At 71.1% G+C, this 92,641-nt stretch carries 84 protein-coding genes, 2 tRNA genes and 2 pseudogenes; 51 read left to right on the top strand and 37 right to left on the bottom strand.

What is annotated here, in order from left to right:
- Positions 1 to 50: 50 nt before the first annotated feature.
- On the bottom strand, positions 51 to 2,240 hold the full coding sequence (locus tag HKK74_RS28480; protein ID WP_187246459.1) for an MMPL family transporter: 2,190 nt from the start codon (positions 2,238 to 2,240) through the stop codon (positions 51 to 53).
- A gap of 128 nt (positions 2,241 to 2,368) precedes the next feature.
- Between HKK74_RS28480 and HKK74_RS28485 the strand changes: the two genes are divergently transcribed.
- On the top strand, positions 2,369 to 3,079 hold the full coding sequence (locus tag HKK74_RS28485) for a TetR/AcrR family transcriptional regulator (protein ID WP_187246460.1): 711 nt from the start codon (positions 2,369 to 2,371) through the stop codon (positions 3,077 to 3,079).
- Between the two features lie 51 nt (positions 3,080 to 3,130).
- On the opposite strand, the gene moeZ is transcribed toward HKK74_RS28485, so the two are convergent.
- Positions 3,131 to 4,312, bottom strand: coding sequence for an adenylyltransferase/sulfurtransferase MoeZ (gene moeZ, locus HKK74_RS28490; protein WP_187246461.1), 1,182 nt, complete (start codon positions 4,310 to 4,312; stop codon positions 3,131 to 3,133).
- 224 nt (positions 4,313 to 4,536) lie between these two features.
- Here moeZ and HKK74_RS28495 point away from each other — a divergent pair, with 224 nt between their 5' ends.
- The 5 genes from HKK74_RS28495 to HKK74_RS28515 all read left to right on the top strand — a co-directional run bounded on the left by HKK74_RS28495 (position 4,537) and on the right by HKK74_RS28515 (position 8,609).
- Positions 4,537 to 4,731: a CsbD family protein gene (locus HKK74_RS28495; RefSeq protein ID WP_187246462.1), complete on the top strand. Its 195-nt coding sequence runs from the start codon at positions 4,537 to 4,539 to the stop codon at positions 4,729 to 4,731.
- 181 nt (positions 4,732 to 4,912) lie between these two features.
- The gene (locus HKK74_RS28500; protein ID WP_222722840.1) at positions 4,913 to 5,674 is read left to right on the top strand and encodes a hypothetical protein; all 762 of its coding nucleotides are present in this window, start codon (positions 4,913 to 4,915) and stop codon (positions 5,672 to 5,674) included.
- Positions 5,668 to 7,182, top strand: a complete 1,515-nt coding sequence (locus HKK74_RS28505) for a S8 family peptidase (protein ID WP_246492081.1) — start codon at positions 5,668 to 5,670, stop codon at positions 7,180 to 7,182. The genes HKK74_RS28500 and HKK74_RS28505 overlap by 7 nt, the downstream gene beginning before the upstream one ends.
- Positions 7,183 to 7,209: 27 nt before the next feature.
- Positions 7,210 to 7,515, top strand: coding sequence for an MGMT family protein (locus tag HKK74_RS28510; RefSeq protein WP_187246463.1), 306 nt, complete (start codon positions 7,210 to 7,212; stop codon positions 7,513 to 7,515).
- A 125-nt stretch (positions 7,516 to 7,640) separates the two neighbouring features.
- Positions 7,641 to 8,609, top strand: a complete 969-nt coding sequence (locus HKK74_RS28515) for a serine hydrolase (RefSeq protein ID WP_187246464.1) — start codon at positions 7,641 to 7,643, stop codon at positions 8,607 to 8,609.
- 54 nt (positions 8,610 to 8,663) lie between these two features.
- Here HKK74_RS28515 and HKK74_RS28520 read toward each other — a convergent pair whose 3' ends face one another.
- Complete coding sequence (locus tag HKK74_RS28520; RefSeq protein WP_187246465.1) at positions 8,664 to 9,149, bottom strand: VOC family protein; 486 nt, start codon at positions 9,147 to 9,149, stop codon at positions 8,664 to 8,666.
- A gap of 105 nt (positions 9,150 to 9,254) precedes the next feature.
- Between HKK74_RS28520 and HKK74_RS28525 the strand changes: the two genes are divergently transcribed.
- Entirely contained in the window at positions 9,255 to 9,488 is a 234-nt protein-coding gene (locus HKK74_RS28525) for a hypothetical protein (protein ID WP_187246466.1), read from the top strand.
- 71 nt (positions 9,489 to 9,559) lie between these two features.
- Here the strand turns inward: HKK74_RS28525 and HKK74_RS28530 are convergent, their stop codons facing one another.
- Entirely contained in the window at positions 9,560 to 10,501 is a 942-nt protein-coding gene (locus tag HKK74_RS28530; protein WP_187246467.1) for a hypothetical protein, read from the bottom strand.
- Between the two features lie 299 nt (positions 10,502 to 10,800).
- Between HKK74_RS28530 and HKK74_RS28535 the strand changes: the two genes are divergently transcribed.
- The 5 genes from HKK74_RS28535 to HKK74_RS42135 all read left to right on the top strand — a co-directional run bounded on the left by HKK74_RS28535 (position 10,801) and on the right by HKK74_RS42135 (position 19,561).
- Positions 10,801 to 14,127, top strand: a complete 3,327-nt coding sequence (locus HKK74_RS28535; protein ID WP_187246468.1) for an ATP-dependent helicase — start codon at positions 10,801 to 10,803, stop codon at positions 14,125 to 14,127.
- Positions 14,128 to 14,134: 7 nt separating this feature from the next.
- The gene (locus HKK74_RS28540; RefSeq protein ID WP_187246469.1) at positions 14,135 to 17,509 is read left to right on the top strand and encodes an ATP-dependent helicase; all 3,375 of its coding nucleotides are present in this window, start codon (positions 14,135 to 14,137) and stop codon (positions 17,507 to 17,509) included.
- 36 nt (positions 17,510 to 17,545) lie between these two features.
- Complete coding sequence (locus HKK74_RS28545; protein ID WP_246492078.1) at positions 17,546 to 18,433, top strand: class I SAM-dependent methyltransferase; 888 nt, start codon at positions 17,546 to 17,548, stop codon at positions 18,431 to 18,433.
- An 82-nt stretch (positions 18,434 to 18,515) separates the two neighbouring features.
- The gene (locus HKK74_RS28550; protein WP_187246470.1) at positions 18,516 to 18,887 is read left to right on the top strand and encodes a DUF222 domain-containing protein; all 372 of its coding nucleotides are present in this window, start codon (positions 18,516 to 18,518) and stop codon (positions 18,885 to 18,887) included.
- Positions 18,888 to 19,345: 458 nt separating this feature from the next.
- Positions 19,346 to 19,561 carry a DUF7665 family protein gene (locus tag HKK74_RS42135; RefSeq protein ID WP_425544358.1) on the top strand — a complete coding sequence of 72 codons (216 nt, stop codon included), beginning with the start codon at positions 19,346 to 19,348 and terminating at the stop codon, positions 19,559 to 19,561.
- On the opposite strand, the gene HKK74_RS28555 is transcribed toward HKK74_RS42135, so the two are convergent.
- Positions 19,467 to 19,856 carry a hypothetical protein gene (locus HKK74_RS28555; protein ID WP_187246471.1) on the bottom strand — a complete coding sequence of 130 codons (390 nt, stop codon included), beginning with the start codon at positions 19,854 to 19,856 and terminating at the stop codon, positions 19,467 to 19,469. The genes HKK74_RS42135 and HKK74_RS28555 overlap by 95 nt on opposite strands.
- Before the next feature lie 239 nt (positions 19,857 to 20,095).
- Between HKK74_RS28555 and HKK74_RS28560 the strand changes: the two genes are divergently transcribed.
- Complete coding sequence (locus tag HKK74_RS28560) at positions 20,096 to 20,503, top strand: DUF3224 domain-containing protein (RefSeq protein WP_187246472.1); 408 nt, start codon at positions 20,096 to 20,098, stop codon at positions 20,501 to 20,503.
- 9 nt (positions 20,504 to 20,512) lie between these two features.
- Here the strand turns inward: HKK74_RS28560 and HKK74_RS42140 are convergent.
- Together HKK74_RS42140 and HKK74_RS28570 are read right to left on the bottom strand one after the other, a co-directional pair.
- A pseudogene (locus HKK74_RS42140) lies at positions 20,513 to 21,121 on the bottom strand (IS5 family transposase).
- Between the two features lie 199 nt (positions 21,122 to 21,320).
- Positions 21,321 to 21,728 (bottom strand): VOC family protein, encoded by a 408-nt coding sequence (locus tag HKK74_RS28570; RefSeq protein WP_187246473.1) that lies wholly within the window; start codon positions 21,726 to 21,728, stop codon positions 21,321 to 21,323.
- A gap of 150 nt (positions 21,729 to 21,878) precedes the next feature.
- Between HKK74_RS28570 and HKK74_RS28575 the strand changes: the two genes are divergently transcribed.
- Complete coding sequence (locus HKK74_RS28575) at positions 21,879 to 22,607, top strand: recombinase family protein (protein WP_187246474.1); 729 nt, start codon at positions 21,879 to 21,881, stop codon at positions 22,605 to 22,607.
- Positions 22,608 to 22,752: 145 nt separating this feature from the next.
- Here the strand turns inward: HKK74_RS28575 and HKK74_RS28580 are convergent, their stop codons facing one another.
- Genes HKK74_RS28580 through HKK74_RS28595 form a run of 4 tightly spaced genes read right to left on the bottom strand, consistent with a single transcriptional unit; the run spans position 22,753 to position 28,290 of the window.
- Entirely contained in the window at positions 22,753 to 23,886 is a 1,134-nt protein-coding gene (locus HKK74_RS28580) for a type III PLP-dependent enzyme domain-containing protein (protein ID WP_187246475.1), read from the bottom strand.
- On the bottom strand, positions 23,886 to 25,541 hold the full coding sequence (locus tag HKK74_RS28585; RefSeq protein ID WP_187246476.1) for an IucA/IucC family protein: 1,656 nt from the start codon (positions 25,539 to 25,541) through the stop codon (positions 23,886 to 23,888). The genes HKK74_RS28580 and HKK74_RS28585 overlap by 1 nt, the downstream gene beginning before the upstream one ends.
- Positions 25,532 to 27,130 carry an IucA/IucC family protein gene (locus tag HKK74_RS28590; protein ID WP_187246477.1) on the bottom strand — a complete coding sequence of 533 codons (1,599 nt, stop codon included), beginning with the start codon at positions 27,128 to 27,130 and terminating at the stop codon, positions 25,532 to 25,534. The genes HKK74_RS28585 and HKK74_RS28590 overlap by 10 nt, the downstream gene beginning before the upstream one ends.
- On the bottom strand, positions 27,127 to 28,290 hold the full coding sequence (locus HKK74_RS28595; RefSeq protein WP_187246478.1) for an ATP-grasp domain-containing protein: 1,164 nt from the start codon (positions 28,288 to 28,290) through the stop codon (positions 27,127 to 27,129). The genes HKK74_RS28590 and HKK74_RS28595 overlap by 4 nt, the downstream gene beginning before the upstream one ends.
- A gap of 122 nt (positions 28,291 to 28,412) precedes the next feature.
- Here HKK74_RS28595 and HKK74_RS28600 point away from each other — a divergent pair, with 122 nt between their 5' ends.
- The gene (locus tag HKK74_RS28600) at positions 28,413 to 29,021 is read left to right on the top strand and encodes an HD domain-containing protein (protein WP_187246479.1); all 609 of its coding nucleotides are present in this window, start codon (positions 28,413 to 28,415) and stop codon (positions 29,019 to 29,021) included.
- A gap of 208 nt (positions 29,022 to 29,229) precedes the next feature.
- Positions 29,230 to 30,654, top strand: coding sequence for an FG-GAP-like repeat-containing protein (locus tag HKK74_RS28605; protein WP_187246480.1), 1,425 nt, complete (start codon positions 29,230 to 29,232; stop codon positions 30,652 to 30,654).
- A gap of 119 nt (positions 30,655 to 30,773) precedes the next feature.
- Here the strand turns inward: HKK74_RS28605 and HKK74_RS28610 are convergent, their stop codons facing one another.
- Complete coding sequence (locus HKK74_RS28610; RefSeq protein WP_187246481.1) at positions 30,774 to 31,058, bottom strand: DUF4031 domain-containing protein; 285 nt, start codon at positions 31,056 to 31,058, stop codon at positions 30,774 to 30,776.
- 102 nt (positions 31,059 to 31,160) lie between these two features.
- On the opposite strand from HKK74_RS28610, the gene nudC reads away from it, so the two are divergent.
- On the top strand, positions 31,161 to 32,018 hold the full coding sequence (gene nudC / locus HKK74_RS28615) for an NAD(+) diphosphatase (protein WP_187246530.1): 858 nt from the start codon (positions 31,161 to 31,163) through the stop codon (positions 32,016 to 32,018).
- 323 nt (positions 32,019 to 32,341) lie between these two features.
- On the opposite strand, the gene HKK74_RS28620 is transcribed toward nudC, so the two are convergent.
- Positions 32,342 to 32,602: a mycoredoxin gene (locus HKK74_RS28620; protein WP_281398066.1), complete on the bottom strand. Its 261-nt coding sequence runs from the start codon at positions 32,600 to 32,602 to the stop codon at positions 32,342 to 32,344.
- Positions 32,603 to 32,841: 239 nt separating this feature from the next.
- On the opposite strand from HKK74_RS28620, the gene HKK74_RS28625 reads away from it, so the two are divergent.
- The 4 genes from HKK74_RS28625 (at position 32,842) to HKK74_RS28640 (ending at position 37,028) form a co-directional block, all read left to right on the top strand.
- On the top strand, positions 32,842 to 34,956 hold the full coding sequence (locus HKK74_RS28625; RefSeq protein ID WP_281398067.1) for an ATP-dependent DNA helicase UvrD2: 2,115 nt from the start codon (positions 32,842 to 32,844) through the stop codon (positions 34,954 to 34,956).
- A 5-nt stretch (positions 34,957 to 34,961) separates the two neighbouring features.
- On the top strand, positions 34,962 to 35,831 hold the full coding sequence (gene tesB, locus HKK74_RS28630) for an acyl-CoA thioesterase II (protein WP_187246483.1): 870 nt from the start codon (positions 34,962 to 34,964) through the stop codon (positions 35,829 to 35,831).
- A 616-nt stretch (positions 35,832 to 36,447) separates the two neighbouring features.
- The gene (locus HKK74_RS28635) at positions 36,448 to 36,720 is read left to right on the top strand and encodes a WhiB family transcriptional regulator (RefSeq protein ID WP_187246484.1); all 273 of its coding nucleotides are present in this window, start codon (positions 36,448 to 36,450) and stop codon (positions 36,718 to 36,720) included.
- Positions 36,717 to 37,028, top strand: coding sequence for a hypothetical protein (locus HKK74_RS28640; protein WP_187246485.1), 312 nt, complete (start codon positions 36,717 to 36,719; stop codon positions 37,026 to 37,028). The genes HKK74_RS28635 and HKK74_RS28640 overlap by 4 nt, the downstream gene beginning before the upstream one ends.
- Positions 37,029 to 38,004: 976 nt before the next feature.
- Here HKK74_RS28640 and HKK74_RS28645 read toward each other — a convergent pair.
- Positions 38,005 to 39,369: an ABC1 kinase family protein gene (locus HKK74_RS28645; protein WP_187246486.1), complete on the bottom strand. Its 1,365-nt coding sequence runs from the start codon at positions 39,367 to 39,369 to the stop codon at positions 38,005 to 38,007.
- A 480-nt stretch (positions 39,370 to 39,849) separates the two neighbouring features.
- Here HKK74_RS28645 and HKK74_RS28650 point away from each other — a divergent pair, with 480 nt between their 5' ends.
- Together HKK74_RS28650 and HKK74_RS28655 are read left to right on the top strand one after the other, a co-directional pair.
- Entirely contained in the window at positions 39,850 to 40,398 is a 549-nt protein-coding gene (locus HKK74_RS28650; RefSeq protein ID WP_312881872.1) for a M48 metallopeptidase family protein, read from the top strand.
- On the top strand, positions 40,395 to 41,024 hold the full coding sequence (locus tag HKK74_RS28655; RefSeq protein WP_187246488.1) for a glycosyltransferase family protein: 630 nt from the start codon (positions 40,395 to 40,397) through the stop codon (positions 41,022 to 41,024). The genes HKK74_RS28650 and HKK74_RS28655 overlap by 4 nt, the downstream gene beginning before the upstream one ends.
- Before the next feature lie 41 nt (positions 41,025 to 41,065).
- Here HKK74_RS28655 and HKK74_RS28660 read toward each other — a convergent pair whose 3' ends face one another.
- Together HKK74_RS28660 and HKK74_RS28665 are read right to left on the bottom strand one after the other, a co-directional pair.
- Positions 41,066 to 41,665 carry an NUDIX hydrolase gene (locus tag HKK74_RS28660; RefSeq protein ID WP_312881874.1) on the bottom strand — a complete coding sequence of 200 codons (600 nt, stop codon included), beginning with the start codon at positions 41,663 to 41,665 and terminating at the stop codon, positions 41,066 to 41,068.
- Positions 41,662 to 43,041 (bottom strand): zinc-dependent metalloprotease, encoded by a 1,380-nt coding sequence (locus tag HKK74_RS28665; protein WP_187246489.1) that lies wholly within the window; start codon positions 43,039 to 43,041, stop codon positions 41,662 to 41,664. The genes HKK74_RS28660 and HKK74_RS28665 overlap by 4 nt, the downstream gene beginning before the upstream one ends.
- Positions 43,042 to 43,128: 87 nt before the next feature.
- Between HKK74_RS28665 and HKK74_RS28670 the strand changes: the two genes are divergently transcribed.
- Genes HKK74_RS28670 through HKK74_RS28680 form a run of 3 tightly spaced genes read left to right on the top strand, consistent with a single transcriptional unit; the run spans position 43,129 to position 45,741 of the window.
- On the top strand, positions 43,129 to 44,217 hold the full coding sequence (locus tag HKK74_RS28670) for an NAD-dependent epimerase/dehydratase family protein (protein ID WP_187246490.1): 1,089 nt from the start codon (positions 43,129 to 43,131) through the stop codon (positions 44,215 to 44,217).
- A gap of 24 nt (positions 44,218 to 44,241) precedes the next feature.
- Positions 44,242 to 44,664 carry a molybdenum cofactor biosynthesis protein MoaE gene (locus tag HKK74_RS28675; RefSeq protein ID WP_187246491.1) on the top strand — a complete coding sequence of 141 codons (423 nt, stop codon included), beginning with the start codon at positions 44,242 to 44,244 and terminating at the stop codon, positions 44,662 to 44,664.
- 21 nt (positions 44,665 to 44,685) lie between these two features.
- Positions 44,686 to 45,741: a YlbL family protein gene (locus HKK74_RS28680; RefSeq protein WP_187246492.1), complete on the top strand. Its 1,056-nt coding sequence runs from the start codon at positions 44,686 to 44,688 to the stop codon at positions 45,739 to 45,741.
- Between the two features lie 135 nt (positions 45,742 to 45,876).
- Here HKK74_RS28680 and HKK74_RS28685 read toward each other — a convergent pair whose 3' ends face one another.
- Complete coding sequence (locus tag HKK74_RS28685; RefSeq protein WP_187246493.1) at positions 45,877 to 46,419, bottom strand: PPA1309 family protein; 543 nt, start codon at positions 46,417 to 46,419, stop codon at positions 45,877 to 45,879.
- Between the two features lie 145 nt (positions 46,420 to 46,564).
- Here HKK74_RS28685 and HKK74_RS28690 point away from each other — a divergent pair, with 145 nt between their 5' ends.
- From HKK74_RS28690 to HKK74_RS28700, 3 genes are all read left to right on the top strand, one after another.
- On the top strand, positions 46,565 to 49,474 hold the full coding sequence (locus HKK74_RS28690) for a UPF0182 family membrane protein (protein ID WP_187246494.1): 2,910 nt from the start codon (positions 46,565 to 46,567) through the stop codon (positions 49,472 to 49,474).
- A 156-nt stretch (positions 49,475 to 49,630) separates the two neighbouring features.
- A tRNA-Met gene (locus HKK74_RS28695) sits at positions 49,631 to 49,707 on the top strand.
- Between the two features lie 284 nt (positions 49,708 to 49,991).
- Positions 49,992 to 50,068: transfer RNA gene (locus HKK74_RS28700), tRNA-Met, on the top strand.
- 47 nt (positions 50,069 to 50,115) lie between these two features.
- On the opposite strand, the gene HKK74_RS28705 is transcribed toward HKK74_RS28700, so the two are convergent.
- The 4 genes from HKK74_RS28705 to HKK74_RS28720 all read right to left on the bottom strand — a co-directional run bounded on the left by HKK74_RS28705 (position 50,116) and on the right by HKK74_RS28720 (position 54,119).
- The gene (locus HKK74_RS28705) at positions 50,116 to 50,508 is read right to left on the bottom strand and encodes a luciferase domain-containing protein (RefSeq protein ID WP_187246495.1); all 393 of its coding nucleotides are present in this window, start codon (positions 50,506 to 50,508) and stop codon (positions 50,116 to 50,118) included.
- Positions 50,509 to 50,618: 110 nt separating this feature from the next.
- Positions 50,619 to 51,665: an NAD-dependent epimerase/dehydratase family protein gene (locus HKK74_RS28710; RefSeq protein WP_187246496.1), complete on the bottom strand. Its 1,047-nt coding sequence runs from the start codon at positions 51,663 to 51,665 to the stop codon at positions 50,619 to 50,621.
- A gap of 90 nt (positions 51,666 to 51,755) precedes the next feature.
- Positions 51,756 to 52,793, bottom strand: coding sequence for an N-acetylglucosamine kinase (locus tag HKK74_RS28715; protein ID WP_312881875.1), 1,038 nt, complete (start codon positions 52,791 to 52,793; stop codon positions 51,756 to 51,758).
- A gap of 24 nt (positions 52,794 to 52,817) precedes the next feature.
- Positions 52,818 to 54,119 (bottom strand): ROK family transcriptional regulator, encoded by a 1,302-nt coding sequence (locus HKK74_RS28720; protein ID WP_187246497.1) that lies wholly within the window; start codon positions 54,117 to 54,119, stop codon positions 52,818 to 52,820.
- Positions 54,120 to 54,359: 240 nt separating this feature from the next.
- On the opposite strand from HKK74_RS28720, the gene HKK74_RS28725 reads away from it, so the two are divergent.
- The 3 genes from HKK74_RS28725 to HKK74_RS28735 all read left to right on the top strand — a co-directional run bounded on the left by HKK74_RS28725 (position 54,360) and on the right by HKK74_RS28735 (position 56,812).
- Positions 54,360 to 55,031 carry a FadR/GntR family transcriptional regulator gene (locus HKK74_RS28725; protein ID WP_187246498.1) on the top strand — a complete coding sequence of 224 codons (672 nt, stop codon included), beginning with the start codon at positions 54,360 to 54,362 and terminating at the stop codon, positions 55,029 to 55,031.
- Between the two features lie 90 nt (positions 55,032 to 55,121).
- Positions 55,122 to 55,889 (top strand): SDR family NAD(P)-dependent oxidoreductase, encoded by a 768-nt coding sequence (locus HKK74_RS28730; protein WP_187246499.1) that lies wholly within the window; start codon positions 55,122 to 55,124, stop codon positions 55,887 to 55,889.
- A 113-nt stretch (positions 55,890 to 56,002) separates the two neighbouring features.
- Positions 56,003 to 56,812, top strand: a complete 810-nt coding sequence (locus tag HKK74_RS28735; protein ID WP_187246500.1) for a DUF72 domain-containing protein — start codon at positions 56,003 to 56,005, stop codon at positions 56,810 to 56,812.
- A gap of 28 nt (positions 56,813 to 56,840) precedes the next feature.
- On the opposite strand, the gene ftsH is transcribed toward HKK74_RS28735, so the two are convergent.
- Entirely contained in the window at positions 56,841 to 58,694 is a 1,854-nt protein-coding gene (gene ftsH, locus HKK74_RS28740) for an ATP-dependent zinc metalloprotease FtsH (protein ID WP_246492079.1), read from the bottom strand.
- Positions 58,695 to 59,517: 823 nt separating this feature from the next.
- Between ftsH and HKK74_RS28745 the strand changes: the two genes are divergently transcribed.
- The gene (locus HKK74_RS28745) at positions 59,518 to 60,336 is read left to right on the top strand and encodes an ATP-binding protein (protein WP_187246501.1); all 819 of its coding nucleotides are present in this window, start codon (positions 59,518 to 59,520) and stop codon (positions 60,334 to 60,336) included.
- Positions 60,337 to 60,437: 101 nt separating this feature from the next.
- Here the strand turns inward: HKK74_RS28745 and HKK74_RS28750 are convergent, their stop codons facing one another.
- Entirely contained in the window at positions 60,438 to 61,250 is an 813-nt protein-coding gene (locus HKK74_RS28750) for a polysaccharide deacetylase family protein (RefSeq protein WP_187246502.1), read from the bottom strand.
- Between the two features lie 90 nt (positions 61,251 to 61,340).
- On the opposite strand from HKK74_RS28750, the gene HKK74_RS28755 reads away from it, so the two are divergent.
- Complete coding sequence (locus HKK74_RS28755) at positions 61,341 to 62,132, top strand: helical backbone metal receptor (RefSeq protein WP_222722842.1); 792 nt, start codon at positions 61,341 to 61,343, stop codon at positions 62,130 to 62,132.
- 49 nt (positions 62,133 to 62,181) lie between these two features.
- Here the strand turns inward: HKK74_RS28755 and HKK74_RS28760 are convergent, their stop codons facing one another.
- The 5 genes from HKK74_RS28760 to HKK74_RS28780 all read right to left on the bottom strand — a co-directional run bounded on the left by HKK74_RS28760 (position 62,182) and on the right by HKK74_RS28780 (position 66,040).
- Positions 62,182 to 62,928 (bottom strand): enoyl-CoA hydratase/isomerase family protein, encoded by a 747-nt coding sequence (locus HKK74_RS28760; RefSeq protein ID WP_187246503.1) that lies wholly within the window; start codon positions 62,926 to 62,928, stop codon positions 62,182 to 62,184.
- Positions 62,925 to 63,833: a 3-hydroxyacyl-CoA dehydrogenase family protein gene (locus tag HKK74_RS28765; RefSeq protein WP_187246504.1), complete on the bottom strand. Its 909-nt coding sequence runs from the start codon at positions 63,831 to 63,833 to the stop codon at positions 62,925 to 62,927. Before HKK74_RS28765 ends, HKK74_RS28760 begins: the two co-directional genes overlap by 4 nt.
- 10 nt (positions 63,834 to 63,843) lie before the next feature.
- Positions 63,844 to 64,749 (bottom strand): cytochrome c biogenesis CcdA family protein, encoded by a 906-nt coding sequence (locus HKK74_RS28770; RefSeq protein WP_187246505.1) that lies wholly within the window; start codon positions 64,747 to 64,749, stop codon positions 63,844 to 63,846.
- Between the two features lie 9 nt (positions 64,750 to 64,758).
- A complete protein-coding gene (locus HKK74_RS28775) occupies positions 64,759 to 65,337 on the bottom strand; it encodes a TlpA family protein disulfide reductase (RefSeq protein WP_187246506.1) in 579 nt (192 codons plus the stop codon).
- A gap of 91 nt (positions 65,338 to 65,428) precedes the next feature.
- The gene (locus HKK74_RS28780; protein WP_222722843.1) at positions 65,429 to 66,040 is read right to left on the bottom strand and encodes a TlpA family protein disulfide reductase; all 612 of its coding nucleotides are present in this window, start codon (positions 66,038 to 66,040) and stop codon (positions 65,429 to 65,431) included.
- 272 nt (positions 66,041 to 66,312) lie between these two features.
- Here HKK74_RS28780 and HKK74_RS28785 point away from each other — a divergent pair, with 272 nt between their 5' ends.
- The gene (locus HKK74_RS28785) at positions 66,313 to 66,603 is read left to right on the top strand and encodes a hypothetical protein (RefSeq protein ID WP_187246507.1); all 291 of its coding nucleotides are present in this window, start codon (positions 66,313 to 66,315) and stop codon (positions 66,601 to 66,603) included.
- Between the two features lie 143 nt (positions 66,604 to 66,746).
- The gene (locus HKK74_RS28790; RefSeq protein ID WP_187246508.1) at positions 66,747 to 67,736 is read left to right on the top strand and encodes an ADP-ribosylglycohydrolase family protein; all 990 of its coding nucleotides are present in this window, start codon (positions 66,747 to 66,749) and stop codon (positions 67,734 to 67,736) included.
- An 11-nt stretch (positions 67,737 to 67,747) separates the two neighbouring features.
- On the opposite strand, the gene HKK74_RS28795 is transcribed toward HKK74_RS28790, so the two are convergent.
- Entirely contained in the window at positions 67,748 to 68,614 is an 867-nt protein-coding gene (locus HKK74_RS28795) for a siderophore-interacting protein (RefSeq protein ID WP_187246509.1), read from the bottom strand.
- Positions 68,615 to 68,867: 253 nt separating this feature from the next.
- On the opposite strand from HKK74_RS28795, the gene HKK74_RS28800 reads away from it, so the two are divergent.
- From HKK74_RS28800 to HKK74_RS28810, 3 genes are all read left to right on the top strand, one after another.
- Positions 68,868 to 70,217 carry a cytochrome P450 gene (locus HKK74_RS28800; RefSeq protein ID WP_187246510.1) on the top strand — a complete coding sequence of 450 codons (1,350 nt, stop codon included), beginning with the start codon at positions 68,868 to 68,870 and terminating at the stop codon, positions 70,215 to 70,217.
- The gene (locus tag HKK74_RS28805; RefSeq protein ID WP_187246511.1) at positions 70,217 to 71,032 is read left to right on the top strand and encodes an SDR family oxidoreductase; all 816 of its coding nucleotides are present in this window, start codon (positions 70,217 to 70,219) and stop codon (positions 71,030 to 71,032) included. The genes HKK74_RS28800 and HKK74_RS28805 overlap by 1 nt, the downstream gene beginning before the upstream one ends.
- A gap of 123 nt (positions 71,033 to 71,155) precedes the next feature.
- Positions 71,156 to 71,824, top strand: coding sequence for a TetR/AcrR family transcriptional regulator (locus HKK74_RS28810; protein ID WP_187246512.1), 669 nt, complete (start codon positions 71,156 to 71,158; stop codon positions 71,822 to 71,824).
- 8 nt (positions 71,825 to 71,832) lie between these two features.
- Here the strand turns inward: HKK74_RS28810 and HKK74_RS28815 are convergent, their stop codons facing one another.
- Positions 71,833 to 72,075 carry a hypothetical protein gene (locus HKK74_RS28815; RefSeq protein ID WP_187246513.1) on the bottom strand — a complete coding sequence of 81 codons (243 nt, stop codon included), beginning with the start codon at positions 72,073 to 72,075 and terminating at the stop codon, positions 71,833 to 71,835.
- A gap of 182 nt (positions 72,076 to 72,257) precedes the next feature.
- On the opposite strand from HKK74_RS28815, the gene HKK74_RS28820 reads away from it, so the two are divergent.
- Positions 72,258 to 74,753 carry a Tex family protein gene (locus tag HKK74_RS28820; RefSeq protein ID WP_312881881.1) on the top strand — a complete coding sequence of 832 codons (2,496 nt, stop codon included), beginning with the start codon at positions 72,258 to 72,260 and terminating at the stop codon, positions 74,751 to 74,753.
- Between the two features lie 66 nt (positions 74,754 to 74,819).
- Here the strand turns inward: HKK74_RS28820 and HKK74_RS28825 are convergent, their stop codons facing one another.
- Positions 74,820 to 76,181, bottom strand: coding sequence for a M20/M25/M40 family metallo-hydrolase (locus HKK74_RS28825; protein WP_187246514.1), 1,362 nt, complete (start codon positions 76,179 to 76,181; stop codon positions 74,820 to 74,822).
- Between the two features lie 285 nt (positions 76,182 to 76,466).
- On the opposite strand from HKK74_RS28825, the gene HKK74_RS28830 reads away from it, so the two are divergent.
- Positions 76,467 to 78,413, top strand: coding sequence for an APC family permease (locus HKK74_RS28830; protein ID WP_187246515.1), 1,947 nt, complete (start codon positions 76,467 to 76,469; stop codon positions 78,411 to 78,413).
- A gap of 38 nt (positions 78,414 to 78,451) precedes the next feature.
- Here the strand turns inward: HKK74_RS28830 and HKK74_RS28835 are convergent, their stop codons facing one another.
- Positions 78,452 to 78,643 carry a tail-anchor membrane protein gene (locus HKK74_RS28835; protein ID WP_187246516.1) on the bottom strand — a complete coding sequence of 64 codons (192 nt, stop codon included), beginning with the start codon at positions 78,641 to 78,643 and terminating at the stop codon, positions 78,452 to 78,454.
- Between the two features lie 112 nt (positions 78,644 to 78,755).
- Positions 78,756 to 79,559, bottom strand: a complete 804-nt coding sequence (hisN, locus tag HKK74_RS28840; protein ID WP_187246517.1) for a histidinol-phosphatase — start codon at positions 79,557 to 79,559, stop codon at positions 78,756 to 78,758.
- A 58-nt stretch (positions 79,560 to 79,617) separates the two neighbouring features.
- Here hisN and HKK74_RS28845 point away from each other — a divergent pair, with 58 nt between their 5' ends.
- The 3 genes from HKK74_RS28845 to HKK74_RS28855 are packed head-to-tail and all read left to right on the top strand — an operon-like array spanning position 79,618 to position 81,740.
- Complete coding sequence (locus HKK74_RS28845; RefSeq protein ID WP_187246538.1) at positions 79,618 to 80,334, top strand: HAD family hydrolase; 717 nt, start codon at positions 79,618 to 79,620, stop codon at positions 80,332 to 80,334.
- 34 nt (positions 80,335 to 80,368) lie between these two features.
- Complete coding sequence (locus HKK74_RS28850; protein ID WP_187246518.1) at positions 80,369 to 80,824, top strand: DUF4442 domain-containing protein; 456 nt, start codon at positions 80,369 to 80,371, stop codon at positions 80,822 to 80,824.
- Entirely contained in the window at positions 80,817 to 81,740 is a 924-nt protein-coding gene (locus HKK74_RS28855; RefSeq protein ID WP_187246519.1) for a hypothetical protein, read from the top strand. The genes HKK74_RS28850 and HKK74_RS28855 overlap by 8 nt, the downstream gene beginning before the upstream one ends.
- 47 nt (positions 81,741 to 81,787) lie before the next feature.
- Here HKK74_RS28855 and rsgA read toward each other — a convergent pair whose 3' ends face one another.
- Together rsgA and aroA are read right to left on the bottom strand one after the other, a co-directional pair.
- Positions 81,788 to 82,780: a ribosome small subunit-dependent GTPase A gene (rsgA, locus tag HKK74_RS28860; protein WP_187246520.1), complete on the bottom strand. Its 993-nt coding sequence runs from the start codon at positions 82,778 to 82,780 to the stop codon at positions 81,788 to 81,790.
- Entirely contained in the window at positions 82,777 to 84,036 is a 1,260-nt protein-coding gene (aroA, locus tag HKK74_RS28865; protein ID WP_187246521.1) for a 3-phosphoshikimate 1-carboxyvinyltransferase, read from the bottom strand. Before aroA ends, rsgA begins: the two co-directional genes overlap by 4 nt.
- 209 nt (positions 84,037 to 84,245) lie before the next feature.
- Between aroA and HKK74_RS41605 the strand changes: the two genes are divergently transcribed.
- The gene (locus tag HKK74_RS41605) at positions 84,246 to 86,000 is read left to right on the top strand and encodes an ATP-binding cassette domain-containing protein (protein WP_187246522.1); all 1,755 of its coding nucleotides are present in this window, start codon (positions 84,246 to 84,248) and stop codon (positions 85,998 to 86,000) included.
- Positions 85,997 to 87,709 (top strand): thiol reductant ABC exporter subunit CydC, encoded by a 1,713-nt coding sequence (gene cydC / locus HKK74_RS28875; RefSeq protein WP_187246523.1) that lies wholly within the window; start codon positions 85,997 to 85,999, stop codon positions 87,707 to 87,709. Before HKK74_RS41605 ends, cydC begins: the two co-directional genes overlap by 4 nt.
- Positions 87,710 to 87,729: 20 nt before the next feature.
- On the opposite strand, the gene HKK74_RS28880 is transcribed toward cydC, so the two are convergent.
- Positions 87,730 to 88,239 (bottom strand): DoxX family protein, encoded by a 510-nt coding sequence (locus HKK74_RS28880; protein ID WP_187246524.1) that lies wholly within the window; start codon positions 88,237 to 88,239, stop codon positions 87,730 to 87,732.
- 64 nt (positions 88,240 to 88,303) lie between these two features.
- On the opposite strand from HKK74_RS28880, the gene HKK74_RS28885 reads away from it, so the two are divergent.
- Entirely contained in the window at positions 88,304 to 89,077 is a 774-nt protein-coding gene (locus tag HKK74_RS28885; RefSeq protein WP_187246525.1) for an SOS response-associated peptidase, read from the top strand.
- Positions 89,078 to 89,128: 51 nt separating this feature from the next.
- Positions 89,129 to 89,488 (top strand): TraR/DksA family transcriptional regulator, encoded by a 360-nt coding sequence (locus HKK74_RS28890; RefSeq protein ID WP_312881883.1) that lies wholly within the window; start codon positions 89,129 to 89,131, stop codon positions 89,486 to 89,488.
- Positions 89,489 to 89,518: 30 nt separating this feature from the next.
- On the opposite strand, the gene HKK74_RS28895 is transcribed toward HKK74_RS28890, so the two are convergent.
- The gene (locus HKK74_RS28895) at positions 89,519 to 90,271 is read right to left on the bottom strand and encodes a class I SAM-dependent methyltransferase (RefSeq protein WP_187246526.1); all 753 of its coding nucleotides are present in this window, start codon (positions 90,269 to 90,271) and stop codon (positions 89,519 to 89,521) included.
- A gap of 272 nt (positions 90,272 to 90,543) precedes the next feature.
- Here HKK74_RS28895 and HKK74_RS28900 point away from each other — a divergent pair, with 272 nt between their 5' ends.
- From HKK74_RS28900 to HKK74_RS28910, 3 genes and pseudogenes are all read left to right on the top strand, one after another.
- Entirely contained in the window at positions 90,544 to 91,275 is a 732-nt protein-coding gene (locus HKK74_RS28900) for a sigma-70 family RNA polymerase sigma factor (RefSeq protein ID WP_222722844.1), read from the top strand.
- Positions 91,272 to 91,544, top strand: coding sequence for a mycothiol system anti-sigma-R factor (rsrA, locus tag HKK74_RS28905; protein ID WP_187246527.1), 273 nt, complete (start codon positions 91,272 to 91,274; stop codon positions 91,542 to 91,544). Before HKK74_RS28900 ends, rsrA begins: the two co-directional genes overlap by 4 nt.
- Positions 91,545 to 92,026: 482 nt before the next feature.
- Positions 92,027 to 92,641: pseudogene (locus tag HKK74_RS28910) on the top strand (metal-dependent phosphohydrolase); the annotation flags it as partial.

Below are 92,641 nucleotides of genomic sequence, written 5' to 3' on the forward strand. Positions count from 1 at the left end.
GCCACACCCGGTCAGGCGGACGCCCCCGATCAGGTACGGCTCCGCGGACGTCAGATCCCGGCGGGCACCTTCATGGTCGGCTCCGCGGCGTGCCCGTGTTCGCGGATGCCGTACCGCTGGTAGAGGCGGCCGAGGGGCCTGGGTGCCCACCAGTTGGCCCGGCCGAGCAGCCGCATCGTCGCGGGCACGAGCAGCCCCCGGACGATGGTCGCGTCGACCGCGATCGCGGTGGCCATGCCGATCCCCGTCATCTTGATGAAGGTGATGCCGGAGGTGGAGAAGGCCCCGATCACCACGATGAACAGCAGCGCCGCGCTCGTGATGATCCCGCCCGTGCGCCGTATGCCCGCCGCGACCGCCGCGATGTTGTCGCCGTCGCGGTCGTACTGCTCGCGGATCCGCGACAGCAGGAACACCTCGTAGTCCATGGAGATCCCGAACAGCATGACCAGCATCAGGATCGGCATTGCCGGGGCGATGCTGCCCGTCGCGGTGAAGTCCAGGACACCGGACAGGTTCCCGTCCTGGAAGATCCAGACCAGGGCGCCGAAGGTGGCCGACAGCGACAGCAGGTTCATCACGATGGCCTTGAGCGGCAGGATCACCGAGCCGAAGGCCAGGAACAGCAGGACGAAGGTCGCGACACCGACGAAGAGCGCGAGCAGCGGCAGGACGTCTCCGATGCCGGCGAGCTGGTCCACGAGCTCCGCGGGCATCCCACCGACGTGCACCCGCGTACCCGGTGGGGGCGGCACGTCCCGCACCTCCCGTACCAGTGAGCGGGCCTGGTCCGAGTTCGGGCCGGCGTCATAGCCGACCGTGATGCGGGCGGTGGTGCCCTGGGCCCCGCTCAGGCCGGCGCTCGTGACGCCGGGCACCTGGCGCAGCCGGTCGGCGTAGGCGGCGATCGCCGCCTGGTCGCCGGTGCCGGTCACGACCGCCTCGATCGGCCTCGTGGCGTTGTTCGGGAAGTCCCGTTCCAGGACCTCGCCCACGACCCGTGCCTCGGTTCCCGCGGGCAGCACCTTGCCGTCGACGCCGCCCCAGTTGATGTGCAGGAACGGGGAACCGAGCGCCAGCAGGAGCGCGATCGTCGCCACCGTGAAGACGATCGGGCGCCGCATGACGGTCTGCGCGAGGCGGTACCAGCCCTGGCCCTCCTCCCGGGCCGGACGGCCGCCCGTCCCGCGCCGCCGGCGGATCAACCGGCTCGCCGAGAGCGAGTTGACCCGGGGGCCGAGCACGGCCAGCAGCGCCGGAAGCACGGTGAGCGCCGCCAGCATGGCGACCAGCACGGTCGCCACGCCGCCGAAGCCCATCGACCGCAGGAAGACCTGGTCGAAGAGGAGGAGACCGGACAGGGCGACGGCGACCGTCACCCCCGACACGGCGACGGTGCGCCCGGCGGTCGTCATCGTGCGGGCCAGTGCGTCCTCCGTCTTCGCCGCCCCGTCCGAGGCCTTCAGCTCCTCGCGGAACCGGCTCACCATGAACAGTCCGTAGTCGATCGCCAGGCCCAGGCCGAGGAACGTCGTGATGTTGATCGCGAAGATCGAGACATCGGTGACCAGGGTCATCAGGTGTAGTGCGGTGAACGAGCCGAGGATCGCGACGATCCCGATGGCCAGGGGGAGGCTCGCCGCGGCGAGGCTGCCGAAGATCACCACGAGCAGGACGAGCAGCACCGGCATCGAGATGGACTCGGCCTTGGCGATGTCCTCGCTGACCCGCTCATTGATCGTGATCTCGGTGGGCACGGCGCCACCGACCTGGACGGTCAGCCCCGGCGCCGTGGCGGCCACGTCCCGTAGCTCTTCGTAGGCGTCGTGGCGGGCCTGGTCGTCGGCGCCCGCCAGCCGTACGACCGCGTACGTGGCGGTGCGGTCCTTGCTGACGAACTGCGGCGAGCCGGTCGACCAGTACGTCGCGGTGCCGTCGACCTTGTCCGAGGGCAGCGCAGAGAGGGCCCGCTCGACCGCGGGCCGGAAGGCGGGGTCGTCGACGGTACGCCCCGGGCTGCGATAGAGCATCACCATGTCGGCGGAGTCCCGGCCCAGATCACGGTCGGCGATCTCGGTGGCGCGGGCGCTCTCGCTGCCGGGGGTGTCGAAACCGCCGGACGATGTGAGGGCTCCGAAGACGCCGGTGCCCCATACGGCCGCGACGACGAGCATCGCCGCGGTCAACCAGAGGGTCGCCCGCCGTCGCCGGTAGACGAGGCGAGCCCAGTTCTCGAACATCGAATCTCCCGTGTCGGAGCTACACTGCTACTTGGCGTTACCGTGGTAAACGGCGTTAACTTGCGAATGGTGTTAACTTCGCATACACCGTTTACTTCCGTCAAGCGTGTTCAGGAGATTGGAGTCGGATGAGTGAGACGCGGCGGGACCGTCTGCGGGCCGCGACGATGCGGGAGATCACGCAGACCGCCCGCCGGATCCTCGTGGACGAGGGACCAGAGGCCGTGACGCTGCGGGCCATCGCCCGCGAGATGGGAATGACGGCGCCCGCCCTGTACCGGTACTTCGACAGCCATCAGGAGCTGATCCGGCACGTCGTCGGCGATCTGTTCATCGAGCTGGCCGAGGAACTGCAGCGAGCGATCCATACGGTCGGTCCGGACGACCTCTCGGGAAAGTTCCTGGCCGTGTCGCGATACTTCCGCCGCTGGGCGCTGGACCACAGGGCGGAATACGCGCTGCTCTTCGGCACACCGCTACCCGGCCTCGACGTCGACACCGACGACATCGCGACCGACAGCGGCCGCCGGTTCGGCCGGACCTTCCTGGCCCTGTTCCAGGAACTGTGGCAGAAGGCGCCCTTCGCCGTGCCGGCGGACGACGAGATCGACCCGAGCCTGCGCGAGCAGTTGACGCGCTACCGCGAGAGCCTCGGCGGCGGCCTTCCGCTGGGCACCATGCTGATCTTCGTGCAGTCCTGGATCCGCCTCCAGGGCATCGTCAGCCTGGAGGCGTTCGGGCACCTGAAGTTCGCGATGGACGACGCCACCGAGATGTTCGAGCTCAACCTCGCCGAGATCGGCCTCATCCTCGGGCTGACCTATCGCCGCGAGGAATGAGGTCCGCCCCCCGGCACCGCACGGCGGGCCGGGGCGGAACGGTACGGGCCGTCAGTAGGAGGGCAGCGAGGGGTCGATCTGGTTGACCCAGGCGAGAACTCCGCCGCCGACGTGCACGGCGTCGGAGAAGCCCGCGCTCTTGACGACGGCAAGGCATTCGGCCGAGCGCACACCCGACTTGCAGTGCAGGACGATCTTCTTGTCCTGCGGCAGCCTCTCGAGCGCGGAACCGTCGAGGATCTCGCCCTTGGGGATCAGCGTCGCGCCCGGGATGGACACGATCTCGTACTCGTTCGGCTCACGGACGTCGATCAGGAAGATGTCGTCGCCGCGGTCCTGCATGGCCTTGAGGTCGCGAACGCCGATCGTGGAGTCCTTGACCGCCTCGGAGGCCTCCTCGGACACCGCGCCGCAGAACGCCTCGTAGTCCTCGAGGAGCTCGGTGATCGTGGGGTTCTTGCCGCAGAGCGGGCACTCCGGGTCCTTGCGCACCTTGACGGCGCGGTAGCTCATCTCGAGGGCGTCATAGATCATCAGGCGTCCGACCAGCGGGTCGCCGATGCCGGTGAGGAGCTTGATCGCCTCGTTGACCTGAATGGACCCGATCGAGGCGCACAGCACGCCGAGAACGCCGCCCTCGGCGCACGAGGGCACCATGCCGGGAGGCGGGGGCTCGGGGTAGAGGCAGCGGTAGCACGGCCCGTGCTCGGCCCAGAAGACCGACGCCTGGCCGTCGAAACGATAGATCGATCCCCACACGTACGGCTTGCCGAGCAGCACCGCAGCGTCGTTGACCATGTAGCGCGTGGCGAAGTTGTCGGTGCCGTCGACGATGAGGTCGTAACCGCTGAAGATCTCCATGACGTTGTCGTTCGTCAGCGCCTCGTTGTGGACGATGACCTCGACCAGCGGGTTGATCTCGGCGACCGACGCGGCCGCCGACTCGGCCTTGGCCCGGCCCACGTCCGACTGGCCGTGGATGATCTGCCGCTGCAGGTTGGACTCGTCGACGACATCGAAGTCGATGACGCCGAGCGTGCCGACGCCCGCGGCGGCGAGGTACATCAGCGCGGGCGAACCGAGACCCCCGGCCCCCACGCAGAGCACCTTGGCGTTCTTGAGGCGCTTCTGCCCCGTCATCCCGACATCGGGGATGATCAGGTGCCGCGAGTAACGGCGTACCTCATCGACGGTGAGCTCTGATGCGGGCTCGACCAGCGGTGGCAGCGACACGGTTGTTCTCCTGCGGTCGATCGGTCGTGATCGGACACTCTCGTCCTGTTCAGGATCAACCTACCGACGTCCCGGCTCATTCCCGATGTGGACCGGCGGCTCGGCCACCGCGCCCGACGGTTCCGGACAGCCGGGATGAAACATTGCCGGCCTGCATGAATCCGGTCTCACCGGGCACCGCGTCGGTAGGGAGGTCGGTAGGGAGTAAGTGAATGGAGGCAGTGATGAGCTTCATGGACAAGCTCAAGAATCGTATGCAGATGGGGAAGGGCCACGCCAAGGAGGCCACGGGCCGCGAGACCCGGGACCCGTATCTCGAGTCCGAAGGCCGTCGCGACCGTGCCGCCGGCGGGGTCAAGCAGGTCGGCGAGCACGCCAAGGACGCCGTCAGGAATGTGAAGAAGTCCTTTGGGCGGTGACCCGGCACCTGCTGAGAGATCACGCGGTCAAGCGTGATCTCTCAGCAGGTGCGGCGCGTCGCGTGCGCGCGCGACGCCATACCGCGGCGCTGGGGCCATCTATCGGTCTCATCACAATGATTAGCCGATCTATGTCGGTACCACCTGTCGACGGGCGTTCGGTGGGCTACCCTGCCGAATCGTGTTCCAAGGCGACGTCGCGGGCGGATGGCCCCATTCACAACCACAGCCCCGGCGCCGCCGTGGCGCACTGGTGGTCGCCGGTGTGCTCACGGTCGTCTGCCTGGCCGCCCTGGTCGCCTCTGCCGTAGTGCTGGCCGGTGAGCTGACCCGGCCGCCCACCGCCGCGGAACGCGACCGTGCGACGGCCGCCGAACTGGCGCGGCGCTGGGAGGCCTGGCCGGCCGGGAAGATCTTCCCTGACACCGTTCCGTACACGCTGAGCGTGGGCGGGAAGGAGTCGGCACGGCGGATCGGCATCGGCCACGAGACCGCCTGCGAGGGCGCCGTCGACGCCTCACTGCGAGCCGTACTGCGCTCGCACGGCTGCCGGGCCGTGATCCGTGCGACCTACCTCGATCAACTCCAGGGCCTGGCGATGACCGTGGGCGTCGTGGCGTTCCCGGACGCGTCGAAGGCGAGCGGCGCGATGAGCGGGCTGCCGAAGGAGATCAAGGCCTCCTCGGGGCTACGGGCGCTGTCGCTGCCCGGCTCGGTGGCCGCCCGGTTCGACGACGCCGCCCGGCAGGAGGCCGCCATCCGGCATCGCGGCCCCTATCTGGTCATGGCCACGATCGGCTACGCCGACGGCCGGCCGGCGGCCAAGATCAAGGAGAAGCAGGGCTATCTCAAGGTCGTCGTGCCACAGCTGGCCGATTCGATCATCGGATCGCTGGCGAAACCGGCCCGGCCCGACTGCTCGTCCCCGGCGTGGTCATGCTGAGGGGCCTGCGGGTGCGCGGCCATCGGCCCGGTGGACGGCGCGGCAGACCGCCCGGCGGACGGCGCGGCAGGTGGCCGGGCGCACAGGCCGGCACGCGGCTGGTCGCGTGCGCGACGGCCGTCGCCCTCGTCGGCCCGCCCGTGTTCATCACGGACGCGCACGCAGACGAGATCCGCGACGAGATGTGGCCGGTGCTGTCGTCCCTCGACGTGCAGCGCGCCTGGAACATCACCAAGGGCAAGGGCACGACCGTCGCGGTGCTCGACTCGGGCGTGGACGCGCGGCAGCAGGACCTGGTCGGCTCGGTGACGACGGGGCCCGACCTGACCAAGGGCGCCAACCCGCCCGGCGTCGCCGCAAAGCGGCTGCACGGCACGAACATGGCCTCGATCATCGCAGGGCACGGCCACGGCTCAGGGCGACTCGACGGCATGATCGGCGTGGCGCCCGAGGCCAAGATCCTCGCCCTGCGGGTGATCCTGGAGAACGACGAACCGGGATTCGGCCACTTCAACAGCAACGAGCGGTTCAGCGACACGATCGCCGACGGCATCCGCTACGCGGTGGACCACGGGGCCGATGTGATCAATATGTCGCTGGGCAAGGCCCTGCCGACCAAGCAGGAGCGTCAGGCGGTCGCGTACGCCATCTCCCGGGGTGTGGTGGTCGTCGCGGCGTCGGGGAACGCGGGCGCGTCCAGGAGGGCTCGCCGCACCGGCCACGCACCGTACTCCTACCCGGCCTCCTTCCCAGGCGTGATCTCGGTCGCCGCCGTGACCGCCGACCACCGGCACGCCGGGTTCTCCAACCGCAACTCCGCCGTCGTGGTCTCGGCGCCGGGCGTACGGATCCTGGGCGCGGGCCCGGGAAACCAGTACTGGGTCGGCGACGGGACCAGCCCGGCCACCGCGTTCGTCTCCGGGGTCGCGGCGCTCGTCCGGTCGAAGTACCCCAAGCTCTCCCCGGCGCTGGTCACCCAGGCGATCGTGGCGAGCACGGCTCATCGCCCGTCCGGTGGCTATGACTCCGGAGTGGGGTTCGGCGAGGTCAACGCCGCCGGTGCTCTCGAGGCGGCCAAGAAGCTGGAGAGCGCCAAGACGGAGGGCGTGGGCCTGGGCGCCGCCCAGCGGTTCGCGGAGGACGAGCCGGGCCCGGTACAGGTCGTGCGGCACGACGTTGCGCCGCTGGCGATCGGCGGAGGGCTCGGCGCCTTGGGGCTGCTCGGGCTGATCGGCACCGCCGTCTGGATGGTCGCCCGCAGGCGCAGGCGCGGCCAGCCGGCGCCCCCGTTGCCGCCGGCCGCCCCGATGTACCACCAGCAGTATCCGAACCAGGCGCACCATCCGAACCACGCCCCGCACCATCCGAACCAAGCGCCGCACCATCCGAACCAAGCGCACCATCCGAACCAAGCGCCGCACCATCCGAACCAAGCGCACCATCCGAACCACGCGCCGCACCATCCGAACCACCCGCATTATCCGAACCACCCGAACTGGCAACCGTGATCGTGGGGACGGCGAGGGGGTGCACCGGTGCCAACCGATCCCGATGAGTTCGCCGAACTGGTGCTCGACGTCGTAGAGCGCATCCCGGCCGGACGGGTCATGTCGTATGGCGACATTGCCGAGTATCTGGGGCTCGGCGGGCCACGGCAGGTCGGCCGGGTGATGTCGACGCAGGGCGGTGGTGTGCCGTGGTGGCGGGTGATCCGTGCCGACGGCCGGCCGCTGCCCGGTCATGAGCGGGAGGCGTTGGAGCGCTACGCCGCCGAGGGGACTCCGTTGCGACCGGACGGTGCCCGCGTCGACATGCGCAGGGCCCGCTGGGACGGCTCGTAGGCCGGGACGCCGGCCGCGCGCGCCCTTCTTGTAGCATTCGCGACCATATGCGGCATTTGCCGATGCGCCGGAGGCGGGGGCCTGAAGGCATGGGCGCCGCGTGAGCACTCCCAGAAGGAGCCCGTGTGCGCCGGACCCGCCTCACTGTGTGGACGGCCCTGACCATGGCGCCGCTGCTCCTCTGCGGCGGTGCGGCGTTCGGCCGTACGGCGGACACGGCGCCTCCACACGCGGTCGCGTCCCCGAGCGTCCCGGCGGCCGCCCCGTCGCCGTTGCCGCCGCCCGCTCCCACCGCGACGCCGAAGCCGCGCAAGCTCGACCGCAAGGGGCTCACCCGAGCGCTGGACCGCTACGTCCGTGGGCGGCCCGTGTCGCTGGTCATGCGCGACCTCACGACCGGGATCACCTACCGCTACCACCCGAAGCGGCGATTCGTCACGGCGAGCTGCGCCAAGGTCGACATCCTCATGACCCTGCTCCTGCAGAGACAGGGCCGCTCGTCGAAGGGGAAGCGCACGCGTTCCCGGCCGCTCAGCGCCGAAGAACGGCGGCTCGCCGGGCTGGCCATCCGCTACAGCGACAACAAGGCGACCGACCGGCTCTGGGAAGTGGTCGGCGGACCCACCGGGGTCGCCGCCGCCAACCGCCGGTTCGGGCTGCGCGATACCCGTACGTCCGGCGGCAGGTGCCTGGACCTGTACTGCTGGGGCATCACGGACACGACGACCGAGGAACAGGTCCGCCTGCTCGCGAACCTGGTCCGCACCGACGGCCCGCTGAACGCCGCTGACCGGGCGTACGTTCTGCGGTTGATGAGCAGCGTCGTCAAGGAGCAGGCGTGGGGGGTGAGCGCCGCCGCGCGCAAGGGCGATCAGGTCGCGCTGAAGAACGGCTGGCAGCGACGGCTCGCGCACGGCAAGCTCTGGGCGATCAACAGCATCGGCCGGGTGCGGACGCCCGGGCACGACTGGCTGATCGCCGTCATGTCGGACCACCATGCCACCACCGGTGACGGCATCGCCGTGGTCGAGCACGTCGTCGAACTCGCCGCCCGGGAGTTCCGCAAGACCACGCCCCGCACTGCAGCCGACTAGAGGGTCCCTGGTCTGCCTTTTCGCGGGGACAACGCAACCGGCCCGAAGGACGGGTCAGAGCACGCGGTCGCCGTACATCTCGCCGAGCGGGTCGGCGAGCAGTTCCAGCCGGGCGCCGTCCGGGTCGCGGAAGTAGATCGACGCGCCGCTCTCGACCTGGTACGGGACTCCGGCGGCGTCGAGCTTGCCGCGCAGCCGCTCCCAGGTCGCCGGGTCGACCGAGATGGCGATGTGGTGCAGCCCGCCGAGCACCTCCGCGTACGGGCCGAGGTCCAGGCCGGGGAAGTCGAAGAAGGCGAGCAGGTTGCCGTTGCCGATGTCGAAGAAGAAGTGGTTCGAACCCTGGTAGTCGCGATTCTCGAAGATCTCGGTCAGCGGGAACTCGAGCAGTTCCTGGTAGAACCGCACGGTCCGTTCGACGTCCGAGGACAGCAGCGCCATGTGGTGCAGGCCGCGTGCCGAGCTGCCCGCCCGGTCATCGTGGAGGTAGGTCTCCCGGATGCGCGCCCGCTCGGATTCGATGGCTGCCAGATCGATCATTGCTCCGCCTCGCTGTGCCGCCGCGTTCAACCTTGTGCACCATTGTGCGGCCTACCCACGGGGCCAGGGCGCACACGCTGCGATCAACGTCCTAGAATCCGTGCCATGCGGCGGCTGAGCAGCACAGTGGTCGTGGTGGCGGGCGAGCGGGCCGACCAGGTGGTGTCCGCGCTCGGCTCGCTGCACAACGTACGGGCTCTGACGGCCGGGGACCGGACGGCGGCCGAGGTGACCGACGCCCTGTCGGCGACCGCCGGCAGATGGTGGCCCGCCGACCTGGCCGGCTGGCTGCGCGCACTGCCCAAGGTCGTACCGGACCAGGCCGGCATCCGCCCTTAGCGGGCAGCGCACGGAGCCGTGCGGATCGGGTGGCCCGCCCGGCCATACCTGCGTCCGGGGCGGGCGGGACGTCAGCCCTCCGGGAAGTCCTCGGGGTCGACCTCGGACGTGCGCGCGTTCCCGCCGGTGACGGGCTGCAGGGTGATGCGCCAGGTGCTCCACCGGATCTGGGTCGCCGTCGTCGTCGTGCGGAATGCCAGCGACTCCTCGAACCGCTCGAACGCGCAGTCGCGGCTGAAGCCCTTCGCTCCCGCGTCCCAGTCGGACCCGCCGGTGAAGTAGACGCGGTAGGTACCGTCCCGCACGCCGGTCACCGTGTACTTCTTGCCCTTCCGCACGTAGACGGAGTAGACCGGCCGCTTCCCCTTGGCCAGCGTGACCACGGAGTCGCTGCCGCCGCCGTTGTCGATGGTCAGCGTGCCGCGCGCGCCGCGTGCGCCCGCCCGCACGAACCGTCCGTTCGGCAGCCGGCGGGTGCGCTCCTTCACGGCGGCCGGGACCTTGAGGTCGACCCGGTAGTCGGGTCCCTTCGCCGTCAGGGCCGCGGCGACGTCGCGGACGGCCGTCGACCCGTCGGCCCGGCCGAGCCGCCCTCGTGCCGAGGCCGCGGTGCACAGCTCCCGGTCGCCGACCTCCGAGCCGAGCGTCCGCAGGTCCTCGTTGAACCGCTGCAACGCGGCGACCAGTTTCACGTGCTCGTCCGCCACGGCGGCCGGCGGCCGCACCACTCCCAATCGGGCGGAGGCCTGGGCCGCCGCCTCTTCGGCGGTGCTGATGCGCTGGGTCAGTCCTTTGTACGCCTTGGCGTCGGCCAAGGCGGAGAGCGCCGAGTTCAGCGGCGTGGTGGCCGCCGACAGCGCTGTGCGGTACTCCTGCGGCGAGATCGCCGGGGTTTGCGTGCCCCCGCCGGCGTTCTTTGAACCGGAGCCCTCGTCGTCACCCGTGCACGCGCCGAGTGCGACCACCGTGGTGATCGCGACAGCGGAGCCGAGTACGCCCCTATATCTCATCATCAGCGAATTGTCCGGCCGCTGCTGACCGCGATCAAGATATGGCCACCTAACAGTGGCGTGGACAGTTCCGACCGGACTCATTGGCGTGCCGCCCGACCGTGCCCGACCGCGCCGGACCGGTGACGCTTCGGCGTGTTCTCGGCACCGAACGTTCGCATCCGCAGCCCGCCGGCACCCTGCGGGCACTGCCGCTGACAGATTTTTCGTGGGTCACATTCGCGACATGCGGCTCTCTTGGTCAGTGTTGTCCCGATGATCTGCTGAAATCGTCTGTTGTGCCAGAAGCCACCTATCGTCTCGTGCGTCGCGCCGGCCCGGCGCGCGCGCTCCCGCCCGTGCTCGACGAGCACCAGCGGCGGGTGGTCGAGCACGAGCGGGGGCCGATACTGGTGCTGGCCGGGCCGGGCACCGGCAAGACGACCACGATCGTCGAGGCGGTCGTCGACCGGATCGAGAACCGCGGCGTCGATCCCGAGCGGGTGCTGGTCCTCACCTTCAGCCGCAAGGCGGCGGTCGAGCTGAGGCAGCGGATCAGCGGCCGGCTGCGCCGCACCATCCGCTCCCCGCTCGCGCTGACCTTCCACAGTTACGCCTACGCGCTGCTGCGCCGTGACGCCGTCCTCGCCGACGACCACCCTCCCAGGCTGCTGTCCGGTCCCGAGCAGCTGCTCGAGGTTCGGCGGCTGCTCGAGGGCGAGCTCGAGGACGGCGGCGCGCAGTGGCCCGAGCGGCTCCGGCCCGCCCTGGCGACGAAGGGCTTCGCCGAGGAGCTCAGGGACTTCTACCTGCGTGCCGCCGAGCGCGGCTTCGGCCCGGCGGAGCTGATCGAACTCGGCCGGGTGCGAGGGCGCCCCGACTGGGTGTCGATCGGCGGGTTCATGGACCGCTACGCCGCCCGGTTCGACATCGATCCGGTGCCGTCCTACGACTACGCCGAGCTGATCCGCGCCGCGGCCGGGCTGCTCACCGACGAAGAGGTGCGGCTCCGCGAGCGCGACGCCTACGACATCGTGTTCGTCGACGAGTACCAGGACACCGACCCGGCACAGGAGTACCTCCTGCAGCGGCTCGCCGGCGATGGCCGCGACCTCGTCGTGGTGGGCGACCCCGACCAGTCGATCTACGGGTTCCGCGGCGCCGACGTGCGCGGCATCCTCGACTTCCCGGACCGGTTCCGCACCGCCGAGGGCGAGTCGGCGCCCGTGGTCGCGCTGGAGACCTGCCGCCGGATGGGCCCGGCGCTCCTGGACGCCTCCCGGCGCATCGCACAGCGGCTGCCTGCGAGTGGTGCGGCGGCGGCTCGACCCGCGAGTGAGCCCATGGGTACCGCGAGGGACCATGCCGATGGGCCCCGCGAGGGGCGCGGCGGTGGCTGGACTGAGGAGCGCAGGGAGCGAGGAACGAGCGACCGGAGCGACGAGGGAAGCCGCCGCCTCGAAGCGCCCCGAGCCGCGCGAGCGGAGCGAGCGCCATCAACACAGCACCGCGCGCTGCGGCCGGTCGACGGCGCCGACGAGGGCGAGGTACAGGTACTCGTCGCCGACAGCGTGAGCCAGGAGTCAGCGCTCGTCGCCGACGAGCTGCGCCGCGCCCATCTGCTCGACGGGGTGCCGTGGTCGCGGATGGCCGTGCTCGTACGGTCGGCGGTGCGGCAGGTACCGGTCCTGCGGCGCGCTCTGAGCCAGGCGGGCGTGCCGGTCGTGGTGGCGGGCGACGAGGTGCCCCTCTACGCCGAACCGGCCGTACGGCCGATCATCATCCTGCTCCGATGCGCGCTGAAGCGCGGCCATCTGAACGATGAGATGGCCGAGGACCTGCTCACCGGGCCGCTCGGCGGGGCCGACGCCCTCAGCATGCGCCGGCTCAAGCGGGCGCTCCGCGATCTCGAGGCGCTGTCCGGTGGGGAACGGCCGCAGAGCGAGCTGCTGGTCGCGGCGCTGAACGACCCGCGTGAGCTGCTCCTCGTCCACCCCAAGGTACGGGCGCCGGCCGAGCGGATCGCCGGTTTGCTCGCGACCGTACGAGACGAGGCGCGGCGGAACGGGACCGCCGAGGACGTCCTGTGGGCGGTGTGGCAGCAGAGCGGGCTCGCCGAGACCCTGCTCGAGCAGAGCGTCAGGGGCGGCGCGCGCGGCGCGGCGGCCGACCGGGACCTCGACGCCGTCGTGGCGCTGTTCGACCACGCCGCCCGGTTCGTCGACCGGCTGCCCAAGGCGGGCCCGGAGCTGTTCGTCGACGACCTCGCCTCGCAGGAGATCCCCGGTGACTCGCTCGCCGAGCAGGCACCCGAGGGCGAGGCCGTACGGATCCTCACCGCGCACCGTGCCAAGGGCCTGGAATGGGACGTCGTGGTCGTCGCGGGCGTGCAGGAGGGCGTGTGGCCGGACCTGCGGCTACGCGGCTCCCTGCTGGGCATCGAAGAACTGATCGAGGTCGCCGCCGGCAGTGACCTGGCCGTCGACGAGGTCGCGGGGGCCTCGGTCGCCGCCAAGCTCCTCGACGAGGAGCGCAGGCTGTTCTACGTCGCCGTCACCCGGGCACGCAGGCGGCTGGTGGTCACGGCGGTCGGCGGCGCCGACACCGAGGAACGGCCGTCCCGGTTCCTGAGCGACCTCGTGCCGGGCACCCTCGAAGAGGCGCAGCTCGACGAGAAGACCCGCTGGCTGTCGCTGTCGGCCCTCGTCGCCGACCTGCGCTCGGTGGTGGCGGACCCGTCCCGGCCCGAAGCGCTGCGCCGGGCGGCCGCCGGTCACCTGGCCCGGCTGGCCCGTGCGGGCGTGCGCGGAGCGCGGCCGGAGCTCTGGTACGCCATCACCCGGCTGTCGGACGCCGGGCCGGCGTTCGCCGAGGACGAGCAGATCGCCATCTCGCCTTCCCAGGTCGAGACGTTCACCACCTGCGGGCTGCGGTGGCTGCTGGCGTCGGCGGTGGGCGCGCAGGAGGGCCCGCCGGGGGAGTACAGCACCATGGGCAAGGTCATCCACGCGGTGGCCGAGATGGTCGGCGTCGACGACGGTGTGAACGAGCTGCACATCGCCAAGCGGCTGGACGAGATCTGGCAGGACCTCGACTTCCGCAGCGGCTGGTACTCCGACAAGCAGCGACAGTCCGCCACCACGATGGTGGACAAGTTCCTGACCTGGCATCGGGATAACCCCAACGAGGTCGTCGCGCTCGAGGAGTCGTTCAAGGTCGACCTCGGCCGGGTCGTCATCAAGGGCCGGATAGACCGGGCCGAGCGCGACCAGCAGGGCCGCGCGGTCATCGTCGACATCAAGACCTCGTCCCAGAAGGTCCCCGAGGACGACCTCGCCCGGCACCCTCAGCTCGGTGTCTACCAGTACGCCGTGATGCTCGGTGCCTTCGAGCGGCACGGGCTGATCGAGCCCGGCGGCGCCAAACTGGTCCAGGTCGGCAAGGCGTCGCTCACCGCGAAGGCACGGGAGCAGAACCAGCCCCCGCCCGCCGAGGACGACGACCCGGACTGGCCCAAGAAGCTGGTTGAGGTGGTCGCCACCGGTATGGCGAGCCCGGTGTTCGAGGCGCGCGCCAACGACGGTTGCCGTACGTGCCCGGTGCGTTCCTGCTGCCCCGTCCACGACGAGGGCGGGCAGGTCGGCGAGTGAGCATTCCTTGATCTCGCCGCGTGAACTCGCGCAGCGGCTCGGGCTGCCCGAGCCGACCGTCGAACAGGCCACGGTCGTCCAGTCGCCGCTGGCCCCGATGGCCGTGGTCGCCGGCGCCGGGTCGGGCAAGAGCGAGACGATGGCCTCCCGCGTGGTGTGGCTGGTCGCGAACGGGCTCGTACGGCCCGAGCGGGTCCTCGGGCTCACATTCACCAGGAAGGCCGCCGCCGAGCTGGCCGCGAGGGTGCGCAGGCGGCTCGATCAGCTCCGCGAGCACGACGACCTGGTCTCGCCGGAGGTGCTCGACGGCGAGCCCACCGTGTCGACCTACCACTCCTACGCGGCCCGGATCTTCGGCGACCACGCGCTGCGGGAGGCGCTCGAGCCGACCATGCGGCTGATCAGCCCGGCGGTGGCCTGGCAGATCGCCTCGCGTGTCGTGGACTCCTACGGCGGCCCGATGGACCGGATCGACTGGGCGCCCGACACGGTCACCAAGGCCGTCATGGAGCTCTCCGGCGACCTGTCGGAGCATCTGCGCACCGGCGACGACGTGCGCAAGGTCGGCGAGTGGCTGCACGAGCGCCTGGCCGCGGTGAAGAAGCCGCTGAAGCCGCAGCGGACCATCGTGGAGCGGCACGCCGTACGCGAGCAGCTCCTGCCGCTCATCGAGGCGTACACCCAGGCCAAGAGCCGGCGCGAGGTGATCGACTACGGGGATCAGATGGCGCTGGCCGCCCGGATCGCCTACCGGCATCCCGAGGTCGGGCTGGTCGAGCGCTCGCGCTACGCCGTCGTGTTGCTCGACGAGTACCAGGACACGAGCCACGCCCAGCTGGTGCTCCTGCGGTCGCTGTTCGGACCGGTGCACGGGAACGCCGGGCATCCCGTCACGGCGGTGGGCGACCCGTGCCAGTCCATCTACGGGTGGCGCGGCGCCAGCGCGGGCAACCTGCTGCGGTTCGCCCGCGACTTCCCGCTGCGCCGGGACCAGGCGCCCGTGGCCCGTGGCCCGGCGCCGATGGCCGGTGACGAGACGGTGGTGCCCGCGCCCGTGGAGCGGCTGTCGGTCAGCTTCCGCAACGGCGACCGGGTGCTCGACGTCGCGGCGCGGGTACAGGAGGAGCTGCGCGCGGACGCCCAGGTCGTCCCCCGGTTGCTCTCCGGGCCGTCCCGCCGTGAGCGCGGACGGGTCGAGTGCGCGCTGCTGGCGACCGCCGAGGACGAGGCGGAACGGGTCGCCGCCCGCATCGCCCACCTGCAGGCCCTGCCGCCGGAGACGGCCCCAGACGGGGAGCCCTGGGCCGAGGAGCGGACCGAAGGGCTGCGGTTCTCCGATGTGGCCGTGCTCGCACGCAAGCGATCGCAGTTCCCCCTCATCCGCCGGGCCCTCGAATCCAGGGGGATCCCGGTCGAGGTGGTCGGGCTCGGCGGGCTGCTCACCGTGCCCGAGGTACAGGACGTCGTCGCCACGCTCAAGGTGATGCACGACCCCACGGCCGGCGCCTCCCTGGCGCGGCTGCTCACCGGCCCCCGATGGCGCATCGGCCCTCGTGACCTGGTGGCGCTCGGCCGGCGGGCCCGCGAGCTGGCGCGCGAGGTGGCACGTGACGTCACGCGCGAGGAGCCGCCGGAGGGCGAGAGCCAAGGCGAAGCGCCGCGGGACCGCGCCGACGACACCGATCCGCTGCGGCAACTGGTCAGCGAGCTGAGCGAGGAGACCGGCAGCCTCGTCGACGCGCTCGACGATCTCGGCCCCCCGGAGCACTACACGCCGGAGGGCCTGCGGCGGCTGCGGCGGCTGCGCGACGAGCTGCGTAACCTGCGCGGGCAGGTCGGCCTGCCACTGCCCGACCTGGTCACCGAGGCCGAGCGGGTACTCGGACTGGACATCGAGGTGGCGGCCCGGTCCGGGCTCGACCCGGTGACCGCGCGAGCGGACCTCGACGCCTTCATCGACGCCGCCGCCCGCTTCGCCGGTGACGCCGAGGACCCCACGCTCGGAGCGTTCCTCGCCTACCTGCAGGCGGCCGAGGCCGAGGAGTTCGGGCTCGAGGCGGGCCGGGTCGGCGAGACCAACAGCGTGAAGTTGCTGACGGTGCACGCGGCCAAGGGCCTCGAGTGGCCGGTGGTCGTCGTTCCCGGCCTGTCGTACACCCCGCAGAAGAACGGCGGCCCGGCCAAGGGATCGATCTTCCCGTCGCCGCCGCGCAGCGGCACCAAATGGACCGACAACCCCCGGTTGCTGCCCTTCCCGCTCCGTGGCGACCGGGCCGACCTGCCGAACCTGACGGGTCTGGAGAAGGACGACCTCGCGGCGTTCGACGAGGCGTGCTCCGAACGCGACATGCGAGAGGAACGCCGGCTCGCCTACGTGGCGGTGACCCGCGCCTCCTACCTGCTCATCGCCACCGGGTACTGGTGGGGAGCGGCGAGCCGGCCACTCGGGCCCTCACCTTTCCTCGAGGAGATCAGGGAGACCTGCCTCGCCGGCGCCGGATCGGTGCCGGTGTGGACGGACCCGCCGGCGGAAGGGGCCGTCAACCCGCTGCTCGCCGAGCCCGATACCGCCGCGTGGCCTCGGCCGCCGGCCGGGGACCGGCACGCGGCGATCGTCGAGGGCGCCGGCATGGTCGACGCGGCGATGACCGGCCGTACCCCGACGTGGGCGGGCGACGCGGGCCTCATGGCCCCCGACCGCCGCCGCATGTCGGCCTGGGCGCGCGACGTGGAACTGCTGCTGGCCGAGCGTGACCGCGGGCGCGGCGGCGACGGCCTGAAGGTGGCGCTGCCCGTTCAGCTGTCGGTGAGCTCGCTCGTGTCACTCGCCCGTGACCCCGAGGCACTGGCCCGGCACATCCGCCGGCCCATGCCGCGCCGGCCCGCGCCGTACGCCCGGCGCGGCACCGCCTTCCACCGCTGGCTCGAGACGCGGTGGGGGCAGCAGCGGCTGCTCGACCCCGACGACCTGCCGGGCGCCGCCGACGAAGGGGCGGCCGACGACGGCGAGTTCGCGACGTTGCGCGCCAGGTTCGAGGAGTCGGTGTGGGCGGCCCGCGAACCGCTCGACGTCGAGGTGGCGTTCGAGACGGTGATCGGCGACCGGTTGATCCGGGGCCGGATGGACGCGGTCTTCCGCACCGACGACGGCTACGAGGTGGTCGACTGGAAGACCGGATCACCGCCGTCGGGCGACGAGGCCCGAGCGGCGTCCGTGCAGCTCGCGGCCTATCGCATCGCGTGGGCCCGGCTCGCCGACGTGCCCATCGAGCAGGTCAGCGCCGCCTTCCACTATGTCGCCGCCAATGTGACTGTACGGCCCGCGGATCTGCTCGACCTCGAGGGGCTGACTGTGCTCCTTGACACAATCCCCGTTAAATGACCTGTCGGCCTCTGGCCACCGGCTGCCTTTCCAGGGATGATCCCTGGAACGACGATGAAGGTGCTGGAGACCCCGGCCGGTCGCCGCCCGGCCTTGGCCGCGCTCGTGAGAGGCGGGGTCGGTCGGCGCCCGGGCCGGGAGGCGGACGTGACGGTGACGCACCAAGAGAACATCCTCAGGGAGTTCACCAAGCAGGCGAAGACGTTCGCGGATCCGCAATTGAACCAGACCTTTACCAGTCGCTTGACCGGGCTGGTGAAGTTCGTCGAACCGGAGCTCGACACCGAGGACATCTGCCTCGAGGTCGCGTGCGGCACCGGTCTCGTGTCGCGCGCGCTGAGCCGGCGGGTACGCCACGTGACCGCGCTCGACGCCACGCCCGCGATGCTCGAACAGGGCAAGCGCGAGGCCGACCGCGCGGCCATCACGAACGTCACCTTCGCGCGGGGCGATGCCGGTGAACTGCCCTTCCTCGATCGCTCCTTCACCCTGGTGATCACCCGCTTCTCGCTGCACCACTTCGAGGAGCCGCTCGCCGCGCTGCGCGAGATGGTACGGGTCAGCCGGTCCGGCGCAAGCCTGATCATCGCCGACCTGATCAGGACGGACGCTCCGGGCGACCCCGACCGGCACGAACGGCTCCGCGACCCCTCGCACGCGACCCTGCTCACCATCCAGCAGATCGCCGAGCTGCTGGCCGAGGTCGGCGCGGAGGTCAAGCGCTCCACGGCGTTCGAGGTCGTACGGCCCGTCGACGCATGGATGGCGCAGTCGCACACGGCCGAGGACGCCGCCGAGCAGATCCGCGCGGAGCTCAGGGCCGAGCTCGACGGCGGAGCCGTGACCGGGATGCGGCCGGTGCTGGCCGACGGCGAACTGTGCTTCACCCAGTCACAGGCCTATCTCGCCGCCATCGCCTCGTGACCGTCGCCTCGTGACGGATCGCCTCGTGACGGATCGGCCGAACTTCGAACACGGTGTCGGTGTCGCTGCATAGACTTCGAACATGGGTTCTATCAAGGCTCCATCCCCCGAGGCTCCGTCCCCCGGCGGCCCGTCCCCCGGCGGCCCGTCCCCCGAGGCCGCGCCCAACACGCCCCCGTCTGTCCTCGCCATGCGCATCGGTGTGGTCGCCGCCGAGGCTGCCTTCGCGTCGTTCGCCCGCAACATCGACTTCGACGAGGTCGCCGAGGGCGGAGTCGACTTCGAGGGGTCGATCGACGCGGCCGACTGGCCGGTGTTCCGGCTGGTGCTCGACACGCTGGCGGCGGCCAAGGGCCCGGGCGACACCCGCACGCTCGACGAGCGGTGGGCAGACGCGCTCAACGACCTGGCCCGGATCTGCCTGGCCGCCAAGCGGGCGGGAACGGCCGCCTGAAAAGCGGCGGTTAGCCCCCGTCCGTTCTGGCCTTGCCCGTTGCGTGCCCGTTAGAGCGAGCAATCAGGGGCATGTACGGACACTCACGGCGATGTCATCGCGTCGGCGCAGGTCAGCCGCATGGCAGGTGAGCGACGAGCGCTGGGAGTGACTTGCCAACCTAAGAGCGCGGGTCCGATTCCCGTCACCCGCTCCGGCAACACAGAGCCTCAGGCCAGGGACCAGATCCCCAGCGCTCATCTGGAGGCTCCGCCGCTTACCTGTGCGAAGCCGCGATCAGCTACAGCGAGATCGAGGTCAAATCGCCTTGCCCGCCGATCGACCGGATCCCCAGCCTGTCCGCCGCCAAGCAACGGATCCATCTGACTTTCGGAACCTCGTCGTCGGACGAACGCGTGTGCCGCACGCACCTCGACGGGGGTCACGTTTAAGGCGGGGTCGACCGTGGCCGGTGGCGTGTGGTCAGCCTCAACTGGCCGCACGCCACCATCGCCGTCGCGGCAGCGCACCGCCCCGACTCCCCGCACGAATTCCACCTGAGGTTCGAGTTGACCGGATACCCACAGGACGCACCTACCGTCAGCCTCTGGAACCCAATCGGTCGCGTAGCTCATCCGCGGATGCGGGGGACAGCGTCTCGATCTTGGCGGCGACTCCGCTCACCTGAGCCATGAGCAACGGCACTCGCAAGTCGGCCGACAGCGCCGTGATGGCGCCTGCGGCGGTCCTCGAGGCTTCTTCCGCCTCACCGTGTTGCGCAAGGTGCCGGGCCCGGTCGAGGAGGATCAGCGGCCGGTCCATCGGGTCGTCGGCCGGGTAGGCGGCAAGCGCCCGATCTTGTGCCTCCCACGCTTCCGGGTCGCCGGCCATCGTCAGCACCTGCGAGGTGTACATGGCCATCTCCGCAGCGGGGTCGGTCCAGCGTTCTGTCTCCACGCCGGGCAGTGCGTGCCGTAGGCCTGCGTCCATGCGCTGGCGTACCCCGTCGAGCTGGATGACAGGGTGCCGGGCAGCAGGGCGAGTCGGCGCTCCGCTCCCGAAGGTGTCCCCAGCCCCAAAGTAGCTGGGTAGTGATCACGATTGCGGTTCGTGGGGTCCCAAGGGGCCTGCCGCCACCTGGGCTTTTTGGGAGCGAGAGATGCTAGGGCCTGTCCGACGGATCATGGTCGTACTACTCGGCGGCGTTGTCGGTGGTGCGGCATCCGGGGATGCGAGCTTCAGGAACATTCAAAGTTGCCGACTTCACCCCGGCGCCGGTGCCCAGCCCCGCGATCGAGACAGCGTTGTCCGTCGGCGTCGCCACGATGGAGAAGCAGTACGAAGGCGAGGTCGTCGGGCGGTCCACCACATTGTTCACCTCGGCGTTCGACCAGCCCAGCGGGACGGGGACGTATGTCGCGATGGAGTCCTTCGAAGGAACACTCCATGGGCAGGCGGGCGCCTTCAACTTTGCGCACTCCGCGACGACCCTGGGCGAAGGGAGGGAGAGCGAGTTCTTCATCATCGTGCCGGCCAGTGGGACGGGCACGTTGGCTGGTATCACTGGAACTGGCGGCATCGCAGTCGACCCGGACGGCACCCACCGGATCTGGTTCGACTATGAGCTCGGCCGCTAGTTCGGCGCGTCACGAACGGAGCCAAAGCCGGATCGCGACGACAGTGACGGTGCCGTGGAAGACGTAGGCGCGCTTTATCGAGCCTCGTCGCCACGGCCCGGAAGTTCTTGATGGCGTTGATCGTCCGTTCAACTTCGTTCCTGCGCTTGTAGATCGTCTTGTCGAAGCCGACGGGCCGACCGCCCTTGCTCCCACGGGCTTGCCGGTTGGCCCGCTGGTTCTTCGGCTCGGGAATGGTGTGCCTGATCTGACGTCGTCGCAGGCCCGCAGCGCTCTCCTGCGAGCCCCGGCGGCGTGCTGGTGGGCCCGGCAGGAGGTTGAATCGACGCTCACCATCGACCAGTCGATCCGGCCTTCCGCGTCGGCGGCGGCCAGGACTGCGGCGAAGATCTTGTCCCACGTGCCGTCCGCCGACCAGCGTCGATGTCGCTCGTACACGGTCTTCCACGGACCGAAACGCGCAGGCAGATCCCGCCATGGCGCCCCGGTGCGCTGCCGGTACAGGATCCCGTTGATGATCCTGCGGCGGCCGGCCCAACGGCCGCCACGCATACCGGACTTCGGCAGGTGTGGCTTCAGCCGGACCCACTCCGCGTTCGACAGATCTCCCCGCCCCATGACATGCCAACGACCCGGCGCCCATGACGGTCACAAGATCCGTCGGAGAGGCTCTAGGGAGCCGAGCCCCTGGATGACCTGGTCAGGGGAGAGGGGGCACCGGCAGGTCCAAGCCGGCCTCGGTGCAGGACCAGACGATCAGCGCCGCACCCGCTGATCGGGTCTCGGCGAGGTGGGCGGCGAGTCGGCCACAAGCTCTTTAGTAGGGAAACACCACCCCTTTGTCGGTCCACGTGACCCCTTTGTTGCGGCACAGACAGAAGGGATGCCCGACCGGGTCGGTGTAGACCCGCCAGCCGTAGCCCTCGGGTCCGATGAAGTCCTTCTGCAGTGTCGCGCCAAGTTCGACGACGCGGCGCTGTTCGGGTTCGATCTCGTCCACTTCGAAGTCGAGGTGGAACTGCTTGGGGTGTTCGTCGTCGGGCCAGCGCGGGGCGCGGTAGCCGTCCACCCGCTGGAAGGCCAGCTCGATCTCGCCGAAGGCGATGCCGGCCCAGTTGTCCTTGTCGTGGCTGTTCTTGATGGGGCGGCCTGTCACCGCGGCGTAGAAGGCCGCCAGCTTCATCGGGTCCGGGCAGTCAATGATGAAATCTGTGAATTTTAGCATCAGGCGATCTTGCCACAGGGTAAGAGGTAGCCAATATTGCGCAGCGCAGCATCCAGTCGTCCGGTCCAAGGCGCCCGTCCCGCGCTCGGATTGACGACAGGATTTCCCGACAGGTAGAAGGGGCTCCGCCACTTCCTCGAGGAGCCTTCGGTGCGGATCCTCTACTCGCGCGTGTCCACCGCGACCCAGTCGCTGCTGCGGCAGCGGCACATCCTCACCGAGGCCGGCCTCCTGGTCCGGGTCGAGGGCGTCGCCGAAGGGTTCCGCCCGGCCGAGGGGGTGCTGCTGTTCGAGGACCCGGCGACCACCTCGAAGATCCCCGCGCTGGAGCGGCCCGCGTTCGCGAAGGTGGCTGCGGCCGCGCACCCGGGTGACGTGCTGACAGTGTCGAAGCTGTTCCGCCTGTGCCGTGACCTCGTCGACATCCACTCCGTGCGCGACTGGTGCACCGCGCGCGGCGTCGCCCTGCGCGTCCTGTCCGGGCCCCTGTCGAACTTCATCCGGGCAGAGTGCGGCGGCCGGTCCGCCCAAGGGATACTTTCGCACGCGTGGCGCGGGCGGAAGTGGTTCGCCCAGCCACAGCTGTGTGAACGGCTCGTCCGCGGCCTCGGGTCCGTTGGTGCTCAGGTGCCAGCTGCATCCGCGGCAGTAACCCGTGTGCAGGGCCAGGCCGTCGCGTTGGCGCCGGGCGCACCGACCGAGCTGGCGCCCGGCGCTCCGCCAGCCCTGGCAGGCTCGGCACCGGTTGCGCGAATACGACATCCACGTCCAGCAGTCCAGGCAGGCGCGCGGCGCCGGAGGCAGGAGAGCGTGGCGGTGCGAGACCTCTTAGGGGGTCCGGCACCGCCGCGCCCTCACGGGGTCGTACGGGCACCTTAAGAACCTGGAGGCCACACGTGGCGCCCTTCGGCTGACGACAACGCTGACGATAACGACCCCAGCCGCTGACAGCTTTCCGCGCATGCCCACCGCCGTACGACCTCGGCTAGCGGACTGGCAGCAGGGCAGTTGTCACTTCTGAGGGTCACCCGGTCAGGTAGTGGAACGCCGGCTCGGGGTGCATCAGGAAGCCGTGGTGCGAGATGTTCCAGGCGTACGCGCCGGCCATCCCGAACGCCACGAGGTCGCCCTCGCGCAGGCGGCCGACCGGCACGGCGCGGGCGAACACGTCCTTCGGCGTGCACAGCTGCCCGACCAGTGTCGCCGTCCCGGGCGGGCCGCCGTCCGGCTCGGCCGCGCCCCAGCGCGGCAGGACGGCGAACGGCTGGTCGTGACCCTTGGCGGCGGGGGTGCGCAGATGGTGGGTACCGCCGCGCAGCACCGCGAACGCCGCATCCCGGGTGTGCTTCACCTCCAGCACGTCGGTGACGTACCAGCCGTGATAGGCGGCGACCGCCCGGCCCGGCTCCACGCGCAGCGCCCGGCCGTCCGCCGCCAGCCGGGCCAACCCGGCCCCGTACGCCGCCCAGTCGAAGCGCTCGCCGGGAGCGCGGTAGTCGACCGCCATCCCGCCGCCCAGGTTCACCTCGGCGGCGTCCATGCGATCGGCCCAGCGCACGATCCGGCCGGCCAGTTCCAGCATGACCGGCGCGGCCAGCCCGGACGCCAGGTGCGCGTGCACGCCGTACGGCCTGACCCACGGCATCCGGGGCAGTAGCTCCAGGCACCGGGCGATGGCGGCGTCGTCCATGCCGAACGGGCCGTCCATCGTGAGCGCCGCCCCGGCCACCGTGACGTCGAGATTGGCGCGCAGCAGCACGCCGGGTTCGTGCCCCAGCCGCCGGGCGATCGCGGCCAGCCGCTCCAGCTCCCGCGGGCTCTCGACGTGGATGCGGTGGACGCCGGTGCGCAGGGCGAGCTCGAGCTCCTCGTCGGTCTTGCCGGGGCCGCCGAAGGCCAGCCGCGCGCCGGGCAGCGCGCGCGCCACGTGGGCCAGCTCGCCACCGGACGACACCTCGATCCCGTCGACGTATGGCTCGAGGGCCGCGAGGATCGGCGGGTCCGGGTTGGCCTTGGCCGCGTAGAAGATCTCCACGTTGGGCAGCGCGGTACGGATCGCGGCGGCGTGTTCGCCCAGCCCGGCGAGGTCGTACACGTACGCGGGGAACCGTTCCAGTTCCAGCGCGCAGGCGCGCACCCGGGGCGGCGGTTCCAGCATCACCGCGCTCCGAACGGGCTCGGCACCGCGACGTAGCCGGCGTGGCGGTCGGCGGCGCGCTCCCATCGGTTCCGCAGGTTCGCCTTGCCTGGCAGCGGGACCCCGGCCAGCAACGCGCGCAGCCGCGCGGCCCCTTCGGGCCGGATGCTCTGCGCGTGCTCGCTCGCGTAGCGCTCGACGCGGCGGTGGGCCAGCCGCCACAGTTCGGGCTCGGCACCGGGATGCACGTCGGCGATCGTCGCCGCCAGCTCGGCCAGATGATTGACGAACAGGCAGTAGACCACCCGGTTCCAGCCCTGCCCGGCCTCGTAGGTCAGCGATTCGCGTACGCGCGGAGGCAGGTCGGACAGCTCCCACCGCCCGTCGTGCCCGGCCACCAGCTTGGTGCCCTCGAGATCCCGGAAGATCGCCTGGACGGGCCGGTCGGTGGCGTCGACCGCGACGAGCACGTTCTGCAGATGAGGTTCGAGCACGACGCCGTACGCCAGAAAGGCGTGCAGTACCGGTGGCACGACCAGCCGCACGTAGGCGTCCCACCAGGCCAGCGCGTCCTCGATCGGGGTGCCCGCGAGCAGCCGGGTGAGGGAGGCCGGGCTGCAACCGTACGGATCGGCGAGGGCGGCGGCGAGCAGAGGGGAGCCCGCGTGGCTCCGTACCCCGGAGCGGACGATGACGCCGAGGCCCTCGTGCAGCCGACGGTCGGCGAGCGTGACGGTGCGGTAGGCCGGCTCGGCGAGCAGCGCGCATCCGTCGAAGGCCCCGGCCAGTTCGGCGAACACCGGCCGCAGCATCCGGCTGAGCGCGACGGCGCCGGTCAGCTCGTACCACGCGTTCTTGCGGACGCAGTTCGTGATGCGCACGTCGAGGCTGAACTTGCAGAACAGATCGGCGGCCGGCAGGTAGGCGGTGCGCACCGACGAGGTCGGGACGGCCTCGGGACCCGTGGCGCCGAGGTCGAGCACGCCTCCGCCGGCGAGCGCCGCCCGCAGGACGGGCCGCTCGGCCAGCAGGGAGAACTGCCATGGGTGCACCGGCAGGGTCCGGTATCCGGGCGGCGCGGGCGGCCCGAGCAGCTCCAGCGGCGCCGGATCGCCCTCCTCGGCGACCAGGTCGGCGCGCACCGCGAGCCACCGGAGCCGGAAGCGGGCGCGGGCCTCGGGTGCGTACGGAAGCCACTCGGCGGGGGTGCCCTGCCGGGCCTTCGGTGCCGGATGGAAGCGGTGGCCGGCCACGAGCGCCTGCTCGGACTCGATGAACCGATCCACCTCGGATTCCCGCACGGGTCCGCGCGCCTCGATGAGCGCCGCCATCGCGGTGTGGCCGGCGATGACCTGCTCGGTGAACTCGGGGTTGGCCCGCCCGGTCGCGAGCTCGAGTTCCCCGGCGGTCAGATCGGCCAGCCGCCGCCAGCCGACCGCGAGCCACTCGGCGCCGCGCTGTTCCTCGATCGGCGCCGCGAGCGGATAGGAGGGACCGTACGGCGCCCTGCGCAGCCGGGCCCGGAGCACGACGCCCACCCGTGGCAGCCGCAGGACCAGATGCCGGCCGGTCCGGCGCGCCTGGTGCTCGGGCACGCACACCTCGCGCACCAGGCAGTTGAGCAGCGCGATGCCCGTGGCGTCGTCGGCGTTGAGAACAGGGCGGGTCAGGAGCACGTGTCGCCTCGGAGGTAGTTGGGTGCGGGGGGTCCGTAGTGCTTGTTGACGTCACGGGCGCCGGTGCGGGCCTTGTCGACCAGCGTCCCGGCGGTGACCATCGCCTTGGTCGGCAGCCGGTCGGCATGGAGGGTTCGGCTGCGTAGGAGGCCGGCGGGCCCGGCCGGGTCGTGCCGGTCGAGTGCCTCGCCGAGCCGTTCCCTGAGCATCGCCAGGCCGGTGCCGAGCGGCAGCAGCCCGCGCTCGGCCAGGCCGAACGCCACCGCGCCCGCGCACAGGTGCAGGGTGATCGTGACGAAGACGCGGGCAAGCGCCTCGGGGTCGCTGGTGGTCATCCGCGCGTCGGCGAAGTCGTACGGCCCTGCGCCGAGGGCGGCGGCCAGCGTGCCGGGATCGACAAGCGCCCCGTCGTTGTCCTTGAGCAACAGCGACGGTCGCCGCGCGTCGTCGCCGATGACCAGCGAGACGTTCTGCTGATGGGCCTCGAGCGCGATGCCGTACCGGGCGAACAGGGTGACGTTCCAGCCGAAGAGCGCGCGCAGGTAGCCGTCGAAGAGCTCAGGCACGGGCCAGCGCTCGATGACGTGCCCGCCGCCGGGGGCTTTCGCCAGCAGCGCCGCGACCGGCACGACGTGCGCGCCGCGGGTCTGTTCCGGCAGCCGCCGGACGAGGTAACCGAGCAGCGGATCACCCGCGTGCCCATAGGTCTGCTCGTCGGCGAGCAGCACGGGCGCATCGGGCTCGCGCTCGCCCACGGCGCGCAGGATCCGCTGCATGAGCGCCCCGTCGGCGAGGGTGCCGGGCACTATCGTGCGGCGGTTGCGCAGGCCGAGCGTGCTGGTCGGCAGCGGCAGCTTCAGATGCGTCCCCGCGTCGACGGCGACGGTCCGCATCGACAGCGTCGGCGTGACCTCGAGGTACGGATCCGGGGCGCGCACGACCGCGAGATCGCGGCAGGGGAGTGGGGTCAGCGGGTGCAGGGGGAGCAGATCGGTGTCCGGGCGGGAGGGCAGGCCCACGTCGGCCGGATCGGGCCACCAGGCGGGCCGCTCACCCGACGCGACGACCCGGTGGCGGGGCACCGCGGCCCAGTGCAGCGCGAACGTCGGGTGGAACTCGGGTGCGTGACGCCGCAGGTCCGCCTCGGTGAGGCCGGTGCGGCAGCGGGCGGTCGGATAGACGGGGTGGTCGGTGAACGCGGCGAGCGCTTCGTAGTAGGTGCCCGACCCCCGGGGGTCGACGCGCGCCAGCCGGGCGAGCACGGCGGCGTGCTCGCGGTCGTGCAGTCGCGCCGTGGCGAGGGCCTGGCGGCATTCTTCGGTGAAGGCGGCCATGTCGTCGCGAGGGTCGGCGAGCCGGCTCGCGGCGGCCAGCACGTCGTCGAGCCGCAGCGCCGCGTCCGGTGCGACGGTCGCCTCGGCCAGGAACCCGCCTCGGCGCAACGGCACGGCCGGGCCGCCCGGCAGCCTGAGCGTGCCGCCGGTGATGTGGCGGCGAACGCCCCCGTAGTCCTCCAGCAGCAGCGAGCCGAGCACGCGTGCGGCGAGCCGGCACTCGGTCGTCTCGCCGGCCGCCTCGGGGACGGTCATCCGTGCAGCTCCCAGGTGTGGGCGGAGCGGAACCGCGCGACGCACGCCTCGACCCGTTCGCGGTCCGGGCCGATCGCCCGGATCGTGCCCAGGTAGTCCCGGTTGGTATGGGTCAGTGTGATGACCTCGCCGGGCCGGCGGAGCGGCCGGTAGCTGAGCCGCACGCCGTCCTCGGCGTGCTCCACCGCGCCGGGGACGGCGCCGAGCGTTCCCGAGCGCTCAGCGAACACGTAGTCGACCAGCGCGTGCCCGCCGCCCGCGCCGCGGTGGTCACCCAGTCGCTCGCCGAGATGGACGCGCAGGACGTGCTCGAAGACCGGAACGCCCAGCAGGTCGGCGAGCAGGAAGTCGCAGTGGTCCCCGATGATGCGGTAGTTCACCTCGATCAGCCGGGCCCGTCCCCCGGACACCACGAACTCGGTGTGACACGCGCCGAATCCGACGCCGAGCGCCGAGAGCAGCGCCAGGACCCGATCGGTGCCGTCCGGCGGCGGTGCCCACTCCAGCCGCTGCTCGGCGAAGTACGGAGGCGGGGACAGGATGGTGCGGAACGACCCGAGCACCCGGGTCGTATGACCGTCGCCCAGGGTCTCCAGGGTGTGGAGGTGGCCGGGCAGGTACTCCTCCACGATGAGCGGCTCCGGGCGGGTGATTTCGCGGCGCCGTGCCGCCAGTTCGGCCCGGTCGGCGACGAGCACGACGTCCTCGCTGGCCACGCCCTCGCGCGGCTTGAGCACGAGCGGGTAGGGGGCGTCGTCGGGCACCTCGTCCGCGGGAGCGGTGAACACCGGGTCGAGCTCGGCGAGATGGTCCCGCATCAGCGCCTTGTTCTTGGCGCGCGTGGCGGCCCGCCAGTCCTTGCCGGGCAGGCCGAAGTAGGCCGCGGCGAGGGCGGCGGGCGCCTGCAGATGGTCGCTGTTGGAGAACACCGCGGCGGGCGCACGCCGGATCCGCTCGATGATCGCCCGGAAGTCGGTGACCTCGCAGGCGACCACCTCCTGAGGGGCGGATGCGCCGGTCGCGGCGCAGGCCCGCACGTGGTCGGCCGGCCGGTCGGTGAGCACCGTGACCGCGAGGCCCAGACGGGCGGCCGCCGGCAGGAAGCCCTGCGTCACCGAATCGGTCACCTTGCCGGCGACGAGATACAGCCGGTCGGCCACGACCCAGCCTTTCTAGTGAGGTAAGGCTTACCTAAACAAGGAGAACCATAGTGGCTGGGCCGGGTGGACCGGGCTCAACCACGAGAAATCGCGTGTCGCGGAAGTCGGCGAAGATGGAGGGCATGGACCTTGTGGACCGATGGGTCGAGCTGGCCGGACCAGGCGCGCGTCGCATCGGCGTGGACATGACCGCCCGCTATGGCGAGCCGCACCGGCGCTATCACACCCGTGAGCACCTCGCCGACGTGCTCGACTGGGTCGACGAACTGGCCGACCATGCCCGCGACCCCGACGCCGTACGGCTGGCGGCATGGTTCCACGACGCCGTGTACGACCCGCACCGGCACGACAACGAAGAACGCAGCGCCTGGCTGGCCGAGCGCATGCTGGCCGACACAGATCTCGGTCCGGGTGTGACAGCCGAGGTCGCCCGGCTCGTACGGCTGACCACGACGCACGCTCCCGCCGAGGGCGACACCAACGGTGAGGTCCTCTGCGACGCCGACCTGGCGATCCTGGCCGCGCACCCCGAGCGGTACGCCGCCTATGCCGCCGCCGTACGGGAGGAGTACGCCTTCGTGCCCGAGGAGCACTTCCGGCAGGGCCGTGCCGATGTGCTGCGCGGCCTCCTGAACCTGCCGGAGCTGTTCCGCACCCGGCCCGCGCGGGCGCGCCTCGAACAGAGGGCCAGGCACAACATCGAGACCGAACTCATGCTGCTGCGCAGCTGATCCATGGCCCCAGAGTTCATGGATTCTCGCGTACGCGGATCCCGGTTGCCGTCGCGGTCGATCGCACCTGACGCTCGGCAACGGGGATCCGTTGGCACGGTAGCCACTTTCGGCCAACATGCGCATTCAGCATAAAGGCTCTATTTTGCCCTTATTGCGAGCACTAGAGTTCTCGCCACTTTGATCTGTTAGTGGACGAGAGGACTCCATGCGTCTGAAGCGTCGTATCACCATGGCCGGATCGGCCACGGCCTTGAGCGCCGCCGCGCTCATCGCGGTCCCTCCGCCGGCGGCCTTCGCCGCACCGCTCGGCGTCTCCAGCGACTTCAACGGCGACGGGTACAGCGACCAGGTCATCGGTGCGCCGACCGCGACGGTCAGCGGCAAGAAGTCCGCCGGGTACGTCGCGGTGGTGTACGGGTCATCCAGTGGCCTGAACAGGGCCACGCGGCAGATCTTCCATCAGGACTCCGCCGGCATCCAGGGCGCGGCCGAGACGGGAGACCAGTTCGGCTACTCCACCGCCGCCGGTGACTACGACGGCGACGGGTTCGCCGATCTCCTCATCGGCTCGCCGGGTGAGGATCTGGGCGCGGCACGCGATCCCGGCACCGTGACGTTCCTGCGGGGTGGCCCGTCCGGACTCACGGGTGGGCCCGCGTGGTCGGTCGAAGCCGACTCGAGCGACACCCTCATCGGAAGGTCTCTGGCCGCCGGCGACTTCAACCACGACGGATACGCAGACTTCGCCATCGCCGGCGGCAACCTGTTCACCGTCTTCTACGGCTCGCCGCAGGGTGCGGCGCGCGCTCCGCAGGAACGCCAGGCCCGCCAGACCCGGCAGCGGACGCTCGCCGCCGCGCCGGTCATGACGTCGACGGTCGCGGCCGGCGACGTCAACAAGGACGGATACACCGACGTCGCCTGGCAGATCCTGAACGGTGACCACAACCTGCTGACCTTCTTCCTCGGCTCCGCCGACGATCTGCGCGAGCAGAGCGGCGACATGGTGTACATCCCCGGCGAGATCGGCCAGGCGATCGCCGATGTCAACGGCGACGGCTACGGCGACCTCATCTCGGGCCGGCCGTACAGCAGTGGGGTCAAGGGCGGTGCGGTGTCCATCCGCCCGGGTACCGCGAAGGGCCTGAACTTCAGCAAGTACTACACCGTCCACCAGAACACCTCTGGCGTGCCCGGCGCGAGCGAGGAAGGCGACGGCTTCGGATACTCGGTGGCGGCCAAGGACCTGAACGGCGACGGACGGGCGGAGATCGCCGTCGGCGTGCAGGGCGAGGACAAGAGCACCGGCATGGTCGTGCTGCTGCGCGGCAGCTCGACCTGGACGCTCGGCAGCGGTGCCAAGGTGTTCACCCAGAACACCTCTGGCGTGCCCGGCAACAACGAGGCAGGCGACCGCTTCGGCCGAGCGGTGGCCTTCAACGACCCGAATCACGACAACCGGCCGGATCTCGTCATCGGGGTGGCCGGTGAGAACGCCTGGGACGGCAGTGTCGTGCTGCTCAAGGGAGCCGGCGGGACCATCGGCACGAGCGGCGCCGGCGTCCTCACCCCGGCGGGGGTCGGCGGGCCCGGCAGGGCCGGCTCGTTCGGCGCGTCGTTGCACAACTGAACCGGCGATGTCCTGGGCGTCGGCCTAGAGCGGTGTCAGCCTGAACCGACATCGCGGGATGTCGGCTCAGGCTGACACCAGGACACCGATGGCGGAGTGGCGGATGCCACGAGATTCCCTCACGAACGCGCGCCGGGGGCGGGGCGTGGGGATTTGCGGCGGCGCAGACCGGCTCCGGTCAGGCGGGTCAGCAGCTCCTGGCAGCCGACCGGCTGGGCGCCGAGTTCGATCGCGGTGTCGTAGAGGTCGGCGGGCACGTCGTAGTGGTCGCGTTCGAACGCCCGTGGCGGCATCCCGAGCCGGCCTGCGAAGACGTGCAGTTCCTCGTACGAGGAGTCGCTGACCATGTGGGACCACACACGTCCGCGCGCGGGCCAGAGCGGCCGGTCGATGAGGATCGTCACCGGACTAGAGTGCCATGGGTATTCGCATGCGAACGTAGGTGGTGCTGAGTGACGGAGTCGCCCCTCGGATGGCTGGCGCTGGCCCGGGGCACCCTCGACCGGATGTCGGCCCGGCGCCGGGACGACGACTGGGTCGCCTCTCTCTGGAGCGATCCACGGACGCGCGTGGTCGTCGTCGAGGGCGGGAGGGTGCTCGTGTCGCACGAGCCCACGCCCCGCCTGGTGTTCCTGCCGCCGGACCGGGCGCCCGAGGGTGAGCGCTACCTGCTCGGCGTGGACGACGACGAGATCGCCTACTTCGCCGTCTCGGGCGCCCTCCCCGCGGTCGAGGCCGCCGAGCCCGCCGGGCTGAGGAGGGTCGGCGCGCTGCTCGGCGACCGTGACTCGGGGCTGATGACGCATGCCGTGGCGATGCAGAACTGGCACACGACGCACACGCACTGCCCGCGTTGCGGTACCCCGACGGAGCTCACCTCGGCCGGGCACACCAGGACCTGCCCGGCCGACGGCTCGGACCACTTCCCGCGCGTGGACCCCGCGGTCATCATGCTGGTGTACGACTCCGACGACCGGATCCTGCTCGCCCGCGGGCCGAACTGGCCGGCCGACCGCCGCTCGATCCTGGCCGGGTTCGTCGAGCCGGGGGAGTCGCTGGAACAGGCGGTCGCCCGCGAGGTGCACGAGGAGGTCGGGCTGACCATCGAGGACATCCGCTACCTCGGCAGCCAGCCGTGGCCGTTGCCACAGAGCCTGATGATCGGGTTCTTCGCCCACGCGCGAGACGGCCAGCGGCTGCGACCCGACGCCGAGGAGATCGAGGACGCGGCGTGGTACAGCCGCGACGAGCTACGGATCGCGATCGAGACCAAGAAGATCGTGTCGCCGGGCCCGCTCTCGATCGCCAGCCGGCTGATCACCCGGTGGTACGGCTCCGAGCTCCCCACCTCAGAACCCTTCTGACCACCTCAGAACCCCTTCTGGCCCCACGCCGCCGTCACCAGTCGTGATCATGCAGTTGTTCGCGTCTTCCCTCTGTGGCGGGGCGCCGTACCCCTCTGTGGCGGGGCGCCGTACCGCGAACAACTGCATGATCACGGCAGAGGGTCCGCTGTCGTGTTCCGGCTCGGGATCGGCCGGCCGCGCATAAGTGCATGATCACGGCTGAGAGAAGGGTCACCGAGGTGTCGTCCGGCTGCGAGATCACGGCGCCCGAGACGCGACCTCACGGTCGTGCGCAATCTGCGCCGCCGTGTCCGGATGTACCCGGGTCGTGGGCGCCCGGGTCAGGCGAGAGCGGCGAGACGGCTCTTGACCTGCTTGGCGGACGGGTTCGTCAGGGCCGTCCCGTCGGGGAAGACCACGGTCGGCACGGTCTGGTTGCCGCCATTGACCTTCATGACGAACTCGGCCGCCTCGGGGTCTTTCTCGATGTCGACCTCGACCATCTCGATGCCCTCGCGAGCCAGTTGGCTCTTGAGTCGGCGGCAGAATCCGCACCATGACGTCGTGTACATCGTCAGCTGGTCGGGCGTCGGCATCGCCATCGGTCGGTCGTCCCCTCAGGTTGATCAAAGGTTGCAATGGCACAACGCCCCGGGGCGGGCCTGCATTCCACCGATCGTCCTTCCGCGTGTCGTCCCTTCGGGTGTCCCTCCGCGAGCGGCGGCGCCGTCCCTCCCGCGACAATGGCACGAGGGTTCACCCGGCGACGGGGCCGGTTCGCGCGGCGACCGGTGGGAGGATGGTCCAGCGGGAAACCCGGCGCGCGACGAGTGGAGGGCGATTGGAAGCCGACGCGGTCCTGGAGGGTCTCGATCCGGAGCAGCGCGCGGTCGCCGAGGCCGTGCGCGGGCCGGTCTGCGTGCTCGCCGGCGCCGGCACCGGCAAGACGCGGGCCATCACCCACCGGATCGCCTACGCGACCCTCACCGGCATCGTGTCCCCGCAGCGCGTGCTCGCGGTGACGTTCACCACGCGGGCCGCCGGTGAGCTCAGAGGCCGGCTGAGGCAGCTCGGCGCGCCGGGCGTGCAGGCCCGCACGTTCCACGCCGCCGCCCTCCGGCAGCTCACCTACTTCTGGCCCAAGGTTATCGGCGGCGAGCCACCCAAGATCATTGAATCCAAGATCGGGCTCATCGCCGACGCCGCCCGGGCCTGCCGGCTCTCCTTCGGCCGTACCGAGCTGCGCGACGTCGCCGGCGAGGTGGAGTGGGCCAAGGTCACCCAGACCAGGCCCGAGGACTACGCCGCCGCGGCCGCCAAGGCGGGCCGCAAGCCGCCCGTGGACGCCGTCGACGTCGCCCGGATCTACGTCATGTACGAGAGCCTCCGCCGCGAGCGCAACCTCCTCGACTTCGAGGGGATGCTCGAGCTCACCGCCGCGGTCCTCACCGAGCACCGCGACGTCGCCAACCAGGTGCGCGAGCAGTATCGCTACTTCGTCGTCGACGAATACCAGGACGTCAACCCGCTGCAGAAGCTGCTGCTCGACACCTGGCTGGGCGACCGCGACGACCTGTGCGTCGTCGGCGACCCGAGCCAGACGATCTACTCCTTCACCGGCGCGACCCCCTCGTACCTGCTCGGGTTCACCAGGGACCACCCAACGGCGCAGGTGGTCCGGCTCGTCCGCGACTACCGCTCCACCCCGCAGGTGGTGAAGCTGGCCAACGACGTGCTCGCGCGGCGCGGCACCGGCTCGCGCGGGCAGGTGCCGGGGGTGGAGCTCATCGCGCAGCGGGACGACGGGCCCGAGCCGACCTTCGCCGAGTACGACGACGAGGTCGCCGAGGCCGAGGACGTCGCCCGCAAGGTCACCAAACTGATCGAGAACGGCGTGCCGGCGCGCGAGGTCGCCGTGCTGTTCCGGATCAACGCGCAGTCGCAGATCTACGAGCAGGCGTTCGCCGACGCCGGCGTCCCCTACGTGCTGCGCGGTGCCGAGCGCTTCTTCGAACGGCCCGCGGTGCGCGAGGCGGTCGTACGGCTGCGCGGTGCCACGCGGTCCGGCGGCGACGCCGAGACCGACGGCATGGGCCTGATCGCGACCGTACGGCACGTGCTGTCGGGCATCGGCTTCACCGACAAGGCGCCCGAGGGCACCGGCGCGGCTCGGGAGAAGTGGGAGTCGCTGGCCGCCCTCGCGCAGCTCGCCGAGGACATGGCGGCCGCCGACGCGGCGGCCGGTCTCGTGGAGTTCGTCGCCGAGCTCGAGGAACGGGCCGCTGCGCAGCACGCGCCGCCGCTCGAAGGCGTGACGCTGGCCTCGCTGCACGCCGCCAAGGGCCTGGAGTGGGACGCGCTGTTCCTCGTCGGGCTGAGCGACGGCACGTTGCCGATCATCTACGCCGAGACGCCCGAGCAGATCGAGGAGGAGCGCAGGCTCCTCTACGTCGGGGTGACCCGGGCCCGCGAGCACCTCGCGCTGTCGTGGTCGCTGGCCCGCGCGCCGGGCGGGCGCAAGGTACGGCGTTGCTCGCGGTTCCTCGATGGGATCGCCCCGCAGACGTCGACGTCGACACCCGCCCGCATGCCGGCGACCGACCGAAAGAGGTCGGCGAAGGGACCGCAGCCGTGCCGGGTGTGCGGCCGGCCGCTGACCGCCGCCCTCGAACGCAAGCTGGGCCGCTGCCAGGGCTGCCCCGCGGACCTCGACGAGGCCTTGTTCGCGGACCTGAAGGCGTGGCGGGTGGCGGCCGCCAAGGAACAGAAGGTGCCCTCCTACGTCGTGTTCACCGACGTGACCCTGCAGGCGATCGCCGAGCGCAGGCCGGCGACCGAGGCCGAGCTCGCGGTCATCTCGGGTGTCGGCCGCGCCAAGCTGGAGCGCTACGGCGCCTCGGTGCTGGCGCTGTGCCGGGGTGAGACCCCGGCCACAACGACCGACCTGCTTGACTGACCGCCGTGAAGGAATCTTTGACGGAACTGCTCGACTTGCTGGACCTCGAGCAGATCGAGAACGACATCTTCCGCGGCCGCAGCCCCCAGGACCGGCAGCAGCGGGTGTTCGGCGGGCAGGTGGCCGGGCAGGCGCTGGTCGCCGCGGGCCGTACGGTGCCCGTCAACCGCCCCGTGCACTCCCTCCACGCGTACTTCATCCGGCCCGGCGACCCGAGCGTCCCGATCGTCTACACCGTCGACCGCGTCCGCGACGGCCGGTCCTTCACCACCCGCCGGGTGTCGGCGATCCAGCACGGCAAAGTGATCTTCACGCTGTCGGCGTCCTTCCAGATCGTCGAGGACGGTCCCGCGCACCTCGCGCCGATGCCGCAGGGGCCCGATCCCGAGACCCTGCCGACCTCCCATGAGCGTCTCGCGGCCCTGTTCGGCGATCGGTTCGCTGAGGAGTTCGTACGGCGGCGGCCGTTCGACGTCCGGCACGCCACCCCGCTGACCTGGGAGGCGGCCAAGGACCCCGGCCTGAAGACGCCCGAGTCCAAGGTCTGGCTGAGGGTCGACGGCGACCTGCCCGACGATCCGCTGCTGCACGTGTGCCTGATGACGTACGCCTCGGACATGACGCTCCTCGACACGGTGTTGCTCAACCACGGCCTGGCCTGGGGCGACAAGCGGACCATGGGGGCGAGCCTGGACCACGCCATGTGGTTCCACCGGCCGTTCCGCGCCGACCAGTGGCTGCTGTACGCCCAGGACACCCCCGCCGCCGGCGGCGCGCGCGGGCTGGCCCGAGGTCAGGTGTTCACCGAGGAGGGCGAACTCGTCGTCTCGGTGATGCAGGAGGGACTGATCCGGGTCACCGAACCGGATCAGTGACCGGCCCCGGCGCCGGCCGACGGGGAACCCCCGCCGGTTCCCGTAAAAGTCGCCAAGAAGTCACATCATCGCAGGTCAAAAATACCTTGATTGATTTCGGGGTCGCCCCGTACGCTCTACGCGAGCACTCAAACGGTTCGGTGCCCGGTGCACCGAACCCGAGGAACCAGAGAGGTGGTGGCAGTCCGGTGAGGATCTTGATGTCCAGCGACATGACCTGGTCCGTGACTGTCGCATGCCCGGGTTCCTATGCTCAGTCACCCGTGTTCATGCGGATAGACGCCGACGCGCTGAAAGACGTGCGTCACGTCATCCCGTCGCGACTCGAGAATCTCGGCTCGCGACTGCGCGACGAGCAGCGTTTCCAGGTCAAGCAGGGGCGGAGTGTCATCTCCGCCGCCAGCCCAGTCGCTACGACGGCCCACGTGGGCGCCACCGAAGGTGGCGTGTCGGGTCCGTACCCCTGGAGGCAACCGGTTTAGACACCGGCAATTGCCCCCAGGCCGCGGATCCAGACACCGGATCCGCGGCCTTCTTGTTTTGTCCGGGCCCTCATCCACAGGGGCCAACCGACGAACCCGTTGAGATACGACGCAGAAAATGGGGTGACACAGCGATGCACGGGACCGCGCTCAACACGAGCGTCGAGGACCTGGCGCTTCCGTGCCGTACCGACCCGGAGCTCTTCTTCGCGGAGGCGCCGGCGGACGTCGAGCTGGCCAAGGCCCAGTGCCTTGACTGCCCGATCCAGCGGGCCTGCCTCGCCGGCGCTCTCGAGCGCCAGGAGCCGTGGGGTGTCTGGGGCGGCGAGCTGTTCGTCCGTGGCGTGATCGTCGCGCGCAAGCGCCCGCGTGGGCGCCCGCGGAAGAACGCGGAGGTCGCCGCGTGACGACTTCTGTCGGAGTGGCCGGATCGCCGGTCACGGGAGCACATCGGGCCGGTGGCCGCGCGCCGTCCGCGCGGCCGCCGGTCCAGATCATCGAGCCGGGCGCCGACCAGGCGCTCCGCCGCGTCAACTTCAGCAAGGAGCGCAAGGTGAGTTTGCTCAGCGTAGAACTGTCCCGCGAGCGAATACGTGAGCACGACCGGCAGATCGAGAGGCTGAGTGCGATCGCACAGGTGCGCGCCATGCGGCGCGCGCGTCGGGACGCCCAGGCGAGGGCGCTTCGGGTGCGTCGCATCCTGTTCACCCGGTAGGGGCACCGCGCGGAACGCGGTAGTGAGGCCGGCCCCGCTCTTCTTGGATGGTTTGGCGGTGGCTGGACTCCCGGGTGGGCACGTCGAACGGGACCCCTGGGCCTGGCGGGACGCCTCCCGCACCCGGTCCAGGGGTCCCGTTCGGCTGTGAGGATGCGGGCTGCGGCGACCGGTCGCGCCCGCCCTGACCGAGGCGCCGGGCACGTGGTCGAGGCTCGTGCGGTTCACCGTGCCCAGGTGCGGATCGGCCTCGATGGAGATGAGCGGGAGCGAGACCGCCGCAGTGGAGTCGGCCCCGGTGAACGATCAGTACTTCAGCGTGGTGACGCGCCTGATCGGGATTCTCGCGAAGCCTGTCTCGTCACCGAAGATGATCGTTTCGGTGCGGCTTCCGACGATGATCGCGAGGCTTCCGATGCCGTACGGCGGCTGCCAGGTGGCCGGGTTCGGCCGGAAGGGGCGGTTCTCCGATCTGTGGGCTTCGGGACGACTATCACCCTGCGCCGTTCGATTCGGTGGTTGGTATTGCGGGAATCGGCCAGTACCGACCCGGAATCGAGCTTCTTGGTGCTCGTTCGGCGAACCTCCCTTCGCGCTACGTATTCCCTGCCGCGTGGGGGTCGAGGGACACGCACACGTGCCGGGTCGCTTGATCCGACCTGAGCGGCGGCCCTGGTCATCGCCTGGGCCCGGTCGGCGGTGAACGCGGCCAGAGAACCCGTGCCGGCGAAGGTGAGACCGATCACGGCGCAGATCGAGGATGTCGAGGCTCTCATGAATTGGACTCCGGAACGCGATGACCGACCTTTGTTCTCTCGCTCGGTGATCTTCCCGATTCAATTCGACTGATTCGAACGGCCGGAGGTTTTTGTTCGTGCTTTACCGTGTGACGCCATCGTGATCCGGAATTCTGGGCAGTTATCAGCGCATTACCGCAGACCGCCGGGCGGGGGGATCACGGCCTGGGCGGCCGTCCTCAAGCGGAGTCGGCGTCCTCGCCCGCGAACACCGCGTCGTCATCGGCTCCGGCGGGTTCGTCGGCGAAGCCCGGGACCCACGCGAGGGCCTCGCCGCGGAACGGGCCCTCGGCCTCGAGCTGGCACAGCACGCCGGTGCCCGCCGTGACGACACGGTGGATGAGCACGTACGACGGCGGCAGGTTGAGCTGGCGGACGACGTTGGTGGGTCGCAGATCGGTGACCCTGGCCGCCTCCTGTCGCAGCCATTCGCGGCTGAATTTGAACGTCTCCTCGATCAGCGGCTCGGCCACCGGGGCGATGAAGGCGTGCAGCGCCTCGGGATCGATCTCGACGCCGTCCCGGATGAAGTCGTCTTCGCGCAGCGCCTGCTCGATCAGGTCGAGGTCGAGCATGGTGCCGATCCGCATCAGCCGCCCGATCCGGCGGTGGAACCCTCCCGGCAGCCGGTCGACCGCGCCGAAGTCGAGCACGCCGAGGCGGCCGTCGTCGAGCAGCCGGAAGTTGCCGGGATGCGGGTCGGCGTGCAGCAGCCCGCAGCGCGCGGGGCCGGAGAACAGGAAGCGGCAGTACAGCAGGCCGGCTCGATCACGCTGCTCCTGCGTGCCCGCACTAATGATCTTGGACAGCGGAGTGCCGCCGTCCATCCACTCGGTGACGAGCACGTGGCCGGACTGCGCCACCACCGCCGGGACGAAGAAGTCCGGATCGCCGTCGTAGGCCTCCTGGAAGGCCGACTGCGACGCAGCTTCGATCGTGTAGTCCAGCTCCTCGGCGACCCGTTCTTTCAGCTCCGCGAGGATCGACTTGATGTCGAGGCCGGGCATCAGCACGGCGAACAGCCGGCTCAGCCGCGCGAGCTGGTTGAAGTCGGCGATGAGGGCCTTGCCGGCGCCGGGATACTGCACCTTGACCGCGACGGTGCGGCCGTCCTCCCACACCGCCTTGTGCACCTGGCCGATCGAGGCCGCCGCGGCCGGCGTGTCGTCGAACTCGATGAAGCGATCTCTCCAGCCGGCTCCGAGGCCCTCCTCGAGAACCTTGTGGACGGTTCTGGCCGGCAGTGGCGGCGCCGCCTCCTGCAGTCTGGTCAGGGTGGCGCGGTAGGGTCCGGCGATCTCGGCCGGCAGGGCCGCCTCGAAGATCGACAGCATCTGGCCGACCTTCATGGCGCCGCCCTTGAGCTCGCCCAGCACCTTGAACAGCTGATCGGCCGTCCGCTGCTGGATCTCCACGGCGACGAGTTCGGCCGGCCTGCCGAGGGTGCGCTTCCCGACCCCGAGGGCGGTGCGCCCGGCGAATCCGATGGGCAGGGACGCCAGCTTCGCTGTCCGCGTCACCGCGCGGCGGGGGAGATCGCTCACGGGCCCCATTGTCAGTCATGCGGATGATTCTCGCCACAACGGTCTTTGACGGACATTTTACCTGATCTCCGCGGCGAGGCGCCTACCTGCGAGGATGGAGTAAGCGTGTCCTTGCTCACGGCGGCGGCCAGGGGCTGGGCAGGCCCGCGAGCGAAGGTCCCGGCCGCTCGGCCCTCCGCTTTCCTTCCCCTGTCAAGCGGGTGACCGAGCGGCTCGGGGCCTCCGGGTCCGGTGGGCCGGAGGTGAGCGTTCTCTCGGCGCCTGTTGAGACACAGAAGGTAAGCGGGGCCGGACGAGGCGTCAACGCACCTCTGTGGACGGTGGTGTGGACTCCGTGGGGACGGCACGGCGGGTCACTGTGGAAACCGCCCGCCGACCCTGTGGAAACCGCTGGGGATGAGCAATTTGGTCGCTGCTGACCTGGTAAAACGTGGCCCACCCCCTGTGGAGAATGCAAAATTTTCGGTACGGTTCTGTATCGTGCCCCCCAACGTCGAGGTCCGCCGCAGCGCCCGACGGCGGCGAACCGTGTCCGCCTACCGTGATGGCGACAAGACCATCGTGATGGTGCCCTCCCGGCTGAGCGCGGCCGAGGAAGAGCAATGGGTCGCGACCATCCTCCAGCGGCTCGCCGAACGTGAGCGCCGCCGCCGCCCGAGCGACACCGTGCTGCACGACCGTGCCCGCGAGCTCTCCCGCCGCTATCTGGGCGGTGACGCTGAACCGGTCAGCGTGCGCTGGGTCGAGAACCAGCGCAGCAGGTGGGGGTCGTGCACACCCGACGACGGCACGATCCGGTTGTCGACACGGCTGCGCGGCATGCCCTCATGGGTGGTCGACTATGTGATCGTGCACGAACTGGCGCACCTGCTCGTGCCCGGGCACGGGCCGGAGTTCTGGGAACTCGTGTCGCGCTACCCCAAGTCCGAGCGGGCCCGCGGCTACCTCGAGGGCGTCGTCGCCGCCGCCCACCTTCCCGAGATGGAAGACGAGGACGAGGACGAGATGGCGCACGAGGCCGCGGGTTGACCGGTCGGCATGTGGCGGTCCTGGCGGTGCCGGCGACCCGGGCCGCCCACGCGGCACCACCGGGGGTGGACGGCGAGGAGTTCCGGCTCGCCCTTCTGGAGGACACCTACGAGGTGGTCGCCGGGCTGGAACTGGTGACGCCCGCGCTGGTCGTCGCGCCCTCCGGTGACCGCGACGCCGAGGCGGTCACGTGGCCGGGCACCGCGATCGTACGGGAGGCGGCGCTGGGCCCCGCCTTCGGCGCTCTCCACGCTCTGGGCGCCCAGGAGGCCGTGCTCGTGGCACCGGACGCCCCGGACCTGCCGCCGCTGCTCATCGGCAAGCTGCTGCGTGCCCTCGGTGGGGCTCCCGCGTCCGCGACCCCGGCCGAGGGCGGCGGGCTGGTGGCGCTGGCCGCGCGGCTGCCGCTGCCGGACTGGCTGTCGGCCGCGCTCGAGACCGTGGATCTGGACACCCCCGATGCCCTGGCGCTGCTGCGTGCCGCGGCTCCACGCCCCGGGCTCGTGCCGACGGGTCCCGGCTGGCACCGGCTCCGTACGCCCGCCGACCTGGGCCTGCTCGACCCGGGGCTGGAGGGCTGGGAGAACACCCGGGCCCTGCTCGGCGGGCGTCCGCTGTACGGCTGAGCTCGTCACCCGCCGTCAGGCGAGTCGCCAGGTGATCTGGGTCACTCCGCCGCGCGCTCGCGGGTCAGCGCGACGGCGCTCGCGACGAGCCGCCGCAGGGCGTCGTCGGTGCGGTCGGGCAGCGCCTCGACCGGAAACCAGCGCAGATCGTCGGATTCGGCGCTGACCTGGTACCGGGCTCCGGCCGGCGCGATCGCGACGTACTGCACGTCGAGGTGGTGGGAGCCGCCGGGATGGCAGCGCACCGCGTGCCGGTCCAGCCGCACCGGGCTCGGCAGCATCCGCAGACCCGTGATCCCGGACTCCTCGGTGGCCTCGCGCATGGCGGCGTCACGCAGGGAGAGATCGCTGGGCTCACAGTGGCCGCCGAGCTGCAACCATGCCTTGACCTTGGTGTGCAGGGTCAGCAGTACCCGCGAACGCGAGGCGTCGAGGACGGCGGCGCTCGCCGTGAGGTGCCCGGTCGCGCACTCGCGCCACATGCCGTCGGCGTACGAGTGGAGATGACCGAGGAACTCACGGCGCAGCCGGTCCTGGGCGTCATCGGGCGCCGCCCATTCGCCGAGCACCCGCACCGCGTCGGCGTGCAGCGACCCCGCGGTCCGCGACCTCAGCGGTCCGCCCGGCGGGTGCGGGGTCACGAGGGGCCGTCGTCCTTGCCGCCTCGGGCGTCGTCATCTCCCGGCGTGTCTCCGGGCGTGTCCCCGGTGCTGCCCGACGGCCCGTTCCCGGTCGGAGGGGCGCTCTCGCCCGGCGGCTCGGTGAGAGCCGAGATGTCGAGATCGTCCTGTGTTCCCTTGATGAAGGCGTCCGGGTCGTTGAGGTCGCCCGAGGTGGGCATGAGGTCGGGGTGCTGCCATACGGCGTCGCGCCCGTCGATCCCTCGCTCGGCGCTCAGCCCGCGCCACAGCACTCCTGCCTCGCGCAGCCGCCGCGGGCGCAACTCGAGGCCGACGAGTGTGGCGAAGGTGCGCTCGGCCGGCCCGCCCGTCGCCCGGCGGCGGCGTACGGCCTCGGCGAGCTTGGCGGCGGCCGGCAACCGGCCTTCGGCCACCCCGTTGACGACCGTGTCGACCCAGCCCTCGACCAGGGCGAGCGCGGTCTCGAGCCGGGTGAGGGCCGCCTTCTGCTGCGGCGTCTCCTCGGGCTGGAGCTGCAGCTCGCCGCCGAGCGCCTGTTGCAGTGCCTCGGGGTCGCTGAGGTCGAGGCCGGAGACGGCCTGCTCGAGCCGGGAGAGGTCGACGGTGATGCCGCGCGCGTACTCCTCGACCGCGCCCAGCAGATGCCCGCGCAGCCAGGGCACGTGGGCGAACAGCCGCTGGTGGGCGGCCTCGCGCAGCGCGAGGAACAGCCGGATCTCCTCGTCGGAGACCTCCAGGCCGGAGCCGAACGCGGTGACCCCGGCCGGCAGCAGGGCGCCGACGCCCTCGGGCGCCAGCGGCAGTCCGACGTCGGCCGACCCGACGACCTCGAGCGCGAGTGCCCCGAGCGCCTGGCCGGCCTGCCCTCCGACCATCGCGCCCGCCATCTGGCGGATCATGCCGACCAGCGGTCCGGCCACCGCCTGCATCTCGCCCGGCAGCGCGCCGCCGAGGGAGTCGACCATGCGGGCGGCGATGGGATCACAGAGTTTCGACCACACGGGCAGGGTCTGCTCGATCCACTCCGACCGGCTCCACGCCTGCGGCGCGCGGATGCCCGCGGGCAGCGAGGTGCCCTCGTCGAGCCAGAGGTCGGCCAGTCGCAGGGCCTCCTCGACCTGGCGGCGCTCGGCGTCGACGATGGACGGATCGCCCTGCTCGGCGACCGTGTGGCGAGCGATGTTCTTGGCGAGGTCCCAGTTCAGCGGGCCCCCGCTCTGGTCGCCCTGATGGGTGAGCATGTCGGCGAACCGGTGGAGCATGTCGGCGAACTGCCGCATGTCCCCGCCGCCCATGCCCGCGAAGGGATCTTGGGGCTTGTCGTCGTCGCCGTCGTCGTCGCGCGGCCGGCCGAAGCCGAAGGGTATGTCACTCATCGGTTGACCACAGGCTGCATGATGGGGTCATAACGCCACGTTAGTCGGTCCAGGCGAAGAGGTGCACAGAGGAAGGGGGCGCTCGCCATGGCAAAGGGGCAGGTTCGCCCTCGGCGTAGCAGGGGGCCGGTCGTCGCGATCACCGGTGCGGCGACGGGTGCCGGTCGTGCGCTCGCGGCCCGGCTCGCGCAGTCGCAGGAGATCCGCAAGGTCATCGCACTCGACGCGCAGCGGGGGGACGTCCCGGACGTGACCTGGCGTGTCGTGGACGTTCGCGACCCGCTGCTGTCCAATCGGCTCTCCGACGTCGACGTGATGGTCCACCTCGACGTCGAGTGGTCGCCCGAGCTCGACCATCGGGAGCGGCGCACCTACAACGTGCGTGGCGCCCAGACCGTGGTCACCGCCGCGGCGGCGGCCCGGGTGCGCCGTGTGGTGCTCGTCACCAGCGCGATGGTGTACGGCGCGCTCGCCGACAACCCTGTCCCGCTGGCCGAGAACGCCCCGCTCCGCGGTGAGCCCGACGCCGGGATCGCCGGCGACTTCCTGGAGATCGAGGAGCTCGCGGGCCGGGCCCCGGTCACCCATCCGGGCATGCGGGTCACGGTGCTGCGGCCCGCCACCCTTGTCGGCCCCGGTATCGACACGGTCGTCACCCGGCACTTCGAGTCGCCCCGGCTGCTGGCCGTCAAGGGCTGCGCGCCGCGTTGGCAGTTCTGTCACGTCGACGACCTGGTGACGGCGCTCGAACTGGCCGTGCTGGACAAGGTGTCGGGTGTCGTGGCGGTGGGCTCCGAGGGCTGGCTGGAGCAGGACGAGGTGGAAGAGATCACCGGCAAGCGGCGGTTCGAGCTGCCCGCCGTGATCACTTTCGGCACGGCCCAGCGCCTGCACCGCATCGGCGTGACACCGGCACCGGCCACCGACCTGCAGTACGTGGTCTACCCGTGGGTGGTCGACTGCGCCGCCCTGCGCGAGGCCGGCTGGAAACCGGCCCATGACAACGCCTCCGCCCTCGCCGCGCTGGTCGAGGAGACCGCCGGGCGCCATGCGGTCGCCGGGCGCCGGCTCGGCGGCAAGGAGGCGACGATGGCCACCGCCGCGGGTGCGACGGTCGCGGTCATCGGCGCCGCCGCGGTCGTACGGCGGGCCCGCCGCAAGAGAAGGATCCAGTAGCGCGAAGAGGGAGGCTCCGGCCACGTGGACGCCATCGGCCTGATCGGTATCCGGGACACTCCGCTGTCGGTCGACGAGGTGCTGCGCGCCGTCGACGACCGCGGGGCCGGGGGCACGGCCCTGTTCGTCGGGACGGTCCGCGATCATGATCATGATCGGCCGGTGACGCGGCTGTCGTACAGTGCCCATCCCAGCGCCGAGCGGGAACTGCGGGCGGTCGCGGAGAAGATCGCGACCGACTTCCCCGTCAGGGGGCTCGCCGCCGTGCACCGCGTCGGCGACCTGGAGATCGGTGATCTCGCCGTCGTGGTCGCGGTGTCCTGCGCGCATCGCGGTGAGGCGTTCGAGGCCTGCCGGCGACTGATCGACGACGTCAAGTCCCAGGTGCCGATCTGGAAGAACCAGCTCTTCGCGGACGGTACGGCCGAATGGGTCGGGGCGTGCTGAGAACGGATTAGGCTTCCGTGCATGTCACGTCGCGCTGCCACACTCGCCGTAACAAGCATCCTGGTCTTGGTGCTCGGCCTGGTGGGTGCGCTGATCCCGGTGCCGTACGTCGCGCTGACACCGGGCCCGACGACGAACACGCTCGGCAAGAGCGAGGACGGCAAGCCGCTGGTCGAGATCGAGGGGCGGCAGGTCTACCCGGACCAGGGACACCTCAACTTCACGACCGTGGCCTACCAGGGGGGCCCGGGCAACCGGCTCGACCTGTTCACCGCGCTGCGCGGCTGGCTCGACTCCCAGACGGCGATCGTGCCCGAAGAGACGGTGTTCCCGAAGAACGAGACGGTGAAGCAGGTCGAGCAGGAGAACACCCTGCAGATGCAGAACTCCCAGCAGCTGGCCGTCGCGGCGGCGTTGAAGGAACTCAAGATCCCGGTGGGCAACACCGTGTCGGTGGTGTCGGTGGAGAAGGGCATGCCCGCCGACGGACGGCTGCGCAAGGACGACGAGCTGATCGCGATCGACGGGGCCAAGGTCGGCAACGTCGACACCGTCAAGGCCGCGATACAGAAGAGGAAGCCCGGGCAGAAGGTGTCCATCACCTACGAGCGGGACGGCGCGGAGCGCAAGGTCGATCTGACCACGGCGCCCTCCCTGTCGGACGCGTCGCAGGGGGTCGTGGGCGTCGTCCTGCAGGACAGCTTCAAGTTCCCCATCAAAGTGAAGATCAGCGTGGGGGAGGTCGGCGGACCGAGCGCTGGGCTGATGTTCTCCCTGGCGATCTTCGACAAGCTGACACCGGGCAGCCTGACCGGGGGCAGGTTCATCGCCGGCACGGGCACGATCACGCCGGAGGGCGAGGTCGGCGCGATCGGCGGCATCCAGCAGAAGATGATCGCCGCGCGTCGGGCGGGTGCGACGGCGTTCCTCACACCCGCCGGCAACTGCGCCGAGGCCGCCGCGGACGTGCCCAAGGGACTGCGGTTGATCAAGGCCGACACCCTGCACAGCGCGGTCACCTCGCTGGATGCCCTGCGCACCGGCCGGGGCACCGTGGCCGCCTGCCCCACCTCCTGACCCGCACCCGGCACACCCGCCCTGCGAACAACTGCATGATCACGGCAGAGGTTCTCTGTCGTGATCATGCAGTTGTTCGCATGGAACCGGTCATCGGTCGAAGGGCGCATCTCACGGCGAGGGTGCGGGATCAGGTCACTGTGCGGGGTCGGTCTCGTCGCCGGGCTCGTCCGGCTCCAAGGTGGCCGCCAGCGCGTCGGCCAGGGCCGGCACCAGATCCGGGCCGGACAGCACCTCGTCGTCGGCGTCGTGCTTGCGCGATCGCAGCGCCGAGTGCCTGCTGCCGTCCCGCAGCACCCCGACGACCACCCGTACGTCGTCACGGGCCGGATGCCCGGACGCGTAGGAGAGCATCTCCGCGTCGGTCTCGGGCAGATCGTCCTCGGCGTCCGGCGGCAGCACGATGCGCTCCACCACGAGGGCGCAGCCTGTGACCCCGTCCGGCCACGCGATCGCGGCCAGCACGTCCTCGATCGCCTTGTCGTCGGGCAGCGGGGGTTGCTCCAGCGCGGCGATAGTGTCGACGTCGGCGGGCAGATCCAGCTGGTTCGCCAGTTCGGGCTCCCCGGCCCGCAGTTCAGCGGTTTCCACGAGTGCGTAAAGGCGCGGTGGAGCGTCCCATCCGACCTCGGCCGAGTGCCGCTCAAGATCCAGTACAACTTCTTCCAAGTGGGTCACGTCGCCATCTTTCCCTCAATCGGCATGGGGTAGAGCGGGAACCCCCCGCATCCTCGGTAAGTTGCACTAGAAGCATCTCGCTTTGGTCGTGCCCAACAGTGCGCGACGCCGTGGGAGCGAGCGCCACCATGAACGGAGCAGAGCCTTGACCTTCCGGACACCCGGTCTCAGGAGTGGGATCGGTACCGGCCGATCGCGACTGCTGCTGCCCGTGGCAGCGATCCTCGCGGTGGTCGTCGTGCTGTTCCTGGTCTTCACCTCGATCTGGACCGACCTGCTGTGGTACCGCTCCATCGGCTTCTCCTCGGTGTACTCCACCGAGCTGTGGACCCGTGTGCTGCTGTTCGTCAGTGCCGGCGTGCTCATGGGCCTGGTGGTCGGCGCCAACATGCTGATCGCCTACCGTCTGCGCCCGGCCTACCGCCCCCTGTCGGTCGAGCAGCAGGGCCTGGAGCGCTACCGGACGGCCGTGGACCCGCATCGCCGGCTGATCGCCATCGCGGTCGTCGGCGCGCTCGGGCTGCTCACCGGCACCTCGGCGGCCGGGCAGTGGCACATCTGGCTCGCCTTCTGGAACCGCACGTCCTTCGGCACGAAGGATCCGCAGTTCCACAAGGACGTCTCGTACTTCGTCTTCACCTACCCGTTCCTGCGGCTGCTGCTCGGTTACATTTTCGCAACGGTGATCCTGTCGATCGTCGTCGCCGTGATCGTGCATTACCTGTACGGGGGGCTGCGCCTGCAGGGGCCCGGCGACAAGGCCAGCCCGCCGGCGCGGGCGCACCTGTCGGTCCTGGTCGGCGTGTTCGTGCTCCTGAAGGCGGTCGCCTACTGGCTGGACCGGTACGGCCTGGCGCTGTCGGATCGCGGGGTGGTCACCGGACCGTCGTACACCGACGTCAACGCGGTGCTGCCGGCCAAGACGATCCTCGCGGTGATCGCCTTCATCTGCGCGGTGATGTTCTTCGTCAACATCGTGCGGCGCGGCATGATGCTGCCCGGCGTCGGCTTCGGCCTGCTCGTCCTCTCCGCCGTGCTGGTCGGCGGCGTCTACCCGCTGCTGATCCAGCAGTTCCAGGTACGCCCCAACGAGCTCGACAAGGAGTCGCCGTCCATCGCGCGCAACATCGCCGCGACGCGTACGGCGTACGGCGTCGACAAGGCGCAGGTGACGCCGTACGGCGCCCAGACCAAACCGTCGGAGGACCAGCTGCGCAGCGAGGCGGACACGGTCTCGGGCGTGCGGCTGCTCGACCCGCTGGTGGTCGGGCCGACGTTCCAGCAGCTCCAGCAGGTGCGGAACTTCTACCGGTTCCCCGACGTGCTCGACATCGACCGCTACCAGCTCGAGGGCGCCAGCCGGGACACCGTCGTGGCCGTGCGCGAGATCGAGGGAGCGCCCGAGGGCCGTCGCGGCTGGGTCAACGACCACCTCGTCTACACCCACGGGTACGGATTCGTCGGCGCGTCCGGCAACAAGATCACCGAGAGGGGCGAGCCGGACTTCGTCGAGAAGGACGTCCCGCCGACCGGTTCGCTCGGCAACTTCGAGCCGCGGATCTACTTCGGTGAGCGATCGCCCGTCTACTCCGTCGTCGGCGCGCCCGCCGGGGCGGCGCCCCGGGAACTGGACTATCCGGACGAGAGCCCGGCGGGCCAGCAGAACAACACCTACAAGGGCAACGGTGGCGTGCCGATCGGCTCGTTCTTCAACCGGCTGCTCTATTCGGTGAAGTTCCAGGAGAAGAACCTGCTGCTGTCCGGGGCGATCAACTCGGAATCGAAGATCCTCTACGACCGGACGCCGCGCGAGCGGGTGCAGCGCGTCGCGCCCTGGCTGACGCTCGACGGCGATCCCTATCCCGCCGTCGTGGGCGGCCGGGTCCTGTGGATCCTGGACGGCTACACGACCTCGGCCGGCTACCCGTACTCCGAGAAGATGAGCCTCGGGGACGCCACGCGCGACACGGTCACCGACACCCGCTCGGCCGTCGCCCGGCAGGCCAACGACCGGGTGAACTACATGCGCAACTCGGTCAAGGCCACCGTGGACGCCTATGACGGCACGGTCCGGCTGTACGCGTGGGACGACAAGGACCCCGTGCTGCGCACCTGGATGAAGGCGTTCAAGGGGGTCGTGCAGCCCAAGAGCGAGATCAGCCAGCAGCTGATGGCACACCTGCGCTACCCCGAGGACCTGTTCAAGGTGCAGCGCCGCATCCTGGCCCGCTACCACGTGCAGCAGCCGGGTGCCTTCTACAGCGGCCAGGACTTCTGGGAGGTCCCGCAGGACCCGACCAGCAGGGGCAAGACCACTCCGCCGTACTACCTGAGCCTCCGGATGCCCGGTGATCAGTCGCCCAAGTTCTCCCTGACCACGGCCTACAGCCCGCGCGGACGCCCCAACCTGGCCGCGTTCATGTCGGTCGACGCCACGCCAGGGTCGACGTACGGGCAGATGCGGGTGCTGGAACTGCCGCGCAACTCGCCCATCCAGGGGCCGGGGCAGGTGCAGAACACCTTCGAGGCGGACGCCAACGTCAAGGAGGTACTGAACCGGTTGCGGCTCGGCGGCACCCAGACGGTGCTCGGCAACCTGCTCACGCTGCCCTTCGGCGGCGGGCTGCTCTACGTCGAGCCGGTCTATGCCCAGGCGGCCGGCGGCACGGAACAGGAGCCGTACCCCATCCTCAGGCAGGTCCTGGTGATGTACGGCGGAGACGTGGGGACCGGTGCGACGCTGCAGGAGGCGTTGAACCAGATCTTCAAGGGCGGCACCGGTTCGGTGGCTCCGCCTCCGCCCGAGTCCGGATCGCCCGCCACGGGCCAGCAGGCCAGCCCCGAGGTCCAGCGCGCCATCTCCGACGCGCAGAAGGCCTTCACCGACGGCCAGGAGGCGATGAAGAAGAGCGACTGGACGGCGTACGGGCAGGCGCAGCAGCGGCTCAAGGAGGCCCTGGACCGGCTGGCGAGGGCACAGGCCGCCGCCGCGCGGCCTGCGGCGTCGGCCTCGCCGAGTCCGTCGGCCAGTCCCTCGGCGACGCCGGCCGGCTGAGCCGGCCCGGTCAGCGTGCACGCGCCCCCCGGCGGATCATTCGCCGGGGGGCGCGTTGCGTCGGCATTCGGGAAACGCGCGGCGGAGAGGCGCGTGGGGGCGCGGCGGCCGGCGATTTGCCTAAGGTCCAGGGTGCCCATAGAGTTGGGACATCGCCGCGGGGTGGAGCAGTTCGGTAGCTCGCTGGGCTCATAACCCAGAGGTCGCAGGTTCAAATCCTGCCCCCGCTACCAGAAGAGATCGAAAGGCCGGTTCCCGGATAATGGGAACCGGCCTTTCGGCGGTTCACACCCGGCGACCGTTCGCGCCCGGAATATGCGTGCCGTAATTCATCGGACAGAGGACGAACCCGGGCGCGGAACTTCGCGAACCGACGGAAATAGAAGAGGCCGCGTTGACGGTGCGGGAGTCCCGCGGGCGGCCGGCGAAGGCATCCGGAGATTCGGCCGGCGGTCGAACCGGCGTTGAGATTCGATTTGCGCAAGCCCCGGCAGCCCCATACAGTCATCTATGTCGCCGCGGGGTGGAGCAGTTCGGTAGCTCGCTGGGCTCATAACCCAGAGGTCGCAGGTTCAAATCCTGCCCCCGCTACCAAGTGACCGAAGGCCGGTACCAGATCCTGGTGCCGGCCTTCGGCGGCTTCAGACCGAGGCGAGGCCCTTCGGGCAGGGGGTGACCGGACGACTGTGCTGCGGGAAGGCGCTGGAGTTGGCGTGAATCGCCACGCTGACCAGTGAGGTGAGCAGCTCGACATCGCTGTCGCCGTCCAGGCGGACACGCACCCAGTCCTCGCTCGGATCCAGCAGCACCCGTCCGCTGTTCAGCAGCACCTCGTGCATGCGCTGGATCACGGGCCAGGTCAGGCAGAGTTCGGCCTCGTCAGAGGTGTGCAGATGCAGGATCTGCCGGTTGCTCAGCGCCAGCCCGCTGCCCTCGCCGCAGTCGACGCGGCACACGCTCAGAGCAGGCCAGCGGCGCAACTCGTCCACGACACGCTCGGCGAAGGAGATGCCGGCAGGGAGGGGAGTGCCCATGTCGCCATCGTTCAGGAGCAGGTCACTTGATCGATACCCGGCGTTCCAAATTGTTATCAATCATCCGTTGTCCAACTTCGGGGGTGATTCGGCGGGAATCCGGGGGCATTTCAGGGGCGGTGCCCGGCGCGGCTCACGAGTTCCCGGATCCGCTGGGGCCGGCCGGTGTCGGGGGCGAGCGGAGGCGTGTCCATCCCCGCGCCCGCGCGGAGGCCGTCCAGGAACTCGCTCACGGCGTCGAGCGCGCTGTGTCGGGGCGACCAGCCCAGTTCCCTGCGTGCGCGGGTGGTGTCCATGAGGGGCAGCCGCGACACCAGGTCGAGCAGGTCCGGCGAGGCCGGCACGAGCCGCAGGTGCCAGGCGGCCGCGAGGAGGCCGCGCACCGGCCACGTGGGCACGCGGACGGCCCTGGCGCCGAGGAGCCCGGCCAGGGCGGGGACGTCCAGGACCGGCTCGGCCGCGATGTTGAAGGGCCCGCTGACGTCCTTCATGAGGGCCAGGCGGAACGCCTCGGCGGCGTCGAGCGAGTGCAGCGCCTGGAACTCCACCGGCGGCGCCGGCAGGATCGGGACCAGACCGGGCCGTACGAGCGGGTTCGGCAGCAGCGGGCCGGCGAACAGCCGCCGTTGCTCGGAGGCGGCCTGCCCCTTGAAGACGAATCCGGGTCTCAGCCGTACCACCCTGCGGTCGGCGTGCTCGCGCTCGAACGTGTCGAGCACCCGTTCCAGATAGGCCTTCTCGCGAGAGTACGCGGCGGCCGGCCAGCCGTGGGTGGGCCAGGTCTCGTCGACCCTGCGGTCCTTCGGCCCGGGTGAATAGGCGCCCACGGACGAGGAGTACACGAGAGTGGGCACCCCGGCGTCGGCCACGGCCTGGAACACCCGGATGCCGCCGAGCACGTTGGAGTGCCAGGTGCGGATCGGGTCGTGCGTCGGCTGGAACCGCCAGGCCAGATGGACGACCGCGTCGGCGTTCCGGAAGTGCGGACCGAGGTCGTCGGTGGCGATGTCGGCCTCGGCCCACTCGGTCTTGCCGGGGTGCCAGTCCGGTCTGCGGCGGGCAAGGCCGAGCACCGAGGTGATCTGCCCGTCCCGGGACAGCGCCTCGACGAGGCTCGTGCCGATATTGCCGCTCGCTCCGACGATGACCACCCGCATGTCGCGGGGCTGCCCGCTGCTCTACCTCGGTAAACGCCCCATATGTTCTCGTTCGTCCCTGCTCCGGGGCGGGCGAGGGGCGGGTGGCGCTCAGCCGGTCATGGCGGGCGTGGCCCCTCCGGGCGTGCCCTCACCCGGGGAGCCGTGCTCGGTGAGGGCGGCGCGCAGTGCGGCGTGGGTCTCCGGTCCGGCACCGACCTCGTCCAGGCCCAGCAGTGCCGCGCCGAGGATCGGCGGGGCCTCGGCGACGACCAGGTCGGCGCGCGGGGCCCGCTCGGCGTAGCGCCGCTCGATCCCTCGCATCAGCAGCGGATGCCGTGCGGTGAGCACACCGCCGCCGAGCACCACCTCGGCCGGGCTCTCCAGCAGGCCGAGACGGCGTAGCGTGACCGTGCCGAGGGCGGTCACCTCGTCGGCCAGCCGGTCGACGACCGACAGGGCGACGGCATCGCCCTCGGCGGCCACGTCCAGCAGTACGGGCGTGAGCTCCATCAGCCGCCCGGAGGCCAGCTCGCCGCTGTGCAGGGCGAGCCCGACGTCGACGGCGGTGCCCACGCCGAAGTGACCGGCGACCGCCGCGGTGAGCGAGGTGCGCGGGCCCCGGCCGTCCTCGCCGCGGACGGCGTTCCACAGGGCCAGATCGCCGATCTGCATCCCGCCGCCCCAGTCACCGGTGTGCGGGCCGAGCGCGGGGAAGCGGGAGACCCGTCCGTCAGGCCCCACGCCGAGGCAGTTGATCCCGGCGCCGCAGACGACCGCGACGCCCCAGCCCTTCGAGGCGCCGGCCCGCAGGAGGGCGAACGTGTCGTTGCCGACCCGGACCGTACGGGACCATCCGCGTTCCCTCAGGGCCCTGGTCAGGCTCTCCTCCTCCTCGGGCAGGTCGGCGTTGGCGAGGTAGGCGGCCACATGGTCCACGGGGACGCCCGGCACGGCGCCCGCCTGGTCGAGCGCGGCGGCGACGGCCGAGGCGATCACGTCGACCGCCGCCTGCTGTCCGACCTCATGAGGCCGGAATCCGCCGCCGCGGAAGCCGGCGAGGACCCCGCCGTCCCGGGCCACTACCACGACGTCGGTCTTGCTGTTCCCTCCATCGATGGCGACGAGCAGAGGGGTGATCACAGGCACTCCGGTTCTCCTTCGGACGGCGGCTCAGCGAAAAGTGCTCGAGAAGACCTCGTCGCGGGCCTGGGCCAGCGCGAGGTGCAGCGCGCCGGCGAGGACCGGATTGCCTTCGACCGAGCTCAGCCGCAGACGGGGCCTCGGGATGGTCAGCGCGTGCAGCTCGCGTTCGATCAGAGCCCGCAACGGCTCACCACCGGCGTGCAGCACACCGCCGGAAAGGATGATCAGTTCGGGATCGAGCACCGCGGTCACGTTCGCGAGCGCGATACCGAGCCGGGCGGCCAGCTCGGCGAGCGCGGCGGCGGCTCGCGCGGCCTCGTCCGCCGCCTTCTCCGGCAGGCCGGCGGCGAGCGCACCACCGTCGAGCGTACGGCCGTCGGGCACACCGCCGTCGAGCGCGCCCCCGGCCGCGCGCTCGATGGACGCGCGCTCGATGGACGCGGCGGCCCGCTCGACGGTCTTGACGGCGTCGGTCCCCCTGAAGCCGTGCCCCCGCATCAGCTTCAGGACCGCCGGAGCCCCGGCCGCCAGTTGCATCCCGCCGGTGTGGGCGCGGCGAACGCCGCGCACGAGCGGAGCTCCGGCCAGCGGCATGTAACCGATCTCACCCGCTCCGCCGGTGGCGCCACGGTGCAGCCGCCCGCCGAGGACCGCCGCCATCCCGATCCCGTTGCCCACCCACAGCAGCACGAAGTCGCGGATCCCGGCCGCCTGCCCGTGGTCGAGCTCGGCCAGCGCGGCGAGATTGACGTCGTTCTCGATGGCCACCCGCAGGCCGAGCCCCTCGGCCATCCGGCCGGTGACGTCGGGGACATGCCAGCCGGGGATGTGGGCGGCGTAACCGAGCCGCCCGGTCGACGGGTCGACGGCGCCCTGGATCCCGATGACGACCCGGTTCAGCCGGTCGAGCTCCAGGCCTCCCGCCCGGGCAGCGCTGTCGACCGCGGCCCGGACGCGGCCGACGACGTCCTCGCCGGACCGGCCCGGGGTGCGCAGCGTGTGCTCGCCCACGACCGTGCCGAGGAGGTCGGCCACGGCGACCCTGATCCGTACGGGGGTGACGTCGAGGCCGGCGACATGGGCGGCGGACGGATCGATCCGGTACATCTCCGCGGTGCGCCCGGTGGACCCCCCCTTGATCCCGTCCTGTACGACCAGGCCGGCCTGCTCGAGCCGGGCGAGCAGCTGCGAGGCGGTCGGTTTGGACAACCCGGTCAACTCGCCGAGCCGCGGGCGGGTCAGCGCGCCGTGCGCGAGCAGCATCTCGAGCGCGGCGCGGTCGTTGATGGCGCGCAGGAGGCTCGGTGTGCCCGGGGTGGGCGGGGCCAACTCGGTCTCCCTCTCCGTCCGTCGCCGGGATCAGGGCGTCCACTGGTCGCCATCCGTGCTGATCTCACCTGCCGGGCCGGCCACCCGTCGGGAGCACCATTAGGAAAGTTCCCTAACTAAAGAAATGGGACCATCGCCGGTGCTCTCGCGTCAAGTGGGATGAGGGCGCAATCACACGTCACGGCGCGGCTCGGCATACTTCAGTCAGAAAGACATCCGACCTTCGGGAGGCGCGAGGCGATGGCGGTCACCGACGAGGCGATCGAAAAGATCAAAGAGATGATCGTCTCCGGCAGCCTGCGCCCGGGGCAGCGGCTGCCCCGGGAGGCCGACCTGGCGGCACAGCTCGGCCTGTCCCGCAACTCCCTGCGCGAGGCGGTCAAGGCTCTGTCGCTGATCCGGGTGCTCGACGTACGGCAGGGCGACGGCACGTATGTGACGAGCCTGGAGCCGAGCCTGCTGCTCGACGCGCTGAGCTTCGTCGTCGACGTGCACCACGACGCCACCGTGCTCGAGTTCTTCGAGGTGCGACGGTTCCTCGAGCCCCGGGCGGCGGCGCTCGCGGCGACCCGGATCGGCGAGGACGAGGTGGCGGCGCTGCGCGGCCACCTGTCGCTCGTCTCGGCCGATTCCACGTACGAGGAACTCGTCGCCAACGATCTGGAGTTCCACCGCCGGATCGCCGTCGCGTCGGGCAACTCCGTGCTGTGCTCGTTGCTCGAAAGCCTGGCCGGCCCGACCATGCGCGGCCGGATCTGGCGCGGGCTGACGCAGGAGGGCGCCTGGGAGCGGACGCACTCCGAGCACCACGCGATCCTCGACGCGATCGCCGATGGGCAGCCCGACGTGGCCAGGGCCTGGGCCGAGGTGCACGTGGCCGGTGTCGAGCAGTGGCTCAGGAAGGCCCTCTGACGTCAGGGAGCGACGCGGCCCGCAGCCGGGCCCGGCTTCGTCGCGCAGGCACGGATCAGCCGAAGGAGATCACGCGGAAATGAGCACGCAGTGAGCACCGTACGGTTCGACTACTCGGGCGAGCGGGTCCTGGTGACGGGTGCGGCGGGCATGATCGGGCGCGCTCTCGTCAGCGGCTTCGCCGAGGCCGGGGCCGACGTGCTGGCGGTCGACCGCGACGCCGACGGACTGCGGGTCTTCAGGGGGCGGCCACGGATCATCACGTTGGCCGGTGACCTGGCCCGGGAGGACTTCGCCGACGAAGTGTTCGCCCAGGCCGAGCGCGCGGGCGGGTTGCACGTCCTCGTGAACAACGCCGCCATCACCGGGCACCGCACGCCACTGATCGACATCGGAGCGGGCCAGTGGGACGAGGTCATCTCGGCCAACCTCCGCTCGGTCTACCTGCTGTCCGTACGGGCGGCACGGCACTGGCGCGACGGCGGCCGGGGCGGCGTCATCATCAGCCTGTCCTCGCCCGGCGCCTTCCGCGCGCACGAGAACCAGAGCGCCTACGACGTCGCCAAGGCCGGTATCGAGGCGCTCACCAGATCGATCGCGGTCGAGCTCGGCGGGGCCGGAATCCGCGCGGTGTGCATAGCGCCGGCGAGCGTGGTCGCGGACGTCCGGGCCGCCGCCGATCTGCCGACCGGACGCACCACCCGGCCCGACGAGGTGGCCGACGCGGCGCTGTTCCTGGGCTCATCGGCGGCCGGCCAGTTCAACGGCAGCACGCTGCTGCTCGACGGCGGCCTGCTCGCGCGGCTCCGTACCGACCCGACCCAGGAACAGGCGACGCACCAGCTCAGAGATCGATGATCACCGGGACCTAAGTCCCCGCCGCGGAGGGCCTCGCGCCCCTGGTCATGGGGGGCGCGCAGCGGGCAGGCTGGTCGGGAACGCAGCCGTACCGCGCCTCTCCGGGAGTCGTCATGCCGATGTTCGTCGGCACCTCCGGCTGGCAGTACGCCGACTGGCGCGGCGTGCTCTACCCGGCCGGTCTGCCCCAGCGGCTCTGGCTGGAGCAGTACACCGAATGCTTCGACACGGTCGAGAACAACAACGCCTTCTACCGGCTGCCGACCCACGAGATCTTCGAGAGCTGGCGCGACCGGACCTCGTCCACGTTCGTGATGGCGGTGAAGGCGAGCCGCTACCTCACCCATGTCAAGCGGCTGAAGGAGCCCGAGGAGCCGGTCGGACGCCTGCTGCGCGCGGCGACCGGCCTCGGCGCCAAGCTCGGGCCGATCCTCGTGCAGCTTCCGCCCACACTGCAGGCCGAGCCGGACCGGCTCACCGCGTGCCTGCGCTGCTTCCCCACGGGAATCCGGGTGGCCGTCGAGCCGCGGCACCCCTCATGGTGGACCGAGGACGTACGCGCGCGGCTGACGCGGTGCGGTGCCGCGCTGTGCTGGTCCGACCGCCTCGGCCGCCCCCTCACGCCGCTGTGGCCGACCACCGACTGGGGATACGTACGGTTCCACGAGGGCACAGCGCGGCCCCGGCCGAGCTATGGCGACCAGGCCCTGCGCGGCTGGCTGCGGCGGATCTGCGCGAACTGGGACGACGACCAGGACGTGTTCGTCTACTTCAACAACGACGCCGGCGGCGCCGCCGTGCGCGATGCCGCCCGCTTCGCCGAGCTCGCCCGCGGCGCGGGGCGCAGTGTCCGCCGTACGCCCACCCTGCGGCACGACGGCACCGCCGCGCCCGCCGCTCCGGCGGCTGCGGACGGCGGTTGAGCGCCGCGTTCGACCGGACGCGGCGGGGTCAACCGGGGGAGCCACGCCTCCCGCTGAGATGGCGGGCGGGGACGGCCCGAGGGGACGGCCGGCGGGCCGGACCGTCTCCGGGCGGGTGGCTCCTCAGTACCTTGACGACGACGTCTCCGTCGACGGTCTCCTCTTCGAGCAGCGTCGCCGCGAGCCGGTCGAGCGCGTTGCGATGTGCGTCGAGCAGGCCGGTGGCGCGGTGCTCGGCGAGGCGGAGGAGGCCGGCGACCTCGGCGTCGATGAGTTCCTGGGTGTGCTCGGAATAGGGCAGCCGCAACGGGGTGTCCTGGGGCGCCTCGCCGAGGTCGTGCGGGGTCGTGGAGCCGTACCCCACGGGGCCGAGCGCGGTGGACAGGCCGAACTCGCGCACCATGCGACCGGCGATGTGCGTCGCCCCTGCGAGGTCGTTGGCCGCCCCGGTGGACCCCTGGCCGAACACCACCAGCTCGGCCGCCCGGCCGCCGAGCCGTACGGTCAGCAGGTCGAGCAGGTAGGCCTCGCTGTAGAGGTGCCGTTCCGCCTCGGGAAGCTGCTCGGTCACGCCGAGCGCCACGCCCGCCGGCAGGATCGTCACCTTGGCGACCGGATCGGCGTGTTCGCAGAGCGCGGCGAGCAGCGCGTGCCCGGACTCGTGCACGGCCACCGCGTTCCGTTCGTCGGGCAGCAGTGCGTTGGAGGCCTCCCGGCGGCCCAGCAGCACCCGGTCGCGGGCCTGGTCGAGGTCGCGGGCGTTGATGACGATCCGGTCGGCGCGCACCGCGTTGATGGCCGCCTCGTTCACGAGGTTGGCCAGGTCGGCGCCGGAGAAGCCCGGCGTGCCACGGGCGAGCACGTCCAGATCCACGTCCCGCGCCACGTGCTTGCCCTTGGCGTGCGCAGCCATGATCGCGGCCCGTTCGGCCTGATTCGGCAGCGGTACGGTCACCTGGCGGTCGAACCGGCCCGGGCGCAGCAACGCGGCGTCCAGGGATTCGGGCCGGTTGGTGGCGGCGAGGATCACGATGCCACTGCCCTGGTCGAAGCCGTCCATCTCGGCGAGCAGCTGGTTGAGGGTCTGCTCCCGCTCCTCGTGCCCGCCCAGCCCGACGCCACCGCGCTTGCCGCCGATGGCGTCGATCTCGTCGATGAAGATGATCGACGGGGCCCGTTTGCGCGCGTCGTCGAACATGTCGCGGACCCTGGAGGCGCCCACGCCGACGAACATCTCGACGAAGGCCGAGCCGGTGACGGACAGGAACGCCACCTCGGCCTCGCCCGCGACGGCGCGGGCCATCAGCGTCTTGCCGGTGCCGGGCGGCCCGACCATGATCACGCCTCGGGGTGGCTTGGCCCCCGCCGCCGCGTAGCGCTCGGGATCGCGCAGGAAGTCCACCATCTCGGTGACCTCCTGCTTGACGCCGTCGTAGCCCGCGACGTCGGTGAACCGGGTGGTCGGCCGCTCCGCTTCGATGATCTTGGCTTTGGATCGGCCGAACCCGCCGATGCCGCCCGCCAACGACTGCTGTGCATGCCGGCCGGCCCACATGAACAGCCCGAAGATGAAGATCAACGGGAGCAGCGTGGCGAGCACCGTGGTCCATGAGCCCGCACTCTGGGTCGCGGCGACCTGGACGTGCCGGGCCTCCAGCCGCTGCGCGAGCTGGGTGTTCCCGAGCGCGGTCGGGATCTGACTGGTGAACCTCCTGCCGTCGGTCAGCGTCCCGCGCACGCTGCCCTTCTCGTCGATCGTCACCGACCGCACCTGACCGGCGTTCACCTTGGCCACCAGGTCGCTGTAGGTGGACCTCTGCTGCGCGGGGGCGGAGAACAGGGCCGGCCCGATCAGCAGGAAGAACGTCGTGACGAGTGCCATGGGCAGCAACCAGCGCTGCCATGGCGGAGTCGGACGCTCCGGCGAAGGAGGTGGCTGCTCCTGTGGAGGCCCCGGCCTGGTCGGCCCCATCGCGTGCCGAGGCGGGAGCCGTACCCGGCTGATCATCGCCGCCCGGACCACGTCGTTACGAGATGTGATGCGCTCATATGCCGTCCCCCGGTGGGCCCGTGCCGGCGGTTCGGCCGGTCTCGCCTGCCATGGGCGGGCCCTAGGTCCTCGCCGGCACAGGCGCCGCGAGTGCGCGCGCTCGCGGCCTGGGCGACTGGACGCCTCGCGCCGGCCATGAAAAGACCCGCGAGGCGGTTTCCCTTCGCCGGCATTGTCCGGATCAGGTGATAGGGGTCGCCGTAGGACCTTTCGGTCTTCCGGCCTCTCAGCCCTTCCGTCGGACTCCTTCGTCGGAGTCGGCTCCATTGGAGGTTGTCCGCTCGGAGCTCCCCCGCTCGTCTCGCAGGCCTAGTTCAGATGCTCGTTCGGCAGTGTGATCACCATCAGGGTCGAAGGTCCCCGGCAAACGGGACCAACAGCCCAAAACCGCATCACCGCAAGTTCGAGGTCCGCCAGGTGCTCGGGCCCGAGGACTTCGGCCTCGGCGCCTGCCCTAGCCGAATCGGGCAGATCGAGACGGTTTCGGCGGATTCACCTACTGATTCGGACCTCGGGATGGTCACGCTCCGTTGATGCAACGTGACCTATGCCTGATCCGGCAGGCGAGTATTTTCACAGAGCGTCAAATTGTGATGACCATACGTGCGAAATCTGGGAAAGCCTGAAGACAAGGTCATAGACGCACGGTGATGGGGTGATCGTGGTGACGGCGACTCCGGTGATCAGCGGGGACCCGTGGGACGTCCGCGTCGGCGGTTTCCCCGCGTGGCCGTTACCGCTCGACGCTACGGGAGCGGGAATCGCGCGATCGCTGGTGCGCACGGTGTTCGGCGTGCTGGGCATGCCGGCGGAGCTCACGTACGACACCACGCTCGTCATCTCGGAGCTGGCCACGAACGCCTACGTGCACGCGTACGGCGGTGGGCGGTCCGCGGGGGCGCCGGCGGGATCCCCGGAGATGTGGGTGTACGTGCGCTGGGGCGCGCGGCCCGAAGTCGTCCTGAAGATCTTCGACTCCGGACCGTGGCGCGGGCCGTTCACGGATGGGCTCTCCCGGCCGCCGCCCACCGCGGAGAGCGGACGGGGACTGGAGGTGGCACACGCGTTGACGGCCGTACATGGCGGTCAGTGGGGGATGCACCGGACCTGGTCGCGACTCGGTGCCCGCCCCGTGGTGGGCAAGGCGGTGTTCGTCACCGTGCCGCTGCCGTCCACCTGCCTGGCCGCGATGACGCCGAGCCATGGCTCAGCGCGTGAAGTGGCCGAACGGTTGCAGCGCATGTTCGAGATCCGGGGGATGGCCCGGGTGCAGCGAACCGACGGCCATGGCATGGCCGTGATCTGTGTACGGGCCGGCGTGCACGTGTGGGTCCGGGACGACGGGATCTCCTACCGCGTGCCCGGCAACGGCCGCGCGGGTCTCGGGCTGTGCGACGTCGTCGAAGCGGCCGAGCGGATCGTCGGTCACTGCGCCGACCTCGACGCCGTGACGGGGAAGGGCGTTGCCAGCTGACCAGGGACGTGGTGGCCCGGCGAAGAGAGCGTCGACCGAGGCGGCGGCGGGTCTCTGCCACCCCGGTGCAACAAACCGTCCCGGGATTCTTTCGTACAAAACTAGAGGGTGATGAACTCCAGGCCGCGGTCCTTCAACCGGGGGACCACCTTGCGCAGGGAGCTGAGGGTCTGCGAGCGGTCGCCCCCGCCGTCGTGGCAGAGCAGGATGTCCCCGCCCTTGCCGCGCAACAGCGAGCGCGTGATGCGCTCGGCACCCGGGCGGGACCAGTCACGGGGATCGATGTCCCAGTCGATCGGCAGCATGCCGTACCTGGCCGCCGTCCTCATCACGGTCGGCGACCAGTTGCCGCCCGGCGCGCGGAAGAGCGTGGGCGTGGTCCCACCGACGTCCTGAATGCGGCGGTGGGCATCCCTGATCTCCTTCTCGACGCCACGTGCGGACAGCCGCGAGAACGACACCGGATGGTGCATGGTGTGGTTGGCGACCTGATGGCCCGCCGCCACGATCTCACGGAGCAACTCGGGGAATCGGCGGACCTCCATCCCGATCACACAGAATGTCGCCTTGACGTCGTGGCGGTCGAGCAGCGCGAGGACTTTCGGCGTCCACTCCCGGCTGGGGCCGTCATCGATGGTGAGCGCGATCGAGCGCGCGGGAGCGTCCGGACGGATGTCATGGATCTTGAACGCGGGAGTGCGCCGCGCGGGGATCGGAGTCGGCGTGGGCCTGGGCTTCCTCGTCACCGAGTGCGCCGGCCGGGGACTCGGCACCGGAAGTGCGGAGGACTGCCGCGGGTCGGCCGGGGGAGCGTCGCCGCGGAGGAGCGCCGAGCTCGTGACGCTCACCCCGAAGGCGCCCAAAGCCCCTAGCCCCAGGGCCTGCCGACGACTCAAGTCGGTAGGAAGATCCATGTGCTCACCCTATGAGCCAGGGCCCTCCGTCGCCGGGCGGGAGGCGAACTGAGGGCCTACGGATTGCCAAGTGACAGTTCTTCTTGTCGAATGCACCATGTGGGGGTGACGATCTCGCGAGACGACCTCGGACGGCTCGTCACGCTGCCCGGTGAGGTCCGCCGGGTGGTGTCGCTGGTGCCGTCGCTCACCGAGTCGGTGGCCGTCACCGCCCCGGGCGTGCTCGTGGGCGCGACCGACTGGTGCGTGCATCCGGCCGATCTCGACGTCGTACGGGTGGGCGGCACGAAGAACCCCGACGTCGAACGGATCCGGCTCCTGCGGCCCGACGTGGTGCTGGCCAACGAGGAGGAGAACCGCGCCGCGGACCTCGACGCGCTGCGCGCCGCCGGGATCGCGGTGTGGGTGACGGTGATCCGCGACCTGGGCGAGGCGCTCGTCTCGCTGCGGCGCATGCTCACCGAGGTCTGCGGGCGGCCTCATCCGCCGTGGCTGGCCGAGGCCGAGCGGGCCTGGAACCGGCCGGCGACGCGAGCCCGGTGCACCGCCGTGGTGCCGATCTGGCGGCGGCCGTGGATGGTGCTCGGCCGCGACACCTTCGCCGGAGACGTGCTCGCTCGCCTGGGCGTCGACAACCTGTTCGCCGGCCATTCCGAGCGCTACCCGAAGGTGGCGCTGAGCGACCTGCGCGCCGCCCGCCCGGACCTCGTCGTGCTGCCCGACGAGCCCTACCGCTTCACCGGTGAGGACGGCCCCGAGTGCTTTCCCGGCCTTGACGTCGCCCTGGTCAGCGGGCGCCATCTGACCTGGTACGGCCCGTCGCTCGCCGAGGCGCCGGCCATCCTGGCGCGGGCGCTGCGCGAGCCCGTACGGCAGTCGTGAGCCGACCTGATCCGCCACCGGTCGAGGCGACCGGTCGAGACCTCCGGGTTCAGTCGCGCCGCCGGCGGCGGTCCAGGAAGGCCGTCATCCGGTCATGCTTGTCCTGGTCGGTGAAGAGCACCGCCTGGGCGAGCATCTCCACGGCGGGATGTGCGGCGTCCGGGGCGTCGATGGCGAGCTTGGTCAGGCGCAGCGCGAGCGGCGCCTGGGCGGCGAGCCGGTCGCACAGTTCGTGCGCGGCGCTCATCAGGTCGGCCGGTTCCGGCACGGCGTGGACGAGCCCAGCCGAGTGCGCCTCGGCGGCGGTGAGCCTGCGGCCCGCCATGAGAATGTCCTTGGCGAGCGACTCGCCCACCAGCCGCGGCAGCCGGTAGGCCGCGCCGGCGCCGGCGACGATGCCCAGGCCGACCTCGGGCTGGCCGAAGACGGCGCGCGGCGTGGCCAGCCGGAAGTCGCAGGCGTAGGCCAGCTCGGCGCCCCCGCCGAGCGCCCAGCCGTCGATCGCGGCGACGGTCGGCATCGGCACCCGGCGGAGCCGCTCGAACAGCCGGAGGTTGATCCCTTCGAGCGCCTCCGCGACCCCTCGGTCGCGCAGCTCGGCGATGTCGGCGCCCCCGGCGAAGACGCCCTCCTGACCGGTCACGATCGCGAGCCGGGGGTGCTCCTCCAGCTCGGCGCACACGTCGTGCAGCGCGTCGATCATGGCCCGGTCGAGCGCGTTGCGCCGCTCCGGCCGGTTCAGCGTGACGACGAGGCGGTCCTCGCGGGTGCGGTCCAACTCGATCAGATCGCTCATGCGCCGTCCCTCCGCCCGGCGTCGCCGCCGACGTTCGCCGGTCCCCGGCCCTCGGTGTTCCAGTCATAGAAGCCGCGGCCGGTCTTCCGGCCCAGGTGCCCCTGCTCGACCAGGCGGACCAGCACGTCCGGCGGAGTGAACCGCGGGCCGAGCGCTTCGGTCAGGTGGCGGGCTATGTCGAGGCGCACGTCGAGCCCCACCAGGTCGGTGAGGCGCAGCGGCCCCATGGGGTGGCGGTAGCCGAGCTCCATGGCCCGGTCGATGTCGGCGGCCTCGGCGACGCCCTCCTCGAGCATCCGCATCGCCTCGAGGCCGATCGCGACGCCCAGCCGGCTCGTGGCGAAGCCCGGCGCGTCCCGCACGACGATCGACTCCTTGCCGAACGCGCCGACGAGCTCGCGGGCGGCGTCGAGCGTCTCGTCGCCGGTGCGCTCGCCCACCACGATCTCGACCAGGGGCATGGACCACACCGGGTTGAAGAAGTGCAGGCCGAGGAAGTGCTCTGGCCGTTGGAGCGTGCTGCCGAGCCCGGTCACCGACAGACCGGAGGTGTTGGTGGCGAGGATCCGCGGCCGCAGCAGCTCCATCGCGGCCAGCACCTCGCGCTTCAGGCCGAGGCGTTCGGGTACCGCCTCGATCGCCGCCCAGGGCTCTGGTGCGGTGTCCGCGATGTTCGATACGTGGGTGACGCGCGTGGGCAGGTCCTCGGCGACGGCGGGGTCGAGGCGTCCCTTGGCGGCGGCCTTGCGCGCCGCGGCACCGATGTCGCGTACCGCCGCGACGGCTCGTGGCCGGTCCGGCTCGACCAGGGTGACCATGTGGCCGGCCAGCGCGAGGACGTAGGCGATCCCGGTGCCCATCGTCCCGCCGCCGACCACGACCGCGCGGGGCTCGGAATCGGTCATCCGTTCTCCTTCATCCCAGAGGTTCGCGGATCCCAGTATCCCTGTCGATATCCCGGTCCCGGTCGGTGGAGCCCGCCCGGCGCGCGCGGCGGGCGCGCGACAGGGCACGCGCTCGCCGCGTTCCGGCCGCGGCGAACGCGATGACGGCGAACGCGACGGCCACCCACCCGATCCCGATCCGCTCCAGCCATCCGGAGACGGCGCCCTGCACCGCGGTCGTGGCGGCCACGACCGGGTCGTCGGCCGGCGCGCCCGAGTTGACCCGCCACTCGTACCAGCCGTAATAGGAGACATAGACGCCGGCGACCACCAGCAGCGCTCCACTGGCCCGGGAGACATGCGGCAGCAACCGCCGTGCCCGGGCGACCGCCGCCTCGCGCGCCAGCGCGACCATCATGGACAGCAGCCCGACGACCAGCCCCATACCGGCTCCGTACGCCACGAACGCGCTGAGGCCGGCGAGCGGGTTCCCGGTTCCGGAGACGATCCCGGTGACCGCGAGGAACGGCGCCACGGTGCACGAGAGCGACGCCACCGCGTAGGAGGCGCCGTAGCCGTACAGCGCGGCGGGCGAACCGGACGGGCCGCCGGTGCGCAGCAGCGGAAGCCGCAGCACCAGCTCGTGACCGGCCAGCAGCCGGCCGCCCAGCACCGTGAGGGCGATCCCCACGACCACCGTCATCCAGGGGAGGTACGCGTGGATCGACGTCGTCAACGCCGATACCACGAGGCCGAACAGCCCGAAGACGGTGACGAACCCCGCGGTCATCAGCGCCGACAGCCGCAGTGCCCGCCAGACCCCGCCCGCTCCGGGGTCGGCGACCAGGAGCACGAGGTACGAGGGCAGCAACGCGAATCCGCAGGGGTTGAACGCCGCGACGAGGCCGGCCGCCAGCGCAAGCGCGATCTCGTCCATGGGGTGTACCTATCCGCCCGCGAGCGCGCGCACGCGTCGTTCCAGTGCCGATTCGCTGAGCGGCCCGGAGTCGCGCGTGATGCGCCCGGCCCTGGTCATGAACACGTACGACGACTGCGAGGCCACCTCGAAGTGGGTGTAGAGCCGGCCAGTGCGGTCGTCGAGCTGGGTGATGTCCTCGGTACCGGTCCGGGAGACGAAGCGGCGCATCTGCTCCCTGCTCTTGTCCAGCCCGGCGACCCCGACGAAGGCGACCCTGTCGCCGTACCTCTCGGCGACCTCGGCGACACCCGGCCCCTCGGCGGCGCACTTGGCGCACCACGGTGCCCAGAACCAGAACACCACCGGCCGTTCGGCCAGATCCGAGCCGGTGAAGGGCCTGCCGTCCAGAGTCGTCCCCTCGAACTTCAGCCGCGCGGGCAACGCGCGCAGCCGCCCGTCTCCGGAGCTCTGCGTCGCGGATCCCTCGACCGGTCCGGGCGAAGCGGGTGCAGACCGCCCGGTCGCCGCCCCGCCGTCCGTTTCGCTGCCGCCGCAGCCGGTCGCGAGAAGAGCGGCTGCGGCCATCGTCATGGCGACCTTCTTCATGAGGCCACGGTAATGGCAGGACCCCTTCCGAAACCTTACGGACTGAGAACCCTCGGTGTGATGACGGCGTGCACAAGGCACGGCACGGCCATCATCGGCCGGTGGCGATGGCGCGCACGCGCTGTTCGAGCCCCGCCTGGCCGAGCTGCCCCGACTCGCGCGTGGCCGTGCCGTCGAGGGTCATGAACACGAACGAGGGCACGCTGCTCACCCGGAAATGCGCGAACAACCTGCCGGTGCTGTCGTCGAGCTGGGGCATGTCACCGGTGCCGACACCGGTACGGGCGACGAAGTGCCGCATCTGGTTCCGGTTGTCGCCGAGCCCGGCGACTCCGACGAAGGCGACGCGGTCGCCGTACTTCCTGACCACCGCGGCCACGTGCGGCGCCTCGGCGACGCAATTGGGACACCACGGCGCCCAGAACCAGAACACCACGGGGCGTTCGGCGAGGTTCGAGCCGGTGAACGGTCTGCCGTCCAGCGTCCTTCCCTCGAATCTCAGCTCCGGAGGCAGGCTGCGCAGCCGCCTTCCGGCGGCCCGGTCACCCGGCCGCTCCCCGGTGTCGGCCGGAACCGACGAGGCGGCTCGGGTGTGCATCGCCGGGTCCGAGCCGCCCTCGGCGCAGCCGGCGCCGAGGAACGTCGCTCCGGCCATCGCCAGGATGAGCGTGGTCGCCAGCGTGTGACACGAACTTTTCGGCACGGTGAGGATCCGATCATTGTCCGGCGCGTTCGTCGTTTCCGCGCGTCAGTCGTTCTCGACGGTCACGTGACGTCGCGAGTGGTCGCGCACTGTCACGGACATGTGAGAGGAGATGTCCCCTCCATAGGTCGTCGTCAACCGGTCTGGTCCGATCAAAACCCGAGGTGGCGGCGTTCGTGTCCGCTTTGCAGGGGGAGGTACACAATGGCGGGCCCGGAGGGGCCGGGCCGCACGGGGAGGTACGAACTATGACAACTCAGGCGTCATGCACGATGAGCAGTAGCCAGCACCTCGGCCATGATCATGCCCATGGCCCGGGATGCGGTCACGTGTCGGTGCCGCATCACGACCACATGGACTATGTGCACGACGGCCATATGCACCGGATCCACGACGACCACGTGGACGAGTGCGAGGCCGAGGGCCACACGGAGCACCGGAGCCACACTCACCTGCACGGCGACGGATGCGGTCACGTGTCGGTGCCGCACGGCGACCACATGGACTACATCCACGACGGGTGCCGGCACGCCGAGCACCAGGGCCACTGGGACGAGCACTGAGCCCGAGCCGGACACCGCGCTCACCACGGCGCCGTGCCACGGCGTCGTCTCACGGCGCCGTTGGGACGGTGAAGCCCACGGGCTGCCCTCGCAGATCACCGTAAAGTCTTCTTCGTCCGCAATAAGCCACGAGGAAGAGAGTCATGAGCCCCAGCCCCTCCTTCACCGCCGACTTCACCGCCGACCAGCGTGACCGCATCGCGGGCGTGCTCACCGGCGCCGCCTGCGGCGATGCGCTCGGGGTGCCGTACGAGTTCGCGGCACTGCTCGGACCCGACGAGACGCCCGAGATGATCGGCGGTGGGCTCGGCCCGTACGAGCCGGGGGAGTGGAGCGACGACACCCAGATGGCGCTCTGCATCGCCCAGGTCGCGGCGACCGGCGCCGATCTGCGGGAGCAGGCGGCTCTGGACGGCATCGCCCGGTGGTTCCTCAAGTGGTTCGCCGAGGGTGCGAGCGACGTGGGCATGCAGACCCGGCGGGTGCTCGCCGCGACGGCCCGCCGCGAGGGGGCGGGGGCGGGGGCGGCGATGCGGGCCGCCGCCACCGAACTGCATGCCGAGACCGGCCGGTCGGCCGGGAACGGCTCGCTCATGCGCACGGCGGTGGTCGCGGTGGCCCATCTCGACGACGTCGTGGCGATGGCCGAGGCCGCCCGCGCGGTGAGCGAGCTGACGCATTTCGACCCGCTGGCTGGTGACGCGTGCGTGCTGTGGTGCGCGGGCATCCGCCGCGCGGTGCTGGACGGCGTCTTCGACGGCGTACGGGAGGGTCTCGATCTGCTGCCGGTGGAGCGGCGCGCTCAGTGGGCGGACTGGCTGGCCGACGCCGAGACCCGGCCGCCCGGCACGTTCATCCCCAACGGGTTCGTCGTGCAGGCGCTGCAAGCGGCATGGTCGGCGGTCGTGCACACCCCGGCCGACGGTTCGCGGCACCTCGAACGGGCGCTGCACGCGGTCGTGCGGGTGGGCGATGACACCGACACGATCGCGGCGATCGCCGGCGCGCTGCTCGGAGCCCGCTGGGGGGTCTCGGCCATTCCCGCGGAGTGGCGCGCCGCGGTGAACGGCTGGCCCGGGATGAGAGCGGCCGACCTCGAAGCGCTGTCACTGTCGGCCGCGGGCGCCGCCTGACTGCCTGAAGATCACTCGGCGAGGGTGTGGGACGCTGGCCGGTCGGCCGCCTCCTCCTGTTCGACCTGGCGGTTCCATTCGGCCTTGCTCGCCCGCCACCCCTCGTCGTCGCGGCCGAAGCGCCAGTAGCCCGAGATCGACAGCCGGTCGAGCGGTACCCCGCGGTCGATCCGCAGATGCCGTCGCAGTTCCTTGACGAATCCCGCCTCGCCGTGGACGAACGCGTGCACGACGCCGGGCGGGAAGTCCAGTTCGCGTACCGCCCGCACCAGCGTGTCGCCCACCCGCGACCCGTTGCGGTGCAGCCAGACGATCTCGGCGTCGGCGGACGTTTCGAGCCGCTGCTCCTCCTGCGGACCCGACACCTCGACGAGCACCCGGGCGGGGGCACCGGCCGGCACGCGCTCGAGGGAGGCGGCGATGGCCGGCAGCGCGCTCTCGTCACCGGCGAGCAGGTGCCAATCCGCCTCCGCACGCGGCGCGTAGGCGCCGCCCGGGCCGAGGAACATGACCTCCTCGCCCGGCTCGACCCGTGCGGCCCAGGGGCCCGCGATCCCCTTGTCGCCGTGGTGCACGAAGTCGATCGTCAGCTCCAGCGCCCGGGCGTCCCAAGACCGGACCGTGTAGGACCGGATGCGCGGCCACTGGTCGCGGGGCAGGTCACGCCGGATCACGTCCAGGTCGAACGGATCCGGATAGATCACCCCGGGCGGCGGGAACAGGAGTTTGACGTAGTGGTCGGTGTACTCGCCCGCACCGAACCCGGCGAGCTCGTCGCCGCCGATGACCAGCCGGATCATGTGCGGTGTGATCCGCTCGACCCGCCGGACCCGGCCCCGGTTCACCTTCGGCCGCTTGCGCGCCGGTTCGTTCGCCATTGGCACCTCCGCACTCCGCCCATTCGGTCTTAGGTAAGCCTAACTTACTGCTCCCCCGCTACGGTCGCTTTGGAGTGCTCTGGCTGGTCGTTACACCATTTTTGGTGAGTTACTGCGAGATAACCGGGAGTTATCTACGCTGGCCGAATCCCTGGACGATCTCGGGACACTTACGTTAGAACAAAGCTACAGAAAACGTGCATCTGTCCCCCTTGGTCCGTCGTCGGGCCACAGCGTGCGCGTTGGAGGACCCATGGCCACCAGCCAACTCGCGGCCCCGCCCGAGGGCAGCGATCTGAAGCCCGTGCCCGGAGCTCCGGGGTTCCCGGTCATCGGCACGACGTTCCAGATGATGCGGGACCCGTTCGCCTACTCGCGCAAACGCCGTGAGCGGTTCGGAACGGTGTCGTGGAGCAACGTCCTGTTCAAGCCGATGGTGACCCTGCAGGGGCCGGAGGCGGCCGAGACCGTGCTCGTCAACCGGGACAAGGCGTTCGCGAACGGGCCGGCCTGGACGTACTTCATCGGTCCCTTCTTCCACCGCGGCATCATGCTGCTGGACTTCGACGAGCACCTGCACCACCGCCGCATCATGCAGCAGGCGTTCAACAAGCCGAGACTGCGCAGCTACATGCAGGCCATGGCACCGTCGATCGAGCGCGGGATCGAGGGGTGGCGGCCCCGGGACGGCTTCAAGTTCTACGACCACATGAAGCAGCTCACGCTCGACCTGGCGATGGACGTCTTCATGGGCGTCGAGCTGGACCGGCGCGAGGCGGACCGGATCAACGGCGCGTTCATCGACGCCGTCCGCGCGGGCACCGCCTATGTTCGCTTCCCGGTACCCGGGCTGCGCTGGCACAAGGGACTCAGGGCACGTAAGACGCTTGAGAAGTTCTTCTACGAGCACCTGCCGGCCAAGCGGGAGAAGGGCGGCGACGACCTGTTCGCCGCGCTCTGCGAGGCCGAGACCGACGACGGTGAGACGTTCACCGACGAGGACGTCGTCAATCACATGATCTTCGTCTTGATGGCCGCCCACGACACCTCGACGACCACGATGGCGACGATGGCCTACTACCTCGCCAGGAACCCCGAGTGGCAGGACCGGCTGCGCGAGGAGTCGCTCGCCCTGGGGAAGCCGGTCCTGGACTTCGAGGACCTGGAGAAGCTGACCACGCTCGATCTGGTCATCAAGGAGGCGCTGCGGCTGGTCGCGCCGGTTCCAGCGCTGCCGCGCCGTACGGTGAAGGACACCGAGGTGCTCGGGTTCCACATCCCGAAGGACACCTTCGTCTTCCTGCCGACCCTGACCAACCACTACCTCGAGGAATACTGGCCCGAGCCGGAGAGGTTCGACCCGGGCCGGTTCGCCGAGGACCGGCGCGAGGACAAGGTGCATCACTACGCCTGGCAACCGTTCGGCGGCGGCGTGCACAAGTGCATCGGGCTGCACTTCGCCGGAATGCAGATCAAGTCGGTGCTGCACCAGGTGCTCCAGCGGTACCGGTGGAGCGTGCCGGAGGGCTACGAGTGGCCCCTCGACACGACCTCGCTTCCCTCGCCCAAGGACGGGCTCCCCGTGCGATTGGAGCAGATCTGATGGCGGATCCGACCGGCAAGGTCGTCGCGATCACGGGCGCCGCCCGCGGCATCGGTCTCGCGACCGCCACGGCGTTCCAGGCCGCGGGCGCCAAGGTCGTCATCGGCGACATCGACGAGCCGGCGGCCAAGCGGGCCGGTGAGACGATGAACGGGCCGGCCCTCCCGGTCGACGTGACCGATCGCGAGTCCTTCACCGCGTTCCTCGACGGGGCCGAGGCCGAGCTCGGCCCGATCGACGTCCTCGTGAACAATGCCGGGATCATGCCGATCGGCCCCCTGCTCGAGGAGGACGACGCCCTCGCCGACCGGTGCATCGACATCAACGTGCGCGGCGTCATCCTCGGCACCAAACTCGGACTGGCCCGGATGGTGCCGCGCGGGCACGGCCACATCGTCAACATCGCCTCGGTCGCGGGTGTGATGCCGGCGGCCGGGATGGCGACCTACAACGCCAGCAAGCACGCCGTGGTCGGCTTCACCGAGGCGGTGCGGCTCGAGTTCGCACGGCAGGGCATAGAGGTGAGCGCCGTGCTGCCGACGTTCACCAACACCGAGCTCATCGCGGGCACCAAGAGCGCCAGGGGGCAGCGCAACGCCGAACCCGAGGAGGTCGCCGCCGCGGTGATCGGCCTGGTGACCAAGCCCCGGCCGCAGGTCGTCGTTCCGGCGAAGCTGGGCCGGCAGCTGCGGATCGGGCCGCTGATGTCGAGGGGCATGCGCGAGCGGATGGCCCGGTGGTACGGCCTGGACGAGATCTTCCTCAAGCATGACAAGGAGGCCCGCAAGGCCTACGACGAGAGGATGCGCGGCTGAGTCGAGCCGAAGCGAACCTCCGCCGAGGGGTTCGCCGAGCGGCGTCCGGACCGGCGACGAGAGGACGGCCGCCGGGACCCGCACCGTCCAGGCCGCGGGAGCGGGGCGCGTAGGCTGCGCCGCATGAGGACGGACGCGGCCGGGGCGGCCGCCCGGGACGTGGCGGGCACGGGCACGGGCGCGGCGGCGCTGGCAGGGCTGCTGGCCGAGGCGCCGCGCACCGATGACCTGGACACGCGGATCCTGGACGCGGCGCTGGAGCAGTTCGGGACGTACGGGCTGCGTCGGGTCGCCATGGAGGACGTGGCGAGGCGGGCCAGGGTGGCGCGCACCACGATCTACCGCCGTTTCGCGGGCAAAGAGCAACTGGTCCAGGCGGTGATCCTGCGGGAGTGCCGGAGCTTTCTGGCCACCATCGCCGAGGCCATCGAGGATCTCTCGACGCCCGAGGACGCGCTCGTCGAGGGCTTCGTCGTGGGGCTGCGCAACGCCCGCCACCACCCGCTGCTCAGCCGCGTTCTCGTCAGCGAGCCCGAGGCGTTCCTGCCCCAGCTCAGCATGAACGGCGGTGCCGTGATGCTCGCCGCCCGCGACGTGATCGCCGAGCGGCTGCGGCTGGCGCGTCCGGACGCGCGGGAGGACTTCACCACGCCGGCGGAGATCCTGGTACGGGTGGCATTGTCGCTGCTGCTCGTCCCGGGCGGGGGCCTGGTGCTCGACGACGACGAAGCGGTACGGGCCTTCGCCCGCGAGCACCTCACCCGCGTCCTGCGGCCGGACGCGGGGAGGTGAGCGCCCGGTCAGTGCTTGGGCAGCGGCTGTTGTGTCGTCCGGCCCGGGGTCTTGCCGGCCGGGGGGTACTCGCAGTCGAGCGTGGTGGCCTCCTTGTCCCTGTCGTCCCCGTCGATGACCACGGTCGCGGTGCACGCCCGGCCGTGTTCGTCGGTGAATGTCGCGACCTCGCTTCGGTCGGCACAGCCCGCGAGAATGGTCACCGCGACGGCGGCGACGGGGACGGCCGCGATTCGGCTACGCGTTCGCATCGTTGGCCCCTAACGGGAATCGGGCCACGCGCGCGTGGCCTCCGGCTCTCGTGGTTTCGACGCGGGGAAGCCCGTGACGGATCCGGTTCGCCCGCCCGGACCGCTTCGAGTGTCGGGTCTCGCGAATCGTCGGCGGATGCCACAATGCACTCCGAACCTCAGTGCGAAGGTGGAACAGGATCGTGACGACGTCAGCTTCGGGGCCGGGGACCGCTCCCGAACGAACACTTCACCAGCGGATCGCCGACGAGCTCGGTGTCAGGGACGGGCAGGTGCGGGCCGCGGTCGAGCTGCTCGACGGCGGGGCCACCGTGCCGTTCATCGCCCGCTACCGCAAGGAAGTGACCGGTACCCTCGACGACGCCCAGTTGCGCACGCTCGAAGAGCGCCTGCGCTACCTCCGTGAGCTCGAGGAACGTCGTACGGCGGTGCTGGAGTCGATCCGGGCCCAGGGCAAGCTCGACGACGCGCTCGAGGCCCGGATCATGGCGGCCGAGTCCAAGGCGCGCCTCGAGGACCTGTACCTGCCCTTCAAGCCCAAGCGCCGTACCAAGGCGCAGATCGCCAGAGAGGCCGGTCTCGAGCCGCTCGCCGACCGGCTGCTGTCCGATCCGAGCCACGACCCGCAGGCCGAGGCGGCGGGCTTCGTCGACGCGGAGAAGGGCGTCGCCGACGCGGCGGCCGCCCTCGACGGCGCCCGTGCGATCCTGTCCGAGCGGTTCGCCGAGGACGGCGACCTGATCGGAGAGCTGCGCGAGCAGATGTGGTCGCGGGGCCGGGTCAGCTCGCGGGTCCGCGAGGGCAGAGAAGAGGCGGGCGCGAAGTTCTCCGACTACTTCGCGTTCGCCGAGCCGTTCGGCCGGCTGCCCTCGCACCGGATCCTGGCCATGTTCCGCGGCGAGAAGGAGGAGATCCTCGACCTGGATCTCGAGCCCGAGGCGGAGCCGGACCAGGAGCGGACCGGCCCCGGCCCGTACGAGCTCGAGATCGCGCGGCGGTTCGAGGTGGCCGACCGCGGCCGGCCGGCCGATCGCTGGCTGCTCGACACGGTGCGGTGGTCCTGGCGCACGCGCATCCTGGCCCATCTCGACATCGACCTGCGCTCCCGGCTGTGGCAGCTCGCGGAAGAGGAGGCGGTCGGGGTCTTCGCCGCCAACCTGCGCGACCTGCTCCTGGCGGCGCCCGCCGGCACCCGCTCGACGATGGGCCTGGACCCGGGCCTGCGCACCGGGGTGAAGGTCGCCGTGGTCGACGCCACCGGCAAGGTGGTGGCGACCGAGACGATCTATCCGCACGAGCCGCGGCGCCGCTGGGACGAGTCGATCGCCGTCCTCGCGCGGCTGGCGGGCGAGCACCGCGTCGAACTGATCGCGATCGGCAACGGCACCGCCTCGCGCGAGACCGACAAGCTCGCCGCCGAGCTGATCGCGAAGCACCCGGAGCTCAAGCTGACCAAGGCCGTGGTGTCAGAGGCCGGCGCCTCGGTCTACTCCGCCTCGGCCTACGCCTCCCAGGAACTGCCCGAGCTGGACGTGTCGCTGCGGGGCGCGGTGTCGATCGCCCGCCGCCTGCAGGACCCGCTCGCCGAGCTGGTCAAGATCGATCCGAAGTCGATCGGCGTGGGGCAGTACCAGCACGACCTGTCCGAGCTGAAGCTGTCACGTTCGCTCACCGCCGTGGTGGAGGACTGCGTGAACGCGGTCGGCGTCGACGTCAACACCGCGTCGGTTCCGCTGCTCACGCGGGTGTCCGGCATCGGCGAGGGGCTGGCGGCCAACATCGTGGCCCACCGCGACGCGGGCGGCCGGTTCCGGTCCCGGAGCGCGCTGAAGGAGGTCCCGCGGCTGGGCCCCAAGGCGTTCGAGCAGTGCGCGGGCTTCCTGCGCATCGTGGACGGCGACGACCCGCTCGACCGGTCCAGCGTGCACCCGGAGGCCTACCCCGTGGTGCGCCGCATCCTCCAGGACACGGGCGGCGACGTCCCCTCCCTGATCGGCAACAGCAGGGCGCTGCGCGAACTCGACCCGCGCAAGTTCGTCGACGACGTCTTCGGCCTGCCGACGGTGACCGACATCCTCAAGGAACTGGACAAGCCCGGCCGCGACCCCCGGCCCGCGTTCAAGACGGCGACGTTCAAGGAGGGCGTCGACAAGCTCCAGGACCTGGAGCCGGGGATGCTGCTGGAGGGTGTCGTCACCAACGTCGCCGCGTTCGGCGCCTTCGTCGACGTCGGCGTGCACCAGGACGGGCTCGTCCACATCTCCGCGATGTCGCGCAACTTCGTCAAGGACCCGCGTGACGTGGTCAAACCGGGCGACATCGTGCGGGTGAAGGTGCTGAGCGTCGACATCCCGCGCAAGCGCATCTCGCTCACCCTGCGGCTCGACGACGAGGCCGCCTCCCGCGGCGAGGGCGAGGGCGGTGGTGCTGCCGGTGGCGGTGACCGGCGCGGCTCCGCGGGCGGTGGCGCGGGGCGTGGCCGCGGCGGCAACGGTGGCGGCGGCAGGTCGTCGGGAAACCGGTCCGGCGCGTCCGGCGGTCGATCCGGCTCGGGCGGATCCGGCGGCTCGGGCGGATCCGGTGGCTCGGGCGGATCCGGTGGATCCGGCGGCGGCGCGATGGCCGACGCGCTGCGGCGCGCTGGGCTCGACAAGGGCCTCGGCGGAAGGCGGAGCTGACTCCGAAACGGCGGAACCGGGGACCTTCGGCGCACGAAGGTCCCCGGTTCCGATTTCGTTATGGGCTCAGTGGCGCCGCGCCACGTCGTAGGCGGCGGAGCCGATCAACTCCAGCGACACCTGCAGCCGCTCCAGGCTGAGGTTCTTACTGATGGTGTCCTCGGGGGTGTGGTAAATGGGCTCCAGCTCACTGGGCGCGCCCTCGCCACGCCAGCTGAAGTTGGCCGCCGCGATACCCCGCTCGTAGAACGGCACGTGGTCGCTGGACCCGCGCGCGGTGGGCGGGCTGATCTGGTCGACGTAGCCGAGGCGCTGCGCCGCGGCCGACACCGCCGCCGTGGTGGTGTTGTCGGCGCCGTCGACCGACAGCAGCCAGTAGCGGGTGGCCGGGGAGTGGCTGGTCGCGACCATGTCGTTCTGGAAGCAGCCGGCGATGCCGCCCGCCTCGGCGTCGGTCAGGCCGTTGACGTAGTAGCGGGAGCCGATCAGCCCGAACTCCTCCGACCCCCACAGAGCGAACCGCAGGGTCTTCTGGGTGGGCAGGCGCCGCAACGCACGCGCCAGTTCGAGGCACAGCACGGTGCCGCTGCCGTCGTCGTTGGCGCCGGGCGAGCCGGGGACGGTGTCGTAGTGGGCGCTCACCATGACGACGCCGTTGCTCGGATTGGGGAAGGTGGCCTTGCGCTCGGCGAGGACGTTGTATGACGTGAGCCCGGCGTGGTGCTCCACGTTCAGGGACAGGTCGGAAACGCCGCCGCGGATGCGCTCACCGTGGTACTGAGCGATGCCGATCACGGGCACGGCGACCGTCTCGGCGAGTGTCGGGATGAACGCGGCGGCCTTGCGCTCCGGGAAGGCCGCGGAGGGCACATTGGCGATGAGCACCGCCACCGCGCCCTTGGCGGCGGCCGCCTTCGCCTGCGCGAGTTCGCTGCCGGCGACGCGGGAGAAGAGGGCGATCTTGCCTCGGAGGTCACTGGTGACGTCGGTCGCCGTACCAAGGTCGACGATGCCGCCCTTGGCCGAGGCGATGGCGCCCTGCGCGGAGGCGCTGGCCTGCCACGTCTCGTGCTTCGATACCTTCAACTCGGCGAGATACTTGTCGGCCACCGCGAAGGGCTGCAGCTCGACCTTGTAGTCGAGATCCTTGAGCACCTTGGCGATGTACTTGGCCGCACGGTGCTCTGACTCGGTGCCGCCGATCCGCCATCCGATGTCGTCACTCAGGACGCGCAGATGCTTCAGCGCGCGCTTTGCATCGACCCTGGCGACGACGGCCTTGTCCCCCATGCTCAGCGAGGGCGGCTTGGCGGCGCCGGGACGCTGACGGGTGGCGGCCGCCGCGGTGCCGGGGAGAAGGCCGACGGAGGCGAAGCCCGCGAACGCGGCCGCTCCGGCCAGCAGATCGCGGCGGTTGACTTCGGGCATGAAGCGTCTCCTGGGGGTTGGGGGAGGCTCGGCGACGGCCGGTCTCGGGTCATCGAGTCCGGTGGCCGTTTCCGGTGTTGGAGGGGAGGGCGCCCTGTTCGCGGAGAATTTACGAAATAGTCGGGTTCGCTAGCAAGTGTCTGACCGGTTTGTGATCAAAAAGAGTGCTCGCGCAGGTTCGGACCACGACCTCAGGCCGGTTGGATCGCGCAGCTCAGCGCGTCTCCGAGTGGGCATGATGGGGACAGGGCAGGCCGAACTTGGGGGAGTGAGGTGACCCGGAGGGTGACGACCACCCGGGAGCGCGAGGCCGTCCGAGGGGGGCTACGCGGGTGGCTGCTGGGCGACCTGCGGCAGCAGGATCTCGCCGGCCCGCACGCGGCCCCCACTCCGGAACGGCAGTACCCGTGGTGGCGGGTGATGTGCTTGACCGGTGTGGACTACTTCTCCACGCTCGGCTACCAGCCCGGCATCGCGGCGCTGGCGGCCGGTGCCGTCGCGCCGCTCGCCACCCTGGTCCTGGTGGCGCTGACCCTGTTCGGCGCGCTGCCGATCTACCGGAGGGTCGCCGTGGAGAGCCCGAACGGAGAGGGCTCGATCGCGATGCTGGAGCGGCTGCTGCCCCGCTGGAAGGGCAAGCTGTTCGTGCTGGTGCTGCTCGGCTTCGCCGCCACCGACTTCGTCATCACCATCACGCTCTCGGCCGCCGACGCCACCGCCCACCTCCTGGAGAATCCGTACGCGCCGGGCCTGCTCCACGGCGAGCACGTCATCGTCACCCTGATACTGATCGCGCTGCTCGGTGCGGTGTTCCTTGCCGGCCTCCGTGAGGCGATCACCATCGCGGTGGTGGTGGTCGGGATCTACCTGACGCTCAATGTGGTGGTCGTCGCCACGGCCCTGCAGCACGTGATCTCGAACCCGCAGTTCGTCGCGCACTGGAGCCGCCTGCTGGCGATGCAGTATTCGAGCCCCCTGATGATGCTGGCCGTGGCGCTGCTGGTCTTTCCCAAGCTGGCGCTCGGCCTGTCCGGGTTCGAGACCGGCGTCGCGGTGATGCCGCAGATCCGCGGGGACCCCGGCGACACCCCGGAGCACCCGTACGGACGGATCCGCGGCGCCCGCCGGATGCTGACGACCGCAGCGCTGATCATGAGCGTGTTCCTGATCACCAGCAGCTTCACGACGATCGTGCTCATCCCGGAGCGGGAGTTCGAGGAGGGAGGCAAGGCCTACGGCCGGGCCCTGGCCTACCTGGCGCACGAGTACCTCGGCAGCGGCTTCGGCACGGTCTACGACATCAGCACCATCGTCATCCTGTGGTTCGCCGGGGCGTCGGCCATGGCGGGGCTGCTGAACATCGTCCCGCGCTACCTGCCGCGGTACGGAATGGCGCCCAACTGGACCCGCGCGGTCAGGCCGCTGGTACTCATCTTCACGACGGTCGCGTTCGCCATCACGATCATCTTCCGGGCGAGCGTCGTGGCGCAGGGCAGCGCCTACGCCACCGGCGTTCTGGCGATCATGCTCTCTGCCGCGGTGGCGGTCACCCTGTCGATGCGCCGGCGCCGCCGCCGCGGCGCCACGATCGGCTTCGGGGTGATCGCGCTCGTCTTCGCCTACACCACGGTGGCCAACGTCGTGGAACGCCCGGACGGTGTGAAGATCGCGTTCTTCTTCATCACCGCCATCATCGTCACGTCACTGATCTCAAGGGCCACGCGGTCGACCGAGTTGAGGGCGACCGGTATCCGGTTCGACGAACGCGCCGAGCGATTCCTGCGCGACCTCGCCGCCTCGGGCGAGATCCGTCTGGTCGCCAACGAGCCGGACAACCGGGACCGCAAGGAGTACGAGAAGAAGGATCGGGAGACCCGCGAGATCCACCACCTGTCGCCCGACGAGCCGGTCGCCTTCCTGGAGGTCACCGTGCCCGACGCTTCGGAGTTCGCCTCGGACCTGCGGGTGACCGGCGTGGAACGGCACGGCCATCGCGTGCTCCAGGTGGAGAGTTCCACCGTTCCCAACGCGATAGCCGCGCTCTTGCTGCGGATCCGTGACATGACGGGCAAGAAACCGCACGTCTACTTCCACTGGGCGGAGGGCAACCCGATCATGGCCATGATCCGCTACCTGCTCTTCGGCGGGGGAGACGTGGCGCCGCTCACCCGTGAGGTGGTGCGGGAGGCCGAGCCGGACATCAGCCGGCGCCCGCAGATCCACGTCGGGTGAGGCGACGAGCGAGGACGGCCGGCCCGCGACCGATCGACCTATGACCCGATGCGCTTGCGGCCCTGGGCGCGGACCCGCCGGCGCTGGGAGGGGTCGAGCATCAGGTACGCCACGACGGGTGTGCCGATCACACCCAGGATGATCAGAGCCGAGAACCACCAGGGCAGGATCCACAGGGTCAGCAGCCCGACCGCGACCCCTCCGATGACGAACTTCGTTCGTGTCGACATTCCCGAACACCTCCGGCCGCTATTGCCATTACCAGGAAAACGGCCGCTCGGCCGGTGCGGTTCCGGTGGAGCGGAGATTCCACGATATATCTCGTGACGGGAAGCGCCAGCCCTAAACGCGATGCGTGAGCCGCCCGTCGCCCAGCGTGCGCAGCACCTCGCTGTGCAGATGGCCGTTGGTGCACACGACGCTTCCTCCGTCGGGCCCCGGCACACCGGAGAGATCAGTGAAGATCCCACCGGCCTCCTCGACGATGACCTGCAGCGCGGCGAGGTCCCAGAGGCTGACCTCGGGTTCGGTGGAGATGTCGACGGCGCCCTCGGCCACCATCATGTGCGACCAGAAGTCGCCGAAGGCCCGGGTGCGCCAGACCGACCTGGTGAGATCCATGAAGTTCTCCAGCCGGCCCTGTTCCTCCCAGCCGCTCAGGCTCGAGAACGACAACGAGGCATCGGACAGCCGCGTCACCGAGGAGACCTGCAGGCGGCTCGCCTTCGCCAGGCTCCGGCCGGTCCAGGCGCCGCCGTCGCGGGCCGCCCACCAGCGGCGGCTGAGGGAGGGGGCCGACACCAGGCCGACGACGACCTCGTCGCCCTCCATGAGCGCGATCAACGTCGCCCACACCGGCACGCCGCGGACGAAGTTCTTGGTGGCGTCGATCGGGTCGATCACCCAGCACCGCGGCCCGTAGCCGGTCTTGCCGTACTCTTCGCCGATCACCGCGTCGCGCGGGCGGGCGCGCTTGAGGGTGCCGCGGATCTGGTCCTCGACCGCGCGGTCGGCATCACTCACCGGGGTCAGGTCCGGTTTGGTCTCGATGTGAAGGTCGAGCGCCCGGAACCGCCGCGTAGTGATGTCGTCGGCCGCGTCCGCCAGCACATGGGCGAGACGCAGGTCATCGGAATAGCCAGCCACGACGTGCAACGCTACCGCGATCACGGCATGTGCTGACAGACTTACTCGGGTGAAGGCGTTGACCTATCCGGAACCGCCCCGGCCCGCTCTCCTTTTCGATCTCGATGGAACGCTGATCGACAGCGTCTATCAGCATGTGATCGCGTGGCGGTCGGCGCTCTCCGGCATGGGGATAGATCTCGCGGTGTGGCGGATCCACCGGCGGATCGGCATGAGCGGCGGGCTGTTCGTCGCGGCCTTGTTGCGCGAGACCGGGGTGTCGCTCAGCCCCGACGAGATCGAGGCCCTGCAGAAGGCCCACGCCGAGGCCTACCTCACCCAACTCGACCAGGTCCGGCCACTGCCCGGCGCGGCGGAGTTGCTCACCGTGCTGAGCGAGGCCGGAGTGTCCTGGGCCATCGCGACCAGCGGCCGGGCCGAGACGGCGCGATCGGCGCTCGGACTGCTCGGCCTGCCCGCCGACACCCCGATGGTGACGCGCGACCAGGTGCGCAGGGCCAAGCCGGACCCGGATCTCTTCGTCGCCGCCGCGGTGCTGATGGACGTCGACCCGCGTGACGCGATGGTGGTGGGTGACAGCGTGTGGGACCTGCTGGCCGCGCGGCGGGCCGGGTCGCTCGGCATCGGCATGCTGTCCGGCGGCTACGGCCGGGACGAACTCGAACGCGCCGGCGCGTTCCGCGTCTACCGCGATCCCGCCGACATGCTCGACCGCCTCGACGAGCTGGGCCTGCGCCTGCCGGTCGCGGGTCCCGGGCATCGCCCCGTCAGGTGAGGCGCGACTTCCCTACTTGCCAGTAGCATGCGGTATGGCCACTGTTGATCTAGCGACGGTACGCGACTCGCTCACCGGGCTGGTGCCGTTCGTCCGACTCATCGCCCCGGAGTTCCTCGAGCACGAGGAGGGGCGCGCCCTGCTGCGCCAGCCGGATCGCGCTGAACTGCACAACCACGTCGGCGGCCCGCACGCCGGAGTGCTGTTCTCGCTGGCCGAGACGGCCTCGGGCGCAGTGGTGATCGGCGCGTTCATGGAACAGCTCGCGGTCGCGACCCCGCTGGCCGTCGGCGCGGAGATCCGCTACCTGAAACTCGCTCGCGGCGAGATCACCGCCGAGGCGCTGCTGAGCCGCCCAGCGGCGGAGGTGCGCGCCGAGCTCGCCGAGGGAGGGCGGCCGGAGTTCGACGTGGCCGTGACGATGCGGCGCGATGACGGTGCGATCGTCGCCGAGATGACCGTCCGCTGGACACTGCGTCCTCATGCCTGATCCCGCCGGCTCCGGGTGTTACGGCGGCGCCGAGCCCTCCCCAGGTGGGAGCATGGCCCGCATGGCCCACGACCTTCCCGCCTGGGTGGCCGAGCTGACCGACCCGCGTCGCGCCACCACGCTCGACGAGCTCGCCGACCGCCTCGTACCGCTCGCCGAGCACGCCATCGACGTGTCGCGGCGGCTGCAGGCCCTGCTGTCCGAGTTGAACGAGCCGTTCAAGCGCGAGGCGCTGTACGGGCGGGTCGAGCGGCTCAGGGCCAGATCCACCGAGGCGCTCGAGGAGGTCTCCGGCGAGATCTCCGCCTCCGGGCAGCAGCGCATCGAGCGGATCTGGGCGGCCTGGGGCGAGCGCGGCGCCGACGACGGCGATCTCGGCAGGGTGCTGCGGGAGCGGCTCGACAGCGAGGTGGTCCCCTCGCTGACCGGCCAGCAGCGTGCCGTCGCCGAAGAGGTCACCGTGCACATGGCCGGAGCCCTCGAGACGGTGAACCAGACGCTGCTCACCCAGGTCGAGCAGCTCGCCACCGCGGTCACCGACCTGATCCACGACGTGCTGCCGCTGGCCCACGAGGGGCTGAACCTGGCGAGCCGTGTCTCCACGCTCTCCAGCAGGGTGCGGCAGGCCGGCCGGGGCGAGATCACCGCCGAGCTGCGGGCCGAGTCTCTCGACCTTGCGGCCGCCTCCGAGGGAACGGTCGCCCGGCTGGAGCTGGAGTGGTCGGCGCTGGGCGCTCGTACGGCGACCGTGCGGGCCGCGCTGCGGGCCGCTGAGGAGACGGCGTTCAGCGAGGTCACGGCGGAGATGACCCGCTGTGTCGAGAAGCTCGCTCCCTCCCACGTCAAGGTTCTCGACGAGGCCGAGGCCCGTGCCATGGCCCTCATCGACGAGCTGAGCCCGAGTACGCCCTCGTGATCAAGCCGGGCCGGCGAGGTGCCCGCTGAGCGACCGGCTCACCGGCTCTACTCGGACTCCCCTTCACGGCTCTCCAAGAGCCGGCGGAGCGAGTCGAGACGGGCCTCGTCGGCGTGCCCCGCGGCGACCCACGCGTCGAGGGCGCAGTCGGCCTGCAGGTGCGTGCACGCCCGAGGGCATTCGGCGGCACCCTCGGCCAGATCGGGAAAGGCGCCGAGCAGGCTCGACGGGGCCACATGGGCCAGCCCGAAGCTCCGTACGCCTGGGGTATCGATGATCCACCCACCGTCGGGCAGCTCCAGCGCGATCGCCGACGACGAGGTGTGGCGCCCCCGGCCGGTGACCGGGTTGACATGGCTGACCGCTCGGAGCGCCTCGGGCACCAGCGCGTTGACGAGCGTCGACTTGCCCACGCCGGAGTGACCGACGAGCACGCTCATGCGGCCGGACAGCCGCCCGCGCAGCTCGTCGATCGGCCCGTCGCGACTCGTCACCACGTACGGCACGCCGAGCGGAGCGTAGGCGGCCACGAGGTCGTCCGGCGGGGACAGGTCGGCCTTGGTGAGGCACAGCAGAGGGTCCATCCCCGCGTCGTAGGACGCCACCAGGCAACGGTCGATCATCCGCGGCCGGGGCTCGGGGTCGGCGAGCGCCGTGACGATGACCAGTTGGTCGGCGTTGGCGACGATGATGCGCTCGAAGGGATCGGTGTCGTCGGCCGTCCGGCGCAACGCCGACGAACGGGGCCCGACCCGCACGATGCGGGCCAGCGCGTCGGGCTCGCCGGAGATGTCGCCGACCACCGACACCCGGTCGCCGACCACCACGCTCTTACGGCCGAGCTCCCGCGCGCGCATGGCGGTCACCCTCGTGTCGCCGACCAGGCAGCGGTAGCGCCCGCGGTCGACGCCGAGCACCAGCCCGGTGACGGCCTCCTCGTGCGCGGGCCTGCGCCGCGTGCGCGGGCGGGTGCCACGGCGGCCGGGCCTGACCCGTACGTCGTCCTCGTCGAAGTCGTCCAGGCGGCGTGCCAGCGTCACCCCTCCAGCATTCGGGTCCACAGCGCGGTGAACTCGGGAAGGGTCTTGGCCACGGTGCCCACGTTCTCGACCTCGACGCCCGGAACCGCGAGGCCGAGCAGCGCCGCCGCCATCACCATCCGGTGGTCGTCATAGGTGTGGAACATCCCGCCGTGCAGTGGGCGCGGGCGGATCTCCAACCCGTCGGCGAGCTCGCGGACGTCGCCGCCGAGTCCGTTGATCTCGGCGACCAGCGCGGCCAGCCGGTCGGTCTCGTGCCCGCGCAGGTGCGCGATGCCGGTGAACCGGGAGGGAGATCCGGCCAGCGCGGCCAGGGCCGTCATCACGGGGGTGAGCTCTCCGACGTCGCGCAGATCGGCCTCGATGCCCTCGACGGTCCCGCCGCCGCGCACCGTCAGCCCGTCCGCGTCGTACGACACCGTCGCGCCCATGCGCTCCAGCAGCCCGCGCAGCGCGTCGCCGGGCTGGGCCGTCTCGGCCGGCCAGTCCCGCACCGTCACCCGGCCGCCGGTCACCAGGGCGGCGCCGAGGAACTGTGCGGCGTTGGACAGGTCGGGCTCGATAGGGCATTCGCCGCCGTCGACCGTCCCCGGGCCGACCCGCCACACGTTCTCGCCGGCCTCGGCCGGCACGCCGGCGGAGCGCAGCATCCGTACCGTCATCTCCAGGTGCGGTGCGGACGGGACGGGCGGACCCTCGTGGCGCACCTCGGCGCCCTTGTCGAACCGGGGCGCGGCCAGCAGCAGCCCGGAGACCAGCTGTGACGAGCTCGATGCGTCGATCGTCACCGTGCCGCCGGCGACGCGCCCACGCCCGCGGACGGTGAAGGGCAGTGAGCTCCGGCCGGCGTCGTCGATCTCGGCTCCGAGTGCTCGCAGCGCCGTGATCAGGGGCCCCATGGGGCGATCCCGTGCCCGCGGGTCGCCGTCGACGATCACCTCGCCGTCGGCCAGCGCGGCGACCGGTGGCACGAACCGCATGACGGTGCCCGCGAGCCCGGCGTCGATCCGGGCCGGCCCGCGCAGCTCGGCGGGGGTGACGGTCCAGTCCGTCTCGCCGGTGATGCCGACGCCGAGGGCGCGCAGCGCGCCCGCCATGAGCAACGTGTCGCGGCTGCGCAGAGGGCGCCGGACGACCGTGGGCGCGGACGCCAGCGCCGCCAGGATCAGCGCGCGGTTGGTCATCGACTTCGAACCCGGCAGCGCGAGCGTCGCGGCCACCGGGCCGTCGGCCGAGGGCGCGGTCCAATCAGGCATGTACGTGAGGTTACCGGTTCGCGTCAGGACGCGATCTCGATGCGCCGGTGGGCAACGGCTCGGCAAGGGCATCGCCAGCCTTGTGGAATGTCCCGGAAGATCGCGCCGCTGCGAGGGCGGGCGCGGGTCTAGGTTCGACGCGGTCCACCTGACGGTTCCAGCCGCGTCCGCGGGGCTCTGGAACCGTCGTCAACTCGGGGGAGGCGACCGTGGGGGAGGCGACCGTGGACGAGGCGATCGTGGACGGGGTGCCGGCCGCGCGCCCGAGGTGCTCGATCACGGCCCGGATCAGAGGCGGGGCCGCCACTGTCCTCGACGCCCGGTCGTCCCGGCGTGCGCCGGCCGTCACGCGCTGCCTCGTGGTCTGCGTCGCGCTCGCGTCCGCCACGGCCGCCTGCGTGATCGCGCAGGCGGCGCTGCTCGCCCACGCGCTGTCGTCCCTGACCGTGCCGGCCGGGCTCGCCGCGGTGGTGGCCGGACGGGCGGTGCTGGCCTGGGCCGGGGAGTCGGCGCTGCGCCGGACCTCCGCCGGGGTCGCGTCGCGGCTGCGCGGCCGGTTGCTCGCGCAGGCCGTCCGGAACGGCCCGAGCCCACCTGCAGGTGAGCCGGCCGCCCTCCTCGCCCGGGCGGACTCTCTCACGCCGTACTTCACCCGGTGCCTGCCGCGGCTCGCCGCGGCGGTGGTGGTGCCCTCGGTGGCGCTGGCCGCCATGGCCGTGGCGGATCCGCCCACGGCCGGTGCCGCGCTCGCCGCGGCGGCGGTGCTCGTCCTGCCGGCCCTGCTGCTGCTGCGGCCCGGCCGGTTCGCCGGCGGGCGGGCGGCGGACCGCGCGGCACAGCGGCGGCGGACGGCGGACGGGCTCGCGGGTCATTTCACCGACATGGTCGCGGGACTCCCGACGCTCACGGTGTTCGGCCGGGCCCGGGCACAGGGCTGGAACATCGCCAGGGCGACCGAGCAGTACCGGCTGGCGGCGAACGGCGCCGCCCGCCCCGCGTTCCGCTCGGAACTGGTGCTGGAGGCGGTGGCCACGTTGTCCGTGGCACTCGTCGTGACGACGGCCGGCCTCCGCGTGGCGTCGGGGGCACTGAGCCCGGAGTCGGCTCTCTTCCTGCTGTTCCTCGCAGTCGAGGGCGGCCTCCCGCTGTACGGGCTCGCCGGGCATGTGCGTGCGGGCAGGGAGAGCCTGGCCGCGGCCGGCGGCATCCTCGACTTCCTCGAGACCCCGGCCCGCCCGGCGGAGCGGGCGTCCGCGAGGTCACGACGGCGGGACGGCGGTGATCCGGCGGACGTCCGGTCGATGACGATCCGGGTCGAGGACGTGGTGGTCGCTCCAGGCACCGCGTCGCGGCGGGAGGCGGTCCCGCTGACGATGACGCTGGCGCCGGAGACCACCACGGCGCTGACCGGACCGCCCGGTACGGGGAAGTCCGGTCTGATCGCGGCCCTGCTCGGCTTCGAGACGCCCATCGCCGGCCGCATCATGGTCGGCGACCGGCGGCTGGAGGGCGGCGACGGCTGGCGGAGCGGCATCGCCTGGGTCCCGCAGAGGCCGGCGCTCTTCGCGGGAACGGTCGCGGACAACATCGCGATCGCCGCGCCCGGAGCCCACGGCGACGCGGTCGCCGAGGCGGCGGCAGCGGCGGGAGTGGGCTCTTCCATCCACCTGGACGCGAGGCTGGGCCCGGGCGGAGCCGGCCTGCCTGCGGCCGGGCGGCGGCGCATCGCGCTGGCCCGCGCGGTGCTGCGCTGCGCACTGCTCGACCCGCCGCTGCTCCTGCTCGACGAACCGACGGCCGACCTCGACGTGCTCACCGAGATCGAACTGGCGGAGGCCGTCGGCGCCCTGCTGCCCGGCCGTACGGCGCTCATCGTGACCCGGCGGCAGGCGCTGCTCGGCCGGGCCGACCATGTCGTCTCGCTGGCGGGGGCCGGAGCGGTGACCATGGCGGTGCCGGCATGACCATCCGATCGGCCGGCCGGGGCGCCGAGGTGCGGTCCGCGATCGCGGTGGCCTTCGGCGCGGGCTCGCTCGGCGCCGCCGTCGGGCTCCTCGCGGCCTCGGGATCGCTGCTCGCCCGCGCGGCGGGGCGGCCGCCCGCGGCCCATCTGGCCGGTGCGATCGTGGCCGTGCTGGGCCTCGGCCTCGGCCGCTGCGCCCTGCGGCACGCCGGGCGGCTCGTCTCGCACGACGCGGCCCTGCGGACGCTGGCGAGGTCGAGGGTGCGGCTCTACGAGGGCCTGTCCGCCCGCACTCCGTCCGGCCTGCACGGCCGGCCGTACGGACGGCTGCTGGGACTGCTCGCGCGCGCCGCCGACGGCGTGGTCGGCCGGGAAAGGCACGGCCTGATGCCCATGGCGGCCGCCGGCGCGGCGGGGAGCGCCGCCGTCGTCGTCGAATGGTCGCTGCTGCCGCCCGCCGGGATGGCCCTGCTGGGTGCCCTGATGCTCGGCGGCGTCGGCGCGCCGTGGGCGGCCCACCGTGCTGCCGTACGGGCGCGGCGCCGGTCCGCCGCCGCGCGCACGGAACTGTCCAGGCTGGCCGTGGAGACGCTGCGCGGCCTGCCGGACCTCCTGGCCTGCGACGCGGCACCGAGACGGCTCCATGGCCTGCGCCGGATCGACGCGGTGGTCACCAGGGCCGAAGGGCGCTCGGCGTGGAGCGCGGGCCTGGCCGCCGGAGTCACCACGCTGGCCACCGGGGCGGCGTTGTTCTGTGCGCTGCTGCTCGGGGTGGCGGCGGTGCGTGAGGGGCGACTCGACAGGGCTGGGCTGGCGGTCGCCGTGCTGATCCCGTTGGCCGCAGTCGAGGCCGTCACCGTGCTTTCGGCGGCGATAGGGCACCATCTGCGCTCCCGCCGTGAGGCGGCTCTGATCAGGGCGGTCCTCGACGCGCCGGGGTCGGTGACCGAGCCGGCCGAGCCGCTTCCGCTGCCTCTGCCCCGCCATGGCGGATACGGGCTGTGCGTACGGGCGTTGCGGGCCGGCGGGACGGGTGATGCCGGTGCTCCCGTCAGTGGGCTGGACCTTGAGCTGCCACCCGGCCGCAGGGTGGCGCTGACCGGCCACGGCGGCGCCGGTCGGTCCGCTCTGGTGGCGGTGCTGCTGCGGCTCTGCGACTACGAGGGCTCGGTGACGCTGAACGGTGTCGAGCTGCGCGACCTCTGCGGTACCGACGTCCGCCGGATCGTCGGCCTGTGCGCCCGCGACGCGCATGTCTTCACCGCGACCGTCGCCGAGAACATCCGGGTGGCCCGCCCCGGAGCGACCGATGCCGAGGTGGCACACGCCGTGGAGCGCGCCGGGCTCGGCCCGTGGGCGGCGGCGCTCCCGGACGGCCTCGCGACCCCCCTGGGAGAGCCGACCTCACTCGCGGAGCCCACCTCATTCGCGGAGCCCACCTCACAGGGAGGGCGGGGCGTGCCGGTGCCGGACGGCGAGCGCCTGCGCATAGCGGTGGCGCGGGCTCTGCTGGCCGACTTCCCGGTGCTGATCGTGGACGAGCCGGAGCTCGCCGACGAGCCGGGGCACGCCGTGCTCGCCGACGTGTTCGCCGCGTCGGCGGGCCGGACGGTCTTGCTGATGATGCGCCGGCGGCCCACGCCTGGCGCCGACGCGGTGCTGTGCGGGATGGACGAGGTCATCGCCCTGGACGATCAGCCGTCGCGGTGATCGCTCGATGAGCCGCCCGTCTAGCGCTTGGCGAGCCGCTTGGCCTCGTTGGCCGTGTGCCTGCGCAGGTGCCTGGTCTCGACACCGGCCTTGACCCGGGCGTCGCGGGCCCGGCGGGCGAGCGCGGAGCGGCGGCGGGGCTCGGTGGTCATCATCACCAGTGCGCCGAACAGGCTGAGGTTCTTGAGCAGGTGCGATCGCTCGCTCGCCCTGCGCTCCGGATCGTCCTCGGTCCAGTAGCGGTGCTCGGTGAGCAGGGTCGGCACCATCTGGGCCGTGAGCAGCAGGCTGGTGAGACGCTTGAACTTGCCGAGCGTGAGCAGTGCTCCAGTGCCCAGGCTGAGGGCGCCTTCGAGCCGTACGAGCGTCACCGGGTCATTGGTCGGGAGCCAGTCGACGCGGTCGGCGATGGTCTTCACCTTCGGCGCGACCTGCTGGGCACGCGGCTGGGGGTCACGAAGGGTCTCCAGACCGGTGACCACGAACGGCAGCGCGACAAGAGGTCTGGCCAGGCTTCTGATGAGTCGCATGCACGCTTCATGCCCACCTGTTCGCGGGTCACGCTTGCTCGCCGGATTCGGCAGGATAAGCATCATGTGCGGTCGCTATGCCACAGCGCGCAAGCGCCAGGAGTTGCTCGACGAGTTCCAGGTCACGTTCGACGCCACCGGCGAGGACGCCCTTGAGGCCGACTACAACGTGGCGCCCACCAAACCGGTGCCCGCGATCATCGAGCGCCGGCCCCGTCCCGAGCCGGAGGCGTCCGGCGACGGTGACGATGAGGTGGTGCGGCAGCTGCGCACGGTGCGATGGGGACTGGTGCCCTCCTGGGCCAAGGACCTCTCCATCGGCAGCCGGCTGATCAACGCGCGGGTCGAGACCGTGCACGAGAAGCCGTCCTTTCGCAAGGCGTTCGCCCAGCGGCGCTGCCTGTTGCCCGCCGACGGCTACTTCGAGTGGTACACCTCGGAGACCACCGGGGCGAAACCGAGTAAGCAACCTTTCTTCATCCGTCCCAAGGACGGAAGGATCATGGCGATGGCGGGTTTGTACGAACGCTGGCGATCGCCGGACGGAGAATGGGTCTGGAGTTGCACGGTGATCACAACGGAGGCCAGTGACGATCTCGGTCGCATTCACGACCGCATGCCCATGATCGTGCCGGCCGATCGGTGGGGCGCCTGGCTCGACCCCGCCACCACCCGGACCGAGCAGGTCAGGGACCTGCTCGTGCCCGCGATGAGCGGGACGATGGAGGCCTATCCGGTGTCGAAGGCCGTCAACGATGTCAGAAACAACGGTGCCCATCTGGTGCAGCCATTGCCAGATGGAGACATTTCCGGGGAATATTCGGGCACGTTGTTTTAACCGCATGCTCGTTGAGCGTCGTGCCCCGCTCCAGGGGCGGGACGGAGAGGAGTGCGCACCACCGTGGACACCGCGGCCGCTCGCAAACGCCTCGAGGCGATGCTCACCGATCTCGACCGGTCAATTGCGATCTTGAAAGGTGAGCATCCCGATCCCGGGGCGTCGAGGTACGACCAGCACCCGGCGGACGCGGGCACGAACCTCTCCGACGCCGACCGGGCCGAGGCGTCCCTCGACGCCATGAACCGCCAGCGCTCCACCGTGGTGGCGGCACTGCGGCGGATCGCCGCCGGGACCTACGGCGAGTGCGTCGACTGCGCCAAGCCGGTGCCGGAGGGTCGGCTGGAGGCCCGCCCCGACGCCGCCCGCTGCGTGCCGTGCCAGGCCAAATACGACCGCGCCCAAAGGTGACGCCGGATCTCCGCCACCGAGGCGCGGCGACTACGCGCCGGTCCTCCTGGCGCTGGCCACGAGGTGGATGCCGACGGACTCGTCGCCGAGCGTCGCGGTGAGCTCGGTCTGGACGAGCCGGGACAGTGCCCTTGGATCCGCGGACAGCACATGATCGACGGTCGAGGGGGACAGCACGGTCCGGGACCTGATCCACTCCACCTCCAGCCCCGCTTCGGTGAGGAGTTCGCGCAGCTGGTCGGCCCAGAAACACCGGCTTATGGTGCCGTCCGGCCACGGGACGAGCACCACCTCGGCGCTCGGGACGTCGGACAACTGCGCCCAGTGGTTCTGCTCGGCGAGGATCGCCAGGCCGAGCATCAGGGAGTCGACCGACAGCAGCAGGCGGCCGCCGGGCGTGAGCACCCTGGCGATCTCACCGACCGTCGACTCGGTGACCAGGTGCCGGGAGAGCATCCGGTTCTCGGCGATCACGGCGTCGACGGAGCCGTCGGTGAGGAAGCGGAGCGTGCGCGCCTCGGCGACGACCCGATGCCGGCCGCGGGCGACCTCGTCGGGCTCGGCCGGGCCATGGGCGTCGAGCACCTCGATCACCCTGTGGCCGGCGGCGGCCGCCTGCTGCGCGCACCGGGCGCGCGGGCCCGAGACGTCGAGGACGCGGGCCGGGCGGCGCGGCAGCCAGCGGGTCAGCTGGGCGTCGGCGACCGCCCAGTAGAAGGTCCAGTACGTCGCCAGGGAGTCGGCGTCATCAGGGTCATGGTGAGCGCCGACGACCGTGGGCATGGGGGGTCTTGCCGGCAGCGGCACCAACGATGGCTCCCGTGTCTCGCCGTGTAAGGAACGTCTTTCCCTATTAGGCCTCTCAGATCACCCTCCGTACAGGTTGGGATGGGCTGACCTGGACTCGCCCGGGTCCTTTCTGTTCCGGGTAGGGAATCGTACGGGGGCCATCGGCGTTGCACTGCGCTGTAACCGTCTGCGACATCGAAGTGAAGGCGGGCCCGGATGGGGTCACAGGGCCCGTGCGGGGCAAGAGAGACGAGTAGGTGCGACCGATGCCCGTAGTCCAGGACGTCAGGGAGGCGGGGGGCGCTGTCGTGATCCGCCGGCGCGGCCCGATATCGTCGAGGCCGGAAGGCGTACGCCCAAGCGGCGCCGAAGTCATCGAGGGGGTGGGTCAGGTCCCTGGCAGGACGGAGACCGTAGAGCAGCGCGGCGAACGCTTCCAGCGCGACGTGCTCCCGTTCCTGGACCAGTTGTACTCGGCGGCGCTTCGGATGACGCGGAATCCGGCCGACGCGGAGGATCTCGTCCAGGAGACCTTCGCGAAGGCGTTCGGGTCCTTTCACCAGTTCAGGGAGGGCACGAATCTCAAGGCGTGGCTGTATCGGATCCTGACCAACACCTTCATCAACTCCTACCGCAAGAAGCAGCGCGAACCCAAGCGGTCGGCGGCCGAGGAGGTTGAGGACTGGCAGCTTGCGCGGGCCGAGTCGCACACCTCGAGCGGGCTGAAGTCGGCCGAGGCCGAGGCACTGGAGCATCTGCCGGACTCGGACGTGAAGCGGGCGCTGCAGGACCTGCCGGAGGAGTTCCGGATCGCGGTGTACCTGGCCGATGTCGAGGGTTTCGCCTACAAGGAGATCGCCGACATCATGGGCACTCCGATCGGTACCGTGATGTCCCGGCTGCACCGCGGCCGCCGGCAGCTCCGGACCATGCTGGAGGACTACGCCCGTGACCGCGGGCTGACCCGCACCGGCGCGAACAGGGAGGATTCGGCATGAGCTGCGGAAACCCTCACGAGACGCCGTGTGACGAAGTGCTCGCCCAGGTCTACGCCTATCTCGACGGCGAACTCGGCCAAGGCGGCTGCGAGGACGTCCGGCAGCACCTCGACGAGTGCAGCCCCTGCCTGCGCGAGTACGGCCTCGAAGAGGTGGTCAAGAAGCTCGTCGGCAAGTCGTGCGGATGCGATCCCGTACCGGCCGATCTGAGGGACAAGGTCCTCGGCCGTATTCAGCAGGTGCGAGCGGAGATCGCCGAGGCGGAGTGACCCGCGGCCGCGCGGCGCTTTCGCGGCGGTGGCGAAGGGTTGCGAGGCGGTCGCGACGGAGTCGCCGAGCCGTCGCGCCCCGGTGAGCCGAAACACCCGGCCGGCGCCATCAGGGTCTGATCGCTCAGAGTGAAGATATATTCACACTTTGCTCACGATTCCCCGCTTACCCGTGTGGCCGATGGTTCGAGGGCTAGGCTTGGTGCGGAAATGAATCCGGCGGCGGGAAGCGGAAGGCCTGGGTGAGGACCTCGTGAGAGGGCCCGCTCACCGCCGCCGTCCCGGTTCGTCACAGCGGGCCTGGACGGCCCGACCCATCGGGCTGGAGGAGACAGGAAATGCTCGACCGTGTGGTGATGGCGCTCGCGTTAGCCACCGTCATGACCGTAGTGTTGCTGACCGTGACCAAGGGCGTGTCCTGGGTCTAGTCGACTAGACCCCGGCGGCGGCCCGCTCATCGTCGACCTCCGGAGGGGGCGGCAATGCGTGGACTACCCCTCGCTGCCTGGGCGTACGTCTGCGGGGTCGCCGCGCTCGCGGCGGTCCTCGTGGGCACATCGTCCTTCGAGGGCCGGTGGCCGACATTGGCCGTGCTGGCGTTGCTCTTCATTCTGTGCGACTCCGTACCCGCCGTGCTCAACATCGAGCGCGCCCGCGTCTCGCTCGGCTTCACGGTGGGACTGGCGTCGGTCGTGCTGCTCGGTCCCGGGGGCGCGGCACTGGTGTGCCTGTCGGCGATCGCCACCGGCCAGTTGCGGTTCGCCCCGGTCAAACGGCTCTTCAACGGCGCCCAGTTCGCCTTGTGCGGTTATGCCGCAGGGCAGGTCTACCTGGCGTTCGGCGGGCGGGCCGGCGAACCGGAGGCCGAGTACTTTCCGAGCATCATCGCTCCCTTCGTCGCCGCCGTCGTGACGTACGTCGCCGTGAACCTGGCGCTCATCTGCGGCATCCTCCTGCTCAGCCGCCAGGTGTCGGTCCGTGACTTCCGCTGGGAGCCGATCGCGCAGCTGTCCGCGGGCTACCTCGGCTACGGCATGCTCGGCCTGCTCGTCGCGGGGCTCTGGCGGGTGCCCTACCTCGCGGTGCTGGCGTTCATC

Origin of the sequence: Actinomadura alba (assembly GCF_014323705.1) — a bacterium.
GTDB classification, from domain to species: Bacteria; Actinomycetota; Actinomycetes; order Streptosporangiales; family Streptosporangiaceae; genus Actinomadura_C; species Actinomadura_C alba.

Excerpts from the sequence above, each read along its gene's own strand:
- HKK74_RS28495 (WP_187246462.1), top strand. The coding sequence starts at position 4,537 with ATGAGCTTCATGGACAAGCTCAAGAATCGTATGCAGATGGGGAAGGGC.
- HKK74_RS28505 (WP_246492081.1), top strand. The coding sequence starts at position 5,668 with ATGCTGAGGGGCCTGCGGGTGCGCGGCCATCGGCCCGGTGGACGGCGC.
- HKK74_RS28680 (WP_187246492.1), top strand. The coding sequence starts at position 44,686 with ATGTCACGTCGCGCTGCCACACTCGCCGTAACAAGCATCCTGGTCTTG.
- HKK74_RS28605 (WP_187246480.1), top strand. The coding sequence starts at position 29,230 with ATGCGTCTGAAGCGTCGTATCACCATGGCCGGATCGGCCACGGCCTTG.
- HKK74_RS28550 (WP_187246470.1), top strand. The coding sequence starts at position 18,516 with ATGGGTTCTATCAAGGCTCCATCCCCCGAGGCTCCGTCCCCCGGCGGC.
- HKK74_RS28855 (WP_187246519.1), top strand. The coding sequence starts at position 80,817 with ATGCCTGATCCCGCCGGCTCCGGGTGTTACGGCGGCGCCGAGCCCTCC.
- HKK74_RS28895 (WP_187246526.1), bottom strand. The coding sequence starts at position 90,271 with ATGCCCACGGTCGTCGGCGCTCACCATGACCCTGATGACGCCGACTCC.
- HKK74_RS28885 (WP_187246525.1), top strand. The coding sequence starts at position 88,304 with ATGTGCGGTCGCTATGCCACAGCGCGCAAGCGCCAGGAGTTGCTCGAC.
- HKK74_RS28710 (WP_187246496.1), bottom strand. The coding sequence starts at position 51,665 with ATGCGGGTGGTCATCGTCGGAGCGAGCGGCAATATCGGCACGAGCCTC.
- HKK74_RS28800 (WP_187246510.1), top strand. The coding sequence starts at position 68,868 with ATGGCCACCAGCCAACTCGCGGCCCCGCCCGAGGGCAGCGATCTGAAG.
- HKK74_RS28620 (WP_281398066.1), bottom strand. The coding sequence starts at position 32,602 with ATGGCGATGCCGACGCCCGACCAGCTGACGATGTACACGACGTCATGG.
- HKK74_RS28570 (WP_187246473.1), bottom strand. The coding sequence starts at position 21,728 with ATGCTAAAATTCACAGATTTCATCATTGACTGCCCGGACCCGATGAAG.
- HKK74_RS28635 (WP_187246484.1), top strand. The coding sequence starts at position 36,448 with ATGCACGGGACCGCGCTCAACACGAGCGTCGAGGACCTGGCGCTTCCG.
- HKK74_RS28555 (WP_187246471.1), bottom strand. The coding sequence starts at position 19,856 with ATGGACGCAGGCCTACGGCACGCACTGCCCGGCGTGGAGACAGAACGC.
- HKK74_RS28520 (WP_187246465.1), bottom strand. The coding sequence starts at position 9,149 with ATGATCGATCTGGCAGCCATCGAATCCGAGCGGGCGCGCATCCGGGAG.
- HKK74_RS28850 (WP_187246518.1), top strand. The coding sequence starts at position 80,369 with ATGGCCACTGTTGATCTAGCGACGGTACGCGACTCGCTCACCGGGCTG.
- HKK74_RS28670 (WP_187246490.1), top strand. The coding sequence starts at position 43,129 with ATGGCAAAGGGGCAGGTTCGCCCTCGGCGTAGCAGGGGGCCGGTCGTC.
- ftsH (WP_246492079.1), bottom strand. The coding sequence starts at position 58,694 with ATGGCACTCGTCACGACGTTCTTCCTGCTGATCGGGCCGGCCCTGTTC.
- rsrA (WP_187246527.1), top strand. The coding sequence starts at position 91,272 with ATGAGCTGCGGAAACCCTCACGAGACGCCGTGTGACGAAGTGCTCGCC.
- HKK74_RS28590 (WP_187246477.1), bottom strand. The coding sequence starts at position 27,130 with ATGACCGTCCCCGAGGCGGCCGGCGAGACGACCGAGTGCCGGCTCGCC.
- nudC (WP_187246530.1), top strand. The coding sequence starts at position 31,161 with ATGTCGGCCCGGCGCCGGGACGACGACTGGGTCGCCTCTCTCTGGAGC.
- HKK74_RS28750 (WP_187246502.1), bottom strand. The coding sequence starts at position 61,250 with ATGGATCTTCCTACCGACTTGAGTCGTCGGCAGGCCCTGGGGCTAGGG.
- HKK74_RS28755 (WP_222722842.1), top strand. The coding sequence starts at position 61,341 with ATGCACCATGTGGGGGTGACGATCTCGCGAGACGACCTCGGACGGCTC.
- HKK74_RS28665 (WP_187246489.1), bottom strand. The coding sequence starts at position 43,041 with ATGAGTGACATACCCTTCGGCTTCGGCCGGCCGCGCGACGACGACGGC.
- aroA (WP_187246521.1), bottom strand. The coding sequence starts at position 84,036 with ATGCCTGATTGGACCGCGCCCTCGGCCGACGGCCCGGTGGCCGCGACG.
- HKK74_RS28810 (WP_187246512.1), top strand. The coding sequence starts at position 71,156 with ATGAGGACGGACGCGGCCGGGGCGGCCGCCCGGGACGTGGCGGGCACG.
- HKK74_RS28790 (WP_187246508.1), top strand. The coding sequence starts at position 66,747 with ATGAGCCCCAGCCCCTCCTTCACCGCCGACTTCACCGCCGACCAGCGT.
- HKK74_RS28600 (WP_187246479.1), top strand. The coding sequence starts at position 28,413 with ATGGACCTTGTGGACCGATGGGTCGAGCTGGCCGGACCAGGCGCGCGT.
- HKK74_RS28580 (WP_187246475.1), bottom strand. The coding sequence starts at position 23,886 with ATGCTGGAACCGCCGCCCCGGGTGCGCGCCTGCGCGCTGGAACTGGAA.
- HKK74_RS28815 (WP_187246513.1), bottom strand. The coding sequence starts at position 72,075 with ATGCGAACGCGTAGCCGAATCGCGGCCGTCCCCGTCGCCGCCGTCGCG.
- HKK74_RS28525 (WP_187246466.1), top strand. The coding sequence starts at position 9,255 with ATGCGGCGGCTGAGCAGCACAGTGGTCGTGGTGGCGGGCGAGCGGGCC.
- HKK74_RS28760 (WP_187246503.1), bottom strand. The coding sequence starts at position 62,928 with ATGAGCGATCTGATCGAGTTGGACCGCACCCGCGAGGACCGCCTCGTC.
- HKK74_RS28900 (WP_222722844.1), top strand. The coding sequence starts at position 90,544 with ATGCCCGTAGTCCAGGACGTCAGGGAGGCGGGGGGCGCTGTCGTGATC.
- HKK74_RS28725 (WP_187246498.1), top strand. The coding sequence starts at position 54,360 with ATGGCGGTCACCGACGAGGCGATCGAAAAGATCAAAGAGATGATCGTC.
- HKK74_RS28770 (WP_187246505.1), bottom strand. The coding sequence starts at position 64,749 with ATGGACGAGATCGCGCTTGCGCTGGCGGCCGGCCTCGTCGCGGCGTTC.
- HKK74_RS28560 (WP_187246472.1), top strand. The coding sequence starts at position 20,096 with ATGCGAGCTTCAGGAACATTCAAAGTTGCCGACTTCACCCCGGCGCCG.
- HKK74_RS28880 (WP_187246524.1), bottom strand. The coding sequence starts at position 88,239 with ATGCGACTCATCAGAAGCCTGGCCAGACCTCTTGTCGCGCTGCCGTTC.
- HKK74_RS28775 (WP_187246506.1), bottom strand. The coding sequence starts at position 65,337 with ATGAAGAAGGTCGCCATGACGATGGCCGCAGCCGCTCTTCTCGCGACC.
- cydC (WP_187246523.1), top strand. The coding sequence starts at position 85,997 with ATGACCATCCGATCGGCCGGCCGGGGCGCCGAGGTGCGGTCCGCGATC.
- HKK74_RS28480 (WP_187246459.1), bottom strand. The coding sequence starts at position 2,240 with ATGTTCGAGAACTGGGCTCGCCTCGTCTACCGGCGACGGCGGGCGACC.
- HKK74_RS28735 (WP_187246500.1), top strand. The coding sequence starts at position 56,003 with ATGCCGATGTTCGTCGGCACCTCCGGCTGGCAGTACGCCGACTGGCGC.
- HKK74_RS28805 (WP_187246511.1), top strand. The coding sequence starts at position 70,217 with ATGGCGGATCCGACCGGCAAGGTCGTCGCGATCACGGGCGCCGCCCGC.
- HKK74_RS28545 (WP_246492078.1), top strand. The coding sequence starts at position 17,546 with ATGATCCCTGGAACGACGATGAAGGTGCTGGAGACCCCGGCCGGTCGC.
- HKK74_RS28785 (WP_187246507.1), top strand. The coding sequence starts at position 66,313 with ATGAGCAGTAGCCAGCACCTCGGCCATGATCATGCCCATGGCCCGGGA.
- HKK74_RS28825 (WP_187246514.1), bottom strand. The coding sequence starts at position 76,181 with ATGCCCGAAGTCAACCGCCGCGATCTGCTGGCCGGAGCGGCCGCGTTC.
- HKK74_RS28485 (WP_187246460.1), top strand. The coding sequence starts at position 2,369 with ATGAGTGAGACGCGGCGGGACCGTCTGCGGGCCGCGACGATGCGGGAG.
- HKK74_RS28530 (WP_187246467.1), bottom strand. The coding sequence starts at position 10,501 with ATGATGAGATATAGGGGCGTACTCGGCTCCGCTGTCGCGATCACCACG.
- HKK74_RS28705 (WP_187246495.1), bottom strand. The coding sequence starts at position 50,508 with ATGGGCACTCCCCTCCCTGCCGGCATCTCCTTCGCCGAGCGTGTCGTG.
- HKK74_RS28795 (WP_187246509.1), bottom strand. The coding sequence starts at position 68,614 with ATGGCGAACGAACCGGCGCGCAAGCGGCCGAAGGTGAACCGGGGCCGG.
- HKK74_RS28765 (WP_187246504.1), bottom strand. The coding sequence starts at position 63,833 with ATGACCGATTCCGAGCCCCGCGCGGTCGTGGTCGGCGGCGGGACGATG.
- HKK74_RS28835 (WP_187246516.1), bottom strand. The coding sequence starts at position 78,643 with ATGTCGACACGAACGAAGTTCGTCATCGGAGGGGTCGCGGTCGGGCTG.